Source organism: Planktothrix prolifica NIVA-CYA 540 (assembly GCF_963864145.1).
Taxonomy (GTDB): domain Bacteria; phylum Cyanobacteriota; class Cyanobacteriia; order Cyanobacteriales; family Microcoleaceae; genus Planktothrix; species Planktothrix agardhii.
This window is the reverse complement of the sequence record NZ_CAWLTW010000001.1, coordinates 2,737,902-2,853,244: the sequence shown is the minus strand read 5'-3', so window position 1 is coordinate 2,853,244 and position 115,343 is coordinate 2,737,902. Positions and strand designations below refer to the sequence as shown.

Genomic DNA, 115,343 nt, shown 5'->3' with positions numbered 1-115,343 from the left:
AATCTTGCTTTGGCTTGGAGTGACGTTTTTCAAATTCAAAATCATAGCCGTGTACTCCAGTTTGGTTCCCTAAGTTTCGATTTATCTATTGGTGAAATTGCCTCTGCTTTAGCCGCAGGTGCTAGTTTGTATTTAGCCCAAAAAGAAACCCTATTACCTAGTCAAATATTGGTTGATTTCTTAACGGAGAAACAAATTTCTCACGCTTTTTTATCTCCTTCGGCTTTATCTGTTTTACCTCAAGCACCCTTATCTAATTTACAATTTCTAACCGTCGGTGGTGAAGCTTGTACCGCAAAATTAATGACTGAGTGGTCAAAAGGACGAAATTTCTTTAATGCTTACGGGCCAACGGAAATTACTGTTTGTTCGACTGTAGCGAGACTTACTAAGGACGAGGAGAAAGTTTCTATTGGTCGTCCTGTCTCTAATACTCAAATCTATATTTTAGACTCTTACTTACAGCCAGTTCCGATTGGTGTACCAGGAGAATTGCATATTGGAGGTGCAGGGTTAGCCAGAAGCTATCTTAACAGACCAGAATTAACACAAGAAAAATTCATTCCTAACCTGTTCGACAAAGCAGAAGGAAGTAAATTATATAAAACGGGAGATTTATGTCGTTATTTAGCCGATGGCAACATTGAATTTTTAGGACGCATTGACAATCAAGTAAAAATTCGCGGTTTTCGTATTGAGTTAGGAGAAATAGAAACATTATTAAACCAATATCCTCAGATAAAGGCATCTGTTGTTATTGTTCGTGAAGATATTCCAGGTCGTAAATCTTTAGTCGCTTATATTGTCCCAGCCAATCAAATAATCGCCTTAACTAGCGAATTACGGCAATACCTAAAAGCCAAGCTACCAGATTATATGATTCCCAATGCTTTTGTGAGCTTGGCAGCTTTACCCCTCACACAAAACGGAAAAATAGACCATCGCGCCTTACCTGCCCCTGAATTTAGTAGCGAAGATAGATATGTAGCTCCTCGTACTTTCATTGAAGATACACTAGCAACCATTTGGGCGCAAGTTTTGAGAGTCAAGGAAGTTGGCATTGATGATAACTTTTTTGAACTTGGCGGCGATTCCATCCTCAGCATTTCAATTATTGCCAGAGCAAAACAAGCTGGACTACAAATAACCGTTAAACAATTATTTGCCCATCAAACTATTGCCGAATTAGCCGCCGTGACGGGAACAAGTAAAGAATTTCAGATAGAACAAGGCTTCGTTACGGGTGAAATGCCCTTAACACCTATTCAACACTATTTTTTTGAGCAAAACCTATGCCAATCACATCACTTTAATCAGTCCTATCTATTATCAGTGCCATCTAATTTCCAGTCGGAATACTTAGAACCAATATGGCAGGAATTGTTTAAACATCATGATGCACTACGTTTAAGATTTACTCAATCTAACGACAATTGGCAAGCCAATTACTCTGTCCCAACCGATCGCATCTCTGTTAATTTTATAGACTTATCAATCCTCTCAGATAGTGACCAAAAAGCAGCGATCGCAACTAAGGTGGAATCTTTACAGGCCAGTTTAAATTTATCAAAAAATCTGGTACAAATTGCCTTTTTCGACTTGGGAGTAAACAAAAGAGCGCGATTATTAATCATCATCCATCATTTAGTGGTGGACGGTGTTTCCTGGCGAATTTTGTTAGAAGATTTGCAAACAGCTTACCAGCAATTAAGTCAAGGACAAAAAATAAAACTTCCCCCTAAAACCACTTCTTTCAAAGATTGGGCGCAACATTTGATAGAATATGCCCAGTCAGATAGCTTAAAGCCTGAATTAGTTTACTGGTTGAAAGTATCTCATTGCTCAATTTCCCCTATTCCGATAGATTATCAAGGAGGAACCAACACAGTAAAATCTATCAGTACAGTATCGGTCTCATTAAATGAAATCCAAACTCAATTACTCCTCCAAGATGTCCCCAAAGCTTATCAAACTCAGATTAACGATGTCTTACTAACTGCTTTAGTGCTAGTTTTGAGCAAATGGACAAACGCTGACTCTGTGCTTTTCAACTTAGAAGGCCATGGGCGAGAAGAGATTATTGAGGATGTAGATTTATCCCGCACCGTCGGCTGGTTTACCACAATGTTTCCAGTCATATTAAAACTCGAAACAATAGACCAAGAAAATCTCGGAAATGCGTTAAAATCTGTCAAGGAACAATTACGCGCAATTCCCCACAAAGGGATTGGCTACGGTTTGTTACGTTACCTACGTCGGGATCAAGAAATTGTGACTCAACTTGCAGCACTTTCCCAAGCAGAAATTAGCTTTAATTATCTGGGGCAATTTAGTCAAGTACTCAACCAAAATTCCCTGATCCAACTCGCTAGTGAATCTAGTGGACTAGACCACAGTTTGGAAGGTCAACGTCCTCATCTCTTGAATATTAACGCGATCGTTACCAACGAACAATTGCAAATAGATTGGAAATACAGTACCCATGTCCATAAATCCACAACCATTGAGAAAATTGCCCAGGATTTTGTAGAAGTTTTACAAGAATTAATTGTTTATTGTACATCCCCTGACAATGGAGGTTATACTCCTACAGATTTCCCCTTACTAGAATTTAGTCAAACAGAACTCGATAAATTATTAGCAAATTTATGACATCAGCATCTAGCCAAATTAACAAACAAAATATTGAGGATATTTATCCCCTCTCTCCCATGCAACAGGGAATGCTATTTCATAGTTTGTATGCTCCAGATTCAGGGATATATTTTCAGCAGATGATTTGTACCTTGAGGGGAAATTTGGAGGTAGCAGCCTTTGAACAAGCTTGGCAAAAAATAGTAGAAAAACATTCTATCTTCCGAACGGCCTTTATTTGGGAATCTTTGAACAAACCTGTACAAGTGGTATATAAACAGGTAAAAATTACTGTTGAAAACGATGATTGGCAAGGGTTATCTGATCAAGAACAGCAAGAGCAATTAAAGTTTTTTTTAGAGAGTGATCAACAGCATAGCCTACAATTATCTCAACCTCCTTTAATGCGCCTGCATCTGATCAAATTAGACAAAAATACTTATCAATTTGTTTTTAGTTCTCATCATTTATTGCTTGATGCTTGGTCACTTCCTTTGGTTTTCAATGATCTGTTAAATTTTTATGAAGCAATTTCTCAGGGAGAAACTATTCGATATCAATCTCCTCTAAGCTATCGTCATTATATCGCTTGGCTACAGCAACAAGATCAAGAACTTGCTGAAAAATTCTGGAAACAAAAACTTCAAGGTTTTACCGCAGCAACTCCTTTGACAGTTGAAAAACTGTTACCTAAGAGCGAAAATAGCAATATCAGCTATGGTGAGCAACAAATTCAGTTGACCGTATCAGCAACAGAAGCACTCCAGTCTTTCGCACGACAAAATCGCTTAACCCTTAATAATTTAGTGCAGGCAACTTGGGGATTATTACTGTCTCGCTATAGCCAAGAAAGCGATGTTGTTTTTGGTGTAACTGTCTCAGGTCGTCCGCCATCATTGGTTGGAGTTGAATCAATGGTGGGGCTATTTATTAACACATTGCCCATGCGAGTTCAAGTTTCAGCAGAAACAAAAATTCTGGATTTATTAAAGGATTTACAAGCGCAGCAAATTGATTGTGAACAATACTCTTACAGTTCATTGGCAGACATTCAGGGATGGAGTGATATTCCTCGCGGAACATCTTTATTTGAGAGTATTCTAGTCTTTGAAAGTAATACTTTGAAGACTGGACTTAAATCAAACCATGAGAGTTTGGAGCTAGATAATTTTCGGGGGGTTGAACGAACTAATTATCCTCTAACAGTTGTCGCTGTTCCTCGTCAACAAATGCTGGTGAGAATTAGCTATGATACTAACCGATTTGATGATGGCATAATCACTCGTCTATTGGGGCATTTTCAAACATTACTGGAAGGGATTATCGCCAATCCACAGCAGCGCGTTTGCCAATTACCTCTGCTGACAAAATTTGAAAAAAACCAATTATTAGGTGATTGGAATAATATCCACGAAAATTATCTCCAAGATCAATGTATCCATCAGCTATTTGAGAAACAGGTTGAACGGACTCCTCATAATGTAGCGGTGGTATTTGAAAATGAATCCTTAACTTATCGGGAATTAAATAGTCGTGCTAATCAATTAGCCCATTATCTGCAAGAATTAGGCGTAAAACCTGATACTTTAGTGGGAACTTGTGTCGAACGTTCCTTAGAGATGATAGTGGGAATATTAGGCATTCTTAAAGCGGGTGGGGCTTATGTCCCTCTTGATCCTGAATATCCCCAGGAACGTCTAAGCTTTATGTTAGAAGACTCTCAGGTGAAAGTATTAGTAACTCAAGCAAAATTAGTCGAGTCTATTCCTGAACATCAAGCACAACTTATCTGTTTAGATACGGACTGGGAAAAAATCGCTCAAAATATCACGTCAAACCCCGAAAATAAGTCAGAACCAGAGAATTTAACCTATATAATCTATACATCGGGTTCTACGGGTAAACCGAAAGGGGTTTTAGTCAATCATGCTAATGTAGTGCGACTGTTTGCAGCAACAGACTCCCGGTATCATTTCAATTCCCAAGATGTCTGGACTCTATTCCATTCTTACGCTTTTGACTTTTCCGTGTGGGAAATGTGGGGGGCTTTACTCTATGGTGGACGACTGGTAATCGTGCCTTATTTAGTGACTCGTTCTCCCGAATTATTTTATGAGTTATTGTGTCAAGAAAAAGTAACGATTCTCAATCAAACCCCTACCGCTTTCCGTCAGTTAATTCAAGCGGAAGAATCCTTAAAAGAGGACATTTCCCCGTTATTAAAGGAGGTTAGGGGCGATCGCTCATCGCCAACAGATAACGATTTAAGTTTACGTTTGATCATTTTTGGCGGAGAAGCTTTAGAAATCAACAGTTTACAGCCTTGGTTTGACCGACACGGCGACCAACTTCCCCAATTGGTTAATATGTATGGGATTACGGAAACTACCGTCCATGTTACCTATCGCCCCTTAAGCATGGCTGATGTTGGTAGTACGGCTAGTGTCATTGGTCGCCCTCTTCCCGATTTACAGGTGTATTTACTCGATAAATATTTACAACCCGTACCCGTTGGGGTGCCTGGGGAAATGTATGTGGGCGGTGCAGGAGTAACAAGGGGTTATCTCAATCGTCCTGAATTGACCACAGAAAGGTTTATTCCTAGTCCTTTTGAAAATTCCAATCCCCAATCCCCAACTCCAAAATTGTATAAAACGGGGGATTTAGCCCGTTATTTGCCTAATGGCGAGTTAGAATATTTAGGGCGCATTGATAATCAAGTTAAGATTCGGGGATTCCGTATTGAATTAGGGGAAATTGAGGCATTATTGGCATCTCATCCCCAGATTTGGGAGACGGTGGTGCTAGTTTGGGATGATACGGCGGGGGATAAGCGTCTTGTCGCATATATCGTACCCCAGCCCGAAATAACAATCATAATTGACGAAATCCGCCAATTTCTGAAAGCTAAATTACCTGATTACATGGTTCCTAATGCTTTCGTTATCTTAGAAGCCTTACCCCTTACTACTAATGGTAAAATAGACCGTCGTGCTTTACCGCCACCTGAATCAGGTAGTGAAGTATCAGACAAATATGTTGCCCCTCGTACCCCGATGGAGGAAATACTGGCAACAATTTGGTCAGAAGTTCTAAAAGTAGAGAAAGTGGGAATCAATGATAACTTCTTTGAACTTGGAGGACATTCCCTACTGGCGACTCAATTAGTAGCACAGATTCGCGATCGCCTGAAAATTGAGCTTCCCCTACGTCAGTTATTCAACACAGCAACCCTAGCTGAATTAGCCCAAGGAATTGAACAGTTAAAACAGCAAAAATTAGCCCCCATCGTTACAGCCATTTTACCGAGGAGAAGAAAATGAATTACGAAGAATTGCCCCTATCCTATGCTCAACAGCGTTTATGGTTCTTAGATCAATTAGAACCCAACAGTTCTTTTTATAATGTTCCCTTTGCCTTGCATTTAGAGGGAACACTCAAAATAGATGTCCTAGAAAAGAGTTTACAAGAAATTATTCAGCGTCACGAATCCCTCCGCACCAATTTCCTTACCCTTGACGGAAATCCTGTGCAGATAATCAAACCAGAAAGCAATTGGAAATTAACCATTATTAATGATAAGGAAAGCAAAAACTATCGAGAAGAGAATGCCCTCAAACAATGGCTAGAAATTCACAGCCATCAACCCTTTGATTTAGCGAATGAATCCCTCATTCGGGCTACCCTACTTGAGTTATCAGACACAGAAAATTTGTTGCTGATTTGTATGCACCATGTTGTCTCTGATGGTTGGTCAATGGGGGTATTTATTCAGGAATTGACAACTCTTTATAATGCCTATACAAAAGGTTCAGAGCTTCTTTTAAAAGAGTTACCGATCCAGTATGCCGACTTTGCAATATGGCAGAGGGAGTATTTACAGGGAGAAATCCTGCAAAATCAGTTAAATTACTGGCAAAAACAGTTATCCGCCGCACCTGCCTTATTACATCTACCCACCGATCGCCCCCGCCCCCCAGAACAACGTTTTGAGGGAGATAGAATCAGATGTATCCTTTCCCCAGAACTTAGTCAAGGATTAAATAAGCTAAGTCGTGAACAAGGTGTCACCTTATTTATGACCCTCTTGACCGCATTTAAGGTCTTACTCTATCGCTACACGGGACAAACAGACATTTTAGTAGGTACCCCCATCGCTAACCGTACTCGTAGTGAACTGGATGGGTTGATCGGCTTTTTTGTTAATACCTTGGTCTTAAGAACAGATTTAGCAGGAAATCCAAGTTTTAGCGAGGCATTAAAACAGGTACGAGAGACAGCAACCGATGCTTACGACCATCAAGATTTACCGTTTGAAATGTTAGTGGAAGCCTTACAACCTGAAAGAAATATGAGTTATACTCCTTTATTTCAGGTAATGTTTGGGTTAGATAATGAAGTTCTAAATGCCATAGATTTAGAGGGAATAAAAGCCACCCATCAGCCGTTGGAATTTAAGACGGCTAAGTTTGATCTAAGTTTATCTATACAGAGAAAAGAAGCTGGATTAACTACGAGTTGGGAATATAATACAGACTTGTTTGATCAAAGCACAATTGAGCGATTGTCAGGGCATTTTATTAACTTATTAACAGGAATTATTGCTAATCCAGAACAATCCGTTGCCCAATTACCCCTATTGACAGAAAGTGAGCGTTGTCAATTATTAGTTGATTGGAATCAGACTCAAATTGACTATCAGCCTGAATTGTGTCTGCATCAATTATTTGAACAACAAGTAAAACTAAATCCTGATGCGATCGCCGTTAGATTAGAAAATGAATTTTTAACCTATCAAGAATTAAATAATCGTGCTAATCAATTGTCCCATTATCTACAGTCTTTGGGAGTAAAAGCTGATAGCTTAGTGGGAATTTTTGTTGAACGTTCCCTAGAGATGATCATCGGTATCTTGGGAATCCTGAAAGCAGGGGGAGCTTATGTTCCTTTGGATGTTAATTATCCAAAAGAGCGAATTACCTATCTTCTTGAAGATACTCAACTTAGTATTTTACTGACGCAATCTCAATTCCTTGGGCAAGTTCCTCAATTTCTAGGAACAACTATCTGTTTAGATCAAGATTGGTCAATCATCGCAAAACAAAGTACCGTAAACCCGATTGTAGAAGTTGATCAGCACAATCTAGCCTACATTATTTATACTTCTGGCTCGACGGGTAAACCAAAAGGGGTAATGATTGAACATCGCTCAGTGGTCAACTTTACACGAACTGCCATTCGGGAGTATGGTTTTAGATCAGATGATAAAACTCTGCAATTTGCTTCTATCTGCTTTGATGCTTCTGTTGAAGAAATCTTTTGCGGTTTGTTATCGGGTGCAACATTAGTCTTGCGAACAGAAGATATGTTGCGCTCTAGCGAGGATTTTTGGCAATATTGTCAAAAATGGCAATTAACGGTTTTAAGTTTTCCTACTGCCTATTGGCATCAGTTAGTTTCTGAACTGACTCCTACTGTTCTCCCAATCATCACCAATATAAAACTAATTATGGTTGGAGGGGAAGCCATTCAACCAGCAAAAGTCAAACAATGGCATACAATTACGGCTAATTATTCTCCCCTTCCTCAACTATTTAACAGTTACGGCCCAACGGAAGCAACGGTTGTGACGACTCTCTACGAATTTACTTCCCCAACTATAACCAATGTTCCAATTGGGCAACCTATTAGTAATACTCAGGCTTATATTCTTGATGCTTGCTTACAACCTGTACCTGTCGGGGTAGCTGGAGAATTATATATTGGCGGAGCGGGGTTAGCCAGAGGTTATCTCAATCGTCCAGAATTAACCGCCGAGAAGTTTATCTCTAACCCTTTTATCCCCCTTGATCCCCCCCTAACCCCCCTTGATAAGGGGGGAGAGCAGCCGTCAAAATTATATAAAACGGGGGATTTATGTCGGTATTTACCCGATGGCAATATTGAGTATTTAGGACGGATTGATAATCAAGTAAAAATTCGGGGTTTCCGCATTGAATTAGGGGAAATTGAAACCATTCTCAGTCAGCACAGCGCAGTCAAAACCGCTATTGTTATTGCCAGGGAAGATGAGACAGAGCAAAAACGTTTAGTTGCCTACATTGTTCCCCAAGCAGAGGGGATTTCTAACCCACAAGAGCAAAGTTTGCTTGCTGTTACGGAACTGCGGCAATTTCTGAAAGCTCAGTTACCAGAGTATATGGTTCCTAGTGCCTTTGTCATTTTGGAATCCCTACCCTTAACATCTAATGGTAAGGTTGATCGCCGTGCCTTACCTGCTCCAGACTTCCAAAGCGAAGAACAATACGTCGCGCCGCGTAACCCCATTGAGGAGATTTTGGCCGCTATTTGGGTAAAAGTCCTAAAAGTTGAACAGGTGGGCATTCACGATAACTTCTTTGAGTTGGGCGGACATTCATTATTAGCAACTCAACTGATTTCGCGCATCCGTAAAGCTTTCAAGGTAGAAATGCCCCTACGGGAGTTATTTGTTGCCCCGACCGTCGCCGCCTTAGCCCAGGTCATAAAACGAGTTTCGGAACAGGAACAACGAACGGAACTCCCTATTTTACCCAGGGGCAAAGACGCAGAATTACCTTTATCTTTTGCCCAGACTCGTCTTTGGTTTTTAGATCAATTTGAGTCCGATAGTTCTTTTTACAATATTCCCCTCGCTTTGCGTTTAGAGGGAAACCTTAATCAAGACGTTTTGATCCAGAGTTTAGAGGAAATTTGCGATCGCCATGAAGCCTTAAGGACTAACTTCATTACTGTTGATGGTGTCGCTACTCAGGTAATACAAACCGAAACCCCCTGGACAGTGACCATCGTTGATTTACAACCTTTATCTAGTAGTGAACAGGAAATTGCCTCTCAGGAGTTAACCCAAAACCAGGCCATTCAACCCTTTGACTTAGCCCGTGACCCGTTAATCAGAGCAAACTTAGTCATCTTATCTGAGACAGAACATATTTTATTAGTCTGTATGCACCATATTGTCAGTGATGGCTGGTCAATGGGGGTCTTTCTTCAGGAATTAACCGACCTCTATAACGCATACATTCAAAATCAGCCCTCATCTTTAAAGCCGTTACCGATTCAGTACGGCGATTACACTCTTTGGCAAAAACAGTGGTTACAGGGAGATATTCTGCAACGTCAATTAGAGTACTGGCAAAAACAATTAGCAGATACTCCCGCCTTATTATCCCTGCCCACAGACCGACCTCGACCTGCTGTACAGAGTTTTGCTGGTGCCCATCTTCCCTTTACCCTTTCCTGGGAATTAAGCCAAAAACTCAGCCAACTGACTCAAGAACAGGGTGTCACCTTATTTATGACCCTGTTAACCGCTTTTGATGTCTTACTTTATCGTTATACGGAACAGGAAGACATATTAATTGGAACGCCTATTGCTAACCGTAATCGCAGTGAATTGGAAGGATTAATCGGCTTTTTTGTCAATACTTTAGTTTTACGAACTGATTTGTCAGGTAATCCTAGTTTTAATGAGTTATTAATTCGCGTTCGACAAATGGCAATGGATGCTTATACTCATCAAGATTTGCCTTTTGAGATGTTAGTAGAAGTCTTACAACCAGAACGAGATTTAAGCCATGCTCCCCTCTTTCAAGTGGACTTTTTACTGCAAAATGAACCCCTATCCCAGTTAGAATTAATAGGATTAACTGCCAGTCCCTTGTTAACAGAAAATGCAACGGCTAAGTTTGATTTAACCTTGGGAATGGAAAATACCGATACAGGATTAAGGGGAAGCTGGGAGTATAATACAGACCTGTTTGAGCGTAGCACTATTGAACGATTGGCGGGGAATTTTGTGACATTGCTAGAAGCAATTGTTGCTAACCCTCAACAGCAAATTTCCCAACTGCCCTTGTTAACAGAGGTAGAGTCACAACAATTATTAAAAGATTGGAATGCGACGGAAAAAGATTATCCTTTCCATCAATGTGTTCATCATTTATTTGAAGAACAAGCAGAACGAACACCGAATGCAGTAGCAGTGGTATTTGAAGGTCTGGAATTAACCTATCAACAGTTAAATATTCAAGCCAATCAATTAGCCCATTACTTACAATCTCTGGGGGTGGGAGCAGAGATTTTGGTCGGCATTTATTTGGAGCGATCGCTGTTAGTAATTGTCGGATTATTAGCCGTTCTCAAAGCGGGGGGAGCCTATGTCCCTTTAGACCCCGATTATCCCCAGCAACGGTTAACCTACATGGCCGAAGATGCCAAAATTTCCCTACTGCTAACCCAACAAAGTTTGCTGAGTTCTTTACCCATAGAAGATGTGGGGGTAATTGTATTAGATCAATCTGCCGAGATATTGACAGTTCAAAGTCTGGAAAATCCCGTCAGTGAAGTAGTACCAGAAAATTTACTCTGTGTGTTATACACTTCTGGTTCAACGGGTAAACCAAAAGGAGTAATGTTAACCCACGAAGCCTTAGTTAACCATAGTTGGGGCATCAGTGAAATATTTGGTTTAACGGAAAGCGATCGCGTCTTACAGTTTGCGTCCTTTGGTTTTGATGTAGCGGCGGAAGAAATTTTTCCCACCTGGTTAAAAGGTGGCACGGTCGTCTTAAGACCCTGGCAAATGTTCCCAACCCTAACAGATTTTGCCGATTTTATTGAACAAGAAAGCCTAACTCTCTTAAATATTACTCCCGCCTATTGGCATGAATGGGCGATCGCTGTTTCACAATCTTCTGCCACCGTGCCATCCAGTCTGCGGGTCGTAGCAGTAGGAGGGGATGCAGTTTTACCCGAAACCGTCAATATTTGGCGTGAATGGGTCGGAAAACGGGTTGAATGTATTAACGTCTATGGCCCCACAGAAGCATCTGTAACGGCGATTGTTCATAATTTGCTGGATTCTCAGTCAGAAAAAATGAATTCAGTTCTGATTGGTCGTCCCATTGCCAACACAAAGGCTTATATATTGGATCAAAATCTGCAACCTGCACCCATTGGAGTTAAGGGAGAACTGCATCTCTGCGGTGTTCGTTTAGCGCGGGGTTATCTGAATCGTCCAGAATTGACGGCTGAAAAATTTATTGACAATCCCTTTGCTGATGCACCTTTCAATCGTTTGTATAAGACGGGAGATTTAGCCCGTTATTTGCCGAATGGTAGCATTGAATGTTTTGGACGGATTGACAATCAGGTTAAAATTCGGGGTTTCCGTATCGAATTAGGAGAAATTGAGGCGATACTCAATCAACATCTTGATGTGCAGACATCCTGTGTGATTATTCGTGAAGACATTCCAGGGCAAAAGTATTTAGTTGCCTACATCGTGTCTCATTATGAACGGATACCGATGATTAGTGAACTACGTCAGTTCCTGGCGGGTAATTTGCCTATGTACATGGTTCCTCAAGCTTTCGTTTTTCTGGAATCTTTACCCCTGACCACTAATCGTAAGGTCGATCGCCGCGCCTTACCTGCACCGAATTTAGAAGGCGATCGCCGCGATCAATATGTCGCACCCCGCAATGGGATCGAGGAGATGTTGGTGCAAATTTGGACAGAGGTACTAAAAGTAGGGCAAGTGGGAATTTATGATAACTTCTTTGAAATTGGGGGACATTCCTTACTGGCAACTCAATTGGTGTCCCGTATTCGTAGTTTATTTAAGATAGAACTCCCTTTGCGGAGCCTATTTGCGGCGGCGACGGTGGCGGAATTAGCCCATCTCATTGAACCATTACAGCAACAAAACCTAACCCTAACTGTCCCCCCGATTTTACCGAGAACTAAGGATACAGAACTACCTCTATCTTTTGCTCAACAGCGTTTATGGTTTTTAGACCAGTTGCAGCCCAATAGTGCCTTGTACAATATACCGATGGTATTGCGTTTACAAGGAAACCTCAACCAAGGAGCCTTAGAACAAAGTTTATGGTCAATTTGCGATCGCCATGAAGTATTACGGACTAATTTTGTCACAATTAATGGACAACCGACCCAGGTTATTCAAACTAGCAATCAGCAGTCAGCCGTCAGCAGTATTTCCTGTTCCCTATCAGTAGTTGAGTTGCAACATTTAAGCCTAAATGAGCAAGAAGAAAGAACACAGCAATTACGGCAAACACAAGCCACTCAACCCTTTGATTTAGCCCAGGAATCCTTAATTCGAGCGACTTTAGTTGTGCTATCCGAGACGGAACACCTCTTGCTAGTGTGTATGCACCACATCATCAGTGATGGTTGGTCAATAGAAGTCTTTATTCACGAACTGACCACCCTATACAATGCTTATGCTCAAAATCAGCCCGCCAATTTAGCTCCCTTACCGATTCAGTATGCAGATTTTGCTCTCTGGCAAAGACAATGGTTACAAGGGGATGTACTGCAAAGTCAATTAAATTACTGGCAAAATCAACTAGCCGATGCCCCCGCTTTATTATCTCTTCCCACAGACCGCCCTCGACCTGCTGTGCAGAGTTTTGTCGGAGCCTATCAAGAATTTTCCCTGTCCCCCGAACTTAGCCAAGCCTTGACTGAATTGAGCCGCAAACAAGGGGTAACATTGTTTATGACCCTGTTGGCTGCTTTTGATGCTTTGCTTTATCGTTATACAGGGTCTAGTGATATTTTAGTGGGAACTCCCATTGCTAACCGTAATCGTGGTGAAATTGAGGGTTTAATCGGCTTTTTTGTCAATACTTTAGTCCTGCGGACGGATTTAGCAGATAATCCGAGTTTTAGTCAGTTATTAACCCGTGTTCGGGAAGTGGCAATGGATGCCTACGCCCATCAAGATTTGCCCTTTGAAATGTTAGTAGAAGCGTTGCAACCCGAACGGGATTTAAGCCATACGCCCCTCTTTCAAGTCGCTTTTGTCCTACAAAATACACCCAGGTCTGAGATAGAAATGACAGGGTTAAAGGTGACAGATTTGCCCTTGGAAAATACAACTGCTAAGTTTGATTTAACCTTAGCAATGGTTCACACCGATAACGCATTAAAGGGTGTCTGGGAATATAATACTGATTTGTTTGATAGCGGCACTATTGAGCGATTAGCAGGGCATTTTGTCAACTTATTGGCGGGCATTGTGGCTAATCCTCAAGCTCAGATTTCCCAATTACCCTTATTAACAGAAGTTGAACAACAGCAATTATTAATTGAGTGGAATAATACTCAAGTTGATTATCCTCAAATTAAATGTATTCACACCTTATTTGAGGAACAAGCAGAACGTACCCCTGATGCGATCGCGGTGGTGTTTGAAAATCAACAATTAACATACGCTGAGTTAAATGGTCGTGCTAATCAATTAGCCCATTATTTGCAGAAATTAGGCGTAAAATCTGATACTTTAGTCGGAATTTGTGTTGAGCGTTCTTTAGAGATGATTGTGGGATTATTAGGTATTCTCAAGGCAGGTGGTGCTTATCTACCGCTTGATCCTGAATATCCCCAAGAACGCCTAAGCTTTATGTTAGAAGACTCTCAGGTGGAAGTGTTGCTGACTCAAAATAAATTGGTCAAGCTTCTAGCACAAAATCAGGAGTATATTGTCTGTTTAGATGGTGATTGGCAGAATATTAGTCAAGCCAATGAGAATAATCTTAACATTACAATCACTCCCAACAACTTAGCTTATGTTATTTATACCTCTGGTTCTACGGGGCAGCCTAAAGGAGTTTATTGTAATCATCTTGGTGTTGTTAATCTATATACGGATTTTCAAACAAAAAAACCTTTATCTGTCGGTGATCGCTGTAGTTTATGGACTAGCTTAAATTTCGATGTCTCAGTCTATGAAGTCTTTTCAGCATTATTATCAGGAGCTACACTACACATTACTCCAGAATTTATTCGTTCTGATGCTTTTAAATTTATTAATTGGTTGTATTCCGAGCAAATTTCTAGTGCTTACATTCCACCTTTTATGCTAAACAATTTTTCAGATTGTTTAGAGCAAGCAGTCAACCATATTTCTTTACGGAGATTGCTAGTAGGAGTTGAACCAATTAACGAGAAGTTGTTAATATCAATAAGTCAGAGGATTCCTGGACTGCAAATTATTAACGGTTACGGGCCTACAGAAACGACGATTTGTTCAACATTGTATTCGATTAAAACTGAAACGATCAGCAATGGAAATACACCCATTGGTAAACCACTACAAAATACCAAGATTTATCTGCTGGACAAGCAGATGCAACCCGTACCCATCGGTGTACAAGGGGAGTTACACATAGGTGGTGCAGGTTTAGCACGAGGTTATCTCAACCGTCCGCAGTTGAACGCTGAAAAATTTATTCCCAATCCCTTTGATAAGGCAAAAGGGAGTAAATTGTATAAAACGGGGGATTTAGCCCGTTATTTACCTGATGGTAATATTGAATACTTAGGACGCATTGATAATCAAGTTAAAATTCGAGGCTTCCGTATTGAACTGGGAGAAATCGAAGCTGTAATCGGTCAAAATGAAGATGTACAGTCAGCTTGTGTGATTGCTCGTGAAGACAGCCCAGGAGATAAACGCCTAGTTGCTTACCTTGTACCCCAACCCGAAATAACCCTGACAATTGACGAAATACGGCAATTTTTGCGAGCAAAATTACCTGATTATATGGTTCCAACTGCGTTTGTCCTTCTTGATACTTTCCCCTTAACTCCCAATGGCAAAATAGACCGCCGCGCCTTACCTGTTCCCGATTTACAGAGCCAAGGTGAATATATAGCTCCCCGTAATCCCATTGAAGAAAAAATGGCGCAGATTTGGGCTGAGGTACTGAAATTAAAACGAGTCAGCATTGAAGATAATTTCTTTGAACTAGGGGGACATTCCCTCTTAGCGACCCAGGTTATCTCTCGCTGTCAGCAAGCCTTTCAAATTGCGTTACCCCTACGTTATCTGTTTGAATCCCCAACCATTGCCCAGTTAAGTGCGGTGATTTTAAAAGAACTGCAAACTGGCTTAGGGCTAAAACTTCCAGCAATAGTACCCCTTAACCGACAGGATGACATTCCTCTCTCCTGGGCTCAGGAGCGCCTCTGGTTTGTCAATCAGTTAGAAGGAGAAAGTGGAGCCTACACCATTGATTTAACAATGCGTTTGCTAGGAAATCTCGATATTAAAGCCCTAAAAAAAGCTTTTCAGGCAATTATTCAACGCCATGAACCTCTACGGACTCAGTTTAAGCTTAAAAATAATAAACCAATCCAGGCGATCGCCTCTAGCATCAACTTTACGTTACCCGTAATACAAAGTCAGCCTCTGCAAGTAGAGCAACTGTTGACAGAATCGGCCTCCGAACCCTTTGATTTAGCCAATGGTTCAGTATTACGGGTCAAACTGTGGCAAGTAGGGGCGGATGAATATGTACTGTTATTAGCCATTCACCATATTGCGGCGGATGGTTGGTCACTAGGGGTTTTAATTGATGAATTATCAGCCTATTATCGCAGTTTCAGCACAGGAACGAAGGCAGATTTACCGACTTTACCGATACAGTATGCAGACTTCGCCCTGTGGCAGCGTCAATGGTTAACCAATGAAGTATTAGAACGCCAATTAAGCTACTGGAAACAACAGTTAAAGGGAGTTCCCCTACTGCACCAACTCAAGGGCGATCGCCCCCGTCCAGCCATACAAACTTTTCGTGGTGGTACAGAAAAACTGCAACTCGATAGTAAACTGACGCAACAGCTTAAAAAACTCAGTCAAGAGTCTGGTAGCACCCTATTTATGACCTTACTGGCAGGTTTTGCTGTATTACTGTCTCGCTATAGTGGACAAACCGATTTAGTCATTGGTTCACCGATCGCCAACCGCAACCGCACCGAAATCGAAAAATTAATTGGCTTTTTTGTCAATAGCTTAGTATTAAGATTTGATTTGTCCCAAGAACCGACCTTTGAGGATTTTCTAGCGCAAGTCAAACAAACTACTCAAAACGCTTACGACCATCAGGATTTACCCTTCGAGATGTTGGTCGAAGAATTACAAATTGAACGACATTTAGACCGCAATCCTTTAATACAGATAGTTTTTGCCCTTCAGAATGCGCCAACGGAGCCTTGGGATTTGCCTGGGATTAAAGTCGAAGATCTGGCATCGGGACTTGATTCAGTTCGGGTTGACCTAGAGGTTTATCTGTGGGATGTCCCCGAAGGATTGGGCGGTTTTTGCTCCTATAACAGGGATTTATTTGATGCGGAAACTATTGCCCGCATGATGACTCATTTCAAAACGTTGTTAGCAGCAATTGTAGAAAATCCACAGCAACCAGTAGCCTTACTTCCCTTATTAACCCATCAGGAACGGCATCAACTGTTAGAGGAGTGGAATGAGACAAAAACCGATTACTCCTACAACAAATGTATTCATCAATTGATTGAAGAACAGGCAGAACGCACCCCCGACGCGATCGCCGTAGTCTTTGAAAATCAACAATTGACCTATGCACAACTAAATAATCGAGCCAACCAATTGGCGCACTATTTACGCTCTCTAGGCGTAGAAATGGAGGTAATAGTCGGTTTATGTGTCGAACGCTCCCTAGAGATGATTGTCGTCTTAATCGGCATTCTTAAAGCAGGTGGGGCCTATCTACCCCTTGACCCCGAATATCCCCAAGCACGCCTACAATTTATGCTCTTTGATAGCCAAATCCCCTTACTGCTAACCCAACATTCACTGATTGATAAACTCCCCAACCATCAAGCCCAAACACTCTTTTTAGAAGAAATTTGGGAAAAAACTGCCCAACATAGCCAGGATAACCTGACGGCGAAAGTAACCCCCTCTAATTTGGCTAACGTGATTTATACCTCTGGTTCTACAGGTAAACCCAAAGGCGTGATGGTAGAACATCAAGGATTGTGCAATCTCGCTCAAGCTCAAATTGAAACCCTTGGTGTGCATCCCTCCAGTCGAGTGCTTCAGTTTGCTTCCTTTAGTTTTGATGCTTGTATTTCGGAAATTTTGATGGCCTTGGGAGCAGGAGCGACACTTTATTTGGGAACCAAAGAAGCGTTAATGCCTGGTTTACCCTTAATGGAGCGATTACGGGATCATGCCATCACCCACATTACGTTACCACCGTCGGCATTAGCGGTTCTACCCTGGGAAAATCTCCCTCTGTTGCAAACTATCATTGTTGCAGGGGAAGCCTGTTCTCCTGAGTTGGTGAAAAAATGGTCACAAGGACGAAATTTCTTTAATGGTTATGGCCCAACAGAGGGGAGTGTTTGTGCAGCGATCGCAAAATGTACGCCTTTTGACGAAAAAATAACCATTGGTCGTCCGCTTCCCAATGTGCAGGTTTATATTTTAGACCCTCATTTACAACCAGTTCCTATCGGAGTAGCTGGGGAATTACATATTGGCGGTGCGGGGTTAGCCAGGGGTTATCTGAATCGCCCAGAATTGACCGCCGAGAAGTTTATCTCTAACCCGTTTGTCTCCCTTGATCCCCCCCTAACCCCCCTTGATAAGGGGGGAGAGCAGCCATCAAAATTATACAAAACGGGAGATTTAGCCCGTTATTTACCCGATGGTAAGATTGAATACCTGGGACGGATTGACAACCAAGTTAAAGTGCGGGGTTTCCGTATCGAGTTAGGGGAAATTGAAGCCGTTTTGGGCCAACATCCCTTAGTACAAGAAGCGATTGTGATTGCCCGTGCTGACCATCCTAGTAATAATACATCCGAAACCGAACTAAATACTAACCTAGTAGGGTATTTGGTTCCTGCTCTCAAGGGTCAAGTTTTACCCGAACAGCTTGCCCAATGGCAGAGTGAATATGTGAGTGATTGGCAAACGATTTATGAAGAGTCCTATCGTCAATCCCAATCTGCAACCGATGACCCCACTTTTAATATTAGTGGTTGGAATAGTAGTTATACGGGACAAGCGATGACCGCCGCAGAAATGCGAGAATGGGTTGAGAATACTGTGAGACGCATTCTTGTCGGAAAACCGCAACGAGTGTTAGAAATTGGTTGCGGCAGTGGATTATTGCTGTTTCCTGTGGCTAAACATTGTCAGGAATATTGGGGAGCCGATTATTCCTCTGCCACCATTGACAACCTAAAACGGTTATGCGGCACAATTGAGGATTTAAAAGGGAAAGTAAGATTATTGCACCGAACAGCCGATAATTTGGCAGGGATTCCCCAAGCGGCTTTTGATACGGTGGTTATTAACTCCGTTGTCCAGTATTTCCCTAGTGTGGATTATCTGTTACAGGTTCTCGAAGGGGTCATGAAGGCGATCGCAGCTCAGGGGAAGATTTTCCTTGGCGATATCCGTAGTCTGCCCTTACTAGAGCCATACCATGCTGCCGTACAGTTAGCCCGCGCGGAAGCCGATAAAACCCTTGAACAATGGCAAAAGCAGGTGAATCAGAGTGTCGCCACCGAAGAAGAATTACTGATTGAACCTCAGTTTTTTATCGCTCTCCAACAACGTTTTCCTCAAATTTCTTGGGTAGAGATCGCACCCAAACGGGGTCAAGCTGACAATGAGTTAACCCAATTCCGTTATGATGTGACCTTACATTTGGGTAATGATCTTCAAAAAACGGTTATTCCTTGGTTAAATTGGCAAAGAGATGGGTTTTCCTCAGCAAAACTGCAAGATCAACTGGAACTGGGACAGCCAGAATGGTTAGGCATCAGGGATGTCCCCAATCAACGAGTACAAGAAGCCCTACAAATTTTAGACTGGTTAGAAAATCCGCCGGTCGTTTCGACGGTGGGAGAATTGCGGCAATTGTTAAGAGAAAAACCCAGGATGGGGATTAATCCTGAGCAAATGTGGCAATTGGGAGAAAAATTCGGCTACACCGTTCACCTCAGTTGGTGGGAAGGGAGTCAAGACGGTTCTTTTGATTTGGTTTTCCATCGCCAGAGTTCAATCCGAGAATCTGCAATGAGCGCAGTTGATGGCCAACCATACCCCAGTTTTTGGGATAATGAGACAGTTATTCCTAAATCCTGGACTGATTACACGAATAATCCTCTGTACGGTAAATTAGTCCAGAAACTAATACCGCAGGTGCGGGAATTTGTCCAACAAAAGCTGCCCAGTTATATGGTTCCCCAGGCTTTTGTCCTGCTCAATGCTCTACCTTTGACTCCCAATGGCAAGGTAGATCGGCGGGCTTTACCGACACCTGATATAGCTACGCGCAATCTGGCCACGAGCTTTTTGGCACCGCGTACCCCCATTGAAACCCAAATGGGCCAAATTTGGAGTGAAGTTTTGGGATTGGAACGGATTGGCATTAAGGATAATTTCTTTGAACTTGGGGGACATTCTTTGTTAGCGACTCAGGTTATTTCCCGTTCCCGCGATCTTTTCTCGGTGGAATTATCTTTACAAAATTTGCTAGAATACCCAACTATCGCTAATTTAGCCCAAATTATTGAACTTCTTGCCGTTGCACAGCAGGGACAACCAGGGATTACTGAAACCTTAGACGATTATGAGGAGGGTGAATTATAGACTTGTCTTTCCCTTGAGAATATCCTACCGTTATAATCAAATTTAAACCAATGAAAAAAATTGAATTTTTGTCCAATCTCAACGATTTAGGGATTAAAATCTGGGTTGAAAATTATACAGGACTTACGCAACATGACTTGAAACTGGTATTTTGTCGTAGGGGCAATTCATGAATTGCCCCTACATTTTGTTCTTTTGCTCCGCTATCGTTCACCCCAGGGAATAATGACGACCGAACTTTTGAAACAGTTAAAGGAACATAGGGCTGATGGACTTTTTAATCCTAAGAGCGAACCCCGCAATTTAAGTATAATCAAACAACAACTTTGGGAGGCAATTGGTAAATGAACGCAACGGAGGTATTAATCAAGTATCAGTCTATTAATTCTAAAAATATCACAGACCAGGAAGAATTAATCGTTAGTTTATTTGATGCTATTGATTCTTCTGATTTTGAGTTATTAGTCAAGTATTTTGACCAAGATATTATCTATCAACGTCCAGGCTATCAGGATTTGATTGGTATTGATAAACTCCTACATTTTTATCAGTATGATAGAGTTATTTCCTCTGGTAAACATCACATTGAAAAGATTGTTGTCGCTGAGAAGTATGGTTCATGCTGGGGACAGTTTATTGGTTTACATAAAAATGGCTCCCAACTTAATGAGATGTTTGCTGATGTTTATTCTTTTGAACATAGTAAAATTAAAACTCGGCGAAGCTACTTTTTTAGACCCGCAATATAGCGTTCATTTGTTTTCCTAAAAGTAAATTCTGCGATTTAGACCTAATTAAACAACAACTTGGGGAGGCAATTGGTAAGTGAAAGTAGTAGAATTTTTATCTTATTTGAAGAGTTTAGATATTAAACTGTGGCTTGAAGAAGAAAAACTCCGTTATCAAGCTCCCAAGGGGGCCATGACGACGGAAATTAAAGCGGCGATCGCGGCTCAAAAAACTGAAATTCTGGACTTTTTAAAAGTAGCACAAATCCCGACTAATACTGTTGAGTTGGAGATTATTCCTGTGTCACGGGTTCAGGATTTACCCCTCTCTTTTGCTCAACAGCGACTCTGGTTTCTACATCAACTTTCCCCCGATAGTCATTCCTATAATTTGTTGGAAGCTCTACGGTTAGAAGGAACTCTCAATCTGTTTGCTTTAGAACAAAGTCTCAGTGAACTGATTCGCCGTCACGAAGTTTTAAGAACCACTTTTCCGATGGTAGAAGGGCAACCCATTCAGCGTATTGCTCCCCCTTCCCCCGTCAGTTTACCCCTTCAAGATTTACAGAATTTATCAATAGAAAAACAAACAGAACGTCTGCGGGAAATTGCGATCGCCCTCTCGTTAAAACCCTTCGATCTAGCGGGGGAACCTTTGGCACAATTTACCCTGTTTAAACTCAGTTCCCAGGAGTATGTATTGCTGTTGAAGATGCACCATATTATTTACGATGGTTGGTCTTTGAGCATCTTTTTCGGTGAATTATCTCAACTTTATGCGGCCTTTGTCCAGGATTTGCCTTCCCCTCTCGCTGAATTATCGATCCAGTACGCCGATTTTGCTGTATGGCAACGTCAATGGCTCACAGGTGAAGTCTTGGAGCGTCAACTTAATTACTGGCGAGAACAGTTGACAGATGCGCCGACTATCTTAGAACTGCCGACGGATTATCCCCGTCCCCCCATTCCTAGTTTCCGAGGTGATGGGGCGGTTTTTCGACTGGATCGAGATTTAACGCAACGTCTCAAACAGTTGAGCCAAGAGTCAGGGACAACCCTATTTATGACTTTACTGGCGGCTTTTTTTGTTCTAATTTCTCGTTATAGTGGTCAATTAGATGTGTTGGTGGGTTCTCCGATCGCTAATCGGAATAGTTCCGCGATCGAGAAATTGATGGGCTTTTTTGCTAATACTTTGGCTTTAAGGGGCGATCTATCAGGAAATCCCAGTTTTCTGGCGTTATTAGAAAGAGTAAAGCAAACGACCCTATCAGCCTATGCTCATCAAGATTTGCCCTTTGAAATGTTAGTAGAAAGGTTACAATTAGACCGTGATTTAAGCCGTAATCCTTTGGTACAGGTGATGTTTTCTCTGCAAAATACTCCCCAATCGGAGGGCAGTTTGTCAGGCTTAAAAATCGAGAATTTGCCTTTACCGATTGATACTAAAGCTCGATTTGATTTAGAAGTCAATTTTTGGGAAGTTTCTGATAGTTTAGAGGCGGTTTGGTGCTATAGCACGGATTTATTTGCTGCTGGCACTATTACCCAAATGGGGCAACATTTTCAAAATCTCTTAACCGCGATCGCCGCTAATCCCAGCCTGGGAATTTTTGAATTACCGATGTTGAGTGATGCAGAACGTCATCAACTGTTGGTATCGTGGAACGAAACTCAAACAGATTATCCCCAGGATCAATGTATTCATCAATTATTTGAAGAACAGGTAAAACACAACCCCGACTCTGTAGCAGTAGTTTTTGAAGGTCAACAATTAACCTATTCAGAATTAAATAGTCGTGCTAATCAATTGGCCCATTACCTAAAATCTTTAGGAATAGAAACTGACGAGCTAGTGGCGATTTGTATAGAACGTTCTTTAGAAATGATTGTGGGATTGTTGGGGATATTAAAAGCAGGAGGTGCTTATGTTCCCATTGACCCAGATTATCCCAAGGAACGCATTAGCTTTATGCTCCAAGACACCCAGGTTAAAATACTGTTAACTCAGGAATCTTTGCTTGCTTCTCTTCCAAATCAGGAGGCGATTGTCGTCTGTTTAGACAAAGATTGGGAACAAATTAATCAAGCAAATCAAGAGAATTTTAATAGCGCGGTTTCTGCGGATAATTTGGCTTATGTGATTTATACTTCTGGTTCTACGGGAACTCCCAAGGGGGTCATCGTAACTCATCAAGCAGTTAATCGCCTGGTATTAAATACCAATTACATCCAGTTCACTACTGATGATTGCGTTATTCAAGCGTCTAATATTGCTTTTGATGCAGCTACTTTTGAAATTTGGGGAGCTTTGCTTAACGGAGCTAAGATTATTATTCTCCCTAAATCAGTTTTGCTCTCACCCCAAGAGTTTGCCCTAAGTTTAAAGGAAAACCAGATTAGTGTCTTATTTTTAACGACAGCCCTATTCAATCAGTTAGCCAATTTAGTTCCGCAAGCTTTTAGTGGCTTACGATGCTTACTGTTTGGGGGCGAAGCAGTTGAGCCAAAATGGGTACAAGAGGTACGGTCGAAAGGTGCGCCGCAACGGTTGCTTCATGTCTATGGGCCAACGGAAAATACGACGTTTTCTTCTTGGTATTTAGTGGAGGACTTACCCGCTACAGCGACAACTATTCCCATTGGTAAGGCGATCGCCAATACCCAAATCTATTTGTTAGATAAAAACCTGCAACCCGTTCCCATTGGTGTAGTAGGAGAATTACATATTGGTGGTGCAGGATTAGCGCGGGGTTATCTCAATCGCCCAGAATTAACCCAAGAAAAATTTATTTATTTAAATAATAATGAACAGTCAAAAGGCGATCGCTTATATAAAACGGGAGATTTAGCTCGTTATTTGCCTGATGGTAATATTGAATATATCGGGCGGATTGACAATCAGGTAAAAATTCGGGGATTCCGTATTGAATTGGGGGAAATTGAGGCTGTAATCGGTCAAAATGAAGATGTACAGTCGGCTTGTGTGATTGTTCGTGAAGACAATCCAGGAGAGAAGCGGTTAGTTGCCTACATTGTGCCAAAGCTAGGGGTGACAATGACAAGCGAAGATTTCCGTCAGTTCCTGACCCATAAATTGCCTGGCTACATGGTTCCGAGTGCTTTTGTGATGCTGGAATTTTTGCCCTTAACAGCTAACGGAAAAATTGATCGCCGTGCGTTAAAGGCTCCTAGTAACACCAGTGATTCAGACAGATTCATTGAGGCGCGTAGTCAGCTAGAATTAAGCCTAGTACAAATCTGGTCAAAAGTTTTAAAAATTGACAAAATTGGCGTTCGGGATAACTTTTTTGACCTGGGTGGTCACTCCCTTTTGGCTCCCTATTTAACAACCCAAATTAAGGAACAGTTTGGTAAAGAAATTGCCTTAACAGAACTGTTTCAAAACCCAACTATTGAACAGTTAGCAACCATTATCCAAACCGATTCAGATAACTCTAGTGAGTCTTGTTTAGTCCCCATTCAAGCCAATGGTTCCAAGCCACCTTTCTTCTGTGTTCCAGGGGCGGGAGGACGACCCTTTTATTTTTACCATCTAGGACGTTATTTAGGAAAAGATCAGCCTTTTTATAGTTTTGAAAATGATCTCTATCAACAGTTTGGAGCAATCACTCAGATTGAGGCGATCGCTAGTATTTATATTCAAGCCATGCAAGACTTACAGCCCCAAGGCCCTTACTTTTTAGGGGGACATTCCTATGGGGGAAATGTGGTTTTTGAAATGGCTCAACAGTTAGTTAAGCAGGGTCAAAAAGTGGCATTACTAGCCATAATTGATTCCTCAGCCCCAACTTATAAAGATAAGCAAATGTTGCTTGATTATATTAATTGGGATCATGCGAGATGGTTAGCGGAAGTGAGCAAAGGTATAGAAATTTATTTAGATAAAACTGTAGATATTTCCTATGAAACCCTTCAATCGTTGACCGTAGAGGAACAATTAAAATACGTTTTAAACTTTTTTAAAATGGCGAATATGCTTCCTCCTAATGCGAAAACTACACAACTTGAAAATATTGTACAAGCCTATAAAACTAGCTGTTTATGTCTAGTTGATTATCTCCCTCAACAAATTTATCCCGGCAAAATTACAATTCTACGCGCTAACGAAGATTTACCCGATGATCCCAATCGTGAGTTAGTTGCTGAGTGTTCCGAGGATTTATCCCTCGGCTGGAGTGAGTTTTCTTCGGAAGCAGTGGATATTCATTATGTGTTAGGTAATCATATCACAATTATGGCGGAACCCCATGTTCAAGTGTTAGCCGAACAGTTAAAAGTTTGCATCAATGCCAAATATTCAAACCCACATTCCGCAGATAGGGGTCAAATTTTCCACTAATTCTAAAAAATAGGAACCCATTCCAATTTTTCGGTGAACTTCCGAGGCTTTACTACCCACATTCCGCAGATATGGGTCAAAGTTTTATCTTCAATTAGATTTGCTTAAATATCTGCGGAATGTGGGTTACTAATCATAGGAAAAACCGAAGAGTGACAGAAGAGGGATATATTATCAATTTCCCCTAATTATCCCCTAACCACCACAAAAATAAACACAAACAACCCGATTACTAAAAACCATAAAATCCACTCTCCATTATCAACACTTTGCTTTTTTTCTAACCTAAATACACAACCATTTTTTAAACAAACGGCTTGGTTTTCGGACGTTTTTCTGAGTTTGCAACCGACTTGAGGACATGACATAATATTAACTCCTATTCAGATAATTCCCCCTAACTCCCCTTAAAAAAGAGGGGAGCTTTTTATTCAGGGGTAAGAAATGCTGTTATTTTTGAGAAAAAGAGCGATGAGCATCAATAATTAAATACGTCCCTTGGGCAATCATGAGCAGAATTACCAGTGCTAGAGAAATGCCAGACAAGAGCGAAGCAACGCCGATTGCATCAATACAAAAGGCTTGCAGAATAAATGAAGTAGCGGTTAAATTTTGACTTTTCATATTGACTCCTGCGAGTTAATAAATTGTTGAATAAACCGATTAAAAGGCTTATTTCTGATCAAGAACCCCCCGCTTTTAATCAAATGCTATTAAATGCTATCAACTTTTAAAATGCCCCCTCAATTCGCCATTTTTTAGGTGTACTCGGTTAGATGATTGATCTGTGTTACAATAGTCAAAACAATCAATTCAACAATGGGGAATCAAAACCATAAAAAAGCAATTCGTAGTTTGCAAAGGAGAATTACTGAACATGAGGATAAAATTAAAAAGGAGTTAGAAAAGGATTATCCTGATCAGGGATTGATTAAACATTGGCAAACAGAAATCCGCGCTTTTGAGAAAGGGGTTCAACAAGCACTAAAACGACTTAGGAGGTTATAATGCAAATTAGCGATCGCACATCTTTTATAAAAAGTTCAACCTTAAAAACCTTGTTGACGGAGTTGGGTGAAGAATGTCAAACAGTTATTCAGCTTTTAGATAAAATTAAAACAGGAAACCAATTAAACAATAGTGAAAAGGGAGATAATTTAGCCGAATTATTGGCAGCAATGATTCATCTACAAACCCATTGTGGTGAAGATTTACAAACTTTAATTGCTGAAGAATTAGAACAGTTGCCTGATTCTAAATTGTTAGAATAATATTGTTAATCATCAAGTTGTCCCCCTGTAGGGGCGAGGCGCGCCTCGCCCCTACCTTGTGATTTTTGAATAATTTTAAAGATAGGATTGCCTTTTTCAATAATCATTGATATAATCATTGAAATTGAATCATCTTTTGATATGCCGTCTTGGGATGCCTTTCTGGAAATTGTTGCAGATGAACAGGGTTTAGTTAATGCTGATGAACGCACGGCGTTTTTAACTCGGTTTGCTGAAGAACATTTAAAAAAACAAACATCAGATACACAAATTGCTACTAAACTAGGGATTAGTTCAGTAACTCTGCAACGAAAACTAGGTAAGGTTTATATTGCCTTTGAGAAGCGTTGTTCTACATTGAAAACTGACAAAAAAGGTAAGTTTGATATTCTCCATAGTCACCTCAAACAAGAGTATCGCCAATATCAAAAACAACAACAATCTCCATCTCAACCCCAAACAACAGTATCCTCAATTCCTGATATTAACTGGGATAAAATTTGTGAATCTCGCCTCGACACCTACGAAAAACACTTTTTCAAGAATAACCCGTTAACGGGGATTAATTTTTATGTTCCTTTGGGGTTAGTGGAACCGAAACGGGAACAGGAAAAACGACAAAAACAGGAAGTTAACCCAGAGGATGGGTCACAATTTTATCAATTAGCAGAAACGGAAATAACGAAAACCTATAACGAACCGAATCAATTTTTTGAGGAGGTTTTACGACAGGGAAATAGTAAAACTAAAGGTAAACGTTTGGCAATTATTGGGGAACCTGGGGCGGGAAAAACAACGTTATTATATCAAATTGCTCGATGGATTTTACAGGAAAATTTAGGTTATCCGATTTTAATTCGGTTGGCGGATGTTGATAAACCGATACGAGATTATTTAACTCAAAATTGGTTACGCGATGCGACGGGAAGTTTAACGGGGGTTTCGCCGGAATGGGTGTCGGCGTTTGAGATGTTGATTACAAAAAAACAAAATTCTTCGGCGGTTAAAACCACATTTGTCCGCGAAGGCGGACATCGTTTGTGTAGTCGCGAATTTCATTCGCCGGATACTTCTTCGGTGGATTATTCGGCGGATTATTCGGCGGTTGAAACCGCGTCTACACAGACAAAACCCGCCTGCGCGGGTTCAGAAATTGTGCCATTTTCCCAACAGGTTTACTTACTCCTCGACGCCGTTGATGAAATGGGGATAACGTCACCTTTGGTAACAATTAATCAACAATTAGCGGAAGGATGGACACAGGGGTTACGGGTGGTGTTAACCTGTCGGTTGAATGTTTGGGAGGGGGAGAAAAACGCTTTAAGGGATTTTGATGTTTATCGCAATTTAGATTTTAATTCCCAACAAATTCAGGATTTTATTGAACAATGGTTTAAGGATAAAACCCAGAGTCAGGAATTATTAAAACAGTTAAATGAATCTAACCAAAACCGGATTAATGATTTAATTAAAAATCCCCTGCGGTTAGCGTTATTATGTCGGACTTGGAAACGGGGGCAAAAATTACCGGAAACCCAAGCGGGACTTTATCAACGGTTGGTTAATAGTCATTATCAATGGAAGGATGAACAGAAACCGTTTCAAATTCCATTAGAGGTGCAAGAATGTCTCCATCAACAGTTAGGAGAATTAGCGAAAAATGCAATCAACCGTGAACAATTTCGGTTTCGTTTAGAGGAAAAATTTGTTGAACAGTATTTAGGAAAACCGCAACGGGAAAATACTCTATTTTATTGGGCGTTAAAATTAGGGTGGTTAAATCGGGTGGGGTTAGCATCCGTTGAGGAAAAGGATTCAGACCAAGCGGTTTATGCCTTTTTCCATCCCACGTTTCAGGAATATTTTGCCGCTTTAGCGATTAACGATTGGGATTATTTTTTACCTCAAAATCATGTTAATTGTCCGGTGGAGGGGAAAGAGTATCGTATTTTTCAACCCCAATGGAAACAGGTGATTTTATTATGGTTGGGGCGTGATGATTTGGATGAAGGGGAGAAAGAGGCGTTTCTTGAGAAGTTAGTTAGTTTTGATGATGGATGTGGAGATAGTAATTTTTATGGGTATCGTGCCTATTTTTTAGCCTCTGTGGGAATTAATGAGTTTAAAGAATGCAATTTATCGGATGAAATTGTAGAACAGATTGTTAAATGGGGTTATGGTTATTTTGATATTAAGAAGCAAGAATGGATAACTTTTCTTGATCCAATTGAGGAAGGTGCAAGAACAATATTACCAGAGACAATAAGAGAAAAAGCGATCGCTAATTTAATTCAAGTTTTAGAAACTACTGAGTCTGAAGATACTCGCTGGACGGTTGCCGAGAGTTTAGGGAAAATTGACGTTGGAAATAAGTTAGCAATACGGGAGTTAATTCGGGTTTTAGAAACTACTGAGAATGAAGATACTCGCAGGACGGTTGCCGAGAGTTTAGGGAAAATTGACGTTGGAAATAAGTTAGCAATACGGGAGTTAATTCGGGTTTTAGAAACTACTGAGAATGAATATACTCGCAGGAGGGTTGCCGATAGTTTAGGGAAAATTGCCGTGGGAAATGAGTTAGCAATACGGGAGCTAATTCGGGTTTTAGAAACTACTGAGAATGAAGATACTCGCTGGTGGGTTGCCGATAGTTTAGGGGAAATCATCGAAACAGAAAAACAATATGCAAATGTATTTTTTGCCCTCAAACATAACCTAACTCATGAAGTTTACGAGAATAATTTTAATCTATATAAACACTGCTATAAACTCCTCTGGCAATGCGCCCAAAATCTACCTTATCCCAAATTTTATCAAGCATGGCATCACAACACCCTCACCCCCCATCCTGAAGTTGCCGATAATACCCCCGTTGGCAATACCCCAACAGTGCGACAATTAGAACAACAAATCACCGATATTTGTAGCCAACTTCCTCACCTTCCCCTCCACTGCATCAACATCAACAAACTACTAACCCTCAACACCAAAAACGAATTTATTCAAGCATTTTGTAACCGTCTTTATCAAAAACTCTTACCCGATGAAACTCCCCCCGAAGTGCAGACCCCCGCTAACCTAGAAACCAAAATTATCCACCTAAAACAGCAACTCCAAACCCCCCAACTGTTCATTTTGTTACTCGCAGATGGGACACCCACCCCCGAAGTCATCGACTGTTGCGACTATCTCACCGACGTCTTACACCTCGGTTGGATAACTCCCGACCCCCTACCCTTACCACCCCCGCAACGTTCTTTTATGGCGTCGCAGGAGAATTTATTAGAAGCGGTTGAAAGTTGGGTTGCGGAATATTAATCAACTCCAGAAAGTCAGAAACCGGGTTTCTGGGTTTCTAAGCCGAAAAATCATCCTCAAGACTGAGATAAATAGGGCGAGATTATATTACTATTTTACCATATAAATAGAGTCTAAAAATAATTTAATGGATCAGCACTATGGCAACTAAAAAGCGTTATATCCCTTCGGAAGAATATCGTCAAATGTTAGTCCGTGATGGCGATCGCCGTTTTAAAGAATGGCATGACAAATTCTTGAAATATCAACAGCTATTTCTGGCAGATATGAACAAACGCAAAGTAGGATAATTTTTAGTCGAATTATTATTCTCGTAATAGTTTTATTGAATAATTATAACTTGTCTTGCGGGAAAAGAGGTTATATTAAATGCCTAAATTATCCCTCCTAATTTCCCATTTTTAATGGGGTTAGGGGGGATCATCTTTAGCGGTTATAATTCTATTTAATATTGGTTTGGTGCGTAAGCGAACCGCACGCACCCTACGGGGTTAATGGAGGTAGGTATAACGTCGCAAACTGCGTTCATAGTTTTGTAATAGCAGTTGAGCTTCTTCTAAACTAATCTGATTCTGTTCTAATGCTTGTTCGGTTTGGCGACGAATACTTTCAATTAAATCCTCCGTATCATACTGAACATAACCCAAAACTTCCTGCATTGTATCTCCTTTAATCACCGCTTCAATTTGATATCCTTGAGGAGTAAGTTTAATATGAACTACATTCGTATCCCCAAATAAATTATGCAGATTTCCCATAATTTCTTGATAAGCACCCGCTAAAAACATTCCCAAATAATAGGGTTGTTTTTGATTGGGATTTTGAGATAAATCTTCACTCTGTTCTAAAGAATGTAATTCTAAAACATATTTCACATCTCGTAAATCAATAAATTGATCAATTTTGCCATCACTATCACAGGTTAAATCCGCTAAAGTTGCCCGTTTTGTGGGTTCTTCATCTAATCTATGAATCGGCATTATCGGGAATAATTGATCAATTGCCCAGGTATCCGGGGCGGATTTGAACACAGAAAGATTGACATAATAAATTGAAGCCATAATCTTTTCTAAGTCTTCTAATTCATCGGGAATATAATCGGAATTTCTAACAATTTCTAAGATTTTCCGACAACAAGCCCAATGGATTTTTTCAGCTTTAGCGCGATCGCTTAAACTTAAATAACCAAATCCAAATAAACTAATTGCTTCCCCTTTAAATTGGGTAGCATCGTGATAGGCTTCTTGGTAGTTATCTTCATTAATAGATTGATAAGTGTTATCCAAATTCCTTAAAATTAGATGATCTTTTTCAGTGATCACCGGGGGTTCATCTATGGGAATATCACTACTCCCTAACACATCAAATACTAACACCGATTGATGGGAAGCGATCGCCCGTCCACTTTCACTAATTAATGTGGGAACTGGTAATTTTCGCTCCTCACAGGCCTCCTTAACCTCGGCAACAACATCATTAGCATAATTCTGCATATTGTAGTTTTTAGAGGCGTGGAAATTGGTTTTAGACCCGTCATAATCGACACCTAAACCGCCCCCCACATCCAAATACTTCATGTTTGCCCCTAATTTTGCCAATTCTACATAAATTTGACTAGCTTCTTGCAGGGCATCTTTAATCACACTAATCGAAGAAATTTGAGAACCAATATGAAAATGTAACAGTTGTAAACTGTCTAACATTTCTGCTTTTTTCAGCTTTTCAACTACGTCCATAATTTCAGGAATAGTTAAGCCAAATTTAGCCCGATCGCCCGTTGAACCGCCCCAACGTCCCATTCCCCTGGTACTCAATTTAGCCCGTACTCCCACAATCGGACGAATGCCTAATTGTTGACTTGCAGCGATGACTAAATTCACTTCTTCAATTTGTTCTAAAACAATAATCGCCGTCTGTCCCAAGCGTTGAGCTAAAATGGCAGTATCAATATATTCTTGGTCTTTATAGCCATTACAAATTAATAGGGAATTGGAATTTTTTAATAGGGCTAAAGCAATTAATAACTCAGGCTTTGATCCCGCTTCTAAGCCAAAATTATAGGGTTGACCAAACCGGACTAAATCTTCAAGTAAATGCCGTTCTTGATTACATTTAACTGGATAAACCCCCCGATAAACCCCTGTATAACTATAACGGGCGATCGCCTTTGCAAAACAAGCATTTAATCGTTCAATTCGGTCTTCAAGAATATCAGGAAAACGAATTAATAAAGGCAATTCAATATTGCGACTTTTTAGAGATTCAACTAATTTTAATAAATCTAAAGATCCCCCTCGGTTCGCTTTCGGGGACACCGTAATATTACCCGCAGCATTAATCGAAAAATAAGGATCACCCCATCCCTGAATGCGATAGAGTTTTTCGCTATCTTCAACTGTCCAGGTCTTTTTCACTGTGACCTGGGGGGACTCCGTTACAACCTCTGGTGTCTGGGGTTTAGGGGCGAGTGCATTGACATCCATCTTTTTCTATCCTTGCCATTGAGCAACCATCAGACAGTTTAACGGGTTAAGTAAATATTGACCAGCCATCTGTCACCAAGGATACGATAATCTAAATTGTGAACTTGAATGACAGTTAAGGAGATTTCCTTGGAACGGACATTTATTGCAATTAAACCCGATGGCGTACAGCGCGGACTCGTAGGGGAAATTATTGGGCGCTTTGAAGCCAAAGGTTTTACCCTCGTTGGCTTGAAGTTAATCATTGCCAGTCAGGAGTTAGCCGAACGCCACTATGATATCCACAAAGAAAGACCCTTTTTCAAGGATTTAGTGTCTTTTATTACCTCTGGCCCCTTAGTGGCTATGGTCTGGGAAGGAGATGGCGTTGTGGCTTCTGCTCGTAGAATTATTGGAGCAACCAACCCCTTAACCGCCGAACCGGGTACAATTCGGGGTGATTTTGCGGTCAGTATTGGCCGTAATATTATCCATGGTTCCGATGCCATTGAAACCGCACAACGGGAAATTAGCCTTTGGTTTACCGATGCTGAATTAGCCAATTGGGAATCAACTATGAAACCCTGGTTGGTCGAGTAGCTTTCATCAAGTTAGCGGTTAACAATTATGGGTTAACCGTTAACGATTAACTATTATTAGGATTATTAGGGGCATCCGCAACCCTTTGGGAAAATCCCCAAGCAAATAAACCGAGGGTGAGAACAACCATTAACCATTCCGGCGGGACTAAAGCCGAATCAATCACCCGAATTAATAATCGTAACCCCACTAAACCAACGGTTAAATATCCAGCAGTTTCTAAATAGACATATTCCTTTAACCACTTAATAAATAAACTCGCCATAAATCGCAAAATAATAATTCCGATAGTAGCTCCCGTAATCACCAACCAAGCTCTATCAGAAATTGCGATCGCGGCAGTAACACTATCAAGAGAAAAAGCAAGATCCGTTACAGCAATCAGGGGGAGAACTTGCCAGAAAGACTTATAACGCACAACTTTTTCTGAGTCATCTTCCTGACTTTTATTGAAAAAATATCGAAATACTAACCAAAGTAAATATAAAGCCCCTAATAATTCAAACTGCCAATACTTAATTACCCAAGTCGCAGTAATAATTAAGATAATCCGTAAAATAAAAGCTAAAAATAAACCAATATTTAAGGCTTTATTTTGAAGTTTTGGATCTTCCAATCCACAGGAAATAGAAGCGAGAGCAATAGCATTATCAGCCGATAATACTGCTTCTAGGGCAATTAAAATCGGTAGTAATACGAGAAGATTTAACTCTATATTTCGAGAAGATTCAAGAACATTATCAAGATCTAACATTAATGATTGATGATTCCTATAGTGTCATAATCTGAAATTATATTAGAGTTTGCCATATTTGTCGCCGATTGCTCAGGATAGGGGTTAGGGTAGCAGAGGAAGTAGGTAAGTACCTGAACAAAATTAATTACACATCCTCTACCCTGTTCCCTCCCCCCCTAGCCCCCCGTGCACGGGGGGTTTGGGGGGGCTGTTCCGGTGTTCCCTCTCTCAACTAGGTAATTTATTTTGTGTAACTACTTAGTGTGTCCTCGCTTCTGATGCTTAATTACGCCCACCTACTTATTGTCTAAGAAACCAGATTTCTAAACTTTACACTTTCACCCCATTGGCAAACTTGATTTTCAAATAATCATCTTCCATTTTTGCCCCAGAAGGTTGCAACATAGCTAAAGCTTGGGGTAAAACTAAATTCCGGCGATGATTACCAATTCTAATATTGAGTTCGTCTCCGGTTTTATTTAATTGAACCTGCTCTTTAGGAATCCCAGGTAAATACAATTCTAGCGTATATTCATTATTGTCTACCACCACGCGAAGTGTATTTTCCTTATAGTAAACCTGACTAGGATCTTCATCTTTATATAGCACTTCTTTTAATCTTTCTAAGGCTTTAAACCCACATAACTCCTCAGAAAATAATGGCACTTCCTTAACAGGTAAAGGTCTAAAGTTATCATGAATTTCTTGACGATATTGTTTTTGATTTTCTTTCCATTTTTGGAAAAATGGATCAGTCACTTCTTCAGGAATAATCCGATTTGCGATCACTAAATCCGTAGAAACATTATACAAACTTAAATAGGCATGGGCGCGTAAAGATTCTTTAATTACCATTTTTTCCGGGTTGGTAACTAAACGTACCGAGGTTTGCATATTATCGGTTAAAACCTTTTCTAAAGCTTCAATTTTTTCATAAAATTCATAAGGTGCATCCATAACTTCTTTATCAGGTAAAGAAAACCCGGTCAAAGGTCTAAAAATCGGTTCAAATAGAGGACGCAACGCCACCGACATCCCTTGTAACGGTTTATAAAATTTTCTCATATACCAACCCCCCACTTCAGGTAAACTTAACAGTCTTAACGCTGTTCCCGTTGGGGCTGAATCAATAATTAAAACTTCAAAATCTTTTTCATCATAATGGCGTTTCATCCGCACCAGACCGAAAATTTCGTCCATGCCGGGTAAGATGGCCAGTTCTTCCGCTTGAACTCCATCAAGTCCTTGCGCCTGTAATACCTGACTAATATAGCGTTTCACCGCCCCCCAGTTGCCTTCAAGTTCCATCAGGGCGTCTAATTCTGCCCCCCACAGGTTAGGTCGGACGAGACGGGGTTCGTGTCCCAAAGGCATATCAAAGCTATCAGCGAGGGAGTGGGCGGGGTCGGTACTCAATACCAGGGTTTTATGCCCCAACTCCGCACAGCGTAAGCCTGTTGCCGCCGCAACGGAGGTTTTACCCACGCCACCTTTACCCGTCATTAGAATTACGCGCATACCGTTTAAACTTAAAATTTGTTTACATTATTTAATGTTAGCGGGTTTTTAGTCAGAATAACTGTTTCACCACATCCCAGCGCGAACAGTCCCAATAGTCGATATGGCTTTCAATTAGGTTATGGGCGTTGAGCTTGAGTTCACTCCGTCCTGGGATAGAAATTCTGGGTTTCCAGGGTAGGGGAGTTGTCCAACTGAGTGTCCACCGGGTTTCAATTAAATTATCAGTTTGAGTAATATTGTGTAAATCCAGTTGAATGTCTAAAAACCAGGTTTTCATAAACCCAATCATTTGTTGATAACGTTGTAACCCGTTAAATTTGTTCATTGGGTCTGCAAAATAAACATTATCGGCATAAATATGATAGCTTTGGTTATTAGGAAATTGTTGATAATCTTGTTTAATAATCTCGATAATATCCATAATCTTATTATATAAGTAATAATTTTAGTATAACATGATTGTTCAATCCCTTTATTCTAGGTTCTAACCATTCCCTAACAGTTAACTGTGATTCAACTCCAAGTTCCTAGTCTAAGTTCACCCTCTGATTTTGATCATCAGTTTCTCGCTGAAGTAGATTTACTGCGCTTGTTAGCAAGTCAGAAATTAGACAGTTCACAAAAACAGAACAGGGGGCAATTTTTAACACCGTCTGCTGTAGCAGAATTAATGGCAGGAATGTTTGAAAATTGGCAGAAACCAGAAATTTGTCTTCTGGATGCCGGGGCAGGGATAGGTTCATTATCGGCTGCATTTGTTGATACTATTTGTCAACTCCAAAAACGTCCTTTAAAGTTAAGAATTATTGCCTATGAAATTGAAACATTTTTCTTAAACTATCTGCAACAAACTTTAAATCGATGTGCGAAAGAATGTGAAAAAGCCAATATTTCCTTGAATTATGAAATTCGCCCGACTGATTTTATTGAGGCAGCAGTCAATCAACTTCAGCCTAACTTATTTGATCAGAGTGAAAATATTGCCTTTACTCACGCCATTTTAAATCCACCTTATTTTAAAATTAATGCTAACTCAAAAAATCGGATGTTATTACGTTCTATCGGATTAGAAACCAGTAATATTTATCCGGGGTTTATTGCCTCAGCAATGCAATTATTAGTTCCCGATGGAGAACTTGTTGCCATTATACCTAGAAGTTTTTGTAATGGGTTATATTTTCGAGATTTTCGTAGAATGTTCTTAGAGCAAATGGCATTATCTCAAGTGCATCTTTTTGAATCTCGACAGGAAGCATTCCGGGATGATGAAGTCCTACAAGAAACAATAATTATCCACGCGATTAAACAAACTGAAAAAAAATCTACTGTTGTTATTAATAGTAGTGATAGTGCAGAGGATGACTTAATTTTGTCCCATAGCTTGCCTTATCAGGAAATTGTAAATCCCCGGGATACAGAACAATTTATTAGAATTTTACCTGATATATTGAGTCAACAAATTGTACAACAGATGGACTGTTTTCCATGTACTTTGAAAGATTTGGGAATAAGTGTTTCAACGGGACGAGTTGTAGATTTTCGAGCCAAGGAACATTTAAGACCTTTACTAAAAGAGGGGAATATACCCCTAATTTATCCAGTGCATTTTTCATGGGGATATATTAAATATCCAACGGTAACAAAGAAGCCTCAATCTTTAGTTAAAACCGAAGAAACAGCTAATTTATTAGTTCCTAATGAACATTATGTTTTGATAAAGCGGTTTTCTTCAAAAGAGGAAAAAAAGCGAGTGGTTGCTGCGGTTTATGATGCCAATACTATTAATAGTAAGTGGGTAGGTTTTGAAAATCACCTTAACTATTTTCATCAAAACGGACAAGGATTATCCTTGACCCTAGCACGGGGACTAGCAATTTACTTAAATTCAAGTCTTGTCGATTCATTTTTCCGGCTGTTTAATGGAAATACTCAAGTGAATGCAACTGACTTCAGAAATTTGAATTATCCTACATTAGAACAGTTATTATGGTTAGGGGAACAGATTAATAATTTGTTTCCTTCTCAAGAAAATATTGATACACTAATTCAGAAAGAATTATTGAATATGGCAGATTTTACAGAAAATAATCCGATTTTAATCAAATCCAGAATTGATCAAGCTTTAAATATCCTTGAACAACTGGAATTTCCCAAAGCACAACGGAATGAACGGTCAGCATTAACATTACTGGCTTTACTAAATCTTAAACCTAATGATAAATGGGAGTCTGCTGCATCTCCCTTAATGGGAATTACACCCATGATGGAATTTATGGCACAATATTATGGTAAAAATTATAAACCAAATACGAGAGAAACTGTCCGTCGCCAAACCATTCACCAATTTTTAGATGCTGCTTTAATTGTTGCCAACCCTGATGAATCTAATCGTCCAATTAATAGTCCTAAAACCGTTTATCAAATTGAAGAAAGTGCTTTAGAATTATTACGAAGTTATGGAAATCCAGAATGGAAAAAAATGATTAAAACTTACCTTGCTTCTATTCAATCTTTGAAAGATCGTTATGCCACAGAACGAGAAATGTCTCGAATTCCTATTATTATTGAAGGAGAAATAAAAACACTTTCACCAGGTGGTCAAAATGTTTTAATTGAAAAAATTATTACTGAATTTGCACCTCGATTTACACCAGGAGGAAGGTTGATTTATGTAGGAGATACCGATGAAAAATTCGCTCACTTTGATAAATCTATATTCGCCAATTTAGGGATTACTATTGATTATCATGGTAAAATGCCAGATGTGATCATTCATTTTACAGCCAATAATTGGTTGATTTTAATTGAAGCTGTTACTTCTCATGGCCCTATTAATCCCAAACGAAAGAAAGAGCTTGAAACGTTGTTTAAAAGTTCAAAAATTCCTTTAGTGATGGTGACAGCATTTCCGAGTCGGAAAGCAATGGTCGGATATTTGACAGAAATTGCTTGGGAGACTGATGTTTGGGTGGCCGAAGATGTTACCCATTTAATTCATTTTAATGGTCAACATCTTTTACAATTATATCAATCTCAGCTTCCTCTAATTTAAAGTAATAATTAGAACTCTTGCAAAATAATTTTATGGTATTATAATAAATTTTGCTCAATTTGATAAAATCAAAGAGATTAACCATTCTTCACAAACTTTTACTAAAAACTGCATTTTTCATATTGTGACAAATTGGGGAGTATCAGCCTCAAAATTCTCCGATTTAATAATCTCGATAATATTCATAATTGCTATATTATTATTTATAGCGAGCGAAGACGCCCGCACTGCAAGAATTGTATGATTTCGGGATAGAGAATTTAACTCCTGAACAGCTTAACCATCAACCGTCACCCGACAACCAATATCTCGACGATAGTAAAGTCCTTCAAAATTGATATAGTTAACCGCTTTATAGGTTTGGGTGATAGCTTCTTGGAAGGTAGACCCAACGGCCGTAACCCCTAAAACTCGTCCGCCATCGGTAAGAATTTGGCCGTCTTGTAGTTGAGTTCCCGCATGGAATATTATAGCCCCCGATGCTTCTGCATCTTCTATTCCAGTGATAACTTTGCCTTTTTGATATGAACCGGGATAACCCCCAGAAGCTAATACCACACACACAGAAACCCCCGATTTCCACATTAAAGAAACCTGTTCTAAGCGCTGTTCACAACAGGCGAGTAAGACTTCTTCCAAGGGAGTTTCTAACAGGGCGAGAACCGTTTGGGTTTCGGGGTCGCCAAACCGACAGTTAAATTCTAATACCTGAATTTCACCTTCCGGGGAAATCATTAACCCAGCATAAACCACCCCCCGATAGTCAATACCCCGTTGACGCAGGGTGGCTAATGTGGGTTCTAAGACCGACTGTTGCACGCGAGACAGCAGTTCCGGGGGGAGGATGGGAGTCGGAGCATAGGCCCCCATCCCCCCCGTGTTCGGGCCAGTATCCCCCTCTCCGACCTGTTTATGGTCTTGGGCTGGAACTAATGGCCGAATAGTTAACCCGTCAGTTAGGGCGAGTACGGATACTTCCTGTCCGGTTAAGAAGTCCTCCACCACCACCCGCAAATTATCCTGGCCAAATTCCCCGGCGAAAATAGTATCAATGGCTTCATGGGCCATTTCCACGGTAGTCGCAACGGTGACACCCTTTCCGGCGGCTAACCCATCGGCTTTGACTACAATAGGGGCGGTTTGAATATAGGCTTTAGCGCTGGCTGCATCGGTAAAAACGGCCGCCTTAGCCGTGGGAATTCCAGCGTCTTCCATGAAGGCTTTAGACCAGGCTTTACTGGCTTCGAGTTGCGCCCCGGCTTGGTTGGGGCCGAATACCTTAATATTGTGTTGTTGTAAATAGTCGGTAATTCCCAAAGCAAGGGGTAATTCTGGCCCGACTACAACCAGGGAAATATCCTGATTTTGAACTAAGTTTTTTATCCCTTCAAAATCTTCTACGGAAATCGGATAATTTTCACAGCCTTTGAGGGTAGCCGTCCCGCCATTTCCCGGGGTACAAAACACTTTTTCAACCTGGGGCGACTGGAGTAATGTCCAGGCGATGGCGTGTTCCCGTCCCCCATTTCCAACTACTAGAATTTTCACGGTTTTTTGTTCTCGAATTGATTAGCAGTTTTTGATTGTACAATTGTGGCGGTTGTTTTTACATCGGTTGAGGATTGCTATATTTTAACCTAAAAAGATAACCTTAAAAATATTTACATGACTGTGTAGGGAGGAAGCACGCATCGCCTCTACGATGATTGAATTTACCAAAATTTAAAATTAAGCGACCGCCCAAACTCCAAATTAGGATAACATTCGGCCCTAAGATTATATAAAAAAAGATATAAATTCTCAAAAACATGATATAATAGAAGTGGTTCGGTTAATCGTCAAAACAACAATAATAACAATGATAGTATGCGTGATAAACTAACTCGCTTGACAATTAAAAACTTTCGTTCCCTAGCCAATATAACAATCGACCTTAATGACATCAACGTTCTTTTTGGTTCTAATGGATCTGGTAAATCAACATTTTTAGATACAATATGGTTTATTAGGGATTGTGCTATTAATGGAGTCGAATCAGCTTCTAGTAGCCGAAGTCATGGAATTGGTGCTTGTTGGGATGGTGCTGATGAAGGTGCAAATATCTCAATTACCGTAGAAACTCAACAAGTTCAATATGAAGTTTTATTTGGGTATTCTGGGGGAAGAATAGAACCTTATGTTGGGGAAAAGCTGATTCTCAAAACTCATGATAATCTTTGTCTAATAGATCGTAAAATGGGCAGTGAACAAGCAAAGTTTTATTTATCTGCGTCTAATTCCCCAGAATTTTTACCGGTTACACTCAAAGAACCTGAAAAACTTGCTTTCAGTCGATACATTGATTTTAAAGATTCGATGGAACAAGCCAATGATTTAGACCGATTACTCCACTTTGTCCATTCTTATCATGCGAGATCAACAAATCTGTATCGCTTGAAAACGCGAGGTTCTGATTCAAGTCATCAAACTGTGCTGTGGGATAGAGGTGAAAATTTATGGTCTGTTTTAAATAATTTAAACCATAAAATAAAAGTTGATGCTGATCAAAGATATGATAAAATTATTGAATTTATGAGAGAAAGTTTTCCCGGTTTTAATGATATTATCCTTGAGCAAACTGGCCCAACAACAATATATGGAAGTTTTTTGGACAAAAGACTACGCCAGCCCATTTTTGCGTCAGGTGTTTCTGATGGACATCTACAAATGTTACTGAATCTAACCGCGTTGTTTTCCGAAGGGAAAAATCGAGATTCACTTATTTTGTTTGATGAACCTGAAACTTCCCTTCATCCTTGGGCAATTGCGGTTTTTGCTAAAGCTGTTAAATTAGCGGCTGAAACCTGGAATAAACAAATTTTTATTGCAACTCATTCTCCAGTATTAATGAGCCAATTTGATCCAGAACATATATTAGAAACAAGTGTTGACGAAACGGGTCAAACTGTTATTCGTAGACTCAATGAAATTCCTGAAATTCAAGATTTACTAAAGGATTATGCTGTGGGTTCTCTCTATATGGCTGAGTTAATCGCACCTCAAAGTAAACCTTATTGATTAAATGATGAGTAATAATAGGATGAATAATACCTCACAATGCTGCTATTTTAAATTTGGGATTCTCGTTACTGGACACACTGAAAAACAGCACCTTCCAAAACTATTTAGAACACTGATGGCAACAGGAATATGCACGTTTGAGGTGATTGGTAAAATTGATCAACTTTCCCCTATTACTTCAACAAGAAGAAGGGACAATATCGTGGGAACTACACAACCGATACCACATAAAGATCAACAGCAGATTGGTTCGCCTAGTCGAAGATATTTACAAAATAATCCTTGTGCTTACATTTTGTTGATTGATGATTTAGAGCATGATCGCAGAGATCGGGCAAAACAAACTTTTCAACGGTACCGTCAAATATTAGATAGTATCCTTTCAGATGAACAACAACAACGAGCTTCAGTCCATTTTTTAGTAAATATGATAGAATCTTACTATTTTGCTGATGCTCAAGCAATTAATCAAGTTTTGGGTACTAATTTATCTGACCACTTAAAAGATGTTGAAACAATACGGCATCCCAAAGGAGAATTAAAGCAGATTTTTCCTGGGTTTGATGAAGTTCTGCATGGAGGAGATATTCTAAAATGTCTTAATGTCAATCATGTCTTATCTCGTCCCGAAACCTGTGCATCATTAAGAACTCTATTCAGTTGGTGCGTAAAGATATTACAACAATATCCCCATGAAAAACTATTTGTAGATGATGAATATTGCCTTATTACCGGAAATCGCTATTCAATTACTGATGGTCAATAAATAGATTCATTTTTAAATTTGTATAATCTGAGAATCCTGATTAATGGATTAACAGTTGAAATTAAGCGATCGCCCATTTTTATTAAAATAAAAAATAGGGTTCCCAATCCTGTACAATGATTATGTCTCACTTCTTGACTTCAGTTTCAACCCCATGCTTTGCGATTACCTAGTACAAATTCTCACCGCCCGTGTTTATGATGTTGCCCAAGAAACACCCCTAGAATCCGCTCCTAACCTCTCAGCCCGTCTGGATAATAAACTACTCTTGAAACGAGAAGATATGCAGTCTGTCTTCTCCTTCAAATTGCGGGGAGCTTATAATAAAATGGCTCATCTTTCTCCCGATTTATTAAAGAAAGGAGTGATAGCAGCATCGGCGGGAAATCATGCCCAAGGTGTGGCTTTAGGGGCATCTAAATTAGGCACAAAAGCCATTATTGTTATGCCCGTAACTACGCCTCAAGTTAAAGTTAATGCCGTCAAAGCAAGAGGCGGTGAAGTAATATTATATGGAGATACTTTTGATGAAGCTTGTGCCTATGCTCGTCAACTAGAAACCGAAAAAGGATTAACCTTTATTCACCCCTTTGATGACCCTTATGTAATTGCTGGACAGGGTACAATTGGGATGGAAATTTTACGCCAATATCAACAACCAATTCATGCTATTTTTGTTGCTATTGGTGGCGGGGGATTAATCTCAGGAATTGCCGCTTATATTAAAAGATTACGCCCAGAAATTAAAATTATTGGAGTTGAACCCGTGGATGCGGATGCGATGTCACAATCTTTAAAAGCCGGACATCGAGTTAAATTATCACAGGTCGGATTATTTGCTGATGGGGTAGCGGTGCGAGAAGTGGGAGAAGAAACCTTCCGTTTATGTCAAGAATATGTGGATGAAATTATATTAGTTGATACGGATGATACTTGTGCAGCAATTAAGGATGTTTTTGAAGATACCCGTTCAATTTTAGAGCCTGCGGGAGCCTTAGCAATAGCAGGAGCTAAAGCTTATGTTGAAAGAGAAAAAATTCAAGGAGAAACACTAATTGCTATTGCTTGTGGGGCAAATATGAATTTTGACCGCCTGCGATTTGTAGCAGAAAGAGCCGAATTTGGAGAACGCCGAGAGGCAATTTTTGCGGTTACTATTCCCGAAGAACCTGGTAGTTTGCGGAAGTTTTGTGAATGTATTGGTAAACGCAATTTAACGGAATTTAACTATCGCATTGCTGATGAAAAAGAAGCCCATATTTTTGTCGGAATGCAGATTAAAAATCGGGCGGATGCGGCACAAATAATCGAATATTTTCAGGAAAATGGATTTAAAACTATTGATTTAACCGATGATGAACTAACTAAATTACATCTGCGCCACATGGTCGGGGGACGGTCTACTTTAGCCCATCATGAATTACTCTATCGCTTTGAATTTCCCGAACGTCCGGGGGCGTTAATGAAGTTTGTTTGTTCCATGAGTCCTAACTGGAATATTAGTTTATTTCACTATCGGAATAATGGCTCAGATTATGGCAGAATTGTGGCAGGAATACAGGTTCCTCCCGAAGAAATGGGAGAATGGCAAGCCTTTTTAGATACTTTAGGTTATCGCTATTGGGATGAGAATAAAAACCCAGCCTATAAACTATTTTTATCCTAAAAATTAACATCGTAGGGGCGGGTTCCGAATTAATCTTTGATACCCTCAAAAAATCTACCAAAACCCGCCCTATCTATTCCCCCCTGTTCCCTGTTCCCTGTTCCCTGTTCCCTGTTCCCTAAACTAATTAAGGTTCAATAAAATGTGCCCAAACTGAACCATCTGGCCCAGCAACTTGATTCATATAACCGGAGGAATAAATAATCCGCCGACCCTCAGTATTAGAATATCCAGTATAGGCATCTCCCCAAGGATCATTAACAATATATCCCTGACTATTATAGCCAATAACTGTTATAATATGACCCGATGGAGTCGTATCCACACCAATTACAACCGGACGACGATTAATCAATTCATTTTTCAAATCTGACCAATATCGAGTGGTGCTAAAACTGGTTTTAAATCCATAGGCCCGAATTAAAGCCGACAAAACATTATGATCAGTTTGAGACCCGGTTCCGGCATAATTAAAACACCATTGTAATAATTCATCTTCCAATTGTCCGCCCCATTTCGAGCGCACACCATGATAATACATCACCATGGCAATAGATGTAACATTACAAGTAGACCAATAAAAACGGGGATTATCTCGTTGAGAAAAGTAGGGGACATTTAATTCAACTTGAGGCGGTAGGGGGTTAAAAACTCGTCCTCCCCGCTTGAATTGAACATACTGAGGGAAGATATAACCTGTATTGCCAAAATTAGGCAATTCTTCCAACAAAGAAACCTTAATATGGTTATTTTCTAAACCATAACTTTTTACACCATAAACCCGTCCCAAAGGTAAACTTGTGCGGTCAAATTCTTTTAATTGACTAGAATCAATTGGCTGTTTTTTCAAGACGGTTTTTTCCAAAACAGTTAAAGTAATAGCATCAGGATCATAAGCAATTTGTTGACCCTCTCGAATTAATTTAACGTGCTGCCAATAGACATAACCCACTGTCCCAAAATTAGGAATTGATTGGGCTAAAGTGACTCGAAAATGTCCCTTAATTGAAGCATAACCCTTAATAGCAAGGGTTTGTCCTAATAACAATTGTTCAAATTGTCGAGGTTCTAAATCAGAAGAATCAACAGGTTGAGCTTTGATTTTTGTGGTTTCTACAACTAACATTTGAGCATTAATATTGGTATCGGGAACTTCCTCAATATCAAACCGAAACACTTCCGATCCTTTTTTCAATCTCAAATGATTGGTATAAATATAACCAAAATTTCCCACCGGAGGAATCGCATTATCTAAGACGATTTTTAGATGACCGTCAACCAAACCATATTTTAAGACTTTGAAGGTTTGACCTGCCTTAATTGCTACTTTTTGCTGTTGATTTAAAGACGCTGAATCAAAGGGAACAATTTTAAATAAGGTATCTTCAAGTATGTCTAAAGTTAAGGATTCTCCGACGGTCATGGCATTTTCACTGACCGTAATATTAATCACTTGACTGGCGGTAACATTCCCCTGTGAGTCAATGGCTTTTAACCGTAACCACCGATATCCCGCATCACTAAATCCTTGATTAACTTGAGTTTCCCATGTGCTTTTTTGCCAATCTAAATCAATATTAAAAGCATATCGATCTTCTGCAAATAAAGTAATTTCTGCGGTGGTTTTAGGATCAAAAGTTCCCCTCAAAACAATAGGTGCATTCACTAAAAATTCCGTTGACCCTTGATAGGTTAAAGTCTTATTAGGAGTTAAGGGAATATTTCCCTGACTCAAGGTAATAAAATCAGGATATAAATATCCAGTATTGCCAAAATTGGGAAAGTTTTCGGTTAAAGTTACTTTAATATGACCGGATTCGGACGTATAACTTTGGATACCATAAATCATTCCAGCCTTCAGGGTGATTTTTTCGGAGGAGTCTAAATAAGCTGAATCAATCGGACGTTTTTTTAAAGGTGTGGTATTAATAATCATGCAGGTAATTGCATTATTATTAAAGGCAATTTCTTGAGTATTTTCTAGGATTTTAACGTGATGGCGATAGAGATATCCTGATTGACCAAAGCCGGGAAATTGTTGATTAAGGGTGACGCGAAAATGATCGGCAACACAGGCATATCCAATAATAGTATAAGCACTGCCTTGAGGCATTTCAATAAATTGATCCGATGCTAACTGAGATAAATCATCGGGTTTCATTTTTAAAGGAGTGATTTGTGTCACCCATAATAATTGATTCCCCGGACTATGTTCGGGTAGTTGATTTTGATTAAACCATAATAGTTTTGACCCTTTTGTAACTAAAATATGGGGTTGATAGACATAGACAAATTTTCCTAAATTGGGTAAGGGTTTATTTAGTTCGAGTTTAAGATGATCATTAACTAATTCTATGGTATCTACAACTAAACTTTCCCCTAATTTTAGGAATTGTTTTTGTTGATCATTTAATTGAGATGAATCAATGGGTTGAATTTTTAATAACGTATCTTGTTGGGGAATAAGAGTATAGGCAGATCGGGTATTAATTCCTTCTTGATTGACCATTAAATCAATCACTAAGTCAGCAATTACATTATTATTATCATCTCTGCCCTGGAGTCTTAACCATCGTTTTCCGGCGGTATTAAATCCATTTTCCAGACTCACAGACCAAATTCCAGCTTTGGCATTAAAATCAACGGTCAAAACATATTTATCTTCTGCAATAACCGCAACAGTTTCATGTTTTTGCGGGTCATAAGTTCCGACTAAAACAACAGGTTGATCAATCAGAATATCTTTTGAGCCGAGATAAGTCACCATGTTTACAACTCCCTGATCTAATTGAATAAATAGGTTAAACTTAGTAAGAAAACCGCCCCAGAACATTCTATGGGCGGCAGATTCAGAAATACGGATAATTTTGACTACAATTAACCACCCACAAGCGCTAAAATATCTTGGGCGTGGGTTGCAGTATTAACTGCTGCATCAACGTGAATAATTTTACCTTCGCCATCAATAACGTAAGTAACCCGTTTAGCATAGCCACCGCCATCTACATCATAAGCTTTTGTAATGGCTCCGTCAGTATCAGCTAATAAAGGGAAGGGTAAACTATATTTTTCTGTGAATTGTTGGTGGGAAGATTCATCATCTATACTCACCCCTAAAACCACAATATCTTTGCCTTGATATTCTGTATAGTTATCGCGGAAACTACAGGCTTCTTTGGTGCAACCGGGGGTATCATCTTTAGGATAGAAATACAGGACAACGGTTTTACCTGCAAAGTCAGATAGAGAAACGGTATTCCCATTGGTATCCTTGACGGTAAAGCTAGGGGCATCTGTCCCAACTATTAAAGCCATTGTTATTTTGTCCTTCTTAATTAGAGTGAATTTGATATTAACTGTTTTTAGTTATAGCAGGGAACACCGGAACAGGGAACACCGGAATACCGAAGGAAAAGATTTTGCCTATATCCTAATCCTCCCTGTAAAACTCATACAAATTTTTTCCCGTGCCCTTAGCCCGATACATAGCCGTATCTGCTAATTTAATTAAGGTTTTCATATCTTGAGCATCCGTTGGATACAAACTAATTCCGATGCTAGTGGTAATCAAAACTTTCTGTCCTTCTAAAACCATATCTTGAATAATAGTATCGAGGATTTTTTGGGATACCCTGGCGACATCCGACTTACTGGGAATACCTGGAAGAATCACGGTAAACTCATCCCCACCCAACCGAGAAACCGTATCACTCCCCATCAAACACCCCTTGAGTCTATCCCCAATGGTTTTCAGGAGTAAATCTCCAATATGATGACCGAGGGTATCGTTGACGTGCTTAAAGTCATTCAGGTCTAAAAATAACAGCGCCACCATCCGATTTTGACGATTAGCCCATTCTAGCGATTGAGTTAAACGTTCTTGGAATAAAATTCGGTTAGGAAGTCCGGTCAGGGGGTCATGTTCGGCGGAAACCCGCAATTCTGCATTAGACCGCTTCAATCCAGCCGCAATTTGTTTTAAATTGTCTTCTAACAGTTTACGTTCTGTAATATCTCGAATCACCCCTACTAAATAGAGATTTCCCGCCGCATCTCGGTGGAGCGATCGCTTCGTGGCAATATAATGGGTAATCCCATTAATATCGGTTAACTGTTCTTCATTTTCCTGTTCCCAACTTGTATTAAATGCCATTTCATCTTGTTGACGAAACAGTTCGGCTTCATGTTTAGGAAAAAGTTGGTCATCACTCTTTTCCATCAACACATCCAACGGATAACCCACAAACTTACAATAGGCTTGATTTAACACAATTTTCTGATGATCTTTATTTTTCACAAAAATCGGGTCGGGAATCGTATTAATAATACTTTGTAAAAATTCGGTAGACCGTTTTAACTGTCCTTGTAAATGGGCTAAATGGGCAATAATTACCCCCGCAGACCCGATTAAAGCCAAGTTAGCCGGAACCACAGGAATCCACCACCCTCGCAGAAAAGCCAGGTAAGTAACCCCGGTAATCCCAATACTAATTAAAATGATTAAAGATACCGAACGACGGAGGGATTGAAGTTTCCAACTCAAAGCAGCCCCCACCCAAGAGCATCCGAAAATCCACAGCCATTCTAAGGGTTCTGGCCAGACTTTAATTAAGGTTCGACCATCTAAAACCGAACTAATAATTTGACTGGTTAATTGGGCTTCTAGTTCAACACCATACATCGGTTCAGAAGACTTAAATATCCCATCATTATAGGAGGTAAATTCTGAATCTTTAATGCTCCGAGCCGTAGAACCAATAATCACAATTCGATTTTTAATTAAATCAGGAGAAACTCGATTTTCTAAAATATCTCGCATCGGAATCGAAGGAAATGTTCCCGCCGGCCCCCGCAAATTAATCAAGAATTGATAACCGCCATCATCGGCCCTGATATAAGAGCCATCATTGGGTTGAAATCGACGAAATACTGTATTTTTAAATTGTAATTCATTAGACTTTTCGACAGAAGGTTTAGACTCAATTCCTTGACTTTTCAAATAAATTGAAGCCAGTTGTAAAGTAAAACTTTTGTGAAACTTTTGCTTATTTTTCGTGTCGGTAAGATATAGTAATCCCCGGCGAACCTTGCTGTCAGCATCTCGAGGTACATTGTGAAAACCAATTTTATTTTTATTTTCTAAAATCTCAGGAGGACGCACCCCAGATTTCCCACTACTTTCTACTAATTCAGTGCCAATTAAATTGGGAATAGTTTTGAAAGCCTTGGCTAATTCTGCTTGTCCGGGTTCAATGGGTAAATCTCGATAAATATCTAAACCAATAGCTTGCGGTTTACCCTGATTCACCTTTTCTAATAGTTTAGCCAAAGTTCGATCAGATGTCGGAAACCCATACTGTTGTAAATCCTGTTCATCAATCCCAATAATTAAAATCCGATCATCTACAGATTCTAAGGGACGTACTCGAAAATATTGATCATAAAGTGCCCATTCCGACGGTTGCAAAATCCCTAAAAATCTAATAAAAATCACCACCACCGTTACACCGGAAGCCGTAACTAATACTCGACCTTCTTGAGATAACCAGCGTTTGAAAACGGGGACAATTTGACCACGATAACCTTTAAATCTCTTGAACATCGGTTGCAACGATCCCATTTATTTATCTGTTTAAAGTCACTGTCTTATGAATTACGAATTACGAATTACAAATAGGTAATAGGTAATAGGTTGCTCCCCCTACCTCCCCTGCTCTCTTTACTTCCCCTGCTCCCGTTGCCCCTGATAGTCCGATAATTCAGCTAATTTTTCTAATGGTTGAATTCCAGGGTATAATTTCCCCCCAATTTCCCAAGTCGGGAAACCCTGAATACCAGCTTTTTCGCAAAGTTGGGTTTGAGAATTTTTGCCGTCAGTAGTGCACTCAATATAATTAATTATAGCAAACGCCTCTTTGCCAAAGAGTTGTTTTTGATCATAACAGTGAGAACACCAATAGGCCCCATATTCCTTGACCCCACTTTGAGTCAAGTGACGGGCTAAAGCGATTTCTGCTGGCCCGGATGTGGTGGTAATTGCTAACCCCGTATTACCACCACTATCACTAAAAGCGTTAGCAGTATTGATGTCGCCAACACTATTGTATAAACCCAGAGCTACAATTGCGGTAATCATTGCTACCCCAAGACCCGATAACCCAAGTTGACCCAGATCTTCCCAATTTTGCCCGATTAAAGTTAAAACAAATAGACTCACACAGAAAAGAGCCGAGGCAATACAGTAGGGGCAGATTGCCTGAATTCTGAAAAATAACACAAACATTAAGTAACTACTGAAACAGACCATAGTAGTAGTTACAAGAAATAGAAGAAACCCCGTTTGAGTTTCCACAACTTGGCGACGGGCTTTTTGGGTCGTAGGATTAAAAACTAAAGGCGCAACGGCCAACAGCAAAACCGTCGTATAGGCAAACAATCCAAATAGAGTCAAGGGTAAACCCAAGACCATCGCATAAGGACTATTGAGAACTTCTTCACAGCCAGAAGTGGGACAAACCGCCGTCCCACCCAAGAGTTTAATACTGGTTAAATAGATATTTTCAATCACACCGATTAAAGCAATCGTCGCAATAATCAGCCGTGACCAGCGATGAATCCAAGGGGTAGAACGTCCCATAAATCAGTGATCAATAAACAGTTATCAGTTATCAGTGTAAGAGCGAACAGTTAGGAGTCAAGAGTTGAACTAACTATTTCACTAATTATTTTTTGTTTTGACTGATAACTGATGACTGATCACTGATAACTGATTCACGCTCCGGCGGGTTGTTTCGACAAACTGACTGACTCGACTGGGATCAATCGGTTGATGAATCTGTCCATGGCGTTTTAGGGAACTGGACACAATCACCCCATCAGCAGCTTGAATTAGGGTTCCCACATTTTCCCAACTAGCACCACTACCAATAAATACAGGAGTTCCTCTGGCTGCCGCCCGGGCTAGTTCTAAATCTTCTAAACTGGGGGGATTTCCCGTAGACCAACCGGACAGAATTACCCCATCGGCCAAGGCCCGCTCAATGGTTTCTTGGACGGCCGTTGTCAGGTTAGGAGATCCCAAGGGACGACCATGTTTGACCAAAACATCGGCTAAAATTTTGACATCACTACCTAATTCCCGTCGATAACGCAGGATCTCATGGGCGTGACCTTCGATAATCCCTTGGTCTGTAGCCATAACGCCATTCAAGACATTAACGCGGATAAATTGAGCCCCCGTACAGGCTGCAATGGCTAAGGCACTATGGGCATCATTCCGCAGTACATTAATCCCAATGGGCAGTGTCACTAAGTTCATAATCCTTTGCACAATCAGGGTCATGGCGCTGACAACGGCCGGATCAACTTGATCCTTAGCAAAGGGAGCATCAAAAAAATTCTCGACGATGATGCCGTTGACCCCGCCCGAAGCCAGGGCCGTTGCCTCTTGTTCGGCGCGGTCAATAACCGTTTTCAGATTTCCTCCCCAACGGGGAGATGTCGGTAGGGGCAACAGATGTACAACACCGATAATAGGATTTGGAGTTTTAAAGATTTGATCTAAGTCCACAGATTTACATATTTCCACCAAAGTTTTACTGCTTCACCTCTATGCCCAAGGCTAAGGCAGAGCATGGGTAGTCTGAAAATGAATAAATACATCACATTTTATAATTTTATCATCTGTCAACTCTTAACTCGTACAGACGCGCTAAGACAAATTTTTACACCGATTACTGATCACTGATTACTAATGAAAATTGTTCTAGTCCTGTTGGGAATATTGCTTGTTGTTTTGATGGCGGTGGAGATTGGGTTACGCCTTCGTTTTGGATTGGGTTCTCCCGTCTTGTATTTGGGGGACTCGGACATTGGTTATTTATTGGCCCCAAACCAGAAAACCCGTCGTTATGGCAACCAGATTGAAATTAATCAATATTCAATGCGAAGTGCCTCTATTACTTCCCTGCCCATTTCTGGGACGCGGCGGGTGATGTTATTGGGGGATTCTTTGGTGAATGGGGGATGGTGGACAGACCAATCTCAAACTCTGTCGGCTTTGATTGGCCAACAGCTAGGTCGTCAGGGGCAGGGGGAAGTCCTGAATGTGGCTGCTAATTCCTGGGGGCCACCGAATCAACTGGCCTATTTACAACGGTTCGGGATGTTTGGATCGGAGGTGATTGTGTTATTGCTCAATACCGATGATTTATTCACTGAACCCCCGAATCCCGGCGTTGTAGGGCGCGATCGCAACTACCCTAATAAGCCACCTCGTTTAGCCTTAGTGGAGGTGTTTAATCGCCGTTTAAAACCCTCTGAACCGATTCCAGCCGCCAAACAACCCCAACCTTCTGACCCGGTGGGATACAATTTGGATAAGATCCAAGGGATTGAGGCGATCGCTCGTCAAAATAATGCTAACTTTATATTAGCCATGACCCCCTTATTGCGAGAAGTCGGTGAACCGGGATCACGGGATTATGAAATTAAAGCCCGTCAACGATTAACGGAATTCACCCAAGCTCAAAATTGGGTTTATATTGATTTTTTGCCGATCTTTAAAGCAACTTCTCAACCCGAAACTCTGTATCGAGATCATATTCATTTGAGCCCCTCTGGGAATCAATTAGTCAGTGAAAAGATCAGTCAAAAGTTAGAAGAAGAATTGAGGATTAGAAATAAAAATAAATGAAATATACAGATTTAATCAGGTGAAAACATTAACTATGCAGGATACTTTAATTAACCGCTATGCTCCAGATTTTGAATTACCAGGAATTGATGATGAAGTTCATCATTTAGCTCGTTATTTAAAAGAATATAGAGCCGTTGTTGTAATTTTTATGTGTAACCATTGTCCCTATGTTCATTCCTACTTAAATCGCCTGAAACAGTTGCAACAAGACTATCAAGAATGGGGTGTAATTTTAGTCGGAATTAATGCCAATGATGCTACCCAATATCCCGATGATAGTTTTGAAAATATGAAAAGTTTTGCTACAGAACAGCGATTAAATTTTCCCTATATTCGAGATATTACCCAAGAGGTAGCCCATTGTTTTGGAGCAAGTAATACCCCGGAAACGTTTTTATTGGATCGGGAAGGAATTGTGCGCTATCAGGGCTTAATTGATGATAATTCCCAATTCGCTGAAAATGTCACTGTCCCCTATTTAAAAAATGCGATCGCCCAACTTCTCAACAACGAACCAATTACGACTGAACGCACCGATGCGATCGGTTGCTCAATTAAATGGAGACATTGATAGCTCGGAAAACCATAGACAAATATCTCAGGTCTTAACAATTGGATCTAAATCCAAAAAACTGAAACAATAGAGGTAAATTTATAACTGATAACTGATAACTGATGACTGATGACTGAATATATCCTGATATGATAACCCCAATGTCTAAGCGACGGGTAACGATAAACCCAATCCGTTCACGAAAATTGGCGATGTTGATCAACACAAAGGCTATGGGGGTACAAATGGGAACAGCGTACAAACGCATTTTACTAAAATTAAGTGGCGAAGCCCTCATGGGAGATTTGGGCTATGGCATTGATCCATCGGTGGTTCAAGACATAGCTCAGGAAGTCGCCGAAGTGGTTAATCAAGGAGTACAAGTCGCCATTGTGGTCGGGGGTGGTAACATTTTTAGAGGAGTGAAAGCCGCCGCCGGGGGCATGGATCGAGCCACGGCTGATTATGTCGGTATGATTGCTACGGTGATGAATTCGATTACCTTACAAGATGCTTTAGAACAAATTGGGGTTCCGACCCGGGTGCAAACGGCGATCGCCATGCAGGAAATCGCTGAACCCTATATTAGACGCAAAGCCATTCGCCACCTAGAACTCAATCGGGTGGTTATTTTTGGTGCAGGTTCTGGGAATCCTTTTTTTACCACGGACACCACCGCAGCGTTGAGGGCGGCCGAAATTGATGCGGAAGTGATTTTTAAAGCCACTAAGGTAGACGGCATCTATGATAGCGATCCGAAACATAACCCGGACGCTAAACGTTACCAAACATTGACATACAGCTACGTCCTCACCCATGATTTACGAGTGATGGATAGTACAGCGATCGCGTTGTGCAAAGAAAATAATATCCCTATTGTTGTATTTGATCTCACTGTGCGGGGCAATATCAGCCGGGCGGTGAGTGGTGAACCTGTTGGAACCTTAGTTGGAGGTTTGTGTGAAGTTAGCTGAAGTTGAAGATCACATGGTTAAAGCATTGGAGGCGGCTCAACGCTCCTTCAATACTATCCGAACTGGACGAGCCAATACCAGTTTATTAGATCGAATCATCGTGGAATATTACGGGACTCAAACCCACTTAAAAGCGTTGGCGAATATTAGTACCCCTGACTCCACCACCATTGCAATTCAGCCGTTTGATCGCAATACCCTCAATATTATTGAGAAAGCGATTTTGATGTCGGATATTGGGTTAACACCAAATAACGACGGTTCCGTGATCCGTCTGAATATCCCCGCTTTAACCAGCGATCGCCGGAAGGAATTGGTCAAACAAGTGGCTAAATTGGCCGAAGATGGAAAAGTCGCGGTCAGAAATATTCGTCGGGATGCAATTGATTCGATTCGGAAACAGGAAAAAAGTAGTGAACTCTCCAAAGACGAAGCTGCTGATTTACAAGATTCCGTTCAGAAACTAACAGACAAGTACATCGTTAAAATCGATGAAGCCTTGGCTTTGAAAGAAAAAGACATTACCACGGTTTAACACTGATGTTGAGGGTTGTGATTAACAGTTAACACCCAACCCTCAACAAAAAAACATCAAAAATAGGCAATATTCAACAATTATCAGTCAAGATTTAATTGATTAACTGATAACTGGTAACTGATAACTGATTAGTAGTTCTATGGCAACAATATTTGACTGTATTATTGTTGGTGCTGGCCCAGCCGGAGGAGCAGCAGCCTATCATTTAGCCAAACGCGGACGTTCGGTTTTAATTTTGGAAAGAGAAACTTTTCCCCGATTAAAACCCTGTGGAGGAGGTGTTTCTCCGGCGATCGCCCAATGGTTTGATTTTGATTTTAGCCCAGCAATTTCGACAACGGTGGAGCGAATTCGCTATACCTGGCAATTAAATGATCCGGTGGAATCTGATATTCCGGTTGCGATGTGGATGGTGCGACGGGATGTATTTGATCAATTTCTGATCCAACAAGCTAAGGGTCAAGGGGCGCAACTACAGGACAATACAGAAGTTACCGGGATTGAATTTAAAAGTGATCATTGGCAAGTAAATACTACCACTGAACCCCTAACGGCTAAATATTTAATTGGGGCAGATGGGGCTAAGGGTTCAATGGCAAAATGGTTAGGCTTGAAACAGTCTAAACTGCGCCAAAGTCAATTTATGGAAGTGGTGACGGATCAACCGTTGTTACCCAGTTTTGAATTTGGCATGGTCAAAAATGGTAGTATTTGGGGATTCCCCAAGGCTGATGGTTATTCCCTGAGTGTTGCGACTTTTATCGGGGGAGAACCTAAAAATCTGAAGCAGGACTTACTGGATTATGCCAGTAAAGCAGGTTTAGGAAGTTCGACAATTTATGACCATCCTCTATGTCTATGGGATGGAGATAAAAATTTACATACCCAAAATGCTGTGATTGCTGGAGAATCCGCCAGTTTAGTTGATCCTTTATCCGCCGAGGGAATTCGTCCTTCAATTCTGAGTGGGGTTAAAGCAGCAGAGGCGATTGATCAGGCTTTAGGCGGTGTTAGTAATGCCTTAGAAGGCTATACCCAAATCATGAAGGAAGAATGGGGTACAGATATGGTCTGGGCTGGCCGTTTAGGGGGTGCATTCTATCGTTTTCCCAAAGTTGCTTATAAGGCTGGGGTAAAAATGCCCGCCGCTACGAAAATCATGAGTAAAATTTTCTGTGGTCAACTGCGCTACGGAGATGTGGCGAGTAAGGCAATTAAACAATTAATGCCCTTTTAGTCAGTTATCAGTCATCTCAATTTTATTTTTAAAGTATTAACGATGTTAGAAACAGAAATTACCAACTATGACTGCATCATAGTAGGATCTGGATTGTCTGGACTGATTGCCGCACGAAACCTTCAAAGGGCAGGTCATCAGATTTTAGTTTTGGAGGCACAGGATCGGATTGGTGGACGGATGTATGGTCAACAGATTGCACCGAATCAATATATTGATTTTGGAGGTCAATGGGTTGGGCCGACCCAAGATCGGTTTCTGGCTCTGTTGGATGAGTATAAAATCTCACGCTTTCCTTCACCATTAGAAGGAAAAACGGTCTTTTTATATAATGGGAATCGGTCAGAATTTAAGGGCTTCTTTCAAGGATTTCCCGAAGGAGAACGTCCTGAGATTAGTCAGGAAGAATGGGACGATGCAATGCAGGCTTGGCATCGTTTTGAGGAACTTTCCCAGTCCCTACCCTCGGGATACCCCGGTCGAAATCCTGAGCATAAACGGCTTGATGCTCAAACCTTTGCCCAGTGGATCGGTGAAAATACCAAAACCGATTTTGGTCATTGGTACTTTTCCTACATGGTTCGTGCCGTTGGGTTCCTAGGGCCGGCGGAACCGGGTGAAGTCTCCCTGCTGCACATCCTTTGGGGGCATCGTTGTGCCTCACAATCGGAGCATCCAGAAGCGGAATTGATCCATGGTGGGGCGGGACAGATTCCTGGGATAATAGCGACGGAATTGGGGAATAAAATTCAGATCAATGAACCCGTGGTCAAGATTAGCCAGGATCAAGCAGGTGTGGAAGTTACAACCGGGCAAAACAGCTATAAAGCCAAGTTTGTGATTGTGGCCATGCCCCCCCATCTCAGTGGTCGGATTAGCTATGATCCGCCTTTACCAGCAACCCGTCAACAGCTTACCCAAAGGTTTCCCATGGGAACCCTGGCTAAAATTTTGATTTCCTACGAGTCTCCGTTTTGGCGGGAAAAAGGACTCGCGGGTGTGGGGATGGGTAACAGCGAGTGGATTGAACTATTTGCCGATAGCTCCGATCCGCGCAGTGGTAAAGGAGTTATTGCTACTTTTGTGATGGGTGATCGCTATCATCGTTGGCAGGTTTTAAATGAGTCTGAACGTCGTTCGGCAATTTTATCCGATCTGGCGGCTTATTTGGGGGATCAGGCCCTATCCCCTAGCACCTTTGATATTGTGGATTGGCCAGCCAATCCCTGGGTCGGGGGAGGATATGCAGCCTTTATGCCGCCGGGGGTCTGGACAAAATTCGGGGATGCCATTGCCACCCCGGTCGGACGGATTCATTGGGCTGGAACAGAGATCGCCGAGCGTTGGCCTGGTTTTTTTGATGGGGCGGTGCGGACGGGTGAAGCGGCGGCGGCGGCGGTTATCGGTCGTCTTCAGGGGGAGTAACCAGCACCAATCAATAACAAAAAAGAGGGTGCTGTTTTTTGCCCAACTTAAAAGGACTTCAGCCCTGAAGGGCTGACTACGATACAAAATTGAGAAAATTTTGGATGATTAGGGCGTTGGCAATATCAATAAAAAAAGCACCCACTAACGGAACAATAATAAAGGCTTGGGGTGACGCTCCAAAATTTTCGGTTACGGCGGTCATATTAGCGATCGCCGTGGGAGTTGCCCCTAATGCCAGTCCTGAATATCCGGCCGAAATCACCGCCGCATCGTAGTTTTTGCCCATAACGGGAAACACTACAAAAATCGTATAAACCGTGATCATGAATAACTGCACCAGCAATAATAGGGCGATCGGCCCCGCTAAATCCACCAATGTCCATAACTGCAAACTCATTAAAGACATTGATAAAAACAAACCCAGACTGACATCGGAGATCAAAGCCAAAGCTGGAGTATCAGACGGCCAAGGAAAGCGTTTAAATCCCAAGGGGACAGTATTGGTAAGAATAATTCCGGCTAATAAACAACTGACAAAAAGGGGTAATTTTAAACCCATTGCCGTGGCGATCAGATTAATTTCTAGTCCTAAACTAATAGAAAGAGCAATCACCAAAACGGAATTCAGCATGGTGTTATAGTCAATTTTGACATTTCTCTCATCTTCTTTGATGCTAATACTTAAATCTTGATTAGGATTATTCGCTTGGAGTCGGTTTTTATTAATTAAAAATTTAGCGATCGGCCCCCCAATAATTCCTCCAAAGACTAAACCAAAGGTGGCACTCGCAATCCCAATTTCTGGCGCGTTGGCAATGCCATAGTTATCCCGAAATATGGGAGACCAGGCGATCACCGTCCCATGTCCGCCACTGAGAGACACTGACCCCGCCAGCACACCAATAGGCAAATCTAACCCCGTCAAGGCTGCGATCGCAACTCCCGTAATATTTTGTACCATCAAATAAAAGATCGCCGCCATCAACAAAATGAATAGGGGTTTTCCCCCTTTAATCAAGGTTTTCAGTTTAGCAGAAAGCCCTATAGTGGTAAAAAAAACAATCAATAAGGTATCGCGAATAGAGAGATTAAATTCGATTTGATGTTTAAAAATTTCATAATAAATTCCAAAAAATATAGAGGCGAGGACACCTCCAGAAACGGCATCAGGGATATTAAAATTCTGAAGAAATTTAATTTTTTTAGTTAAGTATTTTCCCAAATACAGAACTAAAATTCCCACAATAACAGTTTGGCGGACATCGAGTTGGAGGATATTCATAGTCTGAATCTCAAGGATTAACCATTAAGTTTTTGATTATACGTTAAGGAATCAAAAATAAATAACTTGCACAATTAAACCCTGGAAACCTTGATCTATCGTAAACTATTGCTCAATTAGTCACTTTATTGGTTTTCCATTCCTAATTGGGGTATGGGTGATTAGAGGGAAGAATTAGGGTGACAACTTCTATAGTCTGGACAATTAATGGCAGCTTCAGATAGGGCAATGGTTGGTTGTACCGGACATTTGAGGTGATAGTCTCCAGTAAAGAAGATACAATCTGCACAGGGGATTTGGTGCATTTGTTTGGCTTGTTTCACCGTATCCCGCAAGGCGGCGACAATACTCCAAGTTATCAATATAAATAATCCCCAAGCCAAAACAAAGCAAGTTGGGACTAAAAAGGGTTGAATACTTTGAATTATGGTTCGTAGAAATTCCAACACAATTATCACCTTAGTTCTCTGACCAACAATATCCTTTTTCTCCTGTTCCATCACCAACCCATTCTAGCGGTCTATCAAATTCTTTTACATAAAAAATGATTCTGGCTCCGTCACCGTCATAAGAAAAGGATGGGAGTGTGCAAACGAGCGTGTCTTCAGACCACCAGAGGAAACACGACTCAGGGGAATTTATTCCCATGAGGATCTTAAAAAGATGTGATAGAATCAAAAAACACAAGTAGGAATAAACATCTGCGTGTTGAAGTATCCTAGTATCGGAGAAATCCCGGCTCCCGCGAAACAACGGTTAGATTTAATTCTAATGGCAGTATGACAAGAAAGAGCAAGTAAAGGCAGGATAGGGAGCGTACCGCGATTTGGCTTAGTGATGGATTCTGAAAGTGTCTTGATTTGAGAGTAAAAGTATCGGGAAGATTAGGTATATCACTTGATCAACTCAGTAGACGATATTTGGCAATCGTAGCGAGAATTAGATTAAACTAATTCTGTCCGCAGAATCTCAGTGTCTTCAGACCTGAGAGTGTCAAAGTGTTCCCAACTTTCAATAATTCCTTGTTTATATTACATCATCTAAAATTAAAGGTTTTAGTTGATTTCTCCAACATCTCGTAGCACGGCTTCAATAATAAGTAGGTAGGCGAGAATATCCCACTATCCCAGTGTGGCTGAAAGCCATTTACAGCAAGGGTTTACCCTATCTACATAGTTAGGTTTAATTACGCCTGCCTACTTACTAGAGCGGATATAAATTCCATTATTACGCAACTGCTCGATATATCCTTTCATTTCAGCTATTAATCCTGCTTTTTTAGCGCGACGTAAAATTCCCAACGTCCCAATACGAGGAATGCCTAAACGTTCAGCAATTCGTCTTGCTTGAGCATCATCCAGTAAAACAATAGGATTCGGAGTAGATTTAGCTAAGGCAATAGCTTCTGCTTCTCCGTGATCTACTAATATTAATAATGGCTCTAACAGCATCGGTAATGGTGCTTCTATTTCCAGCCATTTCACCTGACTCACTGCCTCGGCTCCCGGTAAGCCTAACCCTTGAACTGTGACTTCATTCCAAACAGCAGGAGGAAGCAAAACTCGCTGATACAACCGGGGCAAAAGTTCTAGTTGTTCGATAATAGCTAGGGATATCAGAGGACTACTATCGGCAATAATAATCTGATTAATCATCCCGTAATTCGTCAGCGATTTGGTCATCATCTAGGTTGATTACCGGAACTTGTAATCGTCCGATTTCGTACATAAATTGCAGTTTATTCATTCGACAAAATTCGGCGGCTTTTCCGAGAGATAGTCGCCGTAACTCAAATAGCTTTACTGCCAGCAAAAAGAGCAATTCAGCTTCTAAGCCTTCGGGAGATTTGCCAGAAGTAACGAGCAAATCATCGGGATAAGGAAGGGACAGATTGGGCATGGTCGTATTGGGATTTAATAACTGTCAATAATCAGCTAAAATGGTCGATCTTGCTCCTTTATAATTCAAGTTAATTGCATCTCAAAACTATTAAAACTACTACGATTATCAAGCAGTTTGCAATATCCTAGGTTCAGGGATAAAGGAGGCGGAGCCTCCATGAAAGCATTCCAAGGCAGAGCCTTGGAACAAGAGTTTAAACAAGAGTTTAAGCAGCTTTTCCCGGGTAAATCGTGCGTTCTCCTTTAGGAATAGAAATCCAACCTAATTCCTGTAAACGATTAGTTAAATTAGAAATACTCACCCCCAACTCATCTTTGATGGTATAAAGGTGTTGCCAATTGGTTAAATCTCGACCGACTCGTTTGGCTTCTAAAATTGGGCGTGGCATTAACAAACAACTGGCAAAATATTGAGCTTGCCATTCAATAGATGCTAAACGAGCATCTTCAATTGTAGCTCGACAAACAAAGGGTTCATCTAATAGATTTTCAGAAGTTTCTAAGGCTCCAGACTCTAATTGATCATGATCAATATGTAATATCCAATGACCGATTTCATGGGCAATTGTAGACTCAATAAAGCCCTTGGGTTTTTCTTGAATTTCTTCGTTAATTTCGATTAGTCTTTCTGTGGGCAAAATTCGAGCCGCGATCGCCCCCTGTTCATCGGGCTGAATGCAATCCCAAACTACCCCTAAATCCAGAAAGTCTGCCACCAAAGAAGCCTCAAACGGCCACTCAGGGGCAAAATTGGGTGTGGCTTGCATCCGTCGCAAAATCTCATTTGCCCGACGCTCAATCGACTCTCGACGATAAAAGCGATAGGGTTTCAGGATACTCACTTATTCTACCTCCCGCGCAGCCTCAAAAATTTGCTGGGCAAAGTTCGGATTTTCTTGCATCCGGCGGAATAGAGCCGTCATACTCTTATTATTTTCTTTGAGAAATTTCTCATAATGCTGAGGTATTCGCCCCGCCAAAAAGATCAATTCCTCCTCATCCAAACCCAGATTTCTCGCCAAACCCCTAATTACATCTTCTTTAGGAGAGTAATCGGCGCGATCATTCTCTAGCTTAGATAAATAGGTGAAATCCACTTCCAGCAATGCCGCTAACTGGCGCTGTGAGTAGAACTTTTCTTTCCGCGCCTGACGAATTAGCTTTCCAAAGGTTTGTTCCATAGTACATTCCTCCCGATTCCGATAGTACGCTGATTTGAATAAAATTTCAACCCTCTACCACCAGTCTACTGCCTACGGGTCGGAAGGGGGTAGAGATGGGGAAATTGGGATCAAAAAATTTTTTCCCTCTGGGACTTGACGATTAAATCAACATTAGCTAAGATAGGGGGAGTTGAATAAAAGTTCAATACCCAAAAGCCACAAACCGCTTTTGTCGTAAATGTCTAATGATTCAACCTCAATCGGGTGTTTTAATCACTCGATCAATTGAGGATTGAGGTTTTAGTAAAAAAGCCAAAATCCATAGCGGAGGAAAATGCCATGCTCAGAACTTGGACAGATACTCACTACAAATTAGAAGACGAGGATTGGCTTTATATTGCCATCCATGAAGAACAAAGTTCTGCATCCTTAGTCTGTCCAGGTTATGCCCGGGATGGGGAAGGATTTAGTATTCATTTTACCACCGCCCATACCCATTTGTTAGAGCATTTATTGGGAGTTTTAAACCTTCTTAAAGCTCAACAACAGCCTTTATATACATATCCTGAACCGGAAAAACAATCCAATTTAATTCGATAGGATATTTTCCAACTTAACTAAAATTTAGGCGAGAAAACAGAGATATAGCAGGGAACAGGGAACAGGGAGGAAAAGACTACTGATGCAGCAAATCGCTTGCGGTGAAGTCTTTTCCTCCGTTGTTAACTATTACCTGGCATAAATAAAGAGAGTTGGATATAGTTAGGAGTAAATCGGAAAGGGTCAGGAGTAGGAGTATTTTCAGGTAAAATCCTGTCTAATTGACCCGGATATTGACCCTCTAATTTTAACCAATGTTGTAGAATTTCTTCTCGGTTATCTTGGGGGTCAACCAGGTGATAAACTCGGATTCGTTTTTTACCTTCACTTTGGGATCGTACACAGGTTAAACGATAACCAATTTTATCTAAAAACCGCCGTAAAATAGTAATTGGACTTGAATTTTTAGCCAGCCCAATACCAATAATAGTCTTGATGGCATTGCGATCTTTTAGGGCTATTTCGGCAATGGTTTGTAAGTCAGTATCGGTATTTTTTAAATCTCGTTTTGGATTTTTTAGTAAAGCAGGAATCCCCAATAATTCCATAATTCCAATGATAGCTCCTAACTGAGAACGGTTAAAATCAGGAGCAAAAATATTTCCCTGTCCCTGTTCCATTAACCGTCTAGCAATCAGGGCATCTCGACCGATTAAATAGGGACGACCAACGGTTAAGAAATAATGGATTCTGAGTTGTTCATACCATCCTTGATCATCTTTATTAATCACATCTGAAGTAACAGCAATACCATAGCGTAATTTTAACTCATGTTTACGGATAGCCCGACGTTCTTCGGGGATTTTAACTAATTGTTGTTGGAGATAGTAATATTGACTATCGCTCAGATCTGGGGAGTTAATTACCGCCACAGATTCCGCTTGATAATTCTGATCTTTGACTGCTAGAATTAGTTCGTTGAGACTAGGACGTTCTGAACATTCGGGTTTAAATTTTTGAGTGGATTTAATCGAATTTTTGGGTATTTTTTTGGCTTGTGGCATCTCAATAATTTGATGACCCTCTGCCATTAACGCGGTTAAAATTGTCTCTCGATAACGCGCCATTCCCGCATTAAATCGGACTGCCATTTTTGCCCAACCCATTAAGGATTCCGCTTGAAATCCTATTTCTAAATCATCTAATTCTTCAAAATCAGATTGTTGTAATAGACGAATATTTAAGCGGGTTAATTTTTGTCCACTACTAAGTAAAGAACTCATGGAGGTTGCCCCATTTCCTACCTGATTAAATCCTCGGTTTGCCATCCAAATAAATCGCGGAATATTCTCTCGAATTCGTCCCAGGGCTTGACGAACAGAATTTTCCGCTTGAATCCCTTGAAATATTCCCCAAACCGAGGTAAAATGGTTATTAATCTCAATACTAACTCCCGTTTCAATTGAGGGCGACGCTAATACAATATCATACTGTTTTAGCAGATGATTCAAGTTAGAAATTGCACCATAAGCCTGATGACTGGGATCGGCTAAGGATTCGGAATCTATTCTTAGAATAGAGCGATCGGGAAATTGGGTTTGTAAATAGGTTTCTAGGGTGCGAGTTCCCCATTTACTGGCTAATTTTTGGGCTGACAAACATACAAAAGGTTTCCCCCCTTCGGCAATATGTTGTTCTAGGTCTTTCACGAGTTGGTCGGGGGTATTTCCTAAATAATTATGAATTTTCCAGGCTTCATTCTTTGAGGGTTGCCATTCGTTTTGAATAATAAAAGGTTGCAGATGTATACCCGATAGGCTAGTTAAGTAATCAATAGAAATATCGCTTAAATCCGCATCGGAAATTACCACTTGACCATTTCCTCCTAAAACATTTTGGATTAGGGTTTTAAATGATTTAAGAATAGAAACCCTATGATTTTGACAGGTTTCTGAGTTTAATCCATGCCACAATACTTGTTCAACTTCGTCTAAAATAACTAACCCATTTGACCAGTCTTTTGCTTCAAATTTAACCCCAGAATTAGGATGCAGAGAATCAATACATAATCCATATCCTAACGCCGAATTAGGGGTATCAACGGCCGATTTCATGTATTGTAATCCAAACCGTTGACAAAGGGCTTCAATCAGTCGAACTCGATGACCGATAACTAATACCCACTTACCATTTTTAATTGCTTCTTCAACTATGTTTTCTAGGATTTTAGTTTTTCCGGTTCCTTTAGGGGATTTAATCGCGATTAATTTAGCAGATTCAGGTATTTTTATTGAGGATAAGTAACGACTATTTAGGTCAATATCTGCCGGATAAGTTAACCGATTAAATGAAAAAGCCTTCCAAGTTTCTAAAGGTATTGCATTTTGATAAGCCTGATCAAATATAGTTTGACTTTGTGCTATAATTAAATCATCAACCCCTTTACCTAACTTTGGATTCCAGGTAACTATATACACAGAACATTCTGCTTTTGTAAATAAATATCCTGTTTGATGAATAGCTGAATTAACAGCTTTAATAGTTCTAGGTTTGGTATCTTGATCAAATACCATATAAATTTTACGATTAGGATTTACGAATTGCTGTAACTGTTGAATTAAAGCAGGTTTAGCAATTCTATTTCCATATTGATCACGGGGAACTCGATACCCGCTATGAATCCCTGGAAGTGCGATCGCAATATATCCTGCTGTTAGTAATGCTCCGGCTTTTTTCGCCCCTTCAGTAATACATAAAGGCAGTTCAGGATGAGTAATCACCCAGTGCCAAAAACCTAAGTCTGGTTGATGGGGTCGGAGGTCAGAAGGATTGATTTTAACCCCATATTTTTGAGCAATTTGCTCCCAAATGGTTCGAGAAATTCTTAGTGCAAAAATCCCCATAGGTGTGTTAGGGGGATGTTCATATTTAATTAATTTGCTTTGGTCTGAAGTTAAACGGGGTTTGATGGGCTTAAAACATCCCCATAAATCAGGATTTCCAGTCAAAATATCCATCCCAGAACACCACCAACCCCCATCATAAAGATGCTGATAACGGTTGAGCATAGGCTGAGATATCCGACCTGTATTTAATCTAGGAATAGTATCAGAATAGAGAAGATAATCTAACGGACGATACCCCTCCAAAGGAATCACATTCAGTTGAGTTAGTTCTTCATCTACACCACTTTCTGTCCACTCTGTCAAATAGTCCATTTCTCTCCCGTTTCAACTGCGGATTTTTAAGCGTAACTCTAGGATGAAAGGATGAATGTAAATTTTTGTAAACGTTTTGACGTTAAAGGGATATCTCATAAAAATAAGTACAATTTACCCTAGACAAAAACAAACAGAAGTGTTACAATACTAGGTGTAAGTATTTACATATAGGATTCACCAAAATGTCAAGTGGCAAATTTTGTATTAATAAAGCCCCAATTTCCAAAAAGTCAAAAAAAATTATTTTGACTTTACTAACTTATTTTAGTGTTATCACTTATTCTATTGTTGAAATAAATATTCAAAAAGCTCTAGCAGACGACGGGTTTAGCTTAAGTGAACCTAATGCCGCTCCTTGTAGTCCTGAAGGATTCAATTTAAGTAAAGAAAATGTCTGTAGTGATAAAATTTCATTGGAAAACGCTACAGGAATTGGTATATACTACGATTGGGGAAGTAAACAAGATCAATACCTTCCCAATAATGAAACATCAACTTGGACTCTAAATAGTTCAAACCGTTCTAAGAGAGTTGTAGTAATTGATGAAAATATTAATGTACCAGGAATTCAGGAGAAAAGGTATAACGTATATTCTGGAAAGAATTATATTTTTCGTTTAGAAAATAATAAGATTGTCTTATATCAGAAGTAGATCTGGCAAAACAATCCCTAGGGTCAAAGTAGGCTGAAACCCTTGCCGTGAAAAAGTTTCAGATGAGAAGAAAGTTAAGAAGAAGACATCTTATGACCTTTCAAAAGATGGTCAATCCTTAAGAATTAATTCCCGTCGAGGGGGCTCGGCTGCGGATGATATTGACCGTCGTTTTAATTAGTCATTCATCTTTGATTTTGCCAAAATTTTGAGTTTAAAACCTCGCCGTCCTACGGCGATTTTTTTTAATAGATAGCATTTAAAAATCATATTCCACTTCTAAAATTTCCGTGTATTCAAAATCATTCGGACTTTGATGGACTAAAGGATAACGATTTCCGGCTAATTCTATCCAATCTTCCTCACAATCAGTTTTAGGAGAATTGTAGGATAAAACATACTCTCGCCCAATACGTTTTTCCATCTCTTGCGCCACTTCTCCCCGCCATTGGGTTTTAGTTACTAAAACAATTAATTGATTCGCTAATTGAGGAATAATATTAGCAATTTGTCGGCGATAAATTTCATCTAAACTACCAAAAGGTGAGTCCATAACAATCGGAAAGGTGCTACTATCTGGCCCCATTAAGGTATTTTTTTGACTCCATTCTCTGACTCCATCAATAATTCCCCCAATAAAAGATAAACTTAAAATCTGATTTTCCCCCGTGGAAGCGGCGACTTCTGCTTCATCTCCGGCGGTGGTTTCTACTAATTTTAATTCATATTTTTCAGTTAATTTAGGTAAATATGGGGTAAAGGAAATTTGACTAAATAGCTTCTGAACTCGTTTTTCTAACTGACAGCGAAATTGTTGGTCTAAACGGTCTTTGACTTCATTTAAACGCAGAATTGTATCCTGAGTAACTGCAATTCTTCTTTGAACTAACAGTTGTTTCGTTTCATTCATTTGCTGTTTATCTATTTGTCGAGATAAACTCTCAATAGTCTGTGTAAATGTTTCAATTTGTTGTTGATTTGAACCCGTTTCTCGATTCAGTTCACTGATTTTAAGTTCAATTTCATCTAAACGTTTTTGCAATTCTTGAATATCCTCATTGGGAAATTTTCTGAGTTTATTGGTAATACTATCGAGTTCATTTTCAATTCTTTGTAATTCTTCTCTATTCGTTTGAATATTGTGTTGTTGACGATTAATTTCTTCCCAAAATTGAATCCCTTGTTTATCTAATTCATCGACTTGGGTACTCAAACGAATCGCTGTTTCATCAATATCCGCAGTTCCAGACCGATTTAATAAGTGTTGAACCTGTTCACATTCAGTTTTTCCAGGAATTAATTCAGCCCCACAAATACATTGTTTTTGCTCTAATAAATTTTGCACAAACTGTTTTGTAATTCCGGTATTTAACTCTCCCCGTTCTCGTAAACCTGAAAATAAACTTCTAAATTCTGCCGTTAATTCTGGGATTAAAACCGTATAGGCTTTTGTAGAAATAGCCCGATTAATGGCAATATGAGCTTGATGGAGTTGTTCGCGTAATGATTGTCTTTTGCGTTCTAATTCATCCCGCAACCTTTGTAATTCCGCCGCGCCCCCCAACTCCAATAATCGCTCACTCAAAGTGCATTTTATCTGTTTTAGACTCTCCAATTCTTGGTTAATTTCCGTCTGTCTTTGGGATAATCTCTCAATTTCCTGTTCCGCTTTTTTCTTGTCTTGTAAATATTTTTTAGTTTCAGGATTTCCAATAATTGCTAAATCCGTTTCTAAGGATTTTTTGGCTTCCCCTAAATGTTTAATAGCTCGATTTAAAACCTCTACTCCTAATAATTCTTTAGTCGCGTCAGAAATTTCTAGTTTGCGTTCATCTCTAACAATTTGCTCAATTCGCTCTCCATCAAAAAAGAAATATTGATGTAAACTCAAGGGTAAAATTCGATTAATAATTTCCTCCGGTGGATGAGGAGGCATTCCCCAGCGTCCGTCATCTCCAGCCACTTGCATATATAATTGACTAGGGGTTTGTTCGATATCATTCCCATTTTTATATGCTCGACAAATTCGTTTAACTAAATATCGTTTATGATCATGTTCAAAGATTAATTCTATCCAACATCCTACTCCTTGTCCGGGTTCAGCTTCATTTAAAGCTCGTTTATTGACGAGATGTTCAGAAATAGAAAATGCGGCACTAAACTTTTCATATAAAACCCAAGTAAAAGCATTCATTAAGGTGGTTTTTCCGGCTCCATTATTACCATGAATAACCGTTGTATTTCTTTCTCCAGAAGCTAAATTTATTTCTGGAGTTTTCCCATAAAATTGTCGGAAATTGCAGAGTTGAATCGAAATTAATTTCATTTCACCACATCCTTAATAATTTTGAGAATATCATCATTAATATTACGCGGATTTTTCATATATAGTTTATCTCGTTCGGCTTGTAATACCCGTTCAATAATTTCTCGCACTTCCGGGGAAGCATTGATAATCGGGTCTTGAGCTTCTTTAGGATTAATATTATCCCCATAACTAGATTTTTTCTCAGAGAAAACATTAGCAATAGTGGTAATAATACTTTCAGAATATTTAAACATTTTAATTATCCCCTTATTATGGCAGTCGGCACTACCCTCAATATTACAATATTTTGTCAACTTCTTGCCATTGTTATTGTTGCCCGTTGTTGCGCTTCAGCGCTCCGGGGAGGGGTGCTAAAGCACAACAACGAAATAATTGCGCTTCAGCACTCCGGGGAGGGGTGCTAAAGCACAACAACGAAATAATTGCGCTTCAGCGCTCCGGGGAGGGGTGCTAAAGCACAACAACGAAATAATTGCGCTTCAGCGCTCCGGGGAGGGGTGCTAAAGCACAACAACGAAATAATTGCGCTTCAGCGCTCCGGGGAGGGGCTAAAGCCCAACAACGGAATTTGCAATCCAAAATAAGATTATAAATCTAATAACCCATATCGTTTTTGTAACTGAAGTAATTTTAATCTCGCTTCCCCAGCATTATCAGCTAAATTGGCAAATTCCAAAAACCGTTTTAACTCTTTTCTTAACAAATTCCGTTCAACTTCTAAGGTATTTCTATCTAAATCTGGTGGTAATACAATCATATCAAATAATGTTGCCCGTTCTTTACCTGGATGGGGTCTTAATATTCTCCCCCGTCGCTGAATAAATTGTCGAGGATTACAACTACTTGCTAATATTACCGCATTTTTAATCGCTGGAATATCAACTCCTTCATCTAAACACCGAATAGCAACTAACCCTTGTAATTCTCCCTGTTCAAATTGTCGGCGTAATTTTTCTCGCTCTATTAAAGGGGTTTCGGCGGTATAAGTATTCACCCGATAACCTAATTCTGCTCCTAATAATTCAACCGTTGCTTCCAATTGTCGAGGAGAATAATCCTCTAGGGTTTCTACACTTCCATCCCCACAATAAAATAAAGTATGGGTTGTATGTAACCGGGTTTTCATTAACTGGCGTAGGGCATCTAACTTGTTACTAGCGGAGGCAATTAACCGAGATCTTTGAATTAATAAAGCGGTAATATTTTCGTTATTTTCCCAGTCTTTATCCCTTGTCAATACCCAACCAATTCGAGTCGTTAATCTATGATAAGCTCTGCTTTCAGCTTCAGTTAATTCTACTAAAATCGGATAATATAAATACCGCACTAACGCCCCTTGACGAATCGCTTCAGCTAGAGTTAATTCCGGTTGTAAAACTGGCCCAAAATAATCTAAAATAGCATCGCTGCCACTTTGATCAAAATGTCGTTCAGGAGTAGCAGAAAGGGCTAATCTCAAGCCAATATTTCGGGGTAAACTTTCTTCTAATTTGGGACTTCCTAAATTATGGGCTTCATCCCCAATAATTAAAGTTTTTTCAGGAAAATAACGAATTTGCGATTGCAAACCTTCAGAAATTAAGGTAGAATTAGTCGTAATAACCGTTAAAAAAAACTGATTTCCGGCTCTTAATTGATAGAGTTCCGCCGATAATTGTTTTTGCCAATGGCGCACATTTTCAAAGGCTAAAATCGGTTGTAATCCAAATTTTTTAGCCTCTTTTTCCCATTGAATTACTAAATGGCAATAGGGGCAAATAATGATAATTGCTTGTAATCCTATTTGATCATATAACTGAGTAGCGATCGCTAAAGCAGTAATAGTTTTACCGCTTCCAGTTGCCATTTTTAACGTTCCCCGCCCTCGATTAGCAAACCAATTATTCACCGCTTGCTGTTGATACTCTCGCAGATGCAAAGATAAGGGAATTTGAGGAATACATTTATCAGTCATCAGTCATCAGTTATCAGTTATCAGTGTAAGAGTTATCAGTTAATAGTGAATTTATTAACTCATGATCTCAAGTCAGAAACTAAATTATTAGAACACCAAAAAAATCAATCCCCATTACCTATCACGGATTTAAGAGGATTACGCAGATTAACACAGATTTTAATCTGTGAAATCCGTGAAATCCTCTTAAATCCGTGATCCCTATTCCCCTTCCCAGTCTGGACAAGTTTCTGCTTCAGCGCCCATCGGGTGCATTCCACAAACTAATAAATTTCCCCCATAAACTTGTCCGTGATAATGTTGGCATCCTCGACAAGCAGGGTGTTCGGTTTCTGTCGGTTGAATGTATGTGACAAAGGGATCAAAATGTTCGTCCTCGGTATCAATATCTAAATTCAGACCTAAATCCAGATCAAAATAAATATCAATAATCGGTTCAAAGATATCATTGATATATTCATCAAGTTCGGGAAGAATTTTATTTTGTACCTCATCGGTAATTTCTTCCGATATCTTGGTGAGTTCGTTTAATATTTCGTTCAATTCTTCAGTCACGTCTGTAAAAAACTTCTCCATGTCAGAAACGGTTGTTTCTATCGCTTCTACAATACTTTTTGACCAATCTTCCATGACACTGATAACCAGTTTTCTGAATAATTTCTATAAAATATAGCAAAAAACAGCTATACCAGAATTCTAGTATAGCGCAATTTAATTAACCCTTCACCTTGAATTTTTTTGTCGGGTCAACCTCCTAATCTTTCTGGAGACGACGCAATTCATCCTGTAAATCCCGCACCTTGTCTTTTAACTGACCCACTCCATCATCCCCAGAATCGTCATCATCCGAAATCTCAATCCGACGAGGTTCTGTTTTTTTTGCTGGGGGCGTCGGTTCATTCCCTGGTTTTTGCACTTGCTGAATCGTATCTTCCACAAAACGACGCGCTTCTTCTGTGGTCATTTCCCCCCGCTTGACTAGCTCATCGGCTAGTTTTTGGGCATCTGTGCGTAATTCTGCCAGGGTTTTACTAGCTTTTTCACCCGCATAGGAGGCTAAACCTACCCCTAAATAAACCGCTTTTTGGACAAGATCTCCGAAACCCGGCATAATGACTCCAGTTTCTTAAAATATTATTAATTAAACACTTGCTGGCTAACGGTTAATCAACTTAGTCTTTAATTCGTGTTCAATCCCGATATCGTCTCAAAAAAGTGACCCGGAGTTTACGCCTATTAGAAGCATCCCGTATTGCTGCTACCTTCCGGTTCTGACAAGATTTGGGCGTTCCAATCGCATAAGTCCAGGTCATTCACTACTATAACACAATTTTTGATTTTGCAACCTAAAACCTTAAATCAATTACCTGCTCCTCTACTTCCGCGCCCTAGCAGGTAATCGTTTCTGCTTCTTATTCGGGGCTTTGGGTTTTAATGCGGGTCGGGGACGAGGTTGGGCTCGAACGGGTTGGTCATGTTCGAGGGAGTCTTCCTCAAAGTAGTCAACAAAAATATCCGCCCCATTCACAATTGCCCCTAAAAGTCGCGGCCGATATTTTTTGGGATCGGCTGACTCGGTATCCATTAATCTGTCCGTAACCTCTCCTAATAGCCCCGAGGCGGTGTAAATTGGGCGAGTCACGATCACCATCCCATCGGTGTAGGGTTCCAAGGTTAAAACATCATTATTGCCTTCTAAAGTCGGACTATCCACCACCACAAAATCAAACCGATAGCGGACTTCCTCTAACAAGCGGCGCAATTCACTCGATTCTAAAACCGTTGCTGGGTGACGCACTCCCCCCGGACTGGGAATCACATATAAATTAGCGACATCGGGAACTAAACGAATACAGCCATATAAATCCCCATAATATTGTAGGGGTTCCACCGCACTGTGGGAATCGAGGACTAATCCCAGGGATTCTACTTCCGAGGGCGATCGCAAATCAGCTTCAATTAATAGAGTCCGTTTGCCACTTCTAGCCGAGGCGATCGCTAAATTATAGGCACTTAAAGTTTTTCCTTCCCCGGTTCCCACACTGGTAATTAAAATAACTTTAGGAGATTTATTGCCAACCCGTTGTAAATTACTGCGAATTTTTTCATAAAATTCCAAATAGGGGGAATAACGTTTGAGTAACAACGGTAAAACATAATCTTCTGGGAATAAAAACACATTAGGTACAACTCCCAAAAGCGGAACTTCGCGCTCTTTGAAAGCTCCTTGAATTTCTTCCCAAGTGTAGAATTTGCCACTCAACATTCCCAAAACAAAAATAATCACCGCCCCGCCTAAAACTCCTCCTAGTCCTCCCATTGCCAAAATTAAAGCCATACTCAACGCTTTAGGAACTTCGATATCAGGAGCTTGTGCGTCTTTGGCGATCGCTAAACTACTGGTTATTTCAGCTTCAGCCGCTTTCGCATCCACTAACTTCACCTGCATTTGATCATACAAGGCTTTTTTATAAGCAACTTGCTGTTCTAGCCGTTGTTTTTCCGTTTGTTTATTCGGAATTGTTGCATAGTTTTGTTTCAGGTCTTCTCCAGTTTTTTCAGATGATTTTAATTGTTGTTCTAAACTTTCTTTTTGAGTTTTTAACCCAATTAAATTTTGAGCTAATTGTTGGCGAGTCGGATCAAGAGAAGAATCAACCCGAATTTTATCCACACTGACTAAAGGAGCCGCAATTCCACCTCCTCCCAATACTTCTGAAGCTCGAGATTGTAACTGTTTTTCGGCGGCTTGTTGACGTTTGACTAATTCTGCAACTAAAGGATGTTGATCTTTATAATCCTTGCGTAAAACCGCTAATTGTGATTCAATTTCATACAATTGAACCCGCAGTTGAGCAATAATTGGATCAGAGGCTAAGGCTTGAGCTACAAAGGCTTGGTCAGCATTTAAACCTAACTGAGATTCCAAACTTGCCACTTGAGCGTTTAGGGCGGTTAGTTGTAACTCAATCTGTTTTTGCTGCTGTTCATTGGCTAAAATTGCTGTGGGTAAGGAGCCACCTTCTAAACTTAAAATAGTTGCTCCTTCCCGTTTATCATAATTTTCTAACTCTTTTTCTGCCTGTCTCAATTCTGCTTCGGCTGGTTTTAATCTTTCTTGAATTAGATTAATAATACTATTCAATTGTTGAGTATTAATAACACGACTTTGTTGTCGCATTTTCTCCATCAATTTATTCACAAAAGTTACCGATCGTTCTCGATTAGGATCTTGATAAGAAACAGTAAGTTTCATCGGAGAACCCTCACTATCCCTTCCCGGAGCTTTGGCTGGTTCTAGTTTAATTCCTAAATTTTTTTTTAAATCATTCGGTGGAATATTAAATTCTTTGAGCAGCGGATCTACTACACTTTCAGGAAGCAACATTTCCGGTGCTAGTTGTTGTCCTTGTTGTTGAATAACTTCCCCGGTTTTAGAAAAGATCACCGGACTACTTTGACCCATCAGAATACCCGTTGCTTTATAGGGAGGAGTAGCCGGAGGTTCCATCAACATTGCAGCGGCTCCCGATGCTCCTAACGCGACAATAAAGGTGGCAAAACCCGCCAATTTATATTGATCAAAAGCAATTAAATATCGTTTAACAATCGGTAAAGTCATAATAATATGGGTAATGGGTAATGGGTAATGGGTAAGAATAAATAAAAAATAGGATGATAGGTATTAACTGCTTATTTTTTCTTGTTACTATTACTGCTACCACTACTACTACCACTGGGAATAAATAGATTTTCTACCCCGCTTTGTAACTGTTGGAAAAATAGCAGAAATCCGAGAATATCGCGAAAAGGTTGAGTAAAAGTATTTAAAACAAAACTCACGCGAGTGATTAAATTGCGGTTAACAACAATCACATCATTGTCTTGTAATAAAACATTATCCGTGGCATCCCCAGCTAATACATTTTTACCATTTAAAAGTTGTTTTGTGGGTTTTCCGGTTTCTGGATCATAACGAATTAAAGCAATTTCCTGTAAATCCGCTAAATTCAAAGGAACGGAATTTAATACATCAATAAAACTACTGCCATTTTGTAAAGCTACCGTTCCCACCGTACTCACAGGATAACTCAAAATTCTCACCGTAATTTGAGGACTAGCTAAGTTGGATGTCGCCACCAACCGTTGATCATAACCTGACTTTTCATCCGGTTGTAATTTCGGAATAATAATAGCGTCGCCATTCTGTAAAGACACATTCGGTAAAGCCGTTGCCTCTTGAATGGGAGTATATAAATCAATAATATCCTCGATTAAGCGACCATCGGCCGTAATCCGACAAATCAAAACCGACCGTAAATCCGAGGTGATTCTTGCCCCACCTGCGGCCTGGATAGCCGTTGTTACCTGTCCACTACCTGGAGGAAGTTGATAAAATCCGGGTCGGGTGACATCTCCGACAATGGTTACACTCACAGCATTTGGGGCGGCGGCCAAACTATAGGTTTCTAAAATATTCCGAGTTGGCCCTTGATAGGCCCGCACCTCCTGGGAGGGAACCACAATTACGTCCCCATCTTCGAGTAACAAATCTACGGGTCTAACGCCTAATAATAATGGCGTCAGTAAATCCACATCCGTTTCCACCACTTGACCATTCGCTAAGGTACGCCGAATTTTAATCATTCTTAAATCCGCCGCCGTTGTGGTTCCCTGGGCCGTTGTCAGGGCGATCGGGAGTTCGGGACTGGCTAAGGGGTAAAATCCGGGTCTGGCCACTTCCCCCGTCACCGTCACCCTTACCGGACGTTGGGTTAATAAAGCCATATTAGTTTGGGGATTTTGAACAAAAGGATTTAAACGACTATTAATAATGACTTGTACCTGTTCCAAGGTTAAATCTTGAACCCGAATGGCTCCAATTAAAGGTAATAAAATCGCACCATCGGGGGTAACGGCCGTGGTGGGAACACTCAGGTCATTGGAACGCTGGCCATTAATAAACACATCAATATACAGTTGATCCCCTGGGCCAAGACGATAATTGACCCCGCGATTTTCACTTAAACGCCGGAAATAAATATTATCAATTGGGGGAGGAAGTTGTCCAGAACGGTCTAAAACGGGATTCCCCGCCCGTTCAAATAGTTGTATAATTTGGGGCCAGGTGGGTTGGGGGAAGCTCGGTGGTCGTAACTTTGCCCCCGGATAGGGTTGATTGACTACTCCTTGGGGAATCACACATTTTTCTGGAAGATTGACGGTTTGAGCTAAAACCCTTTGTTGGCTAGAAAAGCCCCAAAGCAAGGCGGTGAAACAGACTATCCAACTGCTGGAATAAAGACTGGTGAGGAATAGGGATACAAAGGTCTGGCGACAACGATGATTCATAGTTAAATAATCAAGCAACATCCATTAAGGAGTTGTGGTAGCTAAGGCTTCAGCCATTAAGGAGGCTTGTATACTTTCACCCAGAGAAACGGCCAGGGGCCAGACATCCTTAATATTATCTAAGGGTTTAATCGGAATTAAAAGACTAACACCCACCCAGGGGGCGCGATGCTTACTAAGTTGGGCCCAACGATCAATCCAAAACCAACGACTGGGGGCGGGATTTCCACCGTTAGGCCAAGCGTACCACTGAGTCACGGCCCAGGTCTGAGTTGCAGTCCAGGCCCTAAAAAATTGAACTTCAATTTCAGCCGGGTCTAATTTTTGGGCGGTGGATTTTATGGAAAAGCGATCGTCACTGAAATCATCGGTTTTCCACCCTAGAAATCCATTCAGATCCATCCATTCCAACTGAGGCTGATCTTTATAGTAATTTTGGGGAAATAATAATACTATTGCTGTCTGATTATCCCGTTTTATTTCTTGTTTTAACCACTTTTTACTGCCCGCACCCAAGGATTCAATTTTAACTGTTTGCCATCCTGGAATCGTCAAACCTTGTTTTCTAATAGTTTGAAGTTGGGGCAAGGTTTTGAGTTGGGGCATATCCATCCATGACCATTTTTTATTAATATAGCCCGGCATTGCTGCACCGATTAATAATATTATCATTAAGATGACAATGATAATTTTAGACTGTTTTTGTCGTAGAATCATATCAGTTATAGAGCTAGGGAATAGGGAATAGGGAATAGTAGGTTATGAGCAGGTTACAAGGTTTATTATTGTCAAATACCTTAATTGGTAGTGCTATATCAGTTATTTTTTATCGGTAGGATTGAAGTCTCCTCACCCTATCAGTAATCAATAAATATTTATTGATCGGGTTGTTCTAATGGGTCTTAGGAATCAATTCCAGTATAATGTTGTAAGCCATTAATTAATACTACCAATAAACCCAACATACAGGCTGAATATAAATCCCCTCCCCAACCTTCATGGAGCCAGGAAAATAACCCCTCTTGACCTGTGCCATGAAACAGCGTTAATAAGGTATTGCGAATAATATTAGCAATCACACTAATTAAGCCCGCACTAACTAAAAAGAAAATACTCAGTTTTTTTGAGTCTAAAAGTCCTGTCCAATAGAGCAACATTAATCCTACATACAAACTGGTAAATAACATTTTTAACCCAGCACAGTGCGGGGCAACTTCAACAATTTGATCATTCACAAACAGATAAATTTGTTCTACATGGACATTCAAGTTAAATTGAATTAGAATAAATCCAGCCACATTAGCAATAAATTTCTGCAAGGGTAAGGCTAGGGGTTCTATTAAATAGGGTAAATGATTCGGGGTTGCTAGTAATACAAACACTAAGGGCATTTTCTGTAATTTTAAGCCTTCAATTCCTTTAAAAGATAGGCAAAGTCCTGCCAACATTAAAGGAAAAGAAAGATTAACTAAATCAGATAAACCGCTCCAATAAAAAATACTACCTATCACAATTAATCCGATTCCTAACGGATGGCTAGTATTGGGTAAACGTTTCCACTGATGCCGCTTTGTCCAGGCAATATAAGCTGCAAAGGGTAAACCAATTAAACCATGACTAAAATATTCATGTTCAATGCTGATCGTTTTATGCAGCCAACCGTCATACCAATGTATTAAAAGTGGTGCATACAATAACACCATTAATATAACAATCATCCAATTTAATAGAGATTTTTCCAGCGTGATTGGAATTTTATGATTGATTTTCATACAATTATTGACGGTTAACCGTTGACCTGAGATCTAAAAGTAGGGGCGAGGTCTTCTCGCCCAATGGATTTAGGAGTAGCTAAGATATAGCAGACTGAATTGATGTCAAAACTCGATTAATTTGGTTAGTTGTTAATCCAGGATATATGGGTAAGGATAGAATTTGTTGACTTAATTTTTCAGCTTGAGGAAAGTCTCCTTCTTTGTAACCTAAATATTGATAAGCCGGTTGTAAATGGCAAGGAATTGGGTAATGAATTCCGACCTGTATTCCCTGTTCCGTTAATTTGTCTTTGAGGGTATCACGGTTAATGGCTGATTCTTCCGTTACCCGAATCGCATACAAATGATAAACATGACCATCCGCACTCTGATTTTCAATCGGAATAATACCCCGTTCTCGCAATAATAGAAGTGACGCATCATATTTTTCGGCGGCAAAATTGCGATCGTGATTCCAAGTGTTTAAATGGGGTAACTTAACATTTAGAATGGCAGCTTGTAAGGTATCGAGACGGCTATTTGTTCCTTTTTCGGTATGGAGATATTTTTGAGGAGCCCCATAATTGCGTAAACTGCGGAGATTTTGAGCCACAATTTCATTCTGGGTCACAACCATTCCCCCATCCCCAAAACAGCCCAAATTTTTACTCGGATAAAAACTAAAAGCCGCGGCTAACCCAATACTTCCCGCACAATAACTTTCTCGCTCGGCTAAATGTGCCTGGGCTGCATCTTCAAAAATAATTAAATCATGGGATGCGGCAAAAGCAAATAGTTGATGGGGGGAAACCATTTGGCCATAGAGATGCACCGGAATAATGGCTTTGGTTTTTTTTGTTACCACCTGCTCTGCATGATTGAGATCAATCAGTGCCGTATGGGGGTCACAATCGACTAATATCGGAGTGGCTCCCGCGTGTAATACCCCGATCAGGGTAGCAATAAAAGTATTAGCCGGAAGCAGAACTTCATCCCCAGGTTTAATTCCACAGGCTTGTAGACCCAGAGCGATCGCATCGGTTCCACTGGCTACTCCTACCCCATAGGGTACACCACAGGCTTTAGCAAAGGCGATTTCAAATTCTGTTAGGGCTTGACCTAAAACAAAGTCACCCTTATCCACTACAGCCTGGATCGCAGCTTGAATTTCGGGTTTAAGCGGTTCGTGGATCAAACTCAAATCCACAAAGGGAACAGGAGCTAGGGTGCTAGTCATACAGGAATCATCAGCATATATCAGCAACACCAGCATAGCTTAGGGTGTTGGCTGTTAGCTGAGGAGGTGTTGATGGATTATCTGGAAACCCGACTCGAACAGGCTGAAACTTTAGAGTTATTTTTTTGGTCAAGGGAAAAGAAAATTCAGTTTAATGTTAACGAGAAAGAATATGAACGTCTCAAAAGTCATGCTGAATCAGAAGGATTATCAATGGCTGAAGTTCTTAGGGATTACATTAAAACCCTCACACCCCCTAAAGGGGGTCGCACTACATCCCACGACTGAAGTGCGTGGGCTTTGTGCGAGGTTGTTGTAAGATCAGGATCGAAACTAGAAAATTTGGAGTATAAAGGTCTGGTTAGCTTAATTTATTCTCAATATCGATAACAAGGGAAACCACAAAAACTATGCCACAATTGAATCTGATTGATCCCAATGTCAACGGGAATCTCGGATCTATATCTTCTCCCGTTACTAACGGTCACACCCCTTTTCCATACCACCGTGATCATCGGGATCAAACCTCAGAGCATAAGGCAATTCAAACGATTCAACAACTCGAACTCGATTTGAATGCAACTAATCAACAATTGATTGATGCCGATGCCGTTACTATGATCAAATGGGCGGCAGAAATATTTGGTGATGGCTTGGTCATGAGTACCAGTTTTGGAATTCAAGCGGCGGTGATGTTGCATTTAGTCACTAGCGTTGTTCCGAATATTCCGATTATTTGGGTTGATACGGGTTATTTACCCACAGAAACCTATATTTTTGCCGAACAGTTAACAGAACGTCTCAACCTGAATTTAAAAGTATATCAATCTCCTATGAGTCCGGCACGAATGGAAGCTTTACAGGGTCGGTTATGGGAAAAAGATGATATTGAATCTTTAAATTATTACGACAAAATTCGTAAGGTTGAACCGATGCAACGGGCTTTAAAAGAATTAAAGGCAACGGCTTGGTTAGCGGGATTACGCGCTGATCAAACCCATCATCGCAAAACATTAAATCCAGTTGTTCAACATTCGGGAAGATACAAAGTTCATCCGATTTTGTCTTGGAATTCTAGGGATATTTACCAATATTTAACTGCCCATGATTTACCCTACCATCCCTATTTTGATCTGGGTTATACCACCGTGGGAGATTGGCATTCTAGCCGTCCTTTAATGGCAACGGACGAAAATGAACGGGATACTCGTTTCCGGGGTTTAAAACAGGAATGTGGTTTACATTTACCCCAAACAGAAGAAGAAGCAAAAAGTTTGGATTCCAGTTTCTTATAAGACGAATCTGGGAGATTGAAAACGAGTGTGTTCCCCATCTGTACAAGGGCCTGCTCCCATTTTGATGAGGGCAGGTTTTATAAGTACCTAAACAAAATTAATTACACATCCTCTACCCTGTTCCCTCCCCCCCTAGCCCCCCGTGCACGGGGGGTTTGGGGGGGCTGTTCCGGTGTTCCCTCTCTCAACTAGGTAATTTATTTTGTGCAACTACTTAGCACTATTTAAGGGTTTTTCAATGGAGTTCCACAGCGTTTACAAAAACGGGCGTCTTTGTCATGCACTGACCACCCACACCCGGAACAAATCGTTTCTATTTGATTAGTTGTTTTGAGTAGTTGTTTGATTAAATCTCCTAATTGCCAAGGAATTAAAGCAATTCCGGTTAATATCATTAAAATTGTTAAAAATCTTCCCATATCTGATATCGGGGTAACATCCCCAAACCCTACGGTGGTCATGGTGACGACGGAAAAATAAACCGCATCTAAGAAGGTTTTAAACACTTCTGGGTTAACGGGATGTTCGACTTGATAAATTAAGCCAGAAAAGATAAAAATAATAGTTAATAGGGTAAAAATAATGCGAGCTAAAATGACTCCATCTTCGCTTTTAATCCTGAAAATTGAGATTTTAACATCAATAAATCTAATTAATCGGAGGATTCTAAACCAGCGAAAGATTCTCAAATAACCAATATTTAAAAATCTTAAATAACCCTGTAAAATAATAACTAAATCAATAATAGATAAAGGATTGAATATAAATTCTTTTTTATTATCAGCCACCCAAAATCGAATTAAATACTCAATTGTAAAACAAATTAAAATCACAAAATCCAGTAATTCTAACCGAGAATGAACTACATCAGAAAGAGGATAGGTTTGGGCGATAAAACTGGTTAAGGAGATTAAAATTAATCCGGTTAAGGTTAAATTAACGGTTTTTCCGATGGGGGTGTTAATATCTTCTAAATAAAAAGCGACTTGCTGGCGAGCTTTTTCTAAAAAATTAAATCTATGCTCATTCCAATTCATCATGATAGAAACTTGACCCTATCGGTCGAAGGAAAGTGAATTATTTTCAATGAATTTATTCTATTGATTTTAATAATAACTCTAGGATTTCTTGGCGGTCTTTCTGCTCGGTTTTCGGTTGTTCATCTAACCAATTAATCGCTCGATTTCTACCATTTTCCGCCGCAATAATTAAAGTTCCCCAGGTTTTTAATTCCAACTGTTCTGGATTTTCTAATAAAGCCGCATTCAGACGATTTTTAATCCGTCCGCCATTTGATCTTAATAAATTGGTAATTTCTTGTTGATTTCCTGGGCTATTTTTTAACACTTCTAGGGCTTCCGTCCAGCGTCCATCAATTAAACTGGCTAATACCTGTTGACTCGGACTTGCCCAGGCTGCAACGGCTTGAGCTTTGGTAATTTTAGCATGAAATTCAATTAAATCTAACTGGGCTTGAACGGCTGTTGACCATTTCAAATTAGGACTATTTCCAGAGACTATATTTTTTTTCAACGGTTTAATTAAATTCAATGCTGGCGACCATAACCCACTACGAGCCAATCTTAAAGACTGTCGATAATTATAATTATCTAAAAATATCTCATCTAAAGAAATAGCCGTTAATTGAATCGGGTTAGGAATAAATTGCAAAGGTTGGACTTGATAAATACTAAATTGAGGCTCTAGCCCAATAGTTTGTTCAATTAATAATTCTGGATCTTTGCCTCCGGTGACTTCCTGCCAAATCGGTTGTTGTCCGGCGGCACTTTTCCATTCTAACATCATGCTCAAATAATGGCGACTCGGATTGTAATGCAGAATCTGTCCATAAGGAACGGTTTTATCTCCCACCACCCGCTCACTATTAAGATTAAACCAGACCCCCCCTTGAGGAACTTTTCCTTTAAATTGTGTCAGTCGAGTTAGGGGTAAGGGCTTATTAGAACCCTGTTGATTAGATTCGGTTCCAATTAGGGAAGCAATCACAAAAGATTCGGCTGGCCCTTGGGTATCAAGTTGCTGCATTAACCGATAATATTGAGTGCTACCCTGGCGTTGATAGGGGGTTTGAACGGCTTCATAAACCCGCACCTGCACAATTTCTTGACAAGTCCCTTCGCAGGGATGGGTAACACTAGAGTCACGGGTTTTTAAAATAGGAATTAATAAATCATTCGACTTTTGAACAATAGCATCTGAATTTATCAATAAAGAGTTAAATGGGACTGCGGATTTTTGCTCATTCCCCGTTTTTGAAATGGAATCAACCATCGGTAAAGTTAGGGATTTCCCCACCATGAACCCTTCTGTTTTGAGGGCTTGATTAATTTCATCTAAGGTAACAATTGAGTCGCGGCGTTGTAGGGGAATTTGTGTCCAACTGGGTAACAATTGATTTAACCAAACTCCAATATCAGGATTAACAATTAGTTGATAACTAAACCAGGCACAGCCCCCAATTAAGGCAGTTCCTCCGAATAGTAAAGTAAAGGCAACCCCGTCGGCTATCCATTTTTTCCAAAATCGGCTAATCGGTTGGGACGGTTTAGATTTCGGAGGTTGGGGGGCTGTTTTTTTCCCCGCAGGTAAAGCAGCCGTTTGGGGACGTCGATTTGGACGACGCTGTTGCCCTGATTTGGCAGGGGTTTTAGCCGTTTTAGGCTGAGGTTTTTGGGGTTGACTCTTTTTTCTAGGCGAGGGTTGATGACCTGTCTCTAAAGGATTCATCATGGATTCGGATTAGGATGGGATTAGGCTAACGACGCAGCAATACTTGTTCATAAAGTTCACCGGCTCGTTCCCAAGTATATTCAGTTTCTATTAATAATCTCCCATTTTGCGACAATTGTTCCCTCAGATGGGGATGTTCAAACAGTCGGCTGATGGTTTCTACATATTCTGCCACGGTGTTAGCCCGGAGAGCACGATGGGGATCATTGGGCCCATCAACGGCCAAACCTTCTAAACCGCGATCGCTGGCCACCACGGGAACTCCTGCGGCCATGGCTTCTAGGGTTTTATTTTTAATTCCAAAACCCGTTCGCATTGGAATCACACAAACAGTTGCTTGATGTAGATATTCTGCCATTGATGGGACTTGTCCTGTCACTTCAATTCCTGGTAATGCCGATAATTCTGACACCTGTGGTACGGGTCTAGCTCCCACAAGCGCAAGTGTGGCATCTGGATAACACTGTTGTACTTGCGGAAATATCTCTAAACTCAAATAACGAGCCGCATCAATATTAGCTAAGTTATCCATTGCCCCAATAAAAATCAATCGGTGTCCTCCGGGATCAGAGGTTTTATAGGGAAATTTGTCAAAATCTACGCCATTGGCGATGACTTCAAATTGGGCTTGGGGGTTGAAATCTTGCAGTTGCTGGCGATCTTCTTTTGTTGTTGCCACAATTGCAGAAAATTTTGAGCAGTAGCGTTGTTCGTAGCGATAGAGTAGGGGAAGGTTTAAGCGATCGCGTAGAGGTTGTTCTGCGGTTCGGGTTTCTAACTGTTGGCGACAGGTGCCGTAAACTGAACTGTGAACGTTGACAACGGTTTTGAGTTGATTTTTCCACTGCGGACGAACATAAATTTCATTAACGCTATGTTCGCAAGTGATCACTTCACATTTTCCCCCCTGCACAAATTTATCGATCCATTGTTGCATCGCCTTTGAATAATTAGACAGTACACTCGGTGGAGTACCCTGAATCAGAAATTGACCAAACCGTTGGACTTTTCCCCAAATACCCCCTTTTCCCGAATTTTTTGGACGAGGAAAAACAACTAATTCATCAACGTATTCTCGCAACTCCTCAATTTCAACATCTGTGACATCGGCAGATCTTTGAGTGACAACAGTGATAGAATGGTTCCTGCTCAAGTATTTAAGTAGGTTAAATGTTCGCACTTGTGTTCCCCCTCGACTGGGAGGATAGGGATAGGTTGAAGAAATCATTAAAATTTTCATATAATTTTCGTTTTTCCAAACTATGGGTTATATTGTAATCCGTTAGTAGATATTTTGACGATTCATTCTTCTGGAGATTTAGCTATGTCATCATGCGGGATCTACACCTTTGGTAATGATTACGTTTATGATCAATTAATTGCTTTACTGAACAGTATTGAAGCTAATGTGGGTACAGATTTTCCAGTATGTATTATCCCTTATGATCAACGACTCGATAAAATTCTCCCAGAAATTCGTGCTAGAAAGCAGGTGACTTTATATGATGATTGGGAATCGATCAAAGAATGGGATCATTTTGTTAAAGAAGTTTGGGCTAGTCATCCCCGATCTAAAGATGTTAATGGAAATCGCGAATTTTGGTTCTATCAAGGTAATACGCATCGGAAATTAGTCAGTTTTAATGGTCTGTTTGAAAAATTTGTTTTTTATGATACTGATAGTTTAGCCATGAAGCCACTCAATAACTTATTTGAGAAGCTCGATCATTACGATTTTGTCTTTGATGACTGGGAGCATATCAAAGCAGAAAAAATAGCAGCTTTAAATATACCTTTAATTGAGAACACCGGAATCTATAAAGAAAAAGATATTCGTCCTAAACTTCACTGTTCTAGCTTTTTTGGTTCAAAAAAAGGGCTATTTAACAAGTCAGATTTAGTCAACTTTAAAAAGCAGTTAATTGACAATAGAGAAGTAGAATGGATTAACGGAAAAGCTTGGTGGGATGAAGCTGCTTTGTTTACTTATATGACACTGAGAGCGGAGCGATCGTTTTTTAACTATACTTTGAGTTCAGATGGAAGTGAAAGAACAGGCAATTGCGCTAATGCTGATCCATTTGTTAATATAGACAATGTTCTCTACAACCAGGAGAAATTGAAACCCATTCATCGAATTCACTATATGGGTTACTCTTCTGTTGATTTTGGGCGTTTATCTCAGGGTGAAGATGTTCATATTCCTTATCAAGATGTGTTTTTACATTACCGTTTTCTTAAGCAACCCGAGTTGAAGCCTCAAAAATTAAAGTTTCCGAGTTTCTGGGTAAAAATGAAGAGAAATCTGGGAAATATCACCCAAAAAATCAAAAAAAAATTTGCAACCATTGGAGGATAATACCATTAAAATTGGGATTAATCTGTAATGTACAAAACACTACCACGATTTGCAGAACCGAGTAATTTATGCCCTGCTTGATAATGATAAACTCATGACTAAAGTTACCGTCTGTATCCCAACTTTTAACCGCTATCACATACTACCCTTTGCCATTGAAAACGTTCAAAAACAAACTTATTCCGATTGGGAATTAATCGTTTGTGATGACGGCTCAACCGACGAAACTCCAGAGTTAATGGCTAAATATCAAGATCCGCGTATCCGTTATATCCGCCATCGGCAAAATATTGGCAAAAGTAATAATATGCGTTCAGGGTTTGAGGCCGCAACGGGGGACTATTTCATTAAATTTGATGATGATGATCGGCTCACTCCTGAATTTCTGGAGAAAACAATAGCTATTTTAGATCAATATCCTGAAGTAGATTTTGTCGGAACCGATCACTGGATTATTGATATTAATAATCAGCGAGATGAAAGCGCAACTAAACAGAATTCTCAACGGTGGGGAAGAACCAAACTTACGGAAGGAATCGTTAACAATTTATTAGAAGTTGTCTTCATTCAACAAAGTTTTCAGGTGGGAGCAACCTTATTTTGTCGTCAAGATTTATTAGATGTAAACTTCATGCGTCCTAATTTACAGAACTGTGAAGATAATGATTTATTTGTTCGGTTAGCATTAGCAGGAAAATCTGGATATTACTTACCACAACGCTTAATGGAATATCGGGTTCATGCTGAACAGCAAGGAATTAACCGAGCGATTCCCTATTTACGCGATAAATTGAATTATTTAGACAGTTTTAAATTTGAGCCAGAAACTTGCGAATCTATTCGTCAATCCCGTCTGGCTGAAACGCAATTATTATTAGGATTACGGTTAATTGAAACCGGAGAAACTCAAACAGGACGACAACTGGTTTGGCAGGGAAAATCTTATTCCACTCTCAAAGCAGGGACAGGATTAATTTTATCTGTTTTACCCATGAAATTAAGACAATCTGCTTTTGATCAGTTGCGAAAATTGCAAAATAGATAATATAATATCTAGGAATGACGGAAAATCTATGAAATCTTGTTTTTTCTCAATATCTCGAAATGTTAGAGAATTTGATGCTTGTGACAATTTTAGAATTAGCACAAGGGTTTAGTCAAAGCGGAGTCCTCATCTGTTATGTTGTGGGGTAGATAACACCCATAACACCCCCAGTACACCGATCTCGCTTCAGATCGGTGTTTTTGTAAATGTCTCGCCGTTGGTATGGACGATTATCTCAGTAAACCCGTCGAAGCGGAAGAATTAGAAGCCGTTTTAATGAAGCTGATCAACTCGAAAATGCAATAAAACAGGAAAATATTACCCTATGTGCAGAACAGGTGGAAAAAATTCAACAAAATTTAGAAACCCTAAAAGTTTACATTGAACAGTATTTCAATCTAATTTAACCAATTTAACCTAAAATTAGATGATAAAATTTTAGAATCAATAATTGCCCGATTTTTTATTTTTCCCAGTTCTATGACCCAGGATGTTCGGCAGTGGCTCGATGAAATTAAGCGCTTGAAACAACAGTTGGCACAAACCCAACTGGATCTGAACGCGGCGGTCGAAAGTTCCGACCAATGGCGACAACGCTACAATACTGAAGCCCAACAACGACGCCAAGAAGCCGGACGCTATTTAGAACAAGTGGGAGAACTGCGGGGAGAGTTGGAACGATGGCAACGCCTGTCTCCACTTCCCAATGAGTTACAGGTGCGGGTCGCAGTTCGTCAAGAAATTGATCAGTTAAAAACTTTGGATGAAGTTAAGGCAAAATTAATTGAGGTGATGTTAGAACGCGATCGCTCTCGTGAACAAATTCATCAACTTGTTGAAGCCTTGGATACCGAAAAAACCGCTCATCTGGAAACTCGCAATAGTTTAACTATGGCTTTAGGCGATACGGTTGATTTACTCACCAAAGCCCAAAATCAATCCCAGTCTGGAACTTCAATTTTCACTATTTCCCAACTTCCCGAATCTCAAATCTTACCCCAACTTCCAGCCATTGAAGACAGTTGAAACAGTTATCAGTTAACAGTTAACAGTTAACAGTTATCAGTCATCAGTTAACAGTTAACAGTTTATTACCCAAAACCCAAAACCCATTACCCAAAACCCATTACCCATTACCCATTACCCATTACCCATTACCCATTACCCATTACCCATTACCCCTTCCCCCTTCCCTATTCTATGACCTTAAATTTTGATCAACAAATGATGCAGCAATGCTTGAAATTAGCCCGTCAAGCATTAGGAAAAACTGCACCTAATCCTCTAGTCGGTTGTGTAATTGTTCAAGACGGAAAAATTATTGGAGAAGGATTTCATCCGGGGGCGGGTGAACCTCATGCCGAAGTTTTTGCCCTGAGAAATGCCGGAGAACAAGCAAAGGGAGCAACGGTTTATGTGAATTTAGAACCCTGTAATCATTTTGGTCGGACTCCCCCCTGCACAGAAGCCCTAATTGCAGCAAAAATAGCTAAGGTTGTAGTGGGAATGGTTGACCCCAACCCCTTAGTTTCAGGTACAGGAATTCAACGCTTAAAAGATGCAGGAATTGAGGTAATTGTAGGCATAGAAACAGCAGATTGTCAACAGTTAAACGAAGCATTTACGCATCAAATTCTGCATCATCAACCCCTAGGAATTTGGAAATATGCAATGACATTAGATGGAAAAATTGCCACCACAACGGGTCATAGTTATTGGGTTACGGGAACAGAAGCCCGACAAAAAGTTCATCAGTTACGAGTCGCTTGTGATGCGGTAATTGTTGGGGGAAATACCGTCCGACGAGATAATCCGTTGCTGACAACTCACGATGCTGGGGAACCCAACCCCTTGCGAGTGGTGATGAGTCGCACCTTAGATTTACCCAAACAAGCCCATTTATGGGACACTCAAGAGGCGAAAACTTTAGTTATAACAGAGGAGGGTATAAATCCAGATTTCCAACATTTTCTACAGAATAAGGGGGTAGAGGTCGCGGAATTGTCGCCCTTAACACCCGCCCAAGTCATGACTTATTTCTACAAACGTCAATTTTTATCGGTGTTGTGGGAATGTGGGGGAACCCTAGCCACCAATGCACTCCAAGATGGCAGCATTCATAAAATTTTAGCCTTTATTGCCCCTAAAATTATTGGGGGAAGTGGGGCACCTTCTCCGGTGGAAGATTTGGGTTTTACTCAAATGACAGAGGCACTTTTATTAGAAAGAATGACTTGGGGTTCTGTGGGTTGTGATTTGTGGATTGAAGGTTATTTATCTCCAGCTTAATTATGAGCGAAATTGCTGTATTAAGTCTGATGGTCAGTAGTCTAGGAATTGATGCGGTTTTACTCGCTAACTGGCTCTGTTCCATCCAAATAAATGTAGAATTAGAACAGGAGGAGGAAGAAACATTGACTCGTTACGACTCAGAAGATATTAAAAAAATGCGTGCAAAACCCTTACAATCTAATGGCTATTCTAATCCTGAATCCCCTGAACATTTAGTTAAGGAATGGGAATACAAGATTGTCCGCGCCAGTCAAGATGTATTTCGCAATCCCACTGTTTTTAAACAGTTATGTCAGGAAGAAGCAGAAACGGGCTGGATTTTAGTGGAAAAATTAGATGACCGACGGGTTAGATTTAAACGTTTAACAGGATTAGAAACTCAAGAAAACCCCTATCAAATTAAGCAAGATCCCTATCGTTCTACCTATGGAAAATCTAATAATTTAGGATCTTGGTTAACGGTTTTGGCTTTTATTACTGCGATTATTTTACCCGCTTATTTGGGATTTTCATTAGTTGCCATGAGCTTTAATAAATCCTATCAAAATTCTCCAACAACCCTTTCATCTCCTGAGCCGGAAGTTCCTCCGGCTTACCCTGAAAACTGAATTAACAGCATTAATATGGCAAGAGACAATGGCAACAGGTAATCTTGCTATATTACCCATTACCCATTACCCATTACCCATTGTTATTATAAACAGGACTTACGCAGTTACGCTATAGGCATATCGCCTTTCTGTTTGAATCAGGAGATGTCAGACCTTAATGCGCTATATATAGCGTCCTTGCGTAAGTCCTGATATTATCTTCTACTGCACCGTTTCCTGATATTCCACCCACAAATAATTCAAACTCAGGAATACAAAGTAAAGCGATCGCAAGTTTGTGCTCATTTAAGGATAGACTTAAGTACATGGAATTTTGGATCTTAATAGATCTTAATCTATAGAAGTTATTGAGGGACAGCGACACCTTCGAGCCCCATTCGGAGAGCGTCTATCTCTGAACCCCCTGCCGACAAGTGTTCGCGTAACACCTGTGCTATAGGGTTGAAGCGCTGCACCCTGACTTCTTAAAGCTCACTGATCACAATAATTGCTCTTTTTTAGAGGAGGCAGCAGGAGGTATTCATGGATTTTTTGTCCTTGTTCTTAATGGACTTCGTTAAGCAGTTGCAGTCCCCAACACTTGGGTTTTTGATTGGTGGTATGGTCATTGCCGCTCTCGGTAGCGAATTGGTAATTCCAGAGGCGATTTGTCAGATCATCGTCTTCATGTTGCTCACCAAAATCGGTCTGACCGGTGGTATTGCGATCCGCAATTCCAACCTGACGGAGATGGTGTTACCCGTACTGTTTGCTATAACAGTAGGGATTGTTGTTGTATTCATCGCGCGTTATACTTTGGCCAAGCTGCCGAAGGTCAAAACCATAGATGCGATTGCGACCGGGGGGTTATTTGGTGCTGTGAGTGGCTCTACCATGGCTGCCGCCCTGACGCTACTGGAAGAACAAAACATCCAATACGAGGCATGGGCTGCCGCACTCTATCCCTTCATGGATATCCCAGCGCTCGTAACGGCGATTGTGGTAGCCAACATTTATCTCAACAAGAAGAAGGTTAGTGCAGCAGGCGAGTCTCTCAGCAAGCAGCCCGTGGCGGCAGGTAATCATCCCGATCAGCAAGATTATCCCAGCACCCGGCAAGAGTATCTCAGCAATCAGCAGTCTGAGGATAATCGGGTCAAAATATGGCCGATCATACAGGAAAGCCTTCAGGGGCCTGCCCTATCGGCAATGTTGCTCGGCATTGCTCTTGGCCTGTTGACCCAGCCGGAAAGTGTCTATAAAAGCTTCTACGATCCCCTCTTCCGTGGCTTGCTTTCGATCTTGATGCTGGTCATGGGTATGGAGGCTTGGTCAAGGATTGGCGAACTGCGTAAGGTAGCCCAGTGGTACGTTGTTTATAGCATAGTAGCACCCCTGCTGCATGGGTTCATCGCCTTCGGTCTCGGCATGATTGCCCACTACACCACGGGATTCAGTCTAGGCGGTGTTGTGATCCTGGCCGTAATCGCGGCTTCGAGTTCAGACATCTCAGGCCCACCCACGTTGCGAGCCGGGATTCCGTCGGCTAATCCCTCCGCCTACATCGGCGCATCCACAGCCATAGGTACACCCGTTGCGATCGGCTTGGCAATACCGCTCTTCCTTGGGCTCGCCCAGGCGATCGGTGGCCGATAATCTCAGACGGGTCGCGGTCTGTCGGCGATCCCTTGGCTCGGCAGACCAAGCAACTTAATATACAAGACAATACACATAGGTAAGGAGGTAACCAACATGGCCAAGCAAGCCAAAAAGCTCGTCATCGTCACGGAAAAGATTCTGCTGAAAAAGATCGCCCATATCATCGAAGAAGCCGGGGCAACTGGTTATACGGTTCTGGAAACTGGCGGTAAAGGTAGTCGTAACGTGCGCTCGTCGGGACAACCTAGCGTTTCTGACACCCAGGCGAATATAAAGTTTGAGGTGCTCACCCCGGATCGGGATATAGCCGACAAGATTGCGGATCAGGTCGCAATAAAGTTTTTCCTCGATTATGCGGGCATTATCTATATCTGTGACGCGGAGGTACTGTACGGACACAGTTTCTGCGGGCCAGACGGTTGTTGAATCGAGACGACACAGATCTAAAAAGCCGGGGCATAGCCCCAGCTTTTTAGCTATATTCCGCACACTATAAAATAGAAATAATTTTACTCAAAACCATCATAGCCGAACTCAAAAACTTATATATTTAAAATTTTTACCATTAAACTGAATTTTCTTTTCCCTTGACATACTCTATTTAAGACTCTATTATCAGAGTATAGCAAGGATGTTCCTCGCTTATCTGGTCAGATGTTCTGACCTCCTTAAAAACAAGTTGTCAATGGCGAGAAAAAGGCAACCACTGTGATTATCCCTGTTGACTACAGAAAGCTCCGAAAAATCTTGGCAGAGCCAAAGACTGTAATAGTCGTAGCCGTCAATTGGGACGAGGTACTTGGCATTCCTCAGAGTCTCGTACTCTCCTCTAATATTGCTGTGAAGCAATTCTGGAAACAGTAGGGGGCAACTCCATGAATACCGAGCAATCGGGGCTAGACAGGAGAATCCCACGCGGTTCACCCGTGGGAGTGTCAACCCCTGGCAATCCTATAGAATTGCTATAGATTTTAATATTAAAACAATGTCTCAAAAAACTCATCCGTTACAGCGTCTTCTACAGTATGCTCGTCCCTATCAAAAAACGATTGGGTTAGCAACGGTTTATTCAGTTTTAAATAAAATCTTTGATTTAGCCCCTCCGGTATTAATTGGATGGGCCGTTGATGTTGTGATTAACCCCAAGGTTTCCTTCCTATCCCAGTGGGGGATTCAAGGAGCGTTTAATCAATTGTTGATGTTATCGTTTTTAAGTTTAATAATTTGGAGTTTAGAATCGGTTTTTGAATATGCTTATAAAGTCTTATGGCGAAATTTAGCCCAAACCTTGCAACATAATCTCAGATTAGATGCCTATGGACATTTACAAAACTTAGAATTAGCCTATTTTGAAGAACGTAGTAGTGGCGGTTTAATGTCAATTTTAAATGATGATATTAACCAGCTAGAAAGGTTTTTAGATATGGGGGCGAATGAAATTATCCAAGTAATTACCACGGTAATTGTGATTGGAGCAGCCTTCTTTATTTTAGCACCAACCGTTGCTTGGTGGGCAATGTTTCCGATGCCTTTTATTGTTTGGGGTTCGGTTTGGTTTCAGAAATTACTCGCCCCCCGTTATGCTGATGTTCGTGAAAAAGTCGGGTTACTAAATGGACAACTGGCGAATAATTTGGGCGGTATTACTACTATTAAAAGTTTTACCGCCGAACAGTACGAAATCCAAAGAATTACCGAACATAGTGAAGCCTATCGCCAAAGTAATCGTCGAGCAATTTCCCTATCTTCCGCTTATGTTCCAGTAATTAGAAGTTTGATTTTATTTGGATTTATTGCCACCTTATTATTAGGAGGTTTACAAGTAACTTCAGGACAGTTAGCCGTAGGAACCTATAGCGTTTTAGTGTTTATTACTCAACGATTATTATGGCCGTTAACCCGCCTCGGAGATACCTTTGATCAATATCAACGGGCGATGGCTTCTATTAACCGGGTGATGAATTTATTAGATACTCCAATAGAAATTCATACCGGGGATATAGCCCTACCTGTGGCTTTCGTCAGGGGAGAAATAGAGTTAAAAAATGTCTATTTTTCCTATCAAAATCGAAATCAGATTATTCAAGATTTATCCCTAAAAATTCCCGCCGGACAAACTATTGCCATTGTCGGTGCTACGGGGTCGGGAAAAAGTACCTTAGTAAAACTATTATTGAGGTTATATGAAATTAATGCCGGGGTAATTACTATAGATGGCATTGAATTAAACCAGTTGAAATTAGAGGATTTACGGCAAGCCATTGGCTTAGTTAGTCAGGATGTTTTCTTGTTTCATGGAACCGTTGCCGAAAATATTGCTTATGGCTCCTTTGATGCGTCCTTAACTGATATTATTGAAGCGGCAAAAATCGCCGAAGCCGATGAATTTATTCGGGATTTACCCGATAGATATGAAACAATTGTAGGAGAAAGAGGTCAGAAATTATCCGGCGGACAGCGACAACGGATTGCTATCGCCCGGGCGGTCTTAAAAAATCCGCCTATTTTAATCCTAGATGAAGCGACATCGGCCGTGGATAATGAAACCGAAGCAGCGATTCAACGCTCCTTAGAAAAGATTACCAAAAATCGGACAACAATTGCGATCGCCCATCGGCTTTCAACGGTTAGAAATGCCGACTGTATTTATGTGATGGAACAGGGAAAATTAGTTGAATCTGGAACCCATGAAAACCTCTTAGAAGCGCCGGGTATTTATGCGGGTTTATGGCGGGTACAGTCCGGGTTAAATTAGGGCCAACGGTGTCAGGTGAACCAGATGCAACCTGGAAATGCTAGAATAACCAATGATTTATTCAAAACCGATAAATTTTCGTAACTATATTCTGTTCTTGCCATGTTAAAAGCTCTGTTAGGTGATCCGAATGCGCGTAAACTTAAAAAATATCAGCCTCTTGTCACGGATATCAACATTTTAGAGGAAGAAATTCAAAGCCTCTCGGATGAACAACTGCGGGCCAAGACAGGAGAGTTTAAGGAAAAATTAGCCAAAGCCAGAAATCGAGACGACGAAAACCAGATTCTCGATGAAATTCTCCCAGAAGCGTTTGCCGTTGTCAGGGAAGGCGGAAAGAGAGTTTTGGGAATGCGGCACTTTGACGTCCAAATGCTAGGGGGGATTATTCTCCACACGGGGCAAATTGCCGAGATGAAAACCGGGGAGGGAAAAACTCTAGTTTCCACCCTTCCCGCCTACCTGAACGCCTTAGCCGGAAAAGGGGTTCACGTCATCACCGTCAACGATTATCTGGCGCGACGGGATGCCGAATGGATGGGACAAATTCACCGCTTTCTAGGGCTAAGTGTGGGGCTAATTCAGCAGGAAATGAGTCCCGACCAACGGCAGAAAAACTACAACTGTGATATTACCTACGGTACAAACAGTGAAATGGGGTTTGACTACCTGCGGGACAACATGGCGACTTCTATGGATGAAGTGGTGCAGAGGGTATTTAACTATTGCATTATTGATGAAGTAGACTCGGTTTTAGTTGATGAAGCCCGGACGCCTTTAATTATTTCTGGTCAAGTTGAACGTCCGAGTCAAAAATATATGCGGGCGGCGGAAGTTGCCCAAATGATGCAAAAAGAAGAACATTATGAAGTCGATGAAAAAGGCCGTAATGTTCTGATGACCGATGAAGGTTTTGCCAGGGCGGAAGAACTATTTGGGGTGCAAGATTTATATGATCCTAATGATCCTTGGGCGCACTTTGTTTTTAATGCTTTAAAAGCCAAAGAATTATTTATTAAAGACGTCAACTATATTATCGGTAATGAGGAAGTAATTATCGTTGATGAATTTACCGGACGGGTGATGCCGGGACGTCGTTGGAGTGACGGTTTACACCAAGCCATTGAAGCTAAAGAACGGGTCGATATTCAACCGGAAACCCAAACTTTAGCGACTATTACTTATCAAAATTTCTTCCTATTATATCCCAAATTATCGGGGATGACCGGAACTGCAAAAACTGAAGAAGCCGAATTTGAACGCATCTATAAGCTGCAAGTTACTATTATTCCGACTAACCGGATTACCGGACGGGAAGATTTACCCGATGTGGTCTATAAAACCGAAGAAGGAAAATGGACTTCCATTGCTGAAGAATGTGCGGATTTACATAAAGAAGGCCGTCCGGTTTTAGTCGGAACAACTAGCGTCGAAAAATCAGAAATTCTCTCGAATTTATTACAACAACGCAAAATTCCCCATAATTTATTAAATGCTAAACCCGAAAACGTCGAACGGGAATCGGAAATTATTTCCCAAGCCGGACGCAAAGGGGCCGTTACTATTTCTACTAACATGGCTGGACGGGGAACGGATATTATTTTGGGGGGAAATGCGGAGTTTATGGGACGGCTAAAAATGCGCGAGTATTTGATGCCTAAACTTGTTAAACCCGATGATGAAAAGGAATTAGTGATTGCTGGGGTACCGGGTAGCCGTCGCCCCGCAGCCCAAGGATTTGATCAGAATAAAAAACCTAAAACCTGGAAAGTAACGACGCAATTATTCCCTACGGAATTATTAAAACCTACTGAACAAAAACTGAAAGATGCGGTTGATTTTGCCGTGGGAGTTCATGGAGAACGCAATTTAGCAGAGTTACAAGCGGAGGATTTATTAGCCGTTGCTTCGGAAAAAGCTCCCACCACTGACCCGGTAATTCAAAAATTGCGAGAAGTCTATAATTTGATAGTTCATGAGTACGAAAACTTCACCAAACAGGAACATAATGAGGTGGTGGAATATGGTGGACTTCATGTAATTGGAACCGAACGCCATGAATCTCGCCGGATTGATAATCAATTGCGGGGACGGGCTGGACGACAGGGTGATCCGGGTTCCACGCGGTTTTTCTTGAGTTTACAGGATAATTTATTACGGATTTTTGGCGGCGATCGGGTGGCCGGATTAATGGATGCTTTTAATGTGGATGAAGATATGCCCATTGAGTCTAAATTATTAACCCGATCGCTGGAAAATGCCCAACGAAAAGTTGAAACCTACTATTACGATATCCGTAAACAGGTATTTGAATATGACGAGGTAATGAACAACCAACGGCGGGCAATTTATGCTGAACGGCGACGGGTTTTAGAAGGGCAGGATTTGAAAGAACAAGTGATTAAATACGGCGAACAAACCATGGATGATATTGTGGAAGCCTATATTAATCCTGACCTACCTTCAGAAGAATGGGATTTAGAAAGTCTTGTTACTAAATCCAAGGAATTTGTCTATCTGTTAGCCGATTTAACCGCCGAACAATTAGTGGATTTATCGGTAGATGAAATTAAAACTTTCCTCCATGAACAGTTACGCAATGCTTATGATATGAAAGAAAACCAAGTTAATCAAATCCGACCGGGGTTAATGCGCGAAGCTGAACGCTTCTTCATCCTGCAACAAATTGATACCCTGTGGCGGGAGCATTTACAACAAATGGACGCGCTACGGGAGTCCGTAGGTTTACGGAGTTATGGACAAAAAGATCCCTTAATTGAATATAAGAGCGAGGGATATGAATTGTTCTTGGATATGATGACCGATATTCGCCGAAATGTGATTTATTCCATGTTCCAATTCCAGCCTCAACCGTCTGTTGTCTAAGGATTTGAAACGTTCTTGAGCCGGGCTGGAAATTTTATTTTTCAGTTTTTCCTTGACATCCCCAAATAATCGTGTATATTTGAGGAGTGTGAGGAGTGAGATTAATAAAGAAGAAGCACTTGGGGTCGAAACTCGGCCAGACTCCCAGGTGTTTTTTCTATTCAGAATTAAGTTAAAAACCCGGTTTTTTGAAGAAGGCGAGTTTTTGGGGTATATAATTGATATAAGCTGAGTTATCAGGGTTTATCTGTAACCGCGCGTCTCTTGGTTATTTAATCTTTATTATTGATCACTAAAACTTTAGAAAAACTCAGCCCCAATCATTGCAGAAGGAAATAAACATGATCGCCTTACCCGGATATCAGATTTTAGCACAAATCTACGAAAGTGTTAACTCCGTTGTTTACCGAGCAGTTCGAGAACAGGATCACTCCCCCGTGATTTTAAAGGTGCTACAGGGGGAATTTCCGCCTCAATCTGATATTCAAAAATATGAGCGAGAATATAAAATCCTCCGCAACTTTAATTTAGAAAGTGTGATTAAGGTTTATGAACTTCAAACCTATCAAAATACTTTAGTCATGACCTTAGAAGATTTTGGCGGAGAATCGTTAAAAATCTTATTAGCTACTCAGAAATTTACTCTCTTAGGATTTTTAAACCTAGCGATTAAAATTGCCCAAGGACTACGAGAAATTCATGCTGCCAACCTGATTCACAAAGATATTAACCCTTCCAATATTGTTTTTAATCCCGCTACTGGACAGGTTAAATTAATTGATTTTAGCATTTCCAGTGGATTAACCCAGGAATCCTTACGGCTCCATCCCCCGCAAAATTTAGAAGGAACCCTTTCTTATATTTCTCCCGAACAAACCGGAAGAATGAATCGGTCAGTAGACTATCGAACCGATTTTTATTCCTTGGGAGCAACCTTCTATGAATTATTAACCCAACAGGTACCTTTTCCCACCACCGATGCGATGGAGTTAGTTCACGCCCATCTAGCAAAACAGCCGATTCCTCCCCATGAAATTAACCCAGAAATTCCCCCGATTATTTCTCAAATTGTCCTGAAATTATTATCTAAAACCCCGGAAGAACGCTATCAGAGTGCTTGGGGATTAATTGCCGATTTAGAAGACAGTTTTAAACAATTTCAAGCTACAGGAACCGTTAGCGAATTTGCCTTGGGAATGCAGGATATTTCCGATCAATTTAAGATTCCCAAAAAGCTCTATGGTCGAGAAAACGAGATTGATACCTTAATTCAAGCCTTTGACCGGGTGAGTCAAGGCAAAACCGAAATTATGTTAATTTCTGGATATTCGGGGATTGGAAAATCCGTATTAGTCCAAGAGATTTGTAAATCAATTATTGAAAAAAAAGGTTATTTTATTAGTGGAAAATTCGACCAATTTCAACGCAGTATTCCCTATTCTGCCTTAGTTAATGCCTTTTCTGAATTAGCTAGATTACTCTTGAGTGAAAGTCAAGAAAAGTTGGATCAATGGCGAGAAAAATTATTAAGAGTTTTGGGGCCGAATGGACAAATTATTATTGATGTAATTCCTGAAATTGAACTAATTATCGGCCCGCAACCAACAGTATTAGAATTGGGTGCCGCCGAATCTCAAAATCGGTTTAATTTAGTCTTTCAGAACTTTATTAGTCTGTTTTGTCAACCCGAACATCCCTTAGTAATTTTCTTAGATGATTTACAGTGGGCTGACTCTGCAACTTTGAAATTAATCAAATTAATGTTAACAGATGATGCTACCCAATATTTATTTTTAATTGGAGCCTATCGGGATAACGAAGTTAGTCCTACCCATCCTTTAATGATGATTTTAGAAGGGTTGAAATCCGAATCATTTAGTCCAGAACCCGATACCGATGGCTTAATTCATGAAATTCATCTAACAGCTTTAAATTTGGCACAAGTGACGGAACTGGTAGCCGATACCCTCCATAGCGATATCCATACCGTTCTCCCTTTAGCCGAATTAGTAATCAAAAAAACAGAGGGAAATCCATTTTTTGTGAATGAATTTCTCAAGATATTATATCAAGAAAAACTCCTAATTTTCAACTCAGAAAAAATTGTTTGGCAATGGAATGTTGCCGAAATTAAAGCCCTAGATATTACGGATAATGTCGTTGAATTGATGATTGGTAAGCTCCAGAAACTTCCCCAGAAAACTCAACAGGTTTTACAATTAGTTGCCTGTGTGGGGAATCAATTTGACTTAAATACATTATCCCTAATTTATAGTAAGGAATCCGTTGATACCTTCCAAGATTTATTACCCGCTTTAAAAGAAGGTTTAATTAAACCCCTACTGGATGCTGATAATTTGGAACCGGAACAAATTAATCCCTATTTAGTTCTCAATTATCAATTTCTCCATGACCGGGTTCAACAAGCTGCCTATTCCTTAATTGCGGACTCTCAAAAAAAATCCGTTCACCTAACTATTGGTCGGTTACTATTAGCTAATACACCGCCCCAATATTGGTTAGAAAAGGTATTTGATTTAGTCGATCACCTGAATGTGGGTCGATCTTTAATTAATGATCAACAAGAACAACTGCAATTAGCCAGTTTAAACTTAGAAGCGGGAAAAAAAGCCAAAGATGCCACCGCCTATAGTGCCGCTCGGGAATATTTAATCGCCGGAATTGAAATTTTACCCGATAATAGTTGGGTTGAATATTATTCTTTAGCCTTTGCATTGTATCGAGAACGGGCGGAGATAGAATACTTGAATGGGAATTTTGCTGAAAGTGAAACCTTAATTGAGTTAATTTTACAACACTCTCAATCTAATTTAGAAAAAGCTGAAATTTATAATCTACTTTTAATTCAATATACCTTACAATTAAAATATGAAGCCTCTATCAATGCCGGAATTAAAGCATTAGCTTTATTTGGATTGGATTTACCCACAGAAAACCTACAAACCTTTATTCCCCAGGAATTAGATTCTCTACAAAACTTGATTAATATTAATAATCTATCGACGTTTCTGGAGCAAAACCCAATTGTTGAACCAGACAAAAAAATTACTTTAAAACTTCTGAATAATTTAGCACCCTCCGCCTATGTCAGTAATCCTAGTTTATGGACAGTGGTAATTCTCAAGGGTGTAAAAGTTGCGATTGAATCGGGATATTCTCCAGAGGCCGGATTTTTCTATGCGACCTATGGGATTCTAGTTGCTACAATCTTTAATCAATATCAAACCGCCTATGAGTTAGGTCAATTGGCTTTAAAACTGAATAAAAAGTGGAATTATCCCGTCTATAAGGTATCTGCATCCTTAATTAGTTGTCTCAACTATTGGTTAGAACCGATTAAGAATTCAAATGCTTTAGGTCATGAAGGTTATCAATCTGCTTTAGATTCAGGAGATTTACAATATGCTGGTTATTTATTAAATAATCAATCGCTAAATTTAATGGTGCAGGGTGTAAACTTGCCTAAGTTTTTAATTGAAGTTAAAAACTATTTAAAATTCGCCGATAAAACTGAAAATTATCTGGTGATTGATACCTTAACAGGAGTCCGAGCAATTTTGATCAATTTAATCGGTGAAACCCCAGATTTATTATCTTTTGATGCTCCAGAAATCACAGAATTAGATTATATTGAGAGTAGCCAAAAAAATCGGAAATTCTATTCTCTCTGTCTTTACAAAATTTTTAAACTGCAAGTTCTATACCTATATGGTGAGGTAGAAGCAGCCTTAAAAATAACCTTAGAAGTTGAAGAATTACTACAATTTATTTTAGGATTAATTCCCGTCACAGAATATTATTTTTATTCTTCTTTAATTTTAATTTCCAATTTAGAAAGAGTTTCAGAATCCCAAAAACAGCAGTTTTTAGAAAAAATTAAAAGTAATCAAGAAAAAATTAAAACTTGGTCAGATAACTGTCCGACAAATTTCCTATCTAAATATCTCTTAGTCGAAGCAGAATTGGCTCGATTTTCTCAAGATTCCTTTGCAGCAATTGATTTATATGAACAAGCAATATCAACGGCACAGGAAGCCGGATTTATTCAAAATGTTGCCCTCAGTCATGAACTCACGGCTAAATTTTGGATGAATTATCATAAACTCAAATATGCCAATATTCACCTACGAGAAGCCTATTATAGCTATCAACGTTGGGGTGCAGTTCGTAAAGTCGAACAGTTAGAAACCGAATATCCTCAACTCAAATATTTAGCCACCCTTAAACCTGCTTTATTTGAAACGGAATCCGTTACCCTGAGTACCTCCCATGGCAGTAGTTTAGCGTTATTGGATTTAAGCACCGTCATTAAAGCATCTCAATCCATTTCACGGGAAATTGTTTTAGAGAAATTATTAGCTAACTTAATGAAAATTGTGATTGAAAATGCGGGGGCACAAAAAGGATTTTTAATTTTATACGACGATGATAAATTAGTAATTGAAGCTGAGGCTTCAACGGATAACGAAGAAGTCATTGTTCATCCTAAAGTCAATGTTGAAAAAGGGTCAAATTTACCTTTAACTGTCATTTATTATGTGGAAAGAACCGGGCATGATGTAGTATTAATGAATGCCACGCTAGAAGGACAATTTACTCATGATCCCTATATTAATAACCATAAAATTAAATCTATTTTATGTACTCCGATTATTAGCCAAGGGAAACTTTTAGGAATTTTATATTTAGAAAATAACTTAACAGCCGGAGCCTTTACCTCAGAGCGAATTGAAGTTTTAAACCTACTATCTTCCCAAGCTGCGGTGTCTTTAGAAAATGCCCTGTTATATGCCTCTGTTGAAAATAAAGTTCAAGAACGTACCCAAGAACTCAACGAAAAAAATTCCCGTTTAGAACAAACTTTAAACCAACTCAAACATACCCAAGCCCAATTAATTCAAAGCGAAAAAATGTCCTCTCTAGGACAAATGGTAGCGGGAGTCGCCCATGAAATTAATAATCCCGTAAGTTTTATTTATGGAAATCTTACCCCCGCCAGTGAATATGTTCAAGATTTACTCCGATTAATTGAAATCTATCAACAGGAATATCCTCAACCTAAACCCTTAATTACAGAAACCATTTCTGAGATTGATTTAGATTTTTTAGTCACAGATTTACAAAAACTATTAGTGTCAATGAAAGTCGGGGCTGAAAGAATTCGGAATATTGTTTTAAGTCTGCGAAACTTCTCCCGTTTGGATGAAGCGGAAATGAAACCTGTAGATATTCATGAAGGGATTGATAGCACCTTAATGATTTTACAAACTAGATTCCGAGGCTCGACCCACAGTACGGAAATTGAAGTGATTAAAAACTATGGTCAACTGCCAAAAGTGAACTGTTATGTCTCTCAACTGAATCAAGTTTTTATGAATATTATTAGTAATGGTATTGATGCCTTAGAACATCGTCGCCATCTGATGAATCAAGCTGATTATCCCCCCATAATTACCATTTCTACCCAAAAAGTCAACGATCATCAAGTTAAAATTTCGATTGCAGATAATGGTTTAGGAATGAATTCAGAAATTCTACAACGAATTTTTGATCCCTTTTTTACCACAAAACCCGTCGGTAGTGGGACGGGTTTGGGTCTATCAATTAGTTACTCAATTGTTGTTGAACGTCATCAGGGTCAAATGAGTTGCAATTCCAAACCCGGAGAAGGATCAGAATTTACTATCCTAATCCCAATTAATTAAAATTTTGGGGACTGAACACTTTAAACAACTATAGGAGGGAAAGGGGAATTACGAATTACGAATTACGAATTACGAACAGGGGGAAATTAGTGTTGACACTCTCAGGTCTGAAGACACTGAGATTCTGCGGACAGAATTAGTTTAATCTAATTCTCGCTACGACTGCCAAAGATCGTCTACTGAGTTGATTAGGTAAGAAACCCGATCTTCCCGATACTTTTACTCTTGAATCAATACACTTTCACCAAGCCATCACTAAGCCAAGTTGCGGTACGCTCTGCAATCTGCCATTGTTTACTCCTTGCTTGTCATACTGCCGTTAGGACTTTAACCTAACCGTTGTTTCAGGGGAGTCGGGATTTCTCCGATACTAGAATGCTTCAACACGCAGATGTTTATTGTTCTTACTTGTGTTTTTTGATTCTAGCACATCTTTTAATATTTCAAGGGGAATAAATTCCCTTGCGTCGCGTTTCCTCTGGTGGTCTGAAGACACTGAGTTTCCACTCTCCCAAATTTGTCTTATGAAAAATCCCCAGCTTTTGGTTGACTGGGGAAAGCGCGAATTGAGAACGTGCGATAGTTGTTACAATCTAACCCCACAGGATTTGTGGACACATCTACCTTTAGATAGATATGGCAACTGAGTCAATTATCTAGCCAATTGGTCAGGATTTTTGTATCTGCCGTTGAAAATCTCCGGCTGTATCTTTGACCTGTCCAGCGCCCTTAGCAGCCTGATTTTTAATCTCCTTTGAGGTTTTTTCCGCCCCCTTCTGGACTTGATTTAGGGCTTGTTTGGTGTTACCTTCAGCCTTGTTAATATTCTGTTGGGTTCCTTCCTTCAAATCCCCAGCCATTTTACTGGCTGAGTCACTAACTTTTTCTGATACATCCTTGACCCGTTTCACGATATCTTGGTCACTGTTGTTATAGGCATACATCTCACCTGTTTGCTTAGATTTAACCGAGCTAGGAAGTTCACTGGTTAATCCTTTAGCCTGATTGGAACTGCCCTCTCCCGGTGACTGAGCCGTGGGAGGAGTATTACTACAAGCGGTACTGATAAACATTAATAATCCCGCAAAAAACACACCTAAAATATTTTTGAAGGATATAGACCGTAGAGCTTGAATTAATTTCTGCATTTTGATGATTCCTAAACTTTGATTAAATTAATTGAATTTGCTTTTATTACTCATTCAGCTTAAAGTAAATAAATTATTTTACCCTCTAGCTCAAGGAATATATTGGTTGATTTAATTAACTTGTTTTCTATTCATTTCGGTTAAAAAAAGTCGCAAATTGCTATAATTAACCATAACCCTTAGAACTTCAACCCAATCATCTGCTAAATTGAAAACATGACTAAAAACAGCGAAGGATATAAAATTGTTAGCGACAACCGCAAAGCCCGCTATCTTTACGAGATTTTAGAGACCTATCAAGCGGGCATCGCCCTTGAGGGAACGGAAGTCAAGTCAATTCGGGCGGGTAAAGTCAACCTGCAAGATGCCTATGCCTTAATTCGGGGGGGTGAAGCTTGGCTATTGAATGCCCATATCTCGCCCTTTGAAAAGGCCAGTGTTTATTTTAACCATGATCCTCGTCGCACCCGCAAATTATTGCTGCATAAAGAACAAATTAATAAACTATTGGGACAGGTCGAACAAAAGGGGTTAACATTAGTTCCCCTGAAAATGTACCTCAAGGAAGGCCGAGTTAAAGTTGATATTGCCGTTGGCCGAGGCAAAAAACTCCACGATAAACGGGATGATATTCGTCAAAAAGATGATAAAAGGGCGATGGAAAGGGCAATGAAACAGTATTAAATTATAACGATCTTTAATAGCATTAAATTCTTCCCCTGCCCTTTTAGATAAGGGGGCTGGGGGGTTAGGTCTTAGTTTATAATAAAGTAAAATAATTAATTGCCTAAAATTAGGAGAACTCTCAACATGACAACAGAACAACCGACCCGGAAAGAACGCGATAGTATGGGAGAAATTGAGGTTAAAAGCGATCGCTATTGGGGCGCTCAAACTCAACGTTCTATCTATTATTTTAATATAGGCAATGATTTAATGCCCAAAGAAGTGATTACCGCCTTTGGGATTCTGAAAAAAGCCGCGGCTATCACCAATCAAGAATTAGGAAAACTCCCCGCAGATAAAGCTCAATTAATCGTTCAAGCCGCCGATGAAGTGATTGATGGCAAACTCGATGATCACTTTCCTTTAAAGGTTTGGATGACCGGAAGTGGAACCCAATCTAATATGAATATTAATGAAGTGATTGCTAATCGAGGGATTGAAATTTCCGGCGGAATATTAGGCAGTAAAACCCCAATTCATCCCAATGATCATGTTAATATGTCCCAATCTTCTAATGATACCTTTCCTACCGCCATGCACATTGCGGCGGCGATCGCCGTGACCCAAAGGTTAATTCCCAGCGTCAAAAAAATGCGAGATGAGTTACAAAAAAAAGTCGATGAATTTGCCGATATTGTTAAAATTGGCAGAACCCATTTACAAGATGCTGTTCCCTTAACTTTAGGTCAAGAATTTTCCGGTTATGTTGCTCAACTCGATGCAGATTTAAAGCGTCTTGAACTTATTTTACCCGATTTATATGAATTAGCCATTGGTGGAACCGCCGTTGGAACGGGATTAAATACCCCGAAAGGATTTGCAGAAAAAGTCTCTAATCAGATTAGTCAATTAACCGGATTACCCTTTATTTCTGCTCCGAATAAATTTGCAGCCATGGCCGCCCATGATGGTCTAGTTATGGCTAGTGGGGCATTAAAAACCCTAGCCTGTTCGTTGATGAAAATTGCCAACGATATTCGGTTTTTAGGCAGTGGCCCCCGTTGTGGTTTAGGAGAGTTAATATTACCAGAAAATGAACCCGGTTCATCAATTATGCCGGGGAAAGTTAACCCAACCCAATGCGAAGCGATCACCATGGTAGCTGCCCAGGTAATAGGTTATGATACTGCTATTACTATTGCAGGTTCCCAAGGGCATTTTGAGTTAAATGTGTTCAAACCGATGATCATTTTTAACTTCATTCAATCGGTGGCTATTTTATCCGATAGTTGTCATAATTTTACAGATTTCTTATTAACTGGATTAAAAGTTAATCGAAATAAAATTAACAGCTATGTTGAACAATCTTTAATGTTAGTAACAGCTTTAGCTCCTAAAATTGGCTATGATCATGCTGCCCAAGTTGCCCATATTGCCCTGGAAAAAAATCTGACTTTAAAGGAAGTTTGTTTGCAATTAGGATATATTTCCAGTGAAGAATTTGACCAGATTGTCAATCCCTATAAAATGGCTTATCCTGATGTCTAAGTTGTGATTTTAGCTGAAGTCGCAAATTCAGTCTAAAACCCTTGATTAAATCCCGAATTAGACCCCCTGAATCTCCTTTAACAAAAGTTTTGCTCCTTGGGAAAAGCGGTTTAGGAGGGGTCTATAGCGCTACGCATTAAAGTTAGGACACTTCTAAATCCTGAAACTCATTCCCTGTCCCCTGTTCCCTGTTCCCTAGTGCGTAGCACTATAGGATGGGAGAACAAGTTAAGTGTATTCTTTGTAACAATTTATCCTATAATCGGCGTGAGAGCTTTCTATTGATTGGTATTTGGGGAAATCTGTTGAATTTAAACAAGCAGTGATCTATACTAATTAAATTATATCTTTTCATACTTTAACTAGCATCCTTTCTTTTGAAACTTGATTTTATTTCCAGATTTAATCTCAATCCATGTAATAATTTATACTTTCCCTCAAAAAAATGTTACCAAAAAACACATTAATATTTCCTGACCGTCCCCTCGCATTAAATTCTCCTTTCTATATTCGTCGCTCTCCTAGTGAAGAATTGGCTTATACAGAACTCGAAAAATCTGGGAGCTTATTGCGAGTCACAGCGCCAAGAAAAATGGGAAAAAGTTCCTTAATGTTAAGGTTAATAGATTATGGAGAAACCTTGGGATACCGTACCGTTTTAATTGATTTTCTACAAGTTGATCAAGAAATTTTTGAAAGTAGTGATAAATTTCTGCGGTGGCTGTGTATTAATGTAGCTCGAAAATTAAAACTGGAACCCAAATTAGAAGACTATTGGGATGAAGATATGGGAAGTAAAGTGAGTTGTACACTCTATTTTGAACTTTATATTTTCCCACAAATTAATTGCCCACTATTCCTGGTTTTCAATGAGTTAAATATTGTATTTGAACATACAAATATTAGTCAGAATTTTCTACCTTTAATTCGATTTTGGTATGAACAATCTCGACATAACCAGACTTGGGAAAATATCCACTTATTTTTAGTTCAATCGACGGAATTTTATGTGTCTTTAAATATTAATCAATCTCCTTTTAATATGGGATTGTCCATTGAATTGCCTCCGTTTACGGTTAATCAAGTTCAAAATCTGGCTGAACGTTATCACCTGAATTTTAGTGATCCTCAAATTCAAAAATTAACCCATTTAGTCGGAGGACATCCCTATTTATTGCATCTGGCTATTTATCATCTAGCCAATAATTTAATCAGCCTAGAAGACTTATTAAAAAAAGCTCCAACCCTAGAGGGAATTTACAAAGAACACTTACAATCTATTTGGCTGATTCTACACAAAAAACCCGAACTGGCGATCGCCATGCAACGGGTTGCTACCTCTAAAATAGATATACAATTAGAACCGATGATTGCCTATCAATTATATAGTTTAGGTATAGTTAATTTGAAAGAAAACTACTGTACACCATCCTGCGAACTCTATCATCTCTATTTTAGCACCCAAATTCTCAGTGAAAACCTTAATGCTCCGATTAATTTAAAACAGCTACAGGAAGAAAATAAAATGTTAAAATCCCTAGTTTATATTGACACCTTGACCCAGGTTTTTAACCGTAGAGAATTTGATCGCTCCGTAGATATTGAATGGAAACGAATGATGCGGGAAATTGCCCCATTATCTTTAATTTTATGTGATATTGATCATTTTAAAATTTATAATGATACCTATGGTCATCAAGCCGGAGATCACTGCTTAATGGCCGTAGCCCAGGCTATTCGTGATATGGTTCAACGTCCGGGGGATATGGTCGCCCGTTATGGGGGTGAAGAATTTGTGATTGTTCTCCCTCAAACCGATGCTAAAGGTGCAATGTACATTGCAGAATCTGTGCGTGAGAATATTAATGCCTTAGCTCTGCCTTTTAACACTGATAAATTGCCAAACCGTCGGGCACCAATTATTACCATTAGTTTAGGAGTTGCCACTGCGATTCCCGGTGTAGATGCGATCGATATTGAAACCTTATTTTCAGCAACTGATGAAGCTCTATATGAAGCGAAAAAAAATGGTAAAGATCAAGTTAAATTGAGTTCATTTCTCCGATTTCAATATTAATTTAATCTAAAATTCATGAAAATAATTAACTTTTGTCAACCTGCTATTTCTGTGATTAACAAACTTAAATATCCCCAAAAATTTCTCTTGATTAGTTGTATTTTTATCATTCCTTTGAGTTTGATGATGTATCTTCTCATCTCAGAAGTTCAAAACCGGATTGATTTTGCAGCCCAGGAAAAGTTAGGAAATACCTATCTCCGGCCTTTACGAAAAATCTATCCTAAAATTTATCAAGCTCAATTATTAATAGCTAATCCTAATTTTAGTCCTGAAGATAAAACTCAGTTAGAAAAAATTAAAGTAGAGATTCAGGAGCAGATTAAAATTTTAGACGAAATTGAAAAAAAAACAGGGCATATATTATCGACAACTGCACTTTTTCAAGAAATTAAAGATAGTTGGAGAACCTTAGAAGATAATCAGAACGTCTGGAGTTTACAAACTCAAAAAGTTTATTATGATATTATTTTAGATCAAATTAATCGACTTAGATTTCAAGTGGGTGACGAATCTAATTTGATTCTTGACCCGGATTTAGATACCTATTATTTAATGGATGCTACCCTGTTAAAATTACCTGAAATCAGTAAAATTTTAGCAGATATTAGGTTAATTAGTCAAGATATTAGTCAGCGTGAACAAAAGGAACTAACTCAAAAAGAATATTGGAAAATTACAACAATTTCAGGACTTTTAAATGATTATAATGAAAAACTCAAACGAACATTTGAAGTCTCTTTTAATAATGACTCTATGGGTAATCTTCAACCCAAATTAACCCAAGACTTGAATTTACTTACCGATAATATTAAAAATCTCAATGATGGACTGAGTGACGTGATTAGAACTGGAGATACTACCCAGATGCAAAAGTATTTTACAGAAGCCGAAGCTAATATAGAACAAACTTGGATTTTATGGGATAAAACTATTGATGAACTAGATGTTTTATTACAGCATCGTATTAATGGTTTTTTACATCGACAAATCTTTTTATCTATTCTAGTTTTAATCACATTATTAGTAGTTATTTATCTCTTTATTGGATTTTATCGATCCGTGATGCAAACGGTTAATAGTTTGAGTATTGCTTCTCAAAAAATGATCGCGGGAGAAATGAATGAAACCCTACATTTGGACAATCAAGATGAATTATCAGAAGTCGCTAAATCCTTTAATAATATGGCTTTTGCTTTGGTGAAAGCTAATCAAGAAATTACCTCTCTCAACCAACAATTAACCTCAGAAAATGTTAGAATGAGTGCGGAGTTACAAGTAACTCGTCAATTGCAAAAAATGATTTTACCGAATGAAGATGAACTTTCTGAAATTGCCCATTTAGATATTGCGGGTTATATGGAACCTGCGGATGAAGTCGGAGGAGACTATTATGATGTTTTACAACATAGTAATGGGATGGTAAAAATTGGCATTGGAGACGTGACCGGACATGGATTAGAATCGGGGGTTTTAATGTTAATGGTACAAACGGCAGTCCGCACTTTAATTACCTGTAACGAAACAGATCCAATGTTTTTTTTAACTACTCTTAATCGCGTCATTTATGATAATGTTCAACGGATGAAATCCGATAAAAATTTAACCTTTTCTTTAATTGATTATTATAATGGATTTTTAAGCATTTGTGGTCAACATGAGGAAATGATTGTGGTGCGATCGCAATTAAACTGTGATCCAAAATCCGATCCAGAATGTTATCCTTTAGTAGAAACCATTGATACAATCGATTTAGGATTTCCTATTGGTTTAGAAGCGGATATTACGGATTTTATTGGTTCTATTAATATTAAATTAAATCCCGGAGATGGAGTTGTTTTATATACGGACGGAATTACAGAAGCTGAAAATAATAAACATAAATTTTATTCTTTAGAAAGACTCTGTGAAATTGTTAAAAAACATTGGCATTTGACATCAGGAGAAATTCGCCAAGCGGTCATTGATGATCTGCGATCGCATATTGGCAAACATAAGGTTTATGATGATATTACTTTAATTGTTTTAAAACAAAGATAAGTCAGATTATGCAAGGAGTTAGACAATGAAAATTAATCTTAACAACGACCAACAAATTATAGAAGAAGTATTTAATATTTTAATTGAAAATTTAGATCCTTCTAAAATTGGCCGTTTTTGGACAATCTGTAATTTAGGAAGTGGGGACTATTCCCAACTTAAAGATAAATTATTTGCCCGAGAAACTGTTGATAGTCTTTATGAAAAAATTAAAGCACAAGAAAGGGAATAGGGAATAGGGAATAGGGAATAGGGAATAGGGAATAGGGAATAGGGAATAGGGAATAAGGGGAAAAGACTTCACCTTATTCTTTGTTGGATCAATCTTTGTCCTAATCCTAACTCCCTTGACTACTGCTATAACGGATAATTCCGTTGTAAAAAGGCTTCAGCAGCAGCGCGATCGCCTATTTCTCCATCTAATGTAAGCGTTAACAAATCATCCAAAATTTGTTTAAATTGATCACTGGGTTTATATCCCATGGCTTTTAAATCATGACCATTTAAAGGAGGTTTAATGTCTCGCCATTGGGTTAAATATTGCCAAATTCGCTTTCTGACTTGTCGAGGAGATTGCACCGCCATTAAAATTAACATTGATAAATTATAGGGTTTAAATAACCAGAAAAACTGACTATTTTTTTCCAATTTATATATATTTTCAAGCATCTGATTTTTAGCTAATTCCAAACTTTTTAACCGTTCAATAGTTCCCGCCTGTAGCTGAAGATTCTGTGCCACTTTTTCCCGATATTCTGGGGATAAATAAGCTACTAATACCTCCAAACGAACTTCCCAATGGTTTAAATTGTTTTCGGGATCAAAGCGTTGTAAACAGCGATCAACAGACCGTACTTGTCGCCATAACTGCGGACTTAATTCTAAGCTGGGATGAATACACCGTAACGCTTTTAACTCCCCTAAAAGTTTTAACGAACGTTTCCAATCGGGAGATTGAAAAATATATCTTAACTCACTTTTTAAACGGGTTTCTAAAGCCGGAATTCGACGATTTTGATCAAAGGATTTATTACTTTCTTCCCGTTGTTTTTCATAAATTCCACTACTAATCGCATAACTAATATATTCTTGAGTTTGAGCTTCAATTTCAAATCCCAGCCGCACTGTAAACCGCACCGCCCGATAAATTCGAGTCGGATCTTCAATAAAACTATTCGCGTGTAAAACCCGAATTTTTCCAGATTCTAAATCCGCTAATCCCCCAAAAAAGTCTAATAATTCCCCAACTTGAGGAGAAGTTAACCGCAATGCTAAGGCATTAATTGTAAAATCTCTCCTGTATAAATCCTGACGAATGGAACTCGCTTCGACTTGAGGATTAGCCGCCGGATAGGGATAAAATTCCGTTCTTGCGGTGGCAATATCAATCCAAAGAGAATCTAAAATTGGGTCATTATGCCATAATAAAGCCGCGGTTTGAAATTGTCCATGAACATCTAATCTTGCTGCGGGATAATGTTTTTGTAAATCCTGGGCTAATTCCACCGCCGGAGAAACAGATGATGAAATATCCGGGCTAAAATTAGCATTTTTATAACAGCCATCCACGACAATATCAATATCATTCAGTAATACCGTTGTTTCCGATTTTGCTAATAATAAATCACGGACTGCTCCCCCAACTAAATAAATCTGCCATCCGCGTTTTTCTGCTAAAAATGATAGGCGATTCAGTAAAGTTAATAAAGGTGTGGCTAATTTTTCTTCTAAGAGTTCTTCTACACTGGTACAGGTCAACCCGGGAATACAGCCTTTAAAAATTGATTTCTGCGGCCGTTGTTGTTGATGAAGTAACCTTAAAACATCGGTTCGAGTAACAATTCCCACTAAATTTTTATCTTGTAAAACGGGTAATCTACCAATATCATAAGTCACCATTAAGGCTTCAATTTCCGGTAAGGTTGTTTCTGGAGTAATGGTTTTTAATTGGGGTGTCATATAGCCCTTAACCGGGGCGTGACTAAAGCCATGATGCAGGGCAATATCTAAGTCTCGACGGGAAATAATTCCTACTAATTGATCCTGTTCATCCACCACCGAAAGACCGGAATGATCATAACGTAATAAAATCCGATGGGCTTCTTCCACGGAGGTATTGGGGCGAATAGTTCTCACCGGAGAAGACATTAATTCCTGCGCCGTTGGCGGGTGGGGAATTTGTGCTTTTAATTGTTCAACTAATTGCTCTAAAATTTCTGAAAAATTGCCTTCTTTTAACGCGACTGAAGCCGCCCGGGTATGACCACCACCGCCATAAGGTTTAAACAATTCATTCAAGTTGGTTTTTTCAATTCGAGACCGTCCAATAATACTTAATCGATCTCCTTCTCCCCGACCATATTGATTAGCTAATAGTAAGGCATCACTTTCGGTTAAATCAATTAATTCTGATGCCAAAGTTGATAATCCTGGCACATATTCATCGGTTTTAAATAATATCCAAGCGACGGTATAACCTCTAATTGTTGATTTTTGTAATTGTTCTAAGGCTAGACTTAATAACTCTTGTAATTTCTGGGGTAAACCGGGTTCGACATATTCAGCAATCACGGGTAAATTAGCGCCTTGTTCCATTAACCAAGCTAATGCTATGGCATCTCTAGCGGTGGAATGGGGAAAGGTTAAGGAACCCGTATCTAAATGGATTCCTAATGCCATTACCGTCGCTTCTGCGGTGGTTAAAAGCGGTTTTTGGGGTTGATTTCTTAACATTTCCACAATTAATGTTGTAGTCGCCCCAACGGATTCAATATGGGTTTCTGTGGCGGGAATATCGGATATTGTATCGGGATGATGATCGTATATTCTAATGGCGGATAAATTGGCTAACTTAAACCATTCGGCACTTTTTCCTAAGCGATCGCAACTTTGGGTATCAACAACACTAATCGAATGAATTTTATTTGGATTCACAGAGCGCTGTTCAATTAAAGCAAATTCATCTCGATATAAGGCTAAAAAATCCCTCACCGCCGGATGACTTCCCCCCGCTAATACAATTCGACTTCCTGGGTAAATTCGAGTTAATCCCACCGCCGCACCGAGGGCATCAAAATCAACGGTTTTATGGCATAAAATTAGGTGCATAAAGTTAATAATAATTAAGTTAGATCTTTGATTAATTTTACCATAAAAAATCCATCCATATTCTGTCTATGGGGCCAAATCTTAATCCAGCCTTCCGGTTCGGGAGTTAAACAAAAACTTTCCGGGGGAGGTTGAATTTTCCAGTTAGAATGTTGACTTAAAAAGTTTTGAATTAGGGTTTCATTTTCTTGAGGATGGAGAGTACAGGTGGCATAGACTAAACAGCCGCCTGGTTTGACCCAATTTTGAGTTGTTTCTAATAGTTCTGATTGCAATTGAGACAGGTCTTGGATATTTTTAAGATCATGTTTCCATCTTCCATCCGCCCGTCGATGTAAGGTTCCTAAACCGGAACAGGGAGCATCTAATAATAGCCGATCAGCTATCTCGAAACACCCATCTAATTTCCTAGCATCGCCTGCTTTGATTTGAATGGAATTAAGTTTTAATCGAGTTAAATTTTGCTTAATTTTTTTCAATCTGGATTTAATAGAATCAAAGGCTAAAACTTGACCTTGATCTTGAATTAATTCAGCAATATGGGTGGTTTTTCCACCCGGGGCGGCACAGGCGTCAATAATAGTTTCTCCGGGTTGGGGATCTAATAAATAGCTAACCCATTGGGCGCTACCATCTTGAATTGACCACCAACCTTGATTATAACCGGGTAAATCTTTAATTGATCCGATACTACCAGTTAATCTTAATCCTAGGGGTAAACCGGAAATTCTATTAACAGAAATTCCCCTAGATTGAAATTCTGATTCTACGGTTTCTAAAGTCGTTTGTAGGGGATTAATTCTTAAATCAATAGTGGGAGATTGATTAAACCAAGTACAAAGCTGTTCGGTTTCTGCTAATCCTAAAGTATCTAACCAAAATTGAATTAGCCAGTCGGGAAAACTATAGATAATTCCTAATTTTTCTATAGGATTTTGAGGTAATTTAAAGGGGGTAAAAACAGAGTTAAAAGAATCAGAAGTTTCTACAGGACATTTTTCGGATTCTCTAATATAATGTCTCAATATACCATTGACAAAACCACTAAAATGGGTTAGTCCATTCTGTTTAACTAATTCAACACTGGTATCTACCGCGGCCGAATTAGGAACTTGATTCAGATAGCAAATTTGATAAAAACCGAGATGTAGTATAGTACGAATATCCGGGTGCTGTTGATGGGATTTTTTCGGGGCTAAGTAATCAATTAAACTATCAAGCGATCGCCGTCTACGCACACAACCATAGACTAATTCCGTGGTTAAGCGTCGGTTAATATCTGATAGATCGGATTCACGAAGCCATTGATCTAAAACCACATCTGCGAGCCCCCCTCGTCGGTTAATGTCTCGGAGTGCTAAAAATGCAACTTGGCGTGGATTATTATTCACAGTTATTATAAAATTCAATTCCAGGTAATTGGAAAATAATTGCTCCTCGTAAGATTGTATGAATCTCCTTCAGGAAACCCAAGTAACCCATGACTACAACTGAATCAAGACTATCAGAATTTGGTGCATTTATTCAAACAAAATTCAAGATATTTTCTTCGGGTTTTGTTTTATCTCAGGCTCCTACTTATGACACTTGGCGAAAGCATTTAATTCAAAAACGCCTAAATTTAGGTTTTAGCCTAGCTCTACTTTCCTATTTTACCTTTAGTGCCTCAGAAATTAACAATTTTTTCTTTGATCCTGAGCATTTTCAACCCTCTTGGTTAGTCACACAAATTGTCGTCGAGTGTGGTTTAATCATCGGTTTATTGCTCCTGAGAACTCCCCTGGGTCATAAACATCCAGCCTCGATGTTTCTGTTGTTTTCTTGGTTAGTTACCATTAGCCCCCAAATTCGAGGAACATTAAGTGGAGTCGCCCGGGCTTCAATTATTGAATGGCCGTTAATGTTTTTTTCCCAAGCCACATTAATTCCGGTTTATTGGCCGTTACATTTAATTTCTCAATTAGGGGTGTTTGTATATTATCAGGGAAGTCAAATTTTACTGAATCTAAAAGTTGAGCTTCCCGCCGATTGGATGACGGCTGATTTCCTATTTCTCTATCTATTTTGGATTTGTGTAATTTGTAATCTTTCGGTGTATTTATATGACCGTTTAGCCCGATCAGAATTTAATTCTCGTCAATCTTTAGAAAAAGCCTATAGCCAAGTCAAAGAAGAACAGGAACGCTCAGAAAGTTTACTCTTAAATATTCTACCCCATTCCATTGCCCAAAGGTTAAAACTGCAACCCAGTACCATTGCTGATAGTTTCACCGATGCTGGGGTTTTATTTGCTGATATTGTTGGTTTTACTGAACTTTCAGGACGTTTTGATCCGCCACAATTAGTTGATTTACTGAATCAAATCTTTTCTGCATTTGATCATTTAGCCGAACTTCATGGGTTAGAAAAGATTAAAACTATCGGCGATTCTTATATGGTGGTTTCAGGTTTACCCATTCCCCACGATGATTATGCGGAAGCGATCGCAGCTATGGCATTAGATATGCAAAAAACCTTGAGAGAATTCAATCTTAAAACTGAACAAAATTTTCATATTAGAATTGGAATTGCTACGGGCCCAGTTGTGGCGGGAGTGATTGGAATTAAGAAATTTATTTATGATTTATGGGGAGATACGGTTAATATTGCTAGTCGGATGGAGTCCCATGGTATTGCCGATGAAATTCAAGTCACAGAAACCACCTATTTAGTGTTAAAAGAAAAATATCTATTTGAAAAGCGAGGAATCATTGAGGTCAAAGGTAAGGGAAAAATGACCACTTATTTATTAAAGGGAAAACTAACCTAAGCGTTATAGCAACCGCCAAGGCAGTTAGGACACCAGACGGATCTTGGAACCCAGACAGTGAAGTATTTCCCCTCGTCCTCCCTCTCCTCCTCCTC

Annotated in this window: 75 protein-coding genes and 1 other RNA gene (1 of these 76 only partly in view); 40 read left to right on the top strand and 36 right to left on the bottom strand. The window is 39.9% G+C overall.

The genetic code is table 11. The annotated features are described in order from the left end of the window. The 5 genes from AC559H_RS12880 to AC559H_RS12860 all read left to right on the top strand — a co-directional run. Nucleotides 1-2,652, top strand: the 3' portion of a protein-coding gene (locus tag AC559H_RS12880) for a non-ribosomal peptide synthetase (RefSeq protein ID WP_081694816.1). 5,121 nt of this gene lie to the left of the window's left edge; 2,652 of the gene's 7,773 nt are visible here — the last part of the coding sequence; the start codon falls outside the window, past its left edge; it ends in the stop codon at nt 2,650-2,652. Further along, nucleotides 2,649-5,957 carry a non-ribosomal peptide synthetase gene (locus tag AC559H_RS12875; protein WP_026795618.1) on the top strand — a complete coding sequence of 1,103 codons (3,309 nt, stop codon included), beginning with the start codon at nt 2,649-2,651 and terminating at the stop codon, nt 5,955-5,957. The genes AC559H_RS12880 and AC559H_RS12875 overlap by 4 nt, the downstream gene beginning before the upstream one ends. Continuing rightward, entirely contained in the window at nt 5,954-20,137 is a 14,184-nt protein-coding gene (locus tag AC559H_RS12870) for a non-ribosomal peptide synthetase (protein WP_026798523.1), read from the top strand. Before AC559H_RS12875 ends, AC559H_RS12870 begins: the two co-directional genes overlap by 4 nt. A gap of 344 nt (nt 20,138-20,481) precedes the next feature. Next, nucleotides 20,482-20,886, top strand: coding sequence for a nuclear transport factor 2 family protein (locus AC559H_RS12865; protein WP_026795619.1), 405 nt, complete (start codon nt 20,482-20,484; stop codon nt 20,884-20,886). Nucleotides 20,887-20,962: 76 nt separating this feature from the next. Beyond that, nucleotides 20,963-25,228 carry a non-ribosomal peptide synthetase gene (locus AC559H_RS12860; protein ID WP_051319735.1) on the top strand — a complete coding sequence of 1,422 codons (4,266 nt, stop codon included), beginning with the start codon at nt 20,963-20,965 and terminating at the stop codon, nt 25,226-25,228. A gap of 188 nt (nt 25,229-25,416) precedes the next feature. Here the strand turns inward: AC559H_RS12860 and AC559H_RS12855 are convergent, their stop codons facing one another. Beyond that, nucleotides 25,417-25,596: a hypothetical protein gene (locus AC559H_RS12855; RefSeq protein ID WP_026795620.1), complete on the bottom strand. Its 180-nt coding sequence runs from the start codon at nt 25,594-25,596 to the stop codon at nt 25,417-25,419. 82 nt (nt 25,597-25,678) lie between these two features. Then, nucleotides 25,679-25,852, bottom strand: coding sequence for a hypothetical protein (locus AC559H_RS12850; RefSeq protein ID WP_155806175.1), 174 nt, complete (start codon nt 25,850-25,852; stop codon nt 25,679-25,681). Nucleotides 25,853-26,047: 195 nt separating this feature from the next. Here AC559H_RS12850 and AC559H_RS12845 point away from each other — a divergent pair, with 195 nt between their 5' ends. From AC559H_RS12845 to AC559H_RS12830, 4 genes are all read left to right on the top strand, one after another. Next, nucleotides 26,048-26,236 (top strand): hypothetical protein, encoded by a 189-nt coding sequence (locus AC559H_RS12845; RefSeq protein ID WP_026795621.1) that lies wholly within the window; start codon nt 26,048-26,050, stop codon nt 26,234-26,236. Next, entirely contained in the window at nt 26,236-26,499 is a 264-nt protein-coding gene (locus AC559H_RS12840) for a hypothetical protein (RefSeq protein WP_026795622.1), read from the top strand. Before AC559H_RS12845 ends, AC559H_RS12840 begins: the two co-directional genes overlap by 1 nt. A gap of 141 nt (nt 26,500-26,640) precedes the next feature. After that, entirely contained in the window at nt 26,641-29,817 is a 3,177-nt protein-coding gene (locus tag AC559H_RS12835) for an NACHT C-terminal alpha/beta 1 domain-containing protein (RefSeq protein ID WP_052349599.1), read from the top strand. 140 nt (nt 29,818-29,957) lie between these two features. Further along, a complete protein-coding gene (locus AC559H_RS12830; RefSeq protein ID WP_162832337.1) occupies nt 29,958-30,107 on the top strand; it encodes a hypothetical protein in 150 nt (49 codons plus the stop codon). Nucleotides 30,108-30,308: 201 nt separating this feature from the next. On the opposite strand, the gene speA is transcribed toward AC559H_RS12830, so the two are convergent. Further along, on the bottom strand, nt 30,309-32,300 hold the full coding sequence (gene speA, locus AC559H_RS12825) for a biosynthetic arginine decarboxylase (protein WP_026798522.1): 1,992 nt from the start codon (nt 32,298-32,300) through the stop codon (nt 30,309-30,311). Between the two features lie 129 nt (nt 32,301-32,429). On the opposite strand from speA, the gene ndk reads away from it, so the two are divergent. Continuing rightward, nucleotides 32,430-32,879 carry a nucleoside-diphosphate kinase gene (ndk, locus tag AC559H_RS12820; RefSeq protein ID WP_026785835.1) on the top strand — a complete coding sequence of 150 codons (450 nt, stop codon included), beginning with the start codon at nt 32,430-32,432 and terminating at the stop codon, nt 32,877-32,879. 46 nt (nt 32,880-32,925) lie between these two features. Here the strand turns inward: ndk and AC559H_RS12815 are convergent, their stop codons facing one another. The 3 genes from AC559H_RS12815 to AC559H_RS12805 all read right to left on the bottom strand — a co-directional run bounded on the left by AC559H_RS12815 (nt 32,926) and on the right by AC559H_RS12805 (nt 35,557). Beyond that, nucleotides 32,926-33,633: a TerC family protein gene (locus AC559H_RS12815; protein ID WP_036832006.1), complete on the bottom strand. Its 708-nt coding sequence runs from the start codon at nt 33,631-33,633 to the stop codon at nt 32,926-32,928. 312 nt (nt 33,634-33,945) lie between these two features. Continuing rightward, a complete protein-coding gene (locus AC559H_RS12810; protein ID WP_026785837.1) occupies nt 33,946-35,133 on the bottom strand; it encodes a TRC40/GET3/ArsA family transport-energizing ATPase in 1,188 nt (395 codons plus the stop codon). A 52-nt stretch (nt 35,134-35,185) separates the two neighbouring features. Further along, the gene (locus tag AC559H_RS12805; RefSeq protein ID WP_026785838.1) at nt 35,186-35,557 is read right to left on the bottom strand and encodes a C6orf136 family protein; all 372 of its coding nucleotides are present in this window, start codon (nt 35,555-35,557) and stop codon (nt 35,186-35,188) included. A gap of 87 nt (nt 35,558-35,644) precedes the next feature. On the opposite strand from AC559H_RS12805, the gene AC559H_RS12800 reads away from it, so the two are divergent. After that, on the top strand, nt 35,645-38,188 hold the full coding sequence (locus tag AC559H_RS12800) for a BsuBI/PstI family type II restriction endonuclease (protein WP_081693639.1): 2,544 nt from the start codon (nt 35,645-35,647) through the stop codon (nt 38,186-38,188). A 276-nt stretch (nt 38,189-38,464) separates the two neighbouring features. Here AC559H_RS12800 and purD read toward each other — a convergent pair whose 3' ends face one another. Next, on the bottom strand, nt 38,465-39,736 hold the full coding sequence (gene purD, locus AC559H_RS12795) for a phosphoribosylamine--glycine ligase (protein WP_026795624.1): 1,272 nt from the start codon (nt 39,734-39,736) through the stop codon (nt 38,465-38,467). Between the two features lie 318 nt (nt 39,737-40,054). On the opposite strand from purD, the gene AC559H_RS12790 reads away from it, so the two are divergent. The 3 genes from AC559H_RS12790 (at nt 40,055) to ilvA (ending at nt 43,680) form a co-directional block, all read left to right on the top strand. Continuing rightward, nucleotides 40,055-41,245 (top strand): AAA family ATPase, encoded by a 1,191-nt coding sequence (locus AC559H_RS12790; protein ID WP_026785840.1) that lies wholly within the window; start codon nt 40,055-40,057, stop codon nt 41,243-41,245. A gap of 4 nt (nt 41,246-41,249) precedes the next feature. Further along, nucleotides 41,250-42,014, top strand: a complete 765-nt coding sequence (locus tag AC559H_RS12785) for a DUF4276 family protein (protein WP_330943347.1) — start codon at nt 41,250-41,252, stop codon at nt 42,012-42,014. A gap of 154 nt (nt 42,015-42,168) precedes the next feature. Then, complete coding sequence (gene ilvA / locus AC559H_RS12780) at nt 42,169-43,680, top strand: threonine ammonia-lyase, biosynthetic (protein WP_026795625.1); 1,512 nt, start codon at nt 42,169-42,171, stop codon at nt 43,678-43,680. A gap of 127 nt (nt 43,681-43,807) precedes the next feature. On the opposite strand, the gene AC559H_RS12775 is transcribed toward ilvA, so the two are convergent. The 5 genes from AC559H_RS12775 to btpA form a co-directional block, all read right to left on the bottom strand. Then, nucleotides 43,808-46,447 carry a C39 family peptidase gene (locus tag AC559H_RS12775; protein WP_026798520.1) on the bottom strand — a complete coding sequence of 880 codons (2,640 nt, stop codon included), beginning with the start codon at nt 46,445-46,447 and terminating at the stop codon, nt 43,808-43,810. A 110-nt stretch (nt 46,448-46,557) separates the two neighbouring features. Continuing rightward, entirely contained in the window at nt 46,558-46,995 is a 438-nt protein-coding gene (locus tag AC559H_RS12770) for a peroxiredoxin (protein ID WP_026798222.1), read from the bottom strand. A 115-nt stretch (nt 46,996-47,110) separates the two neighbouring features. Further along, complete coding sequence (locus AC559H_RS12765) at nt 47,111-49,300, bottom strand: CHASE2 domain-containing protein (protein WP_237746361.1); 2,190 nt, start codon at nt 49,298-49,300, stop codon at nt 47,111-47,113. 99 nt (nt 49,301-49,399) lie between these two features. Beyond that, on the bottom strand, nt 49,400-50,317 hold the full coding sequence (locus AC559H_RS12760) for a vitamin K epoxide reductase family protein (RefSeq protein ID WP_026785846.1): 918 nt from the start codon (nt 50,315-50,317) through the stop codon (nt 49,400-49,402). 81 nt (nt 50,318-50,398) lie between these two features. Next, nucleotides 50,399-51,250 (bottom strand): photosystem I biogenesis protein BtpA, encoded by an 852-nt coding sequence (btpA, locus tag AC559H_RS12755; protein ID WP_036832010.1) that lies wholly within the window; start codon nt 51,248-51,250, stop codon nt 50,399-50,401. Nucleotides 51,251-51,433: 183 nt separating this feature from the next. On the opposite strand from btpA, the gene AC559H_RS12750 reads away from it, so the two are divergent. From AC559H_RS12750 to AC559H_RS12725, 6 genes are all read left to right on the top strand, one after another. Further along, nucleotides 51,434-52,375 carry an SGNH/GDSL hydrolase family protein gene (locus AC559H_RS12750; RefSeq protein WP_026795629.1) on the top strand — a complete coding sequence of 314 codons (942 nt, stop codon included), beginning with the start codon at nt 51,434-51,436 and terminating at the stop codon, nt 52,373-52,375. Nucleotides 52,376-52,409: 34 nt separating this feature from the next. After that, nucleotides 52,410-52,949, top strand: a complete 540-nt coding sequence (locus AC559H_RS12745; RefSeq protein ID WP_026795630.1) for a thioredoxin family protein — start codon at nt 52,410-52,412, stop codon at nt 52,947-52,949. A gap of 227 nt (nt 52,950-53,176) precedes the next feature. Continuing rightward, nucleotides 53,177-53,905, top strand: a complete 729-nt coding sequence (gene pyrH / locus AC559H_RS12740) for a UMP kinase (RefSeq protein WP_026785849.1) — start codon at nt 53,177-53,179, stop codon at nt 53,903-53,905. Further along, nucleotides 53,892-54,440, top strand: a complete 549-nt coding sequence (frr, locus tag AC559H_RS12735; RefSeq protein ID WP_026795631.1) for a ribosome recycling factor — start codon at nt 53,892-53,894, stop codon at nt 54,438-54,440. The genes pyrH and frr overlap by 14 nt, the downstream gene beginning before the upstream one ends. A gap of 151 nt (nt 54,441-54,591) precedes the next feature. After that, on the top strand, nt 54,592-55,680 hold the full coding sequence (locus tag AC559H_RS12730; RefSeq protein ID WP_026785851.1) for a geranylgeranyl reductase family protein: 1,089 nt from the start codon (nt 54,592-54,594) through the stop codon (nt 55,678-55,680). Nucleotides 55,681-55,722: 42 nt separating this feature from the next. Beyond that, complete coding sequence (locus AC559H_RS12725) at nt 55,723-57,105, top strand: flavin monoamine oxidase family protein (protein WP_026795632.1); 1,383 nt, start codon at nt 55,723-55,725, stop codon at nt 57,103-57,105. Between the two features lie 76 nt (nt 57,106-57,181). Here AC559H_RS12725 and gltS read toward each other — a convergent pair whose 3' ends face one another. The 6 genes from gltS to AC559H_RS12695 form a co-directional block, all read right to left on the bottom strand. Next, entirely contained in the window at nt 57,182-58,390 is a 1,209-nt protein-coding gene (gltS, locus tag AC559H_RS12720) for a sodium/glutamate symporter (protein ID WP_026795633.1), read from the bottom strand. A 161-nt stretch (nt 58,391-58,551) separates the two neighbouring features. Next, nucleotides 58,552-58,839 carry a hypothetical protein gene (locus AC559H_RS12715; RefSeq protein ID WP_026785859.1) on the bottom strand — a complete coding sequence of 96 codons (288 nt, stop codon included), beginning with the start codon at nt 58,837-58,839 and terminating at the stop codon, nt 58,552-58,554. Between the two features lie 747 nt (nt 58,840-59,586). Then, nucleotides 59,587-60,045, bottom strand: a complete 459-nt coding sequence (locus tag AC559H_RS12710) for a PIN domain-containing protein (RefSeq protein ID WP_036832013.1) — start codon at nt 60,043-60,045, stop codon at nt 59,587-59,589. Continuing rightward, nucleotides 60,038-60,289, bottom strand: a complete 252-nt coding sequence (locus tag AC559H_RS12705) for a UPF0175 family protein (protein WP_026795634.1) — start codon at nt 60,287-60,289, stop codon at nt 60,038-60,040. Before AC559H_RS12705 ends, AC559H_RS12710 begins: the two co-directional genes overlap by 8 nt. Before the next feature lie 208 nt (nt 60,290-60,497). Further along, the gene (locus tag AC559H_RS12700; RefSeq protein WP_026795635.1) at nt 60,498-61,133 is read right to left on the bottom strand and encodes an ImmA/IrrE family metallo-endopeptidase; all 636 of its coding nucleotides are present in this window, start codon (nt 61,131-61,133) and stop codon (nt 60,498-60,500) included. Then, nucleotides 61,134-61,472, bottom strand: coding sequence for a helix-turn-helix domain-containing protein (locus AC559H_RS12695; protein ID WP_026785861.1), 339 nt, complete (start codon nt 61,470-61,472; stop codon nt 61,134-61,136). Between the two features lie 321 nt (nt 61,473-61,793). Between AC559H_RS12695 and AC559H_RS12690 the strand changes: the two genes are divergently transcribed. Beyond that, entirely contained in the window at nt 61,794-62,054 is a 261-nt protein-coding gene (locus AC559H_RS12690) for a hypothetical protein (protein ID WP_026785862.1), read from the top strand. 122 nt (nt 62,055-62,176) lie between these two features. On the opposite strand, the gene AC559H_RS12685 is transcribed toward AC559H_RS12690, so the two are convergent. Beyond that, complete coding sequence (locus tag AC559H_RS12685) at nt 62,177-65,212, bottom strand: plasmid replication protein, CyRepA1 family (RefSeq protein ID WP_026795636.1); 3,036 nt, start codon at nt 65,210-65,212, stop codon at nt 62,177-62,179. Between the two features lie 185 nt (nt 65,213-65,397). Between AC559H_RS12685 and AC559H_RS12680 the strand changes: the two genes are divergently transcribed. Beyond that, complete coding sequence (locus tag AC559H_RS12680; RefSeq protein WP_026795637.1) at nt 65,398-65,868, top strand: hypothetical protein; 471 nt, start codon at nt 65,398-65,400, stop codon at nt 65,866-65,868. 259 nt (nt 65,869-66,127) lie between these two features. Here AC559H_RS12680 and AC559H_RS12675 read toward each other — a convergent pair whose 3' ends face one another. The 11 genes from AC559H_RS12675 to AC559H_RS12625 all read right to left on the bottom strand — a co-directional run bounded on the left by AC559H_RS12675 (nt 66,128) and on the right by AC559H_RS12625 (nt 78,494). Further along, the gene (locus AC559H_RS12675; protein WP_026795638.1) at nt 66,128-68,194 is read right to left on the bottom strand and encodes an AAA family ATPase; all 2,067 of its coding nucleotides are present in this window, start codon (nt 68,192-68,194) and stop codon (nt 66,128-66,130) included. Next, nucleotides 68,191-68,430 carry a hypothetical protein gene (locus tag AC559H_RS12670; RefSeq protein WP_036832017.1) on the bottom strand — a complete coding sequence of 80 codons (240 nt, stop codon included), beginning with the start codon at nt 68,428-68,430 and terminating at the stop codon, nt 68,191-68,193. The genes AC559H_RS12675 and AC559H_RS12670 overlap by 4 nt, the downstream gene beginning before the upstream one ends. A 353-nt stretch (nt 68,431-68,783) precedes the next feature. Continuing rightward, complete coding sequence (locus tag AC559H_RS12665; protein ID WP_026785866.1) at nt 68,784-70,151, bottom strand: DNA phosphorothioation system restriction enzyme; 1,368 nt, start codon at nt 70,149-70,151, stop codon at nt 68,784-68,786. Between the two features lie 201 nt (nt 70,152-70,352). Then, nucleotides 70,353-70,781 carry a hypothetical protein gene (locus tag AC559H_RS12660; protein ID WP_026785867.1) on the bottom strand — a complete coding sequence of 143 codons (429 nt, stop codon included), beginning with the start codon at nt 70,779-70,781 and terminating at the stop codon, nt 70,353-70,355. 124 nt (nt 70,782-70,905) lie between these two features. Further along, a complete protein-coding gene (locus AC559H_RS12655; RefSeq protein ID WP_026785868.1) occupies nt 70,906-71,262 on the bottom strand; it encodes a phasin family protein in 357 nt (118 codons plus the stop codon). A 103-nt stretch (nt 71,263-71,365) separates the two neighbouring features. Then, nucleotides 71,366-71,462: signal recognition particle sRNA small type (gene ffs / locus AC559H_RS12650), an RNA gene on the bottom strand. Between the two features lie 64 nt (nt 71,463-71,526). Next, a complete protein-coding gene (locus AC559H_RS12645; protein WP_026798518.1) occupies nt 71,527-73,773 on the bottom strand; it encodes a GumC family protein in 2,247 nt (748 codons plus the stop codon). Between the two features lie 71 nt (nt 73,774-73,844). Continuing rightward, nucleotides 73,845-75,503 (bottom strand): polysaccharide biosynthesis/export family protein, encoded by a 1,659-nt coding sequence (locus AC559H_RS12640; RefSeq protein WP_026795639.1) that lies wholly within the window; start codon nt 75,501-75,503, stop codon nt 73,845-73,847. 24 nt (nt 75,504-75,527) lie between these two features. Beyond that, nucleotides 75,528-76,220, bottom strand: a complete 693-nt coding sequence (locus AC559H_RS12635; RefSeq protein ID WP_036832020.1) for a cyanoexosortase B system-associated protein — start codon at nt 76,218-76,220, stop codon at nt 75,528-75,530. Between the two features lie 185 nt (nt 76,221-76,405). Then, complete coding sequence (gene crtB / locus AC559H_RS12630; RefSeq protein WP_026795640.1) at nt 76,406-77,275, bottom strand: cyanoexosortase B; 870 nt, start codon at nt 77,273-77,275, stop codon at nt 76,406-76,408. A 79-nt stretch (nt 77,276-77,354) separates the two neighbouring features. Further along, complete coding sequence (locus AC559H_RS12625) at nt 77,355-78,494, bottom strand: DegT/DnrJ/EryC1/StrS family aminotransferase (RefSeq protein ID WP_026785873.1); 1,140 nt, start codon at nt 78,492-78,494, stop codon at nt 77,355-77,357. 72 nt (nt 78,495-78,566) lie between these two features. On the opposite strand from AC559H_RS12625, the gene AC559H_RS12620 reads away from it, so the two are divergent. Together AC559H_RS12620 and cysH are read left to right on the top strand one after the other, a co-directional pair. Further along, the gene (locus AC559H_RS12620; RefSeq protein WP_036832023.1) at nt 78,567-78,782 is read left to right on the top strand and encodes a ribbon-helix-helix protein, CopG family; all 216 of its coding nucleotides are present in this window, start codon (nt 78,567-78,569) and stop codon (nt 78,780-78,782) included. A 122-nt stretch (nt 78,783-78,904) separates the two neighbouring features. Further along, a complete protein-coding gene (gene cysH / locus AC559H_RS12615; RefSeq protein ID WP_026785874.1) occupies nt 78,905-79,789 on the top strand; it encodes a phosphoadenosine phosphosulfate reductase in 885 nt (294 codons plus the stop codon). 224 nt (nt 79,790-80,013) lie between these two features. Here the strand turns inward: cysH and AC559H_RS12610 are convergent, their stop codons facing one another. Genes AC559H_RS12610 through AC559H_RS12600 form a run of 3 tightly spaced genes read right to left on the bottom strand, consistent with a single transcriptional unit; the run spans nt 80,014 to nt 83,780 of the window. Then, complete coding sequence (locus AC559H_RS12610; RefSeq protein ID WP_237745561.1) at nt 80,014-80,829, bottom strand: ion transporter; 816 nt, start codon at nt 80,827-80,829, stop codon at nt 80,014-80,016. Nucleotides 80,830-80,881: 52 nt separating this feature from the next. After that, nucleotides 80,882-82,540 carry a hypothetical protein gene (locus tag AC559H_RS12605; protein WP_071782713.1) on the bottom strand — a complete coding sequence of 553 codons (1,659 nt, stop codon included), beginning with the start codon at nt 82,538-82,540 and terminating at the stop codon, nt 80,882-80,884. 25 nt (nt 82,541-82,565) lie between these two features. Further along, nucleotides 82,566-83,780, bottom strand: coding sequence for a glycosyltransferase family 4 protein (locus tag AC559H_RS12600; RefSeq protein WP_026785876.1), 1,215 nt, complete (start codon nt 83,778-83,780; stop codon nt 82,566-82,568). A gap of 54 nt (nt 83,781-83,834) precedes the next feature. Between AC559H_RS12600 and AC559H_RS12595 the strand changes: the two genes are divergently transcribed. From AC559H_RS12595 to AC559H_RS12550, 10 genes are all read left to right on the top strand, one after another. Continuing rightward, entirely contained in the window at nt 83,835-84,899 is a 1,065-nt protein-coding gene (locus AC559H_RS12595; protein WP_237745562.1) for an Npun_R2821/Npun_R2822 family protein, read from the top strand. 94 nt (nt 84,900-84,993) lie between these two features. Next, on the top strand, nt 84,994-85,944 hold the full coding sequence (locus AC559H_RS12590; RefSeq protein WP_026785878.1) for a glycosyltransferase family 2 protein: 951 nt from the start codon (nt 84,994-84,996) through the stop codon (nt 85,942-85,944). Between the two features lie 480 nt (nt 85,945-86,424). Beyond that, nucleotides 86,425-86,970, top strand: coding sequence for a hypothetical protein (locus tag AC559H_RS12585; protein WP_026785879.1), 546 nt, complete (start codon nt 86,425-86,427; stop codon nt 86,968-86,970). Nucleotides 86,971-87,144: 174 nt separating this feature from the next. Continuing rightward, nucleotides 87,145-88,233, top strand: coding sequence for a bifunctional diaminohydroxyphosphoribosylaminopyrimidine deaminase/5-amino-6-(5-phosphoribosylamino)uracil reductase RibD (ribD, locus tag AC559H_RS12580; protein WP_027248882.1), 1,089 nt, complete (start codon nt 87,145-87,147; stop codon nt 88,231-88,233). A gap of 2 nt (nt 88,234-88,235) precedes the next feature. Further along, nucleotides 88,236-88,844 (top strand): hypothetical protein, encoded by a 609-nt coding sequence (locus AC559H_RS12575; RefSeq protein ID WP_026798517.1) that lies wholly within the window; start codon nt 88,236-88,238, stop codon nt 88,842-88,844. A 525-nt stretch (nt 88,845-89,369) separates the two neighbouring features. Continuing rightward, nucleotides 89,370-90,482 carry a sodium-dependent bicarbonate transport family permease gene (locus tag AC559H_RS12570; RefSeq protein WP_026798516.1) on the top strand — a complete coding sequence of 371 codons (1,113 nt, stop codon included), beginning with the start codon at nt 89,370-89,372 and terminating at the stop codon, nt 90,480-90,482. Nucleotides 90,483-90,578: 96 nt separating this feature from the next. Beyond that, the gene (locus tag AC559H_RS12565) at nt 90,579-90,911 is read left to right on the top strand and encodes a P-II family nitrogen regulator (RefSeq protein ID WP_026798515.1); all 333 of its coding nucleotides are present in this window, start codon (nt 90,579-90,581) and stop codon (nt 90,909-90,911) included. A 559-nt stretch (nt 90,912-91,470) separates the two neighbouring features. Further along, nucleotides 91,471-93,240 carry an ABC transporter ATP-binding protein gene (locus AC559H_RS12560; protein WP_026798514.1) on the top strand — a complete coding sequence of 590 codons (1,770 nt, stop codon included), beginning with the start codon at nt 91,471-91,473 and terminating at the stop codon, nt 93,238-93,240. Between the two features lie 102 nt (nt 93,241-93,342). Then, nucleotides 93,343-96,126 carry a preprotein translocase subunit SecA gene (gene secA / locus AC559H_RS12555; RefSeq protein ID WP_026798513.1) on the top strand — a complete coding sequence of 928 codons (2,784 nt, stop codon included), beginning with the start codon at nt 93,343-93,345 and terminating at the stop codon, nt 96,124-96,126. A gap of 341 nt (nt 96,127-96,467) precedes the next feature. Continuing rightward, entirely contained in the window at nt 96,468-101,852 is a 5,385-nt protein-coding gene (locus AC559H_RS12550; protein ID WP_026795645.1) for a trifunctional serine/threonine-protein kinase/ATP-binding protein/sensor histidine kinase, read from the top strand. Nucleotides 101,853-102,520: 668 nt separating this feature from the next. Here AC559H_RS12550 and AC559H_RS12545 read toward each other — a convergent pair. After that, on the bottom strand, nt 102,521-103,000 hold the full coding sequence (locus tag AC559H_RS12545) for a DUF6658 family protein (RefSeq protein ID WP_026785885.1): 480 nt from the start codon (nt 102,998-103,000) through the stop codon (nt 102,521-102,523). A 216-nt stretch (nt 103,001-103,216) separates the two neighbouring features. On the opposite strand from AC559H_RS12545, the gene smpB reads away from it, so the two are divergent. The 5 genes from smpB (at nt 103,217) to AC559H_RS12520 (ending at nt 109,563) form a co-directional block, all read left to right on the top strand. Continuing rightward, nucleotides 103,217-103,684, top strand: coding sequence for an SsrA-binding protein SmpB (gene smpB, locus AC559H_RS12540; RefSeq protein WP_026785886.1), 468 nt, complete (start codon nt 103,217-103,219; stop codon nt 103,682-103,684). A 126-nt stretch (nt 103,685-103,810) separates the two neighbouring features. Beyond that, nucleotides 103,811-105,214: a class II fumarate hydratase gene (gene fumC, locus AC559H_RS12535; protein WP_026795646.1), complete on the top strand. Its 1,404-nt coding sequence runs from the start codon at nt 103,811-103,813 to the stop codon at nt 105,212-105,214. A gap of 445 nt (nt 105,215-105,659) precedes the next feature. After that, nucleotides 105,660-107,291, top strand: a complete 1,632-nt coding sequence (locus AC559H_RS12530) for an AAA-like domain-containing protein (protein WP_026795647.1) — start codon at nt 105,660-105,662, stop codon at nt 107,289-107,291. Nucleotides 107,292-107,306: 15 nt separating this feature from the next. Further along, nucleotides 107,307-109,331 carry a SpoIIE family protein phosphatase gene (locus tag AC559H_RS12525; protein WP_026795648.1) on the top strand — a complete coding sequence of 675 codons (2,025 nt, stop codon included), beginning with the start codon at nt 107,307-107,309 and terminating at the stop codon, nt 109,329-109,331. Between the two features lie 25 nt (nt 109,332-109,356). Then, complete coding sequence (locus tag AC559H_RS12520) at nt 109,357-109,563, top strand: hypothetical protein (protein ID WP_026795649.1); 207 nt, start codon at nt 109,357-109,359, stop codon at nt 109,561-109,563. Nucleotides 109,564-109,688: 125 nt separating this feature from the next. Here AC559H_RS12520 and AC559H_RS12515 read toward each other — a convergent pair whose 3' ends face one another. Both AC559H_RS12515 and AC559H_RS12510 read right to left on the bottom strand, forming a co-directional pair. Then, the gene (locus tag AC559H_RS12515) at nt 109,689-112,439 is read right to left on the bottom strand and encodes a CBS domain-containing protein (protein WP_026795650.1); all 2,751 of its coding nucleotides are present in this window, start codon (nt 112,437-112,439) and stop codon (nt 109,689-109,691) included. A 14-nt stretch (nt 112,440-112,453) separates the two neighbouring features. Continuing rightward, entirely contained in the window at nt 112,454-113,830 is a 1,377-nt protein-coding gene (locus AC559H_RS12510) for a 16S rRNA (cytosine(967)-C(5))-methyltransferase (protein WP_026795651.1), read from the bottom strand. 89 nt (nt 113,831-113,919) lie between these two features. Between AC559H_RS12510 and AC559H_RS12505 the strand changes: the two genes are divergently transcribed. Continuing rightward, entirely contained in the window at nt 113,920-115,248 is a 1,329-nt protein-coding gene (locus AC559H_RS12505) for an adenylate/guanylate cyclase domain-containing protein (RefSeq protein WP_026795652.1), read from the top strand. The last annotated feature ends 95 nt before the right edge of the window (nt 115,249-115,343 follow it).

Coding starts and splice junctions, on each gene's coding strand:
- AC559H_RS12875 (WP_026795618.1), top strand. CDS start 2,649: ATGACATCAGCATCTAGCCAAATTAACAAACAAAATATTGAGGATATT.
- AC559H_RS12870 (WP_026798523.1), top strand. CDS start 5,954: ATGAATTACGAAGAATTGCCCCTATCCTATGCTCAACAGCGTTTATGG.
- AC559H_RS12865 (WP_026795619.1), top strand. CDS start 20,482: ATGAACGCAACGGAGGTATTAATCAAGTATCAGTCTATTAATTCTAAA.
- AC559H_RS12855 (WP_026795620.1), bottom strand. CDS start 25,596: ATGTCATGTCCTCAAGTCGGTTGCAAACTCAGAAAAACGTCCGAAAAC.
- AC559H_RS12850 (WP_155806175.1), bottom strand. CDS start 25,852: ATGAAAAGTCAAAATTTAACCGCTACTTCATTTATTCTGCAAGCCTTT.
- AC559H_RS12845 (WP_026795621.1), top strand. CDS start 26,048: ATGGGGAATCAAAACCATAAAAAAGCAATTCGTAGTTTGCAAAGGAGA.
- AC559H_RS12840 (WP_026795622.1), top strand. CDS start 26,236: ATGCAAATTAGCGATCGCACATCTTTTATAAAAAGTTCAACCTTAAAA.
- AC559H_RS12835 (WP_052349599.1), top strand. CDS start 26,641: ATGCCGTCTTGGGATGCCTTTCTGGAAATTGTTGCAGATGAACAGGGT.
- AC559H_RS12830 (WP_162832337.1), top strand. CDS start 29,958: ATGGCAACTAAAAAGCGTTATATCCCTTCGGAAGAATATCGTCAAATG.
- speA (WP_026798522.1), bottom strand. CDS start 32,300: ATGGATGTCAATGCACTCGCCCCTAAACCCCAGACACCAGAGGTTGTA.
- AC559H_RS12815 (WP_036832006.1), bottom strand. CDS start 33,633: ATGTTAGATCTTGATAATGTTCTTGAATCTTCTCGAAATATAGAGTTA.
- AC559H_RS12810 (WP_026785837.1), bottom strand. CDS start 35,133: ATGCGCGTAATTCTAATGACGGGTAAAGGTGGCGTGGGTAAAACCTCC.
- AC559H_RS12805 (WP_026785838.1), bottom strand. CDS start 35,557: ATGGATATTATCGAGATTATTAAACAAGATTATCAACAATTTCCTAAT.
- AC559H_RS12790 (WP_026785840.1), top strand. CDS start 40,055: ATGCGTGATAAACTAACTCGCTTGACAATTAAAAACTTTCGTTCCCTA.
- AC559H_RS12785 (WP_330943347.1), top strand. CDS start 41,250: ATGATGAGTAATAATAGGATGAATAATACCTCACAATGCTGCTATTTT.
- ilvA (WP_026795625.1), top strand. CDS start 42,169: ATGCTTTGCGATTACCTAGTACAAATTCTCACCGCCCGTGTTTATGAT.
- AC559H_RS12775 (WP_026798520.1), bottom strand. CDS start 46,447: ATGGTGACTTATCTCGGCTCAAAAGATATTCTGATTGATCAACCTGTT.
- AC559H_RS12770 (WP_026798222.1), bottom strand. CDS start 46,995: ATGGCTTTAATAGTTGGGACAGATGCCCCTAGCTTTACCGTCAAGGAT.
- AC559H_RS12765 (WP_237746361.1), bottom strand. CDS start 49,300: ATGGGATCGTTGCAACCGATGTTCAAGAGATTTAAAGGTTATCGTGGT.
- AC559H_RS12760 (WP_026785846.1), bottom strand. CDS start 50,317: ATGGGACGTTCTACCCCTTGGATTCATCGCTGGTCACGGCTGATTATT.
- AC559H_RS12750 (WP_026795629.1), top strand. CDS start 51,434: ATGAAAATTGTTCTAGTCCTGTTGGGAATATTGCTTGTTGTTTTGATG.
- AC559H_RS12745 (WP_026795630.1), top strand. CDS start 52,410: ATGCAGGATACTTTAATTAACCGCTATGCTCCAGATTTTGAATTACCA.
- pyrH (WP_026785849.1), top strand. CDS start 53,177: ATGGGAACAGCGTACAAACGCATTTTACTAAAATTAAGTGGCGAAGCC.
- AC559H_RS12725 (WP_026795632.1), top strand. CDS start 55,723: ATGTTAGAAACAGAAATTACCAACTATGACTGCATCATAGTAGGATCT.
- gltS (WP_026795633.1), bottom strand. CDS start 58,390: ATGAATATCCTCCAACTCGATGTCCGCCAAACTGTTATTGTGGGAATT.
- AC559H_RS12710 (WP_036832013.1), bottom strand. CDS start 60,045: ATGATTAATCAGATTATTATTGCCGATAGTAGTCCTCTGATATCCCTA.
- AC559H_RS12705 (WP_026795634.1), bottom strand. CDS start 60,289: ATGCCCAATCTGTCCCTTCCTTATCCCGATGATTTGCTCGTTACTTCT.
- AC559H_RS12695 (WP_026785861.1), bottom strand. CDS start 61,472: ATGGAACAAACCTTTGGAAAGCTAATTCGTCAGGCGCGGAAAGAAAAG.
- AC559H_RS12690 (WP_026785862.1), top strand. CDS start 61,794: ATGCTCAGAACTTGGACAGATACTCACTACAAATTAGAAGACGAGGAT.
- AC559H_RS12685 (WP_026795636.1), bottom strand. CDS start 65,212: ATGGACTATTTGACAGAGTGGACAGAAAGTGGTGTAGATGAAGAACTA.
- AC559H_RS12680 (WP_026795637.1), top strand. CDS start 65,398: ATGTCAAGTGGCAAATTTTGTATTAATAAAGCCCCAATTTCCAAAAAG.
- AC559H_RS12675 (WP_026795638.1), bottom strand. CDS start 68,194: ATGAAATTAATTTCGATTCAACTCTGCAATTTCCGACAATTTTATGGG.
- AC559H_RS12670 (WP_036832017.1), bottom strand. CDS start 68,430: ATGTTTAAATATTCTGAAAGTATTATTACCACTATTGCTAATGTTTTC.
- AC559H_RS12665 (WP_026785866.1), bottom strand. CDS start 70,151: ATGACTGATAAATGTATTCCTCAAATTCCCTTATCTTTGCATCTGCGA.
- AC559H_RS12660 (WP_026785867.1), bottom strand. CDS start 70,781: ATGGAAGATTGGTCAAAAAGTATTGTAGAAGCGATAGAAACAACCGTT.
- AC559H_RS12655 (WP_026785868.1), bottom strand. CDS start 71,262: ATGCCGGGTTTCGGAGATCTTGTCCAAAAAGCGGTTTATTTAGGGGTA.
- AC559H_RS12645 (WP_026798518.1), bottom strand. CDS start 73,773: ATGACTTTACCGATTGTTAAACGATATTTAATTGCTTTTGATCAATAT.
- AC559H_RS12640 (WP_026795639.1), bottom strand. CDS start 75,503: ATGAATCATCGTTGTCGCCAGACCTTTGTATCCCTATTCCTCACCAGT.
- AC559H_RS12635 (WP_036832020.1), bottom strand. CDS start 76,220: ATGATTCTACGACAAAAACAGTCTAAAATTATCATTGTCATCTTAATG.
- crtB (WP_026795640.1), bottom strand. CDS start 77,275: ATGAAAATCAATCATAAAATTCCAATCACGCTGGAAAAATCTCTATTA.
- AC559H_RS12625 (WP_026785873.1), bottom strand. CDS start 78,494: ATGACTAGCACCCTAGCTCCTGTTCCCTTTGTGGATTTGAGTTTGATC.
- AC559H_RS12620 (WP_036832023.1), top strand. CDS start 78,567: ATGGATTATCTGGAAACCCGACTCGAACAGGCTGAAACTTTAGAGTTA.
- cysH (WP_026785874.1), top strand. CDS start 78,905: ATGCCACAATTGAATCTGATTGATCCCAATGTCAACGGGAATCTCGGA.
- AC559H_RS12610 (WP_237745561.1), bottom strand. CDS start 80,829: ATGATGAATTGGAATGAGCATAGATTTAATTTTTTAGAAAAAGCTCGC.
- AC559H_RS12605 (WP_071782713.1), bottom strand. CDS start 82,540: ATGATGAATCCTTTAGAGACAGGTCATCAACCCTCGCCTAGAAAAAAG.
- AC559H_RS12600 (WP_026785876.1), bottom strand. CDS start 83,780: ATGAAAATTTTAATGATTTCTTCAACCTATCCCTATCCTCCCAGTCGA.
- AC559H_RS12590 (WP_026785878.1), top strand. CDS start 84,994: ATGACTAAAGTTACCGTCTGTATCCCAACTTTTAACCGCTATCACATA.
- AC559H_RS12585 (WP_026785879.1), top strand. CDS start 86,425: ATGACCCAGGATGTTCGGCAGTGGCTCGATGAAATTAAGCGCTTGAAA.
- ribD (WP_027248882.1), top strand. CDS start 87,145: ATGACCTTAAATTTTGATCAACAAATGATGCAGCAATGCTTGAAATTA.
- AC559H_RS12575 (WP_026798517.1), top strand. CDS start 88,236: ATGAGCGAAATTGCTGTATTAAGTCTGATGGTCAGTAGTCTAGGAATT.
- AC559H_RS12570 (WP_026798516.1), top strand. CDS start 89,370: ATGGATTTTTTGTCCTTGTTCTTAATGGACTTCGTTAAGCAGTTGCAG.
- AC559H_RS12565 (WP_026798515.1), top strand. CDS start 90,579: ATGGCCAAGCAAGCCAAAAAGCTCGTCATCGTCACGGAAAAGATTCTG.
- AC559H_RS12560 (WP_026798514.1), top strand. CDS start 91,471: ATGTCTCAAAAAACTCATCCGTTACAGCGTCTTCTACAGTATGCTCGT.
- secA (WP_026798513.1), top strand. CDS start 93,343: ATGTTAAAAGCTCTGTTAGGTGATCCGAATGCGCGTAAACTTAAAAAA.
- AC559H_RS12550 (WP_026795645.1), top strand. CDS start 96,468: ATGATCGCCTTACCCGGATATCAGATTTTAGCACAAATCTACGAAAGT.
- AC559H_RS12545 (WP_026785885.1), bottom strand. CDS start 103,000: ATGCAGAAATTAATTCAAGCTCTACGGTCTATATCCTTCAAAAATATT.
- smpB (WP_026785886.1), top strand. CDS start 103,217: ATGACTAAAAACAGCGAAGGATATAAAATTGTTAGCGACAACCGCAAA.
- fumC (WP_026795646.1), top strand. CDS start 103,811: ATGACAACAGAACAACCGACCCGGAAAGAACGCGATAGTATGGGAGAA.
- AC559H_RS12530 (WP_026795647.1), top strand. CDS start 105,660: ATGTTACCAAAAAACACATTAATATTTCCTGACCGTCCCCTCGCATTA.
- AC559H_RS12525 (WP_026795648.1), top strand. CDS start 107,307: ATGAAAATAATTAACTTTTGTCAACCTGCTATTTCTGTGATTAACAAA.
- AC559H_RS12520 (WP_026795649.1), top strand. CDS start 109,357: ATGAAAATTAATCTTAACAACGACCAACAAATTATAGAAGAAGTATTT.
- AC559H_RS12515 (WP_026795650.1), bottom strand. CDS start 112,439: ATGCACCTAATTTTATGCCATAAAACCGTTGATTTTGATGCCCTCGGT.
- AC559H_RS12505 (WP_026795652.1), top strand. CDS start 113,920: ATGACTACAACTGAATCAAGACTATCAGAATTTGGTGCATTTATTCAA.